Below are 115,343 nucleotides of genomic sequence, written 5' to 3' on the forward strand. Positions count from 1 at the left end.
CCCGAACTCAGAAGTGAAACCTCTTAGCGCTGATGGTAGTGTGGGGTTACCCATGTGAGAGTAAGTCATCGCCAGCTCATTATTCGAAACACCCCCTGACTAGTGCAGGGGGTGTTTTTTTATGTCGGGAAAAAGGGAAAAGAAGAATAGAAAAATAATAAGAGAAGCAAATTCAAAAAATAGGAAAACGAGAGATATTTAAAGAAAATAAAACTAAAATGCTCAATCCATCTATATGATTTTAAAATCTTTTGCTAATGAAAATGTGTAATAAATCAATATAATAAAATCGTTTGTTTCATTAATAATATATAGGGTATTTAAGATGTTTTTAAAAAAATTATTAACTATAGTTTTATTTGCATTTGTTTCTTTAAATACTACAGCTGGCGTGTATCAGGATAAACTAAGTGAATGTTTGGTAAATAAAATTTCAGCAGAAGAGAGTCAGAACTTAACGGCTTGGATTTATTTGGCATTTTCAGCACATCCAGAAATTTCTAAGTATAGTAAAGTGACGTCCGCTGAGATGCAAAAGATTGATAAAAATATGGCAAATTTATTTCAAGATTTATTTACTAAACGTTGTAATGCTGAAATCAAAGCTGTTACAGAAAATGAAGGAACAAATGCTTTGGGTAAAGCATTTGAACTATTGGGGAATCGTGCAGCTGAGAACCTGATGAAAAATCCAGTTGTTGAAAAACGTATTGCATCATTTGCACAATATTTTGATGAAGATAAAATGCGTGAATCGATGAAATAAATTGAATTGGACTAGGTGAATGTATTTGACAGTTGATATTCGCTTAGTTCATTACTCACTCTTTTTAAAGAATATAATAATTGCCCTAATAATACATTTTTTGATGTCAAGACAACTAATATCATGGGGTGTTGAGGGTGAGAGATCGCTGTAAGTAATGCTTTACCATTTTCAGCATCTAATGTAATGGTTCTACAACCAATTAAATTAATTTCGTTAGTAAAAGCTTGAACCATTGCTAAGATTGAACTGCTTACAGCTGCAAGTTTTCCAGAATTTTCAATATTTTTCTTTTCTATAGATTTTAATTCAAAACCATCAGTTGAACATAACATCATATATTCAACACCGGACACATCAGAAATTAACTCCTTCATGAGTTTATGTGCTTGTTCAATAAGCTGTAGTGGTGCTGAACGTGTTGTACGAATTGCTGTATTCATAATATCTTCATTAGATTGAAAGTTGAACTTCGGCTTTTGCAATAAGTGCTTCTAGAATAAAAAGAATGTCTTTTTTATTTCTAGCATCGATATAAAAAATGGGGTGATGTATCTGTTGTGAATCCTGCCATTCTTTATAAAGTTTGGTGGATTTATACTGCGTACTGTCTAAATGTGTAATCGCGATGATGATGTTTTCATTATTTTCAGAAAAATAATTTAAATAATCATTCAGCTGCTGAATTGGATGGTCATGTGTATGATCAATCAAAATAATTGTACCAATCGCGCCGTTACAAATGGTATTCCATATAAAGTTAAATCTTTCTTGGCCCGGTGTACCATATAAACCAAGTTTAGTACTATCGGCGAGAGTAAGTTCACCGTAATCGATTCCAACAGTAGTCAACATTTTTTGATGCGCATTTTGATCAGTATTAAGCGCTTCTGTACTCAGTACAGGAATATCAGAAATACTTTGAATAGCAGTGGTTTTTCCGGCACCCATCGTTCCGGCAAATACGATTTTGTATTGCTGTAAAATCATAATGAAATTTTAGATTCCTAATTTTTTTCGAAGACTACGGAAAAAACTCTGTAGTGGATTTGAAGATTCTTGAGCTGTTTTTTGGCTATGATATACAGTCGCCATGGCTGGAATCTCTTCTATGATTTCAGCTATGTGGCATGCAAATAAATAGCGATTGATAATGTTTTGGCTCAAATGTATTTGTTCAGCGATATATTGAGTAGAACTACCTTCCATAAAAAAAGCGGATATTTTCAATAGTGATTGTCGCTCAGCACAATGTATAGGCTGTGGCCAATGCAAAAGTTTATAGTGGCTTGTGTAATTGGGGGGAGTATCATCTACGTAATCCCAAACAAATTGCCATAATCCATGCTGTAAATTTATTGATTCCAACCCATATTTAAAAGCAACAACTGTATTTGTATCTGCTGGAATGAGTGTGATTTTAGAATTTTGTGTGATTTGTATATTTTGTTCTATCCAAAACTCATTGCTTAAGTTATCAATGAGTGCGATTGGTTTTTGATCTAAAAGCAATAGTTGACGTTGATGTTTATTTAAATCTTTAAAAGCCTGTGAGATCTGGAGTGCATTTAATTTAGGTTTTGTGTCTTGAACAACAATAGGATTGGACACATTTACAGGATTAATGTCTCGGAACCTTAACGCAACTGAATGCTCTAACCAATGCTCAAATTGATTGGTATTTGTTAGGGGTAAAAACAGGGTATCGTGTTCGATTTGATTTGCTTTCAATTCATTTTTTTTAAGTTTAAGTATGATTAAAGCTTCGTGCCTTATTTTATTTATATTCGGCAGGTCGATAAAGTCATCATTGATTAATAGGACTTGGAGTTTCGAATCTGCAATGTTTGTCCAATGAATAGTAAAAGTTTCAGATAGCTTATTTGAAATAATAGATTTAATGTCATTGATAACATTTAGATTTAAGCCAAAGATAGAAATATATAATGTGCTATTCACGAAATTGTCCAGAAAAACTGGGTTATTTCTGGTGAAATAACCCAACTTTAAATTAAGAAAAATCTAATTCTTTTTCGAAATGTTTAAGTTCATGGCGAGCCATAGCAAGGTTTGATTTACTACGGTCTAATACGAGGTAAAGAAATAATGCTTCATTTGAGTCGAGTGGGCGGATTAAGTGATATTGTTTACCCAGAGTAATTAGAATGTCTTCAATAGAGTCATTTAAATTCAACGCTTTGGCAACTTTACGCTTTGAGCGTACAACTTCAGTATTACCAGCAGCAGCTAATTCTAAATCGATGTCGTTATTGCCTTGTGTCGCCATAGCAAGGCCACTTTCGCTGTCAACCAAAGCTGCAGCAATAAAACCGTCAATGTCTGTTAAAGCGTTTAAAGATAATTTGGCCATTATTAACCCCAATAAATTATATGTTAATCAGTAATATAGTTTTACTGACCTATATGATATTAGCTAAAAATAATGAATAAACAATGCTAAAAAAATCAGCTGGTTGATTATTGTTAATAATAAATAAAGTAAAAATGGTCTTTAAACGATTCTTGGCTGCTAATAGTTGTAGGATTGTGTAGAATATTTAAACTTTTTATAGAATTGTTGTATATGAAATTCAATTAAGGTTGTTGTTTTATAAGAGTTTTTTTATTAATAGATTTAATGTATTATTTCATTAATTTAATATACAAAAACGATTATATAAGATGAAATAAATATTAAAAATATATGCTGTTTGTTTGTTTATTGCTCATTAAAATACATCATATAATATTATTCTAGAATCTATATTTGTGATTTAAGTCTATTAAATTCAAGTATTTGTGATATATGTTAAAAGTTCAATCATGGGGTAATAGGATTGAACTTTACTTCTTATAATGCACTTTTTAAATTATTTCGATGTTGTTTCACTTGTTTTGCATAACGTTTGCCTTGTTTTTTCATTTTTCGATTGGTGTTATAAGCGGTAGGTCCGACATTATAGTAGGCTAAAGCTTTTGGCATGCTGCCAGCGGCATTTTTATATTTAGTTAAAATAAATGACCCACAATTAATATTGGTTAATTCGTCATATAAATCCCCAGGGCATGTTGCTTGCCAATAACGTGGCATCACCTGAGTTAAACCGACTGCACCTGCAGGTGAACTGACATAAGGGCGGAAAGTTGATTCTTGGCGAATAACAGCAGCCAGTAGTAAAGGATCTAAGTTGTATTGATCAGCAGTTTGCACAATGTAGGGCGACACTCGGTTTGCAGTTTCAGGATTGACTGAATAGGCCTTTTGTATCCCTGATGAAAGTTTAATGGCACGTTTTTCTACAGAGCCACCACCGAGTGATGAGCATCCAGAAATCAGGGTTACAGATATAATAACAGTTGAAAACTTTAAGCTGTGTGCGCTTAGGAGCGACGAAAGATGAGTTGAAACGCGAGTTTTATTCAGTACATTCTGCATTTATATTCACTTTAAAATAATCATGGCTAAGTGTAATTTCTAAAGCGATATTATGAACTGGAGACTTAGAGGTCAATATTTTCTTAAGATACTCTGTACAGTGAAATTGTAAGAATTGATGGAAATGTACTCAAATTACATAATTATTTAAGTGAAGAGAGAAAAACAGATAGCATTACTTGTGTCAGTATTTCTCTCTTGACATGGTACTTATTAAGATTGTGGGGACATTCAAATCCCGAGAACTTTAGTTATAAAAAACTAGAATATCCACTCATGAAATATCCGTATTTGAAAAAGCTATAACTTTTTTCAGAGGTATGAATGGAATCTAAGTATAATTTAAAGTGTTTTAAGCATCCAAATTTCGCATGCTTGGCTATGACCTGTATTGCCCTTGGGAGCTTGTAAGTGTTGAAATCCTACTTTTTCATAGAGTTTTACCGCTTGTCCAAGTGTATGTGTAGTTTCTAAATAACACGCTTTAAAATTATGATCTTTGGCGAATTGAAAACAAAGTTCTAAAATATCTTTGGCTAAGCCATGACCACGTAATTCAGGCATAAAATACATTTTTTGGATTTCTAAAATGCTTGAATCTCCAGCTAAAGGAGAAAGGCCGCCACCACCTAAAATTGTACCGTGTTGATTTTCAATAACCCAATATTGTGCATTTGCTTGCGCATAGACGTGATATAAATCATCTAAAATTGGATCTGCAACGGCAAATCCTGATTCAGGTGCTAATCCAAATTCTTTGGAAACTGTGCGAATGACATTGGCAATGCTTGCATTGTCTTCAAATTGAAGTGGTCGGATCTGAAACATAATCATCGAAAAACAAAAAGATGGATTGTTTATAGACTGATCCTATATAAAAATCCATCTTTAAGTTTCAAATTGCTCAAGCAAAGTAATTATTTTAATTCGCTTGAACTTTTACCCAGTTCACGTCGTGCAACGATTAATTGTTGAATTTGCTGTGTGCCTTCAAATATATCGAGGATTTTTGAATCACGTGCCCATTTTTCCAATAATTCATCTTCGTTATAACCAACTGCAGCTGCGAGCTCTACACACTTTAAGGTGATTTCATTACCTACACGGCCTGCTTTTGCTTTAGCGATGGATGCTTCACGTGAGTTAGGTTTTTTGTTGTCAGCCATCCATGCAGCTTTGAGCATGAGTAGACGTGCTGCTTCCCAGTCTGCTTCCATTCGGTAGATTTGTGCAGCAATATTCGAACTTTGTAAGATGGGTGTTGAATACTGTTCGTCTAATTCATCTTTAAAGATTTCTTTAATTCGCTCTAAAGATGCCTTTGCACAGCCTATAGCCATCGCAGCAACGAGTGGGCGAGTATTATCAAAAGTTTCCATAACCCCAGCAAAACCCTTTGCTACATCAATTTCAGCATTGCCTAATAAGTTTGCAGCAGGGACACGACAATCTACAAAACTAATGGCAGCAGTATCAGAAGCTTTAATACCCAATTTATGTTCTAGGCGTTCTACAGTCATTCCTGGTGTACCTTTTTCAACAACAAAGGATTTAATCGCTGCTCGACCTAATTTTTTATCTAGTGTTGCCCAAACCACCACTGAATCAGCACGTTCGCCCGAGGTAACAAAGATTTTTTCACCATTGAGGATGTATTCATCGCCATCTTTCGTCGCTGTTGTCCGAATTGCTGCTGAATCAGAGCCGCAATTGGGTTCTGTAATGGCCATAGCGGCCCAAGTTCCTTTTAAGCGTTCTAGTTGTTCATCATTGGCTACTGCGGCAATAGCCGAGTTTCCAAGCCCTTGTCGAGGCATACTGAGCAACAGACCTGTATCTCCATAGCACATCTCGATGATACTGAGGGCTGTTGACATATTGACACCGTTTTTATTACCCGTGTCTGTGTCGCCACGTTTATTGACGGCAGCACCTGCATTCATGCCATCACCGCCATCATTCATACCGTCGACGAGGGAAGACAACATGTCTAACTCTTTAGGATAGGCATGTTCGGCTTTGTCATATTTACGTGAAATAGGACGTAGAACATTTAAAGCGACTTCATGGGCTTGGTCGATCAGCAATTTAAATTTTTTCGGATTTTGTAAGTTCATGGACATTTCCTTGTTTTTATTTTGCTGAATTAAGCATGTAAGCCAGATTGAAGAATCGCTGTGGCACGTAAGTCTCGATACCAACGTTCTACGGGATGTTCTTTGGTAAAGCCGTGACCACCTAATATTTGCACGCCATCGGTCCCAATTTTCATTGACTTTTCAGCACATAGCACGCGGGCTAAATAGGCTTCACGATGAAAAGGCTTGCCGGCTTCGGCTAGACTTGCTGCATTAAGGATGAGCATATGCATGGCATCTATTTCGATTGCCATATCTGCAATCATAAATGCCACACTTTGACGGTGCGAAATTGGCTCCCCAAAAGCTGTACGTTCGTTTGCATATTGAATGCAATATTTCTTGACTGCAGTTGCGGTACCAACAGCCATGGCACACCACATTAAATTGCCAAGATCGATAAATGAGGTGTAATTGAAATCTTGATCTCCTAAGCGTTGGGCAGGGGTCTGATCAAATTTTAAAGTTACCGTTTCAGTGGCTTTCAAACCCATAGCAGGTGTTTTTTTTGCGCTAATGCTCTGGTCGCGTTGCACAATAAAAACTTCAGGCTGTCCATTGAGCATGGCACTGACTAACAGCACATCTGCCTGTTCGCCTAGAAGGACTAAGGTTTTCTCCCCACTGATTTTATACTGCTGGCCATCAGCAATCGCATGAGTTTTAAGTTGATAGGGATTAAATGCCGCTGTTGCCTCTTGAACCGCAAAGCTTGCACGTAGGGCTGAATCATCTGCAAATGCCGCTAAGTAGGTTGCTTGAACAGATTCGGAACCCCATTGGGTAATGGTGTTGATACAGCTAAATGTCGACAGTAAACCTGCTGTTAAACTAAAGTCACCTTCAGCCAATTGTTCAGCAATTAAGATATTGCTAATGATATTTTTTTCTGCCGCGACGCCACCCAAATCTTCAGGTAAGGCATAATAATTTAGACCTAGATCTTGGATATGTTGCCATAACGCTTCAGGAAATCTTTCCTCTTGATCGGCTTGATGAGCAAGTGGATACAAGACTTCTGTGGCAAACTGCTGCATCGCATCAGCAGTCATTTGTTGTTCTTCAGTCAGGTTTAAATCAAATAATGATTTTTGTTGATTAGGCAAACGTTGCTTATGCACATCTTTGTTGGTCTGAAATACTTTTTGCGTTTGGCTCAAGGTTTTAAAACCAGCTTTTGAGCTCTGATACAAAGATTTTTCAATAAATTTGCGCAGTTTAAACTGATCGAGTACATCACTTCCGGCAATTTTAGTTAAAAGTGAGAGTCCAAAACCTTGTGCCTTGTTTACCATATTGGTCATTGTTGTTTTCCATTTGCGTTGTTCTTATTTAATGCTGACATGCCAAAGATAGAAAAACCATGTCATAAATGACATGCATGATTGTCAAAGATAAACGGCGAGGTTAGGTGGGATTCGATAGATAAATGATTAATTAAGAATAGAAAAGTAAAAAGGCTTAAAAGTATTGTTATTTTAAAATTGACTTGGCTGACATTTGAGTCAGCCAAGTTTTAAGGTCTGTATTGAATGATTATTGATATTTTTGAATCATACGACGAACATTGGTTTTTGCTTCAATGACGGTCATAAAGGTATATGCACCGATAAATTTACGGCTAATAAACATAAACTCTTTAGGTGGAACTGAGAAATAGCGAGATGCCATCGATTTTGACGCTTGTTGCATCACACGGCTATGTAATTGGCTTTTTTTCCAGTCATAGCGTTGTTGTTCGTCCATAACACCAGCAGGGATGTTTGGGTTATTTTCAGTGCTACTAAATGCCTCTGTCGCTAACAAAAAGACTTTAGCCATATCAGGTTTAATACTTTGTGGAATACCATCAAAGAACTCATAACCTGTCATCGCTTTGACCATTTGCTCAGAGCTGTGATGGTAACCCGCGGTAATCAAATTACGCGCAACGCCTAATAGATGCTCATCGAACTGACGGATCGCACCAAAATCGAGGAGAACAATTTTATCTGGCACATCCGCACCATTGCCTAAACGGACCAAATAGTTTCCAAAGTTAGGGTCGGTTTGCATTTCACCCCATTCAAAAATTTCGCGTACGGCAATTTCAAGTGATGCTTCACCTAAGGCATTACGGCGCTCTTGAGGAAGTGACAGCATTACAGGGCTGTTAATCGGCACACCACGTTCAAAAGTCATACACAGTACTTGAGGTGTTGAATAACTTTCAATGATTTGCGGCACGATATAGCGTGGGTCTTCTTTTAAGCGTGCAGCAAAACGGCGAGTGGTATCTGCTTCGATTTTATAATTTACTTCACGATGCATCATTTCACGAACTTCATCAAACCACTGATCAAATTCACGGGTTTGAGGAACCATTCGTGTCAGTTTGAGCATGTTTTTGAATAGATTCATATCCGAATCGATAGCATCTGCCACACCCGGATACTGGATTTTTAAAACCAGTTCTAAGCCATCAGATTTGCGTTTTGCACGGTGAACTTGTGCCAAAGATGCTGTACCAAGTGGCTCATGATCAATCACGAGATCATCAAGCTTTGAGCCAAGTTGATTTTGTAATTGGACTTTGATGGCTGGCCATGCCAATGCAACTGTTTGATTGTTCAGCGTGTTGAGGGCTTGGGTGATTTCTTCAGGCAGAAAATGTTCACCATACAACGCCATCATTTGCCCAATTTTTACAATTGAACCTTTTAATTTACCAATTTCTGCGACGAGATATTCAGCCTGATCTTTCATGGCTTTTTTACGCTTTTTCTCTTTTTCTTCCTCACTCGAAAAAATAGAAGTGGCGTTTGATGCTGCCCAACGAGTTCCCGCAAGTAGCGATGCCTTTGCGATAGATAAGCGTCGATCCATAGAAGACGTTTTCAAGTGTTTGAGCTTATCGTTCTGATCTGACATGTAAATTAAATCCTTTAATCAGCAATTCGCAGAAAAATACATTGTAGCTAATTTTAACGTTTCTTAACGTATTAAAATAGTTCAACTTACTGAATATGCAGTAAGCACTTGCAAACTTAAGCAAGATGCCGCGTAGACAGGTACATTGGAAAGAAAACTATAAACGATATTTGATTTTTACCGTATCGTTTTGCATCAATGCGGCTTTATGTTCTTCAATATGTTGATGAATAAGATGTTGGACAGATTCGTCTTTAAATCCGGCAGCATAACCTTTGACAATAATAATGCTCGGTAAGCTAAAAAATAGGGTGCGTGCGTTTTCTAGACTCGCATTTGGGAAAACTTGATGTTCGATCAATAGTTGCTGAAAAAATGCCTTTTCAGTTTGCACATTTAAAGACTGAGTGTCTTCCCAATAGCTCTGACGCATAGCCATGAGGTTATTGTGCTTATAGCTCATTGGAGCTCCGCATTTAAAATTTAACTGTTTGTATGGGGATGATTTTAAGAAATTAAAGCTTAGGATCAAGTACAAATTGCTAAACAATTGAGCTTGAATTGGTTTTTATTCGTAATTTTCGTCTAATTAGATTTTATAGAATGCTGAAGAAAGGCATAAAGTACACATTTCATTTCAGCGAATGTATCAGACCTCATATATACGGTTATGAAATGCTTTCAAGCGGTGAATAATGCCGTATTTTTATTATAAATAGCATTAAAACAAGGTATCATAGGGCGTTTAAAAAATTATGAACTGGAGACGCCTTAAGTGGATCGACCGACTATTAGCCCTGAACATTTACAGGAAGCAGCTGAAAACCTATCTACAATTCGTGATTATATCCGCTTTGGGGTAACAGCTTTACGTCAATATGATGCCCACTTAGGACAAGGTACAGAAGACTATTTTGCTGAAAGCTCAGCATTGGTTTTACAAACGTTATCTCTAGATTGGAATGCAGATGCGGAAATCTTAGATGCGAAATTATTGCCAAGTGAAGTTGCAGAATTTTTAGCATTGTTAGAACGTCGTATTAATGAAAAAGTTCCGACGTCTTATTTACTAAACTTGTCGTATTTCTTTGGTAAGCCATTTTATGTCGATGAACGTGTACTAATTCCACGTTCTCCAATTGCAGAGTTAATTGAAAACCGTTTTGCACCTTATTGTTTAGGCGAAAATGGCGAGATGGGTTCTGCAGTTAATAATCTACCTGAAAATGCCAATCCAAAAACTCCTCAGCGCATTTTAGATATGTGTACGGGTTCGGGTTGTATCGCGATTGCTTTAGCATATGCATTCCCAGACGCTGAAGTTGATGCAACAGATTTATCTAAAGATGCACTTGAAGTGGCGCAAATTAACTGTGAACACCACAATAAACAATATCAAGTGGCTTTACTCGAGTCTGATTTATTCGCCAAAATTCCAGCAGAAAATCAATATGATTTGATCGTGTCGAATCCGCCATATGTGGATGCTGAAGACATGGCAGATTTACCAGAAGAATTCCACCATGAACCTGAAATGGCGCTTGCTGCGGGTCAAGATGGTTTGGATCTTGTGCGTAAAATGTTGGCACAAGCTGCAGATTACCTGACTGAAGATGGCTTAATTGTGATCGAAGTGGGTAACTCAGAATGGGCAATGCGTCAAAACTTCAATACCGTTGATTTTTACTGGTTACAGTTCCAAAAAGGCGGTACAGGTATCTTTGCATTGACTGCTGCTCAATGCCGCGAATACCGAGATTTATTCATTCAATCTGTTCAAGCATAAGGAGTCGTTTGACATGGCAGGTAATAGTATAGGGCAACTCTTCCGTGTAACGACTTGTGGTGAATCTCATGGCGTTGGTCTGATGGCCATTGTGGATGGGGTTCCACCGGGTATTGAACTGACTGAAGCCGATTTGCAAAAGGATCTGGATCGTCGTAAGCCGGGCACATCTAAGTTTGCGACTCAGCGTAAAGAACCCGATGAAGTTGAAATTATTTCAGGCGTATTTGAAGGCAAAACAACCGGTACATCGATTGGTCTTTTGATCCGTAACACAGATCAAAAATCAAAAGATTATGGCAACATTGCGCAAACCTTCCGTCCGGGTCATGCAGACTATACGTATACACATAAGTATGGTTTCCGTGATTATCGTGGTGGTGGCCGTTCGAGTGCTCGTGAAACTGCGATGCGTGTTGCTGCGGGTGCGATTGCTAAAAAATTCTTGTTTGAGAAATTCGGCATAGAAATTCGTGGTCATGTAACCCAAATTGGTACCGAAAAAGCAGAGAAATTGGACTGGAATGAAGTTCCAAATAACCCATTTTTCTGTGGTGATGCAGATGCTGTCCCACGTTTTGAAGCTCTCGTAACTTCACTTCGTGCACAAGGAACGAGCTGTGGCGCAAAACTGGAAATTATTGCGACGCAAGTGCCAGTAGGTTGGGGCGAGCCTGTATTTGATCGTTTAGATGCAGATATTGCACATGCCATGATGTCCATCAATGCCGTAAAAGGTGTGGAAATTGGTGATGGCTTTGGTGTTGCCGAGCAGTTTGGTCATGAAACCCGTGATGAGTTAACTACGGATGGTTTCTTGGCAAACCATGCTGGCGGCATTTTGGGCGGTATTTCGAGTGGTCAGGACATTCGTGTTGCGATTGCTTTGAAACCAACAGCTTCCATTACTACGCCGGGTAAAACCATTACGATTAATCGTGAAGATACTGATGTGTTGACCAAAGGTCGTCATGATCCTTGTGTCGGTGTTCGTGCAACACCAATTGCAGAGGCGATGTTGGCAATTGTGCTCATGGATCACTTCATGCGTAACCGTGCACAAAATGCGGATGTTGTCGCTCCATTTGCCCCAATTGAACCCAAGTGAGGAAACAAAGTGCTGCTTTGTTCCGAACGCGGTTGGTGAGTAGCGTTAGCGAGTCACAGAGGCTAAATAACAAAGCGCTGTATTGTTTCGAACGCGGTTAGTGAGTAGCGTAAGCGAGTCACACTGATTAGCAAATTGCATAAAAAAACCAGACAATTGTCTGGTTTTTTTATTTCAGTAAAATAGGCCTATGAAAATAAATAGATAAAAAATATGAATATAAGACATGCTTTACTTGATGATATTCAGCAGCTCGAAAGCTTAATGAATACAGCCTATCGAGAGAATCATCCCAAGAGCTGGACCACGGAACATCATATTGTTCGAGGCAATCGAATAAATGTCTCTCAACTCAGTCAACTCTTACAAAAAAAGGATTTTCATCTATATGTGATGGAATCGTAAAATACTCAGATCATGGGGTGTATTGGTATTCAAATGCAGGTTATGAGCTGTGAAATTGGTCATTTTGCAATTCATCCAAATGAGCAAGCTTAGGGCTTTGGAAAAAAATTATTGCAATTTGCAGAACAACAAGCGATGTTGATGGAACCCAATGTTGACGAATTTGTCATGTATGTGATTGATCAGCGATTAGAATTAATAAAATATTATCAACGACGTGGCTATAAGCTAACAAATGAAAATCAAGCCTATGCTCTTCATCTAGAGGTAGGTCAACCGATTTGTGAACTTACAATTAAACAATTAATTAAACGAATAAAATAAAGATCATATGATGTATTTGATCAATTTATAAAGCGAGATGAATAAAAAATCCCAAAAGAAAACATACACTAACTTTTGGGATTTTTATTTTAGACTGTTTGAGCTTAAGAATAAGCACGTAAAAATAGTCGGTAGGCATCTGAAGATTTTTGGTTTTTTAACATATAGTGCGCGATTTCACCTTGGTTGGTATTCATAATCACAGCAATATTTTTTGCGTCATGGAATTGTTTAAGCACAGCATTTGGGATCATCACGGAATTGGACGAATCAATCACATTTGAATTATCTAAACAACGATAATTTGTTTGACCAATTGCATGATAAGACAAAACTTTGCCGTCAATCCCAAAAGATATTTCATTCATATCAAGCTGCTGTTGATCATAAGAATGCAGTGAAAGTGCATACTCACCTTTGTTTTTTTGCCAATCAATTGCAAGTTCAGGACATTTTTGCCCAGCTTCACACAGTAATTGACCTCGAGTAATGGTTCGTTGGATCACTTTGCTGTTTTCAACGGTATTCACACCATTTAGATTCAAAGTTCTTGTTTCAGGTTTATTTTTAGGTACGGTAATACAACCCGTGAGTAGTAGGAGTGTAAATCCTAGAACTAAATAAATTTTCATGTGTTTTTCCATGTTAGCGTTATTTTTATAAGCAATATTTTATTTTGGCGCATATTCACACAGAAAAACAAAAAAGTAAAATACATCACACTTTTCTAGTTTTGTTCGAGCACTGCTTTGATATAAGTAGTGGATATTCAAATAAATAATATTTTTCAGTGATGTTAAGCGAACTTCATAGAAGATTGGATAATTTAAGCAAAATCTGTGATTTTGCGCTATCAATCTGCTCGGGATTGGTTTGTTGAGATAATTGGTCACGTGGTTTTTCACCTAAAAAATATTTGATCCGTTCGGCATTTGCACCTGATGGATGGGGAAGTCCAGCTAAAATCTGTTGATCATTTAAATAGCCTAAGCTGCTTACATAATTTAAAACCTCATCTACACCTTTGCCTAGCGGGATATAAATTGCGTTAGGAAGCTGTTGGACCATAGGAATAAAATAATCATCAATATGTTGTTTTAATAATTCATTTTTTAGCATTGCGGGTGTTGAGCCAGCATAATTTTTTCCATTGACCAAAATGCATTGCTGTAAAACCGAGCACATTTGCACTATATCTTGATGATTGCTAAATAGCTCAGCAGTGGTCTGTATGCCTAATTGATTGTGTAATCCAATATGATCTAGCAGTTGAGTTAAATTTTTACGAATAGGGCCGCTAAAAGCGCCACTATTCTTGGCAAGTTTAAGAATGTTTTCCTCAGATACTTGCTGTTCTAAGCCGACCTTTGCTGCGATTAATGCATTACGCCATTGTTGTTGGCCTGGGCAGATGCCGACGATAACCACTTTTGCATCATGATTTATGGCCTCAAATGGTGCATAAAAGCTTTGAATAGTTCCCAGAGTCTTAAGTAGGAGTAAATCACTTTGAGTTAATTCTTCAATAGCATGTGTTTTGATCACAGATGCGTAGCGAGAGAAAAGTGTTGAATCCGACATAAAACTTCAATTTTTCTAGGTATAAATTTCATTCAGTATTTTAAACCTTTATTTTAAAGATGAAGTATTTAGGTGTAGAAAAAATGATTTTAAATTTATAGACTAACAACTTAAATTGATAAAAAAATAATATTTAACAATATTGACCTAAATAGGACTTGAGATTTGGTACAAATATTGCTCATATCTAACTAAGGCAATATCAATAAGAATGCGAAATAAAAAACGAAAGGATGATTGCAGGAGAGAAGCACAGATCGTGCTCGCCGAAGGAGCAAGTTCCCCCAGGAAACTCTCAGGCAAAAGGACTGTAATCATATAAAAAATCTGGAGAGAAGTAGGCCGGATCTACTCACCGAAGGGGAAGGTTCACATTGCTTCGCAAGGAACCAAAGCTCTCAGGTACCAATGACAGATGGGGCGAACATAGGAAATATAATTTCCAAGGAGCCTATATGTGTCATATTGTTGTGATTGGTGCAGGTATTACTGGGGTAACGACAGCTTACGAACTCGGATTACTCGGTTATCGTGTCACCGTGGTCGATAAACATCTTTATCCTGCTATGGAAACGTCGTTTGCCAATGGTGGACAATTATCAGCATGTAATGCTGAAGTCTGGAACCAAAAAGCAACGGTGGTGAAAGGCATCAAATGGATGTCACAAAAAACCGCGCCATTACTATTAAATCCAAGTTTTAATCTTCATAAATATTCATGGCTTTTTGAGTTTATGGGACATATTAAAGATTATCGTGAAAATACTCACGAAACCGTCCGTCTCGCATTGATGGCACGTCAGCGTTTATTTGAAATAGCTGAGCATGAAAACTTACAGTTTGATTTAGAAAAACGCGGCATTTTACATTTCTTTCATAATCAACATGATTATGAGGTGGCGACTCAAGTTAATAATATGCTCTGTGAAGGTGGTTTAGAGCGTCATCCTGTGACATTAGCTGAAATCCGTGATATTGAGCCTAGTCTGACAGGTGAATACTATGGTGGTTTTTATTGTCCGGGGGATGCCACGGGCGACATCCACAAATTTACGACGCAGCTTGCTAAAGCAACAGAACGCTTTGATGTGAAATATATGTGGGGTTTTGAGGTGACTGACTTTGAACATCATGCAAAAGGTGTCAATGTTCAGTTAAAAGCCAGTGATGAAAATATGGAGCATCCTGATGCTGATACCATACTTGAAGCAGATGCTGTGGTGGTCTGTGGTGGCGTAGGTAGTTATGAACTTGCACATAAACTCGGTGATCGCGTAAATGTGTATCCAGTCAAAGGATATTCAATCACCATTAATTTAAATGATGAACAAAGTCAGGCCAATGCGCCTTGGGTAAGTCTGTTGGATGAAAGTGCCAAAATTGTGACTTCACGCTTAGGTGCAAATCGACTACGTGTTGCAGGCACGGCAGAGTTTAATGGCTATAACCGAGATATTCGTGCCGATCGCATTCAGCCTTTAATTGATTGGTCGAATCGCAACTTTAATCTATCAACTGAACATGTAGTGCCGTGGGCGGGTTTACGACCAATGATGCCCAATATGATGCCTGTAGTGCATGCAGGTAAGCGTGATCATATTTTCTATAATACAGGGCATGGTCACCTTGGATGGACCTTATCTGCGGCAACAGCTGCGATGATTAGCCAGCAAGTGCAGCAAACACATCCGATTTAACTGACATATTGTAGACATCAAAAAGCCTCAATGTTGAGGCTTTTTTGATGTATCTAAGTCATTCGAATTTGATCTTAATCATATAAACGATAAATCCCTGCAAAACGTTCACAGCCTTTTTGTTCAGTTTTTACTGAGAGTAAGGCTTTACTGTAATTGAACTGATATTTGCAGTCGTGTTCATTATCGGTGATTTGATTTTTTTGTTCGGGTGTTGTGTAAGCTAAAAATGGAATGGTTTGTGTTTCAACTCGATTGTTCGGATTACGATAGGCAATGCCTTCTATTTTGATACTGTCTTTGCCAAGTTGATGTACCTTTAAATGTACAGGTGATGTCGCAAAATGACCATTTTCAAATTTAAGATAATGCTGCGTTAGACTTTGGTTCATCGAGGTATAAATATTCAAATCTTCATGGCGAAGCTCAAATTGTTGTTTAAAACACTCCAAGTTTTTGCATTGCTGAACACGACTGTACCATAATTTTTGCGTATCTATCAGTAAGCGTATTGGGGCATCGGTAATTAACTGCGCCGTTAAAAAAAGCCCATCTAACTTTTCACGTTGTTCTTCAAAACCGTCAGAACAGTAATTTTTTTTTGCCTGAGTATTGGCCTGATCACAGTCTATCTTTTCTGCATGCGTAAACATCGCTAGGCCAGAACCTATTAGCAGAACTAGTCCGAATTTTTTGATGATATTTATTTCAGTTTTCAACAGCATGATCGCTTATACTTTCACTATGTTGCGCTTGCCCACACTATAGCGAAATAGAAAGCGTGAATACAAGATTTCAATCATTATTTTCTCAAGGAACTCAAGCATGATAGCTCAAATTCGTATCGGTCAGGGCATGGATGTGCATGCATTTGAAGAAGGTGACTTTGTAACGCTTGCTGGTGTTCAAATTCCACATACACATGGACTCAAAGCACATTCTGATGGTGATGTGGTACTGCACGCGCTTTGTGATGCATTATTAGGAGCTTTGGCACTTGGAGATATTGGTCAGCATTTTCCAGATACAGATCCAAAATTTAAAGGTGCCGATAGTCGAGTACTTTTAAAACACGTCTACCAAATGATTTTAGATCGTGGATATGTACTTAATAATGCTGATATTACCGTGGCTTGTGAGCGCCCTAAACTAGCAAAACATAATTTAGAAATGCGTCAAAGTATCGCAGATGTTATGGATGTTGAAGTTACACAAATTAGCATCAAAGCGACCACCACCGAAAAATTAGGGTTTACTGGTCGCCAAGAAGGTATTCTTTCTACTGCAACAGTACTGATTTCTCACGCAAAATGATCTGGATGGATCAGTGCATGTTGTAAATCTTGAGTTGCTTTACGGCCTTGAAGTTGTAAGGCAACCGCATGGATTAAACCTGTCCATGTTTCATTGGGTTCCCAAATTTGATGCATCAAATCTTGAGCCTTTGGCATATCAACATCCATATAGTATTGACGATATAAATACATCAAACTGCTGACACGGAAGTTTTTCGCACAGTGTAGCCAAACCGTTTGACCTTGAACCAAATGGTCAATCATATCGAGTACTAAAAGGCATTGATCATCTGAAGGGGTATCCCAAGAGATTGGAACTTGGATGTAGTTCAGGCCTAGATCTAGGCAAATGCGGTCTTCATGCTCAATATGATTGGATGCATCGGTCAAGGCTAAATTGATAACTGTTGAAACACCATATTCTTTAATCGTTTGAAGCTCAGAAGGAGATGGTTGTCCTGACGTTAATAAGTGTTCATGTATATATTGGAAGTTTTCAATATGACTTAACGCATTTTCGATTTCATTCATCTGACAAATAATCCTTCAAAGTAAAACGCCATCTCGAAGATGGCGTTTTTCATTCACTTAGCGTGTCGGTAACACGTCTTTAAGTGCTTCATGCATCTCTAACAAGACTTTTTCAGTCGTATCCCAATCGATACAGCCATCAGTCACTGATTTACCATATTCGAGGTCACATAGGTTGGCAGGAATATCCTGACGACCACCTTTTAAGTGACTTTCTACCATAATACCCACGATTGACTTGTTTCCGTCAAGGATTTGTTCAGTAATATTTTTGAGAACAAGGGGTTGTAGGTACGGGTCTTTGTTTGAGTTTGCATGACTGGTATCAATCATAATTTTGCCACTAACTTTTGCTTTGGCTAATGCCGCCTCTGCATCTGCAACTGAACCTGCGTCGTAGTTTGGTTTACCGTTACCGCCACGAAGTACAACGTGTGCATATGGGTTACCACTGGTACGAATAACAGAAACTTGACCTTGGTCGCTTAAGCCCAAGAAGCTATGACCATGTTTAACAGATTGCATGGCATTGGTCGCAACGGTTAAACCGCCATCTGTACCATTTTTAAAGCCCACAGGTGAAGAAAGGCCAGAAGACATTTCACGATGTGTTTGGCTTTCAGTGGTACGCGCACCAATCGCTGACCAAGAGATAAGATCTTGGTAGTACTGTGGTGAGTTCGGATCGAGTGCTTCAGTTGCACAAGGCAAACCTTTTTCATTCAATTCAAGTAAAAGTTTACGACCAATACGTAAGCCTTTTTCGATGTTGAAAGAGTCGTTCATGTCAGGGTCATTAATCAGACCTTTCCAACCCACAGTGGTACGTGGTTTTTCAAAATACACACGCATCACGACATAAATCGTATCTTGGATTTTGTCACTTAAAACTTTTAAACGGTCAGCATAATCATGTGCAGCGACTGTGTCGTGAATTGAACATGGACCAATGACAACAAAAAGACGTTTGTCATTTCCATCTAAAATATTACGTACAGTTTCACGGCCCTTAAGGACTGTTTGATAGGCAGTTTCAGTCAGAGGTAGCTCTTTTTTTAGTTCTGCAGGAGTAACAAGAGGCTGAATGCTTTTTACATTCACGTCATCAATGTCGTTTTGGGTAATAGAATTTGACTGTAAAGTATTCATTGCCGTCACTGGTTTGATTATACAAAAGGTTGTTTCGTGAGCCGAATATAACATGAATATAGCATTCAAATGTTATAAAAAAGATCAATAAGTCTCTGAAAAAAAAGTGATGAATCGGGCAGTTAATTTAAACCTGCTGACTATTCACCGTCGGTGCGATCAACATTGCAGTTGTTGGTTTTTCGACAGGTTTTGATTTTACTGGATTAATGATGAAATTCATGCCTAAAACAAACAAGGTAATGCCTAAGACTTTACGAATGACTTTTTCAGGTAAACGTGAGCTGATTAAAGTTCCGACCACAATTGCAGGAATAGAACCCACCAATAACCAACCCAATAAATGAAAATCGACATTACCTGAGCTCATATGACCCAAGCCTGCAACCAGTGTAAGAAGCACGGCATGTACGACGTCAGAGCCGATAATACGAATCATCGGTAAGTTCGGGAACATAAGCACCAAAGCCATAATACCGAAGGCACCTGCACCCACAGACGATAGAGTAACGAATACGCCTAAAATAATCCCCATGATGATGATATATGCACGCTTATTTTTAGCTTGGAAATTGATACGCTCCAGATCAGCACTCATATCATCCAACTGATCAGTTTTTCGAAATTTATTAAAGAATTTTTCGATATGACCACGGAAAATAATTGAGATCCCTGTAATCGTCAGCATAAAACCTAAAAACATGGTTAATACCGTTTTGTAATGTGTCGATTGGCTCAGATAGTTTTCCAGTACCCAATGGGTCGCAAAAGACGCAGGGATACTGCCGACAGCAAGCCAAATAACAATGGTCCATACGATATTCATTTTACGTGCATGAACTAAAGAACCACAAAATTTTGAAATAGCGGCATACAGCAGGTCTGTACCAATCGCAATATGGGGTTCAATTTTATACAGGCTGATCAGGATCGGGGTCATCAATGAACCACCGCCAACGCCGGTAATACCTACGCAGAAACCTACAATTACACCTGCCAGAATGAACTCTAAAGGACCGACCATCGCTGAATGCCAAATATCAAAAAACGTGCATATCTTATGACTAATTGATATAAGTCGTTGTCTCGATTAGTGATTTGCTTGTGAAAAAAATAGATAAAGAGTGGTTTTAATTTGGAAAATAATGGATTTTAAATAAGCTAAGTTATTGATTTCGGCTTTCTCAAGTAGTTAATAGTTAAAATGGAGATTATGCTGCAGTGAAATCGTATATTTTGAATATAAGGCTTTGAATATCTGAAGTGGATATCCAATACCTAAATGCACTGTAGGTTTTCAATTCTAAGCTTTTGATTTGTTATTTATCGATATATGCGACTGTGAACTTAAAGTCCATTCCTGCAAAATCTATACTCCTTAAAAAGATAAGGTTTCGCCATTATTCGAATATGAGTAGAAGGACACTAACTAGACATTTTAAACATGCGTCAGAACTACCTATTGTCACTTGGTCAAATAATTAAAGACTGCGATGTGGGGCTGAATTGCTCGAATTGACAGATTATTCAGTTGATAAACTTGCGGAAAGCACGGGTTTTAAAACCGCAGTACTATTTCGTAAATTGTTTAAGAGTAAATACGGTAAAAATCAGAACCATTGGTATAAAAATTTTTAGTTAGTAGCTAAGTAGCAGTGATGAATATTTCTAAAATGGTGACTTAAAGACGTGCAGCTTTTTTTTGGAAATCTATTAACTTTGCGAAGGACTCGTATAGAATCTATAGCTAAAGAAAATTGAGTTAAAAGGACAGACTTTTGCAAAATCGGAAACTTAAAATTGGCATCGTGGTTGGGGAAGTATCCGGGGATACATTAGGCGCCAAGCTTATCCGTAGTTTTCGAGAGCAAGGGATCGATGCGGAATTTGAAGGCATCGGTGGTCCGCAAATGATTGCAGAAGGCTTTAACAGCTATTATCCGATGGATATTTTATCAGTGATGGGGATCGTTGAAGTCTTAAAAGATATTAAAAAACTCTTTGCTGTACGTGATGGTCTGGTTGAAAAATGGACTGAAAACCCTGTCGATGTTTTTGTAGGGATAGATGCGCCGGATTTTAATTTGCGTTTATCCAAGAGCTTGAAGCAAAAGCAGCTACCAATTAAAACAGTGCAATATGTCAGCCCTTCAGTGTGGGCATGGCGACAAGGCCGTGTGCATGGCATTAAGGCGAGTATCGATTTAGTCCTTTGTTTATTTCCTTTCGAAAAAGCGTTTTTCCAAAAATGGCAAGTTCCGGCTGCATTTGTCGGACACCCATTGGCAAGTCAGTTGCCTTTAGGTAATCCACTCGTTGCGGCTAAACACGAGTTAGGCTTAGATGAGCAGCAAAAGCACATTGCATTACTTCCGGGCAGCCGTCGCGGTGAAATTGAGCGCTTAGGGCCTTTGGTGCTGTCTGCCGCACAGATTTTGACGGAGCAGCATCCAGACTATGTGTTCCTGATTCCTGCAATCAATGATGCACGTAAACAGCAAATTGAATTGTTGCTCAAGCAGTACCCTGAAGCATTACAAGCCAAAGTTCGCTTGATGGAAAACACCGATACCGAATCTAAAATTGGCCGTCAGGTGATGAACGCATCGAATATTGTCGCATTGGCTTCGGGTACAGCGACTTTAGAAGCGATGCTTTTACACCGTCCAATGGTGACCTTTTATAAGTTAAATTGGCTGACTTACCATGTGGTGAAATTGCTGATCAAAATTCCGTATTATTCATTGCCAAATATTATTGCGGGCAAAAAGGTGATTCAGGAACTCATCCAACATGATGCAACGCCTGAAAAATTAGCAGCAGAAATTGAAAGCTTGATGGATGTTGAAAAATCGCAAATTCAAGTGATGCAGCACATCACCATGCATAAACAACTGCTTTCAGGTAACAGTGAAAACCCTGTGGAAGCGATTTTAAAGCTTTTAGATTAAACCTTTAAAGTGACTCAGTTTTTGCGAGTTGATGCTGCTGTCGATACTGGCTCGGTGTTAGATCATAAAACTTTTTAAAAGTTTGGCTAAATGCCGTTTCAGATGAGTAACCGATACGATGGGCAATTTGCTGAATAGTCAGTTGCCCCATTTGTAAGTGCTGTGTCGCCAGTCGCAAACGATGTTGCTGCAAATAGGCGAGTGGAGTTTCACCGAGCATTTGAGTGAATAAACTGGCAAATTTAGAACGTGACATGCAACATTGTTCTGCCAAGCTTTCGACGGTCCATGCATGCTGTGGTTGTTCGTGAATCGCTGCCAAAGCGTTGGATAATTCAGGATGACTTAAGGCATGCAACCAACTGCTCGAATCTGACAAAGCCGCAATATAATCACGTACACATTCGATAAATAAAATACTCACTAAATGATCCAAAATTTTGTCGCGGCCTGGACGGATCTGATGCGCTTCAACTGCCAGAAAATGTAAGCCAATTTGCAACCATTCCGGTGCGGTACTGCTCATGATATGTGGTGTATGTAACAGTGTGGGGAGTGCATTCACTAAGGGCTTTGCCATAATGCTGTCGACATGCCCACGGATCGCCAGTACAAACAATTCTTCTGCTTCATGAGACTCAGCATAATTTAATTCAATGGTTTTATTTCGTTGCTCTTGAAACAATGACGTGATGTTTATTGACTCGACCAAGACATCAGACTGTATAGATTTGCAGTAATGATTTTGCCCTGAGGGAATAAGGCAAAGATCGCCAGCTTCGAGTAAAACCTGCTCTTGATCTATATGTACAACACACTGACCTTGAATCACTACATACGCAACCATGGCATTGTGATCTTGAAAATGAAAAGCCCAAGGATGCTTTGATCTCAAATAAATATATTCAGATCGGTGGAGATGAATATCATCAAAAATTTTACTTAAAGCATCCATATTTCAAATATTTACTCATATTAATTTTGTACTTATTGATGGTCACTATGTGTTTAAAGGTCAACATTTATCCTTAAATGCCAAAGACGATCGCATAGTTTTTTTGGACGCTTAAAACTGTTCTGGCTGCCCATATTTTACGAATATAAACACAGAAGAAGTAATTAGGGAAGTCTAGCGCATGAATGCACCAGTAAAATTAAATGAACAGCAGCTCGCTCAGTTAGAAAGCAAAATCGGTAGTGTTTTAGATAAAAAACGTTATGGTTGGCTATTGAGTCCAGGTTTACCAGTCATTGGTATGGGGATTTTGGCGGGTTATCATTTTGGTCCCAAACCGACAAAAAAACTATTTGCCATGGGCGGGCCGCTTCTACTGCATGTCATTATTCCTGCACTGGATGCACTGATCGGTGATGATGCCAATAACCCGACAGATGATGACATCAAAGTTTTAGTGAATGATCCTTATTATGATCGGATCGTCAAACTATTTATTCCACTGCAAATGGCAGCGAATGCTTTTGCTGGCTATGTGGTTACCCGTAAAGATGTTTCAATATTAGATCAAGTTCTACTTGGGATTTCGATGGGTGCCATCAATGGTGTTGGCGTAAATACAGCTCATGAACTCTGCCATCGACCACATAAAAAAGACCATTATTGGGCACATGCGACTCTCGCACCATTAGGTTATAGCCATTTCCGCATTGAACATCCTTATGGGCACCATAAACGTGCGGCAACGCCTGAAGATCCTGCATCTTCAAAAATGGGCGAAACTTTTTATGAGTTTTGGCCACGCACTGTATTTGGTGGAATTAAATCGGCGGTGCAGATTGAGAAACAACGTTTAAAACGTAAAGGTTTAAGTTTCTTTTCGAAGGAAAATGAACTGTTTCATGGTTGGGCGATGAGTGCAGGTTTTCATGCCTCGATGCTGAAAATGTTTGGTAAAGGCGTGACACCGTATTTAGTTACACAGGCCTTTTATGGAATCAGCCTTTTTGAAATTATTAATTATATTGAACATTATGGCCTGAAGCGTGAGCAAAAATCGGATGGAAGTTATGCGCGAACCATGCCTGAACATAGTTGGAATAACAATAATATTGTGACCAATCTATTTTTGTATCAATTACAGCGACATTCAGACCATCATGCATATCCGACTCGTCCATTTCAGGCTTTAAGACATTTTGATGAAGCGCCAGAGTTGCCTAGCGGCTATGCCACTATGCTAATTCCTGCTTTAGTACCCTCTATTTGGTTTAAGATGATGGATAAACGTGTCTATGATCACTACCAAGGTGATTTAACTAAAGCCAATATTCATCCTAAACGCCGTGCAAGCCTTTTTAAAAAGTTTGCGGTTTCAGGCGATTAAATTGAAAACATGATGAGAAGAATCCCAAGCTTGTCTGCTTGGGATTTTTTATTGTGCGTATTATTAACCGATGCTACGCAGTAACATCAGAAGCGCACGTTGATTCAAATAAAAGAACGATACACGGTAACGTCATCCGAAATTGTTTGAGACAAGACTTATTGTAATCAAAAATGTTTCTGCGATTCTTTGAATAATTAGACGTTAGTGAACGAGTTTTGTCGGTGAGGTACATTGCACCGCAAGATGGTTTCCTTTCGAAGCTTCGCTTCTCATTTTGCCGAAACAAAAGTATCTCCAGCCGAAGGCTAATACCTTTATTCAATCTTTAGATGTATGACTCCGTCGAATAGACTTAAAAATCATCTTTAAAATGTAAAAGTAATTCTACGTGCGTAACATCATTTAAAATCCCAAATTTTCTGTTTAAAACTTAGTCATTTCTTAAGACCACCAATAGCGCAAAATGTGGAAAAAAATCGGTGCTGAAAAGCAGATTGAATCAATTCGGTCGAGCATGCCACCATGGCCTTGGATGAGCTGTCCCCAATCTTTTACACCACGATCGCGTTTAATGGCCGACATGACCAGACCACCAAAGAAACCGAATATACAAACAATAAAGCCAATACATGCAGCCTGTAGGTAGTTAAAAGGTGTAAGCCATGACATAGCCACGCCTAGTGCAGTGGCTAAAGCAATGCCTCCTATTAACCCCTCAACGGTTTTAGACGGTGAAAGTATCGGTGCGACTTTGTGCTTTCCAAATAGCTTGCCACAGACATATTGCAAAACATCGGAGGCTTGTACCACCATGATCAACCAGATCGCTAGCCAAATTTTTTCACCTTCAAATCCGGGAAGTTTAAGATTTAATAGCGCAGGCACATGCGAAATACAGAATACGCTGATCATCAGACCCCATTGAATTTTTGAACTGCGTTCTAAAAATCGCGTGGTATCTTCGGCTTTGAGTGTAGCGATAGGGATTAGAAGAAATACATACAGCGGAATAAAAATCGAATATAGCCCATACCAGTCGATATACACCAAGTAATACTGGTAAGGGATGACAAAATAAAAAGCGATCAATAAAGGAAGATAATCACCGCGACGGGTCGGCAGTAAACTGATAAATTCACGTAAAGCAAAGAGTGAAATCAATGCAAACAGCATCACAAAGGCGATTTTGCCTAATGAAATTGCTACACCAAGTACCAACAGCATGACCCACCATGCATTGATCCGTGCATTTAAATTGTCGATAACTGGTGCAGGTGCATAACCCGCTTTAAATTTTAGTATTGAGCCAATGGTTGAGGCAATAATCAAAATAACTGCAAAAATACCAAACAATACATAGGTCATTTGCGCATTGGTGAATTCCATTATTGATACTCCAATGCTTTTAATTTGAGTAATTCATCCTGAGCGTAGTTTAAAAACTCAGTTTTACTCTGTTCATTATGGGCTTCTAAAGGCTTACCAAATATAACGGTAGATAATAGGGGGAGTGGTATAAGCGCGCCTTTAGGCATGACACGTTTTAAATTTGAGATCCACACAGGCACGATTTCAACATCAGGAAATTGATTTTTGAGATGAAATAAGCCGCTTTTAAAGGCTAATAATTCAACGTCATCATTTAAATTTCGAGTACCTTCAGGAAAGAAAATAATCGAGTCACCTTGTGCTAATACGGTTTTGATCGGTTCTAAGGGATCTTGATTTTGCTCTCGATTTCGCTGAATAGTGACGCCAGTAAACGTATCTTGAATGAGAAAACGTCGAAAGCCATCTTTTAACCAATAATCCGAAGCCGCTACAGGACGTGTCTTTCGTCTGAGATCTGTCGGCAGTGATGACCAAAGCAAAATAAAGTCGATATGGCTATTATGATTTGCATAATAAATACGCTGTTTCATAACCGGTTTGCACCCGACCCATAGACTCCGCGCACCCGTGAGCAGCCGCGCACCACGACGAGTGAGAAAGGCAATATAGCGAGCAATTGAACGGCTTAAAAAATTACCTTTCATTGGTGAGTGAGCATTCCCTGAAGTGTCTAATGGATTTGGCATAGATTCAAATTATTGTGAATTATTTATACAGTAAAAATATGCAGATGAATGCGATGTATTGCAAGCAAAGCACAAAGATCTGCCATTTAAATAAAGCCAGACAACCTAACTCACGTAGTTCCCAGGCGCGGCCACATTTATTTGTAGGTATTAATTTTAGGTTAATTAAACTTAAGTCCAGCTCTTTGGTGGTTTGTTCTAGGCTTTGGGTTTGGCTGTATTCAGCGACAGTGGCTAAAAGTGCCGAATCAAATTTGATTCTCAAGCTTAAATAATGCTGTATTCCGAGCAAAACTAGACAAATCAATACATATAGCAAATCGAATAGCATCACATTGCCAAACTGGATGATGAGCCAGAGCGTGAGAATCGCTGCCACATACGCTGAGATGAGCAATCCAGTGGTGGATTGCAACAACTTTGACAGCACCACAAGTTGTAAATTCATGGTGCAAGTCCTTTAAGTTTTAAACGATAAGTATTTAAATGTTTTATTTGCGGTGCTTTAAGCACGACCCAAGGACGGTTATGGCGAATAATCCGTAAAACATCTTCGACTGAATATTCAGGATGTTGTTTCAATAATAATGCGGCCACTACAGCACTACTTCGTGAATATCCCAAAGCACAGAAGACCAAGATGTTTTGTGCTTCATCACTTTTTTTAGAGTTCAATAATAGTTCTAAAGACTCTACAGCATGATGCAGCTGATTGGCCTGTAAAGGAATCAGGTCTAAACTCAAGTTTTGAGCATAGGAGCATTTTGGATAAATGGGTAATTCTGCACAACAATCGAGTAAAGCATCATATTGTTGCAAGACCTGTTTGGACGGATAGCGACCTAAATAAATATAACTCTGATTGATTTTGATGATTTTAGAATCTTCGGGATGGCGATAGGTCCAGATTCGGCTATTGATCCAAGCAAATACAAAGTAGGGCGCGAACAGCATTTTTGCAGCAATAGTCATATCACCATGACTGAGTTTTTGAAAAAAATACGGTCGATTGAATAAATATGCAAACGAAACTAAAAGTAGACTGCTCGCAGGATAGAGTAGCCAAAGCCACCAACCTTTTGCATGTGCGATTGCGCTACAAAATAAGGCAGCAAACAGATAAAGGATGCCGATTTTAATGTGTTTTAAACTTAGCCGACTCTGGCTGTTTTGAGTCCATGGCGCAGAGCCAGACATTGGGAATAGCCATAAACATAAGGCACCGACCAATAAACCAGTTGGGATATCTATAAAATGGTGCTGCCAAGTGGTTAGAACTGAGAGACCAATCAAAAAGGACCAACCATCTACCAGATATTTTAGTTTGCCTGTGCTATGCCGACGGAAAAAATCCCAAAGTATCACCAGTAGCACAATGTGCAGGGAAGGTGCTTGATTAAACGGTTTATCAAAGCCCATCAAGACATCAAACCATAGGCCGAAAAAACCTGTGAGTTCGGGGCGTTCAAAGCTAAAACGTAGCGGGAAAATTAAAAAGCAGCTGATTGAAAGGATTTGTGCCGAAAATAGTCGCAGGACATGTTGTTTTAATTCAAACTTATTCCAACAAAGTAATAAAGACAATCCATAGAACAGATCAATCGACCAATAAGGCACAATACTCCATGGCCAAAGTGGAATATATTTTTCCCATTCAAAGACGATAACAGGTACAGACGCTAAACCCGCAGCGTATTGGTTGGCAAAACCATAACTTAAGAAGAAAAAAGGTGCCAGAAATGCCAAACACAGTAGGCCGTATTTCCAAGTTCCTGTATCCGTATCCAGTTTATGCATAAGATTGACCATCCAAGCTTAAATTTTTTGTGCAACGGAAACTGTGAAAATACCAAACTCATCAATGACTTGATCGACTTTCTTGAAACTGGATTGCTCAACCAAGGCATCCATTTCTGCTTGTGAGCGCAAACGCATGACCCATGCATCTCCTTGGCGATGTGAGGTCAGGGCACGGGCGATAAACTCTTGTTGCGGATGCCAAATTTGACCTGTGTAGATGAGATAACCATCTTTCTCAATGGCCTGACTCAAGCCTGATAAGGACTGTCTAAGTAAATCATTATCACTAAATAATTCGTATAAACCTGAGACCACGGCTAGAGTGGGTTTAGGTTCAACACTGGCTAAAGAAGTGGTATCAAATGCATCCGCTTCTACAAATTTGGCAATCTGGCTTAAACCTCTTTGCTCAATCATTGCTTGACCCGCTTGTACATTGATCGAGCTATAGTCTCTAAGCAGAATAGATTCAGGCTGCTCAGGCAGTTTTTGTACAGCATCTAAAATATATCGGCCATGGCCTGCTGCAATATCCATAATCCGTACCGCGTGTTGGGCATCATTTAACTTAGAAGCATATTTCGTTAATAGCGCTTCAATATTTTGTTTTCTAACGCGAATACCACGCCAACCAATTGCATTTAAATATTGTCGATCGATGATTTTACCCAGTGCGTTTTGGCTTTCTGATTGATCTCTGTAGACAAAATCTAAGGTGCTGCCAGAGTCATATCCTGTCTCTTCACCAATTTTTAAACCTTTAGAAAAGAGACTACCAATTTTAAGATTTTGTTTTGTTAAGCTCCAAAATGCATGTTTTAAAGAGTGTTTTGGAATCGTTGAACTTAATGTTTCTGCAACGGCACAGCTTGGGCCAATTTTATCTGCATCTAAAAGTTTAGGTGCGGAATAGGGTTGTTTAAAACATTGTTGAATAAAGCGATGGATTTTATCTGTGGCGATTTTTCGATGTTTTTCACCCAAAGTATCATGATAAAAACCGTCTAAGACGTGAAATTCCTTCATTGGATGTGGGAGTTTTTGATAAAACGCCAATTGTGGTTTTTGATGCACCACGAAGTCAGATCCTGAACATAAAATCTGTGTAGGAACAAAAATATTTTGTGCATCTTTAACGATTCGATCTGAGGCTGCATATAGACCCAGCAGCATCCGGACTGATATGGCCCGAGCGATCTGTGGGTCAGTGTTATAACTCTGTGCACGTGCAGTATCGTGGGTCAGCATTTTGGCTTTGACATAACTATTAATAAAAAAGTTGCCAGCGAATTTGTTGAGGAGTGTTAAGCCGGGTTTTGCAAAAGGCACATAGAGTTTGATGTTAAATGCAGGCGATGCAAGGCATAAAGCACGGATTTTAGGGGCATAATCATGCACCCATGTCGCGGCTAAAACAGCGCCAACGCTTTGAGCTACAATTGCTATATTCTCTGATCGAATTTGGTAATTTTGTTCTATATGCTGAACAAAATATTGAATGTCTTGAACGCATGCAGAAAAGCTCGGTGCATCTCCTCGTTCACCAGGAGTATTGCCATGGCCTCGCGCATCCCAAGCGAAAAAATCAAAATCAGGCAAATTCAATTCATTGACCAAATGCGCCATTCGTCCCGAATGTTCATGGCCACGATGAAATAAGATCACCGCTTTTTTCTTACGGTTGCTTTTTAAACTGCTATTTTCCCAATGTTGATAAAACAAGGATGTTCCATCATGGCTCGTAAAGGTATGCTGAGTATTGTTATACATTGTGTTGTTCTCAAAATAATAAATCGACTGACGATCTAAACTGAAATTTATTGTGGGTTGATAATGCTATTTTTAATGCGGTTATAAATCGTGATAAATAATAAAAAGATGATAATAATCAAAATACTATTGCAAATAAGAGACAATGTATTTAAACCGAAGTTAAATATAGAAGAAGTCACGATCACGATACAGATGATGCTAAATACAAAAGCACGGTCACTTTTTCCCATTGGACCATCGTAGCGACGTTCTTGACCCACTAATGGCGCCATCACACCTGTATATTCAGCAAGTATGGCGAGAAAACAGGTCAAAATTAGCAGTTCGGCTTGAATAAAAGCAAAACAAATTAAACTAAAATAGAGTGCTGAGTCAGAAATCACATCACATAATTCATTATAAAAAGCACCGAGTTTGGATTGTTGGTTGAACTCACGTGCCAGCATGCCATCTATGGCATTGAAGCCCATTCGAATAAGCATCCACACGGGGAAAATCAACAGTAAAATGCCAATACCGTTGTGAGAGAAATAGATATAAATAAAAAATGCCACAGCTAGCGAAATGAACATTGCTAGTAGTGTTACTTGATTTGCTGTAATACCAAGATGATGAAGTGATTTAACCAAAGGTCGAAGCAGGTTTTGAAATGCAGGTTTAAGTTGGTAGATCGAAGGCATATTATTGTTATAGCGGTATGATTTGCATGAATTTTATACGCTTGATGCTTAACTTAACAAGAATTTGAATGTTAAAGATTGTCACAGGCCTCACGATTCGCCTGTATAACGCATTAAATTTTCTTGTGTAGTACTTGCGACTAATTTTCCATCTTGCCACATTTGCCCATGAGTAAGCCCACGTGATTGAGAGGTTCGGGTAGTATTCATGTCATAGAATACCCAATTATCTACCCTAAAGGTATGATGAAAATACATCGAATGATCAAGACTAGTTGCGATGAGTTCAGGAGACAGATAATTTAAACCATGTGTTTTGAGCGCCGCAGAATATAAATTATAGTCTGAATAGTATGCTGCAATGGCCTGATGTATATGAAGTTGGTCAAATTGTGCATCCAAGGCATCATGGAGTTTTAAATATTCTGCATATTGATTTTGATTTAAGACAGAAGCTTGATTGGACGGTGGAAAATCTGTCAGCACGTATTCAATTGGTTTAGATATAAGCTGAAAAGGCTGTAAAAATGTGGCCAGATATTCAGGTGAAATAGATGATTGGATTTGCGATTTATAGAATTGCTCCTCTTTGAGCATACTTGGTGGAAACTGTGGGATCAGATCTGGTTCAGGTATTTGATACTCCATACCCATTTCGTTATTCATATAGGACAACATCACCATATATATTGGTTTGCCATGCTGTATTGCGGTCACTTGTCGTGTAGAAAAACTATGACTATCACGTAAATTTTCGACTTTAAATAATACAGGCTGATTTGCAAGACCCGCAGAAATAAAGTTGGCATGTAAAGAGTGGAGTGGGAGTGTACAGGTAAAGGATGCACTGATTATGCTCTGAGCAAGTAATTGCCCACCAAAAATATGGTCACCAAACAGAGGTTTGCTCTGTGCCAAAAAGTAGCCCTGATCTTTGGGCACTACAGATAATAATTGGATGAGGTCTTGAGTCAGCGTTGTCATATTTTTTTGAAATTTTTGCTTTATTTAAATGTATTCAACTCAAACTTATTGCACAAGTCATGTTCATGAAAAATATAAAAGTGTTCGCCGGTCTTTCTAGAATAGGCTTATAATCGAGTTTTCCTAGTTGTCCGAATGGAATGACGAAAAAGCAATGACACCTGCATGTAAACTCTTAAAATCTAATAAAATCGACTTTACAATTCATGAATATGACCATGACCCAGAAGCAAAAAGTTTTGGTTTAGAAGCTGCGGAAAAACTTGGTTTAACTGTCGAAGAAGTGTTTAAAACCTTGATGGTTACGGACGATAAAAATTACTTTGTTGCCGTATTGCCAGTGGAATATCAGCTGAATTTGAAAAAAGTGGCCACAGCATTTGGCTGTAAAAAACTAAAAATGGCAGACCCAAAGGATGCAGAGCGTTTAACCGGTTATTTGGTAGGTGGTATTAGTCCAGTTGGACAGAAAAAACGCTTAAAAACTGTGATCGATGCTTCTGCGCAGCACTTAGCTAAAATCTATGTGAGTGGTGGTAAGCGTGGTTTGGATATTGGTTTAAAACCCGAGGATTTAGCAAAAGTTTTGGGTGCAAACTTTGCTGATGTGATAGATGTCTAAACGGAGTTTATGATTCCCTAAAATCAATTGAATTTAGTGGTGTTACTCACAATATTATCCACTATTCCCAAACCACTAAAATAACAAAAGCCGCATTGAGCGGCTTTGTGGTTCGATGACGCATCTTAATTAGGGATATTTGAAGGAGAAATCACACATGAATACTCTAACTCTCCGGGTTTAGTCTCTTTAAGTAAGTTTTCCCAAGAATTATTCTTTGTTTTAATCCAACTATAAATATCTTCATAAAATTCAGGATTGAGATTAGCTTTTTGAATATATGATTTATTTAGAAGAAATTTAGTCATCAAACACATTGAATTCAGCTCAATTGGATTTCTATTTTTTTCTAAACTAAAATTATTTTTAGCTTCAACTTCTTATTTTCTCAGCATAGTTGCATTGAGTAGTGTTGATTTAAATAATTCCATAGTTAAATCATTAGGAGGTGTTTGATTAGCTAAGGCAAAGAGATTTCCATCAATTCTCAACATAGACGGGAAAAAATTTGCCTGTACATCTAATTCTTGCTGAGGAGACGGTGAAGATTTACATCCTGTTGTTAAAATACTGCTAAAAATGAGAAAACTTATAAACTTTAAAATTTTGTTATGCATCTAGGTGAATTCCTTGTTCAGCTAAAACTTTTAACATTTTAATCTTGGTTAATTCGTATTTTGTACATACTAATACGGCTCATTTCACTTCAACTGATTATTTATAATTTGGAAGTTCTAGCTAAGACTACACTTTTGTTGTTTCGGTTTTAGCTTTGAATAACGAAAATGTATGTAGTCGCAGAAGTAGAATTTAGTAAAACTTCATGTTTAGAGGTTGATTCATTAATAGCACTTAAAGGTGTTTAATTATAAAAATACTTATAAAAAATAGGTATTTAAAATCCGACCAAAATAGTTGTATTTTAATTTAAAAGCTGTAATTTGAAAGTGTGATCAAATTAAGAGACAACAAAATGCCTTATTCAAATACTAAAGCGATTATTGAGCAAATCTATAATTTTGTATTAGAAAAACACAGTTTAGCATCTAAAAGTCGATTTATGCAGTTATCGATCTTCTTTAGAGAATTGCATGAAGGGGATGACTCAAAATTTTCCGCAGATAGGTCTTTTTATTACAAAGGAATCTTTAACAACAGAGAAAAAAGTATATTTGCGAATGCTGCGCCAGACTTTTTTGATAAGCACAAGTTTTTGGATTGGGTTGTTAAATCAATTGATTGATTTCAACCCAATCGTTGGAGTACATAATTCATGCTGTATAACCAGTCTGAATAGAAATAGAAGATATTGATCAGAAATCAGTAGGTATATGTTATGAAATACATGCTAATTGGCAATAAGGATGTATGGCCAGTATGGTGTTAGTTAAAGTCTTCAATGATTAAAATTTAACTGCACATTTCGTTCCTTGATTTAAATAAAAGCTTGGTTAAAAGCAGAATATAAAAACCCATGTAAAAGACATGGGTTTTTAGTTTAAGTTGCACAATGTGATAATTCGGCTAAAAAATAATCAATATGATTTATTTGTTCAATGCTAAATGAGAAAATTATCATTTAGTTCCATTTCAGAAAATTATATAAATAAAAACAGAAAAGTTCATATTAAAAAAATTAATTTTTAAATACATAGAGATAAGACCAAATTTGCAATCCTGTAGCAAATCTTCACAAAAATGCAATTATTAACAATAATGATTATCATTAACATTGTTTCACGCTGGCCAGCGTACTAAGCATTACTTGCACAGTTAAAGAAACATAATTACATGACAAAGCTTGGAAAAGCTTAAAAATAGAGGATATGGTCAGATGAAAGAGCTTGCTAATCGCTTGGCGATGCAGCATCTTGTCAATGCATACTCACAAGAAACCGGTAAAGCTATTTTACTGGAAAAGTATCAACAGAATTCATCACAATTGACGTTTAGCCAAGGCTTGACGTTGTTATGCATCCCTTTAGATTGCATTCAATCACAGTTATTTGTACCACTATCTTATGTCAGCCTTGTTGGTAGACATCGTCTTGCAGATCTCCCACACGTCTTTAACAAGGGGCAGAAACAGTCATTTAGTATCACCGCGATCGCGAGTTTATTACTTGAACAGCTCGTACAAGAGTCAGGTCATACACTGGATGCTTCATCATTATTAGAACGTTGGATCGAAAGTCGTGAAGCGCTTATTCAATTTTTGACACTACGTGAACATGATTTTGAGGCTTTGGTCCAAGCGGAACAAAGTTTCATTGAATCGGAACAAGCTTTAATTTTAGGGCACAGCATGCATCCTGCACCGAAAAGTCGGGTCGGTTTTGTGCATGAAGATTGGGAAAGGTATTCGCCAGAAGCCAAAGGTCTAAGCCAACTGCACTATTGGTTGGTAGCTCCAGAATATATCCAAGAAGGTTCAGCTTTAGATCAATCAGTCTCAGCGCAATTGAAAAGCGAATTGCAATGGCATTTATCAGAAACTGATCAAGCACTACTGAATGCCTATTCACATTATAAGTTATTGCCTTTGCATCCTTGGCAAGCACGTTATTTACAGTCAAAAGTATGGTTTAAAAACTTAAAAACCAAATTAAAAATTATCGATTTTGGCGAGAAAGGTTGGGCATTTTCACCAACAACTTCGGTACGGACTATGGCAAGTTTTGCAGCGCCGTGGATGTTAAAACCATCACTTTCCGTAATGATCACCAATTCAATCCGAGTCAACCTTGCCAAAGAATGCCACCGTGGTGAAATGACCCATAGACTGTGGCATTCAAGTCTCGGTGAACGTATTTTACAACAATGCCCAACGCTCAAAGCGGTGAATGATCCTGCGTGGATGGCATTGAGCATAGATGATGAAATCGTCGAAGAAACTATTTGCATCTTCCGTGATCAGCCTTTTAGTGAAAAGCAGCAGGTGAGTTGTATTGCATCATTATGCCAAGATCATCCTGCACAGCCGAAAAGCCGTTTTAATGCACTATTCGAACAAATCGAAAAACAACAACCTGAACTTGATCAAAGCGCCATTGCGATCAATTGGTTTAAACAATTCTTAGCTATCAGTCTAAAACCATTAATGTATTTGTACCATCAATACGGAATGGCCTTTGAATCACATCAGCAAAATGTCTTACTTGAGCTTGAAAATGCAATGCCTAAATATCTATGGCTGCGTGACAATCAAGGCTTTTACTATATTGAAGAACTTGCAGGTGAAGTCTTAAGCGCATTTCCAGCGTTGCAAGAAAAAGCGCATGCCGTGGGTTCCAAAGCCTTTGTCGATGAGCGCTTTAGCTATTATTTCTTTGGTAATACTTTATTCGGCATTATCAATGCAATTGGTGCAACTGGATATGTCACAGAGCAAGTGTTGATATCGATATTGCAAAATGAACTGTTGGACTTACATCGGGCATATCCAGAAAGTTCATTGATTCATTCATTACTTTATCAGCCGACCTTGCCGTATAAGGGTAATCTGTTGACGCGCTTGTATGAGCTGGATGAATTGATTGCCCCAGTCGATCAGCAATCGGTTTATGTACAGTTGCCAAATCCTTTATGTGTGGAACAGAAGGATGTGCAATATGCTTGATTTTATTGGGATAGGCTTAGGGCCATTTAACCTTAGTTTGGCGAGTTTGCTACATAAGCAAAATCATTTGCAGTATCAATTTTTTGAAAAGAAACCACAGTTCGACTGGCATGCGGGTATGCAATTGCCCAATACAGTATTGCAAGTGCCGTTTATGGCCGATCTGGTTTCCATGGTCGATCCAACCAGTCCTTTTAGTTTTTTAAATTACTTAAAGGCGCAGCAGCGTTTATACAAATTCTATTTTTTAGAACAAGCTCAGATTCCTAGACGTGAATATAACCATTATTGTCAATGGGTTGCAGACCAACTAGAGCATATTCAATATCAATCAACCGTAAAAACCATTTATGCCCAAGAGCAAGGCTTTGAAGTCATGGTTGAGCAAGATGGACGTTTTAGACGTTATCAATGCCGAAATTTGGTCATTGGTTCGGGTAATGTTCCGCATTTACCACAGTGTCTAAAAGACATACAACAGCAATATCCGGAGCGCTGCTTACATTCTGCAAATTATTGCAATGCAGCGTTAAATCACTTGAAAGGGAATGTGGTTGTACTGGGATCAGGCCAGTCTTCGGCCGAAGTTTTTATGGATCTGTTTGATCGTCAATATTTGCAGGATCAAACCACAACAGCGCAGTTTAAATTGCATTGGCTGACCCGTTCTAACGGTTTTTTCCCGATGGAATATGCGCCGCTTGGTTTAGAGCATTTTAGTCCGGATTATACTGCGCATTTTTATCAACTAAGTCCTGAAAATAAAGCCAAACAACTGAAACAACAAGGTTTGTTATATAAGGGCATCAGTGCAAAAACCATCCGTGATATTTACCAAAAACTATATCACCGGAGCATTGGTCAAAATATTCAACAGACGCATTTACATGCTCAGGTGGGTTTGGTCGATGCCGAGCCTCATGGTGCGGGCATCCGTTTGCAGTTTCAGCATAAAGTCACGGCAGAACAATTCTATCTGGATGCGGACTTTGTCGTGGCTTCAACGGGATATCACAGTCCAGAGTGGCAATATCTCAAATATCTAAAACCACTGATTCAATGTGATGAATTCGGTCGCTGGAAAATTAGTGAGGACTACCGCGCACAGCATGACGCTGTCGGTGGAATTTTTGTTCAAAATCAGGAAATGCACAGTCACGGTGTCGGGACTCCTGATTTAGGCTTGGGTGCTCACCGTGCAGCGATCATTGCCAATCAATTATTGGGTTTTGACTTATACGATTTAGGCGATCAAGCACAAAGTTTCCAACATTTTTCACCCAGTGAAAATACTGAAATGCACAGTATGGGTGTTGTGAAAAAATCAGCGCCAACCAATATCCAAAGACCTTTATCCGTAAAAAAAACCATTGCCAACTATGCAATGAACCGCAATACGACCATGCCGAATAAGCAAGAACAGAATACGGTTAAACTCGAGAAATTATAATGACATTTGCAAAATTACAGATAAATCAAACGCAGTGGCGCCGTGCAGGGCAAAGACTGATTGAAATGGCGATTGCTGAATTTTTATATGAAGAAATTATTCAGATTCAGCCAGTGGAAAATAACACTTGGCAACTTAAACTGGATGACAAAACCTATCAATTTGAAGCGACACAGTTTCTGCTTGGGCATTGGCGTATTGTTGAAGGGAGCGTTCGCGAATTAAGTGAATCGACAGAACATCCTGCATGGAATCTGCATGAATTTATTCGTGCCTTTTCAAATCAAGCTGAGGTGAAACCATTTACCAAGGCCTATTTGATTAAAGAAATGAACAATACATGGTTAGCAGAAGCCCATGTTTTTGATGAACAGCGATTGCTGAGTCATGCTGTCTTGTCAGCGCCACACTATCAAATTGAAGGCATGTTGCGTGGGCACCCTTGGCTCATTATGAGTAAAGGCCGTATGGGCTTTGGCTATGATGATTATTTAAGCTCCGCACCAGAGATTTCTCCAACGGTTAAAGTTCTGTGGTTAGCTGTTCATCGTGATTTAGCTGAGTTTCGTTCGACCGAGGCTTGGGATGCGCAAAGCTTATATCGCCATGAATTGAACTCAGCGCAATTACACGATTTTCAACAGCAATTGGCGGACAAAGCCTTAGATGCTGCTGAGTATTTCTTTATTCCTGTACATGCATGGCAATGGCATCAGTGGTTAATCCCGACCTATGCCAATGAAATCGTCGATCAGCGCATTGTAGAGCTGGACATTGGACAAGACGACTATGTGCCAATGCAATCAATTCGTACTTTATGCAATACCAGTCATCCTGAACGTCATTATGTGAAGTTACCCGTCAGTATCTTTAATACGGCGGTCTATCGAGGTTTGCCTTCAAAACGAAATTTGGCTGCACCTGCAGTGACCGCTTGGCTGAAGGACATACAACGTCATGATGCAGACCTGCAAAAAACACAGGTAGCATTTTTGGGTGAAGTCGCAAGTCTCACATTACAACAGCCATGTTTTGATCAGATAGACGGTGCGCCTTATCAATTTAAAGAATTGTTTGGTTGCTTATGGCGTGAAAGTGTCGAGCCATGTATTGATGAACATGAGATGGCACTTTCCCAAGCGGCATTGTTGCATCGAGACATAAACGGTCAATCTATTTTATCTGTGTTGATTCAGGCTTCAGGTTTAACGCCTTTGCAATGGCTGAAGCACTTTGCCGAAGTCTGCGTAACACCGCTACTAATTTGCTTATACAAATATGGTTTAGCTTTTTCTCCGCACGGTGAAAACACCATGTTGATCCATGAAAATGGCTTACCGAAAAAAATGGTGCTGAAGGACTTTATTGATGATGTCAATTTAGTTGATGAAGATTTTCCAGAACTCGAAAATTTACCAACTGAAGGGCAAATCTTACTGCGCCATCCTGCTGAAGAACTTAGTCACTTTATCTTTACAGGTTTGTTCATGGTGCATTACCGCTATATCTGTAATGTCTTCCTTGAAGATTATCCAGAGCATACAGAACTTGAGTTTTGGCAAACCATTTCCACCGTGATCGACGAATTTCATCAGGCACATCCTGAATTGGCAGATCGTATTGAAAAATTCAGTATGTTCCGTCCACGTTTCGAGAAAATTTGTCTGAACCGCGTTCGACTGTTTACCACCAGTTATAACGACGAAGCAGAACGACCAGTACCGGTATTTTTAGATCCAATTGCAAATCCTGTGAGTCCAAGCACGTTAAATCACTGGGCAGAACAACAGCATACTGCTAAGCAGAAGACGACAACCAACCGTATTGCGTCATAAGCAGATTTTTGAGCTAAGAACAGAAAAGATTAAATAAATTTAAAGGACGACATCATGACCACGTTATCACGACAACTACCTGATTTTTATGAATACTATGAGAATGAGACGCAATACTACTTACGACAAATGCAATATCCAGAAGATATGGCTTTGGTTCATAAATGGATGCATGAACCGCATGTGATTCCACAGTGGCAACTCAATAAGTCAGAAACTGAACTAAAAGTGTATTACGAAAAAATGCTGGCAGATGATCATCACCGAATTTTGATCGTAGGAGTCAATGGTGAAGATGTGGGCTACACAGAGATTTACGAGGGAAAACGGGATCGATTAGGTTTGTACTACGACGGTGATGAGCTGGATCTAGGTTGGCATTTGTTATTTGGTGAAAAGTCCGTTTTTGGTAAAGGCTATTTACGTCCTGTCATGCGTTTATTGAGCTTTTATATCTTTGAAAATGCCGCATCAGCCAAGATTGTGGGAGAACCTGATCATAGTGTGAAGCCTTATGCCGTCGTAGTTGAAGACATGTGCTATGAAGCGCAGCGCCTAATCCCAATGCCTGAAAAGACCGCCATGTTGTATTACTGCTTTAGAGAAACTTTTTATGCAAAATTCGGTCATTACTTAAACGACTCCAAGGCATTTCAGCATCAGCAACTAGCTAAGGCGGTGTCATGAGTTATCGCTGCACCCACATGCACATACTGGACATGCGCTTTTCAGCGCATGTTTCAGTGGAAGAGTTTGAACAATGGTTGACTCAAGTTGAGCGCTTTTTTCTGAAAAGTCAGCCCTTTGTTTTGGTTATGCAAACGGCTGAGGGAACGACATTTCCTGAAGAATATCGGCAAATACAGGCCGTTTGGTACAAGAAGTTTAAACATCTCTTTTTTCAATATTGTTTGGGTCTGGTGCGTATTGCGCAAGATCCAGATGACTTCAAACGTTTAAATACACCCGCACTGCATGCAGCGTGGCGTGTGCCTTATTACGTTTCATTAGAACAGTCTGATGCGCTGCAATGGGCAGTGCAGAGGTGGATATGCAACAACACTCAAGAAAATTAAATCATGCAATTTCACCATCTCAAATTTCAGTCCTGAGTTTGAGCGTCGTGATCATTTTGTACTTAGCACATGCATTGCCTTTGTATTTTTACAATGTGGCTTTGCCTGCTATTTTACGACATCAAGGGGTAGATTTACGTTGGATTGGCATGTTATCGCTGCTTTACATTCCATGGGCATTCAAGTTTTTTTGGGCGCCTTGGATCGATCAGCTCTATGTCAAAAAACTCGGTAAACGTAAAACATGGCTATTATTTACGCAAATCGCATTGGTACTGGGGGTATTGGTTTTAGCCTTTACGCAGTTTTCTTATGGACTGACTTTATTTGTCATTGTTGGTTTATGGATTTCAACGTTTGCGGCAACGCAAGATATTGCGATTGATGGTTATACCGTAGAGAAATTTACCGAAGGCAATTACCGTCTGGGGAGTATGGCACAAAGTATTGGGGTGGCCGTCGGTAGTATGCTCGGTGGCGCTGCGATTTTATGGATTTACCAATATTGGGGTTGGCAGTCAGCGCTCACAACTTTAGCGCTGCTGACATTTTTAACCATGTTTGCTGTGTTTTTTATTCAAGAAGAGCCAGAAACTCAAATTACCAAAGCCAAACCAAGCCTACGACAAGCGTTTAAACGACCTGAAATTCGTTGGGCTTTGCTGCTCATCGTTTGTTATCGCGTGGTGGAAGCACCCGCTATGGCGATGCTGAATCCCATGTTGATCGATCAAAAATGGTCACTGTCTCAGATCGGCGTGTTGATGTCTGTGGTCGGTGCCGGTATTGGTCTAATTGCAGCCGTTAGTGCAGCTGTAATGCTGAAAAAAATCAAAGCGACGCAATTGTTGGTCTGGGCAGGTTGGTTACGTACATTGCTATATGCCGTCATTGGGGCAGCCGTTGTATTGGGGTGGTTGAATCAATGGCATCTGCTTTTAGGTGTATTTGTCGTGCTGATGCTAGCCATTCGTTATATCGCCATGACATCACTCTATGCCTATTTCATGCAGACCAGTTCTAAAGAACAGGCGGGTACCGATTTCACCATATTAGTTTGCTTTGAATTGCTCGTTTACTTCATTGGCGGTGCATTTTCAGGCTTTCTCGCAAAATCATTAGGCTATGGACATTTTTACTTGGTATTGGCAATCGGCTCAGTAATCAGTGTCTTAGTTAGTCAACGTATTGTTTTAAAAACACAAAATTTAAAAACTCAAACTCTTCCGACTCAATCGGAACTCTAAGAAATGGAAAAGAATATGAAACGTTTAGCTCTACCGATGCAACTGACTTGTCTCAGCTTAGCAATTTGCACTCAGCTTTATGCGCAAGACGTCACGACAGACACTGCACAAAATACAGCAGTTGAAACGCAAACTGCAGAAGCTACTAAAATGGCACCGATTGTTGTGACGGCAACTCGTTCTGTGAAAAGCATTGCCGATATTGCGGGTACGGTGTACAGCATTCCTAAAGAAGAAATTGAAAAACAAGCCAATGCAGGTAAAAGCACAGCCGATATTGTCGGTTTATTGGTGCCATCACTGACTCCATCGAGTGGTACAACGTCTAACTATGGGATGACCATGCGTGGACGTGTGGTGCAATACATGATCGATGGTGTGCCGCAAACGGGATATCGTGATGGATCTCGACAACTGGCGAGTATTAGCCCGTCGATGATTGAACGAATTGAAGTGGTCTCAGGTGCAAGTAGTATTTATGGTTCAGGTGCGACAGGCGGTATTATCAATATCATCACCAAACGAGGTGGATCTGAGCCGCTGAGTTTTGAAACAAAAGTCGGTGTCACTTCTGGTAATAACTTTAAGTCCGATGCGTTAGCTTATGAAGCTGCTCAAACCATGAACTTTAATCAAGGCAATTTACGCGGAACTTTAGGTGCTAGCTATACCAAACGTGGTGAAATACAAGATAGCCATGGCAATCGTATTGGGCCTGAGATTGCGCAAACAGACCGTCAAGATACCGACACCTTAGATCTAAATGGTCGTGTCAGTTGGAAAATTGCCGATGGTCAAACGCTGAGTTTCGGTGCGCAATATTATAATGATGAGCAAGATAGTGATTATGGACCTGACTATGGTCCAAATTTAAATGCGCTGCGCTCACAGCCCGTGGGTGGCAAGCTGCCGTTGTCTTTAAATGCGGTAAAAGGCTTACAACTTGCCGAACAACCACAAACTGAACGTTATAGCGTCAACGCACAATATGAAAATCAAGATATTTTAGGCCACCGTCTAAATGCTGAAACCTATTATCGAAATGAAAAAGCACGGTGGTTCCCATCTGCACGTCAAATGGCACCTGAACTCTTCTTGGTGTATCAGTCAGAAACCGATATCGATGTTATAGGCGCGCGTGTTGCTCTACAAAAAGATCTTAACTTAAATGGTCGTGAACTGGGGCTAACCTATGGTGTGGACTATGAAAATGAAAAAGATCAACAAAATATCCAAATGTATGACAGTGCTACATTTATTCAAAGTAATGGTCTGAGTTATCAGCCGTTTAACTATTATGCCTTTGGCCCAGATGTTGAAACAGAAAAACTTGGCGTATTTGCCCAAGCGCAATATGAATTAACCGACCGTCTTGGCTTACAGGCCGGCATTCGCCATGAGCGGGTAGAGAGTGATGTCGATTCATCTGTGCCTTATATGGAAGCCATTACTGCAGATTTAACCCCAGGTTATGTGGCGAAAACGCTGAATGGCGGTAAAGTAAAACATGATGCAACGCTGTTTAATGTTGGCGCGGTGTATCACTTAACAGATGCACAGCAAGTGTTTGCTAATTTCTCACAAGGTTCAAACTTGCCCGATGTGCAACGTATGCTGCGTGATGTGCCTGCAAATTCTGTGATTAATAGCCAAACCATTGACCCGATTAAAGTCAATAACTATGAACTCGGTTGGCGTGTACAAAATGCCGGTGGTTTAAATGCAGGAGTGACGGCTTTTTATAATGACTCAGATAAAAGCCTGAAATTTGGTGCGCCGAATTACACCATTGATGTTATTGATACCGATGAACGTATCTATGGTGTCGAAGCCAATGCCAGTTATGAAGTTCAACCGAATTGGACAGTTGGGGGCACAGTTGCATATACCACGGGCCAATTTAAAAATACCCAAGGTGACTGGCAAGAGTTGGATGCTATTCGTGTAGCACCTTTAAAAGGTACAGCATTTTCAGAGTGGCAATTTGATAATGACATGAGCCTACGTGTTCAAGCTTTAGCGATTGGCGGTACTGACAAAGCCCAAAAAGACGCTGTGAAATATGGATCTGCTCCAGCAGCGGCAATTAAAGGCTTTGCAACGATGGACGTGATTGCCAATGCAAAAGTAGGACCGGTTAATGTGGGCTTTGGTGTATACAACGTGTGGAATACGGATTATAAGTCGGTATACAGCCAGTCGGTTGAAACTGTCTATGGCCCAATTTCTAGCCTAGCTGCTCAAGGTCGTACCTACGGTTTAAGTTATACGGTGAAATACTAATTTAAATCCTGAATCGGGTTTAAAGCACGGTATCGTGACTTACAAAATAGAGGTGGCTTAAGTCACCTCTATTGTTTATAACGTAGCCATTAAAAATGGATAACAAAAATAATGGATCGAAATAACAAACTGTTTATTGCTGCCAGTCTTGCCAATGGTGCAAGTTTCTCGATGATATTGCCGCTGTTGGCGCCATTGGTTCGTGAGTTAAAGCTTTCTGAAATACAAGGCGGAGCAATGGTTTCCGTCGGTGCGCTGCTGATGGCCATCGGTGCCATTTACATTTCAAAAAATCAATCCAAGTTTTCGATATATCAACTGTTGAGTATCGGTTTTGTGGGCATGGCTGTGACATGGGGGTTATTTACAGCCGTGTTGATGTATGGCCTTACTGTTCAGATAGGGATGTTGCTGCTATTTAGTTTATTAATGTTGTCACGCGCAGCGACTGGGGTATTTATGGCGATGCCACAGATTGCCTTGCAAACTTATGTGATGACCCGTTTTAGCAATGAGCAGCAGCGTTCACAAGCGATGTCAAAATTCGGTGCATTAAATAGTGCAGGCGTGATCATTGGGCCATTTCTAACAACTTTGCTGTTGGGCTTCGGTGGAATCATGACGCCGCTTTGGGCTGCAATCATTATTTTAGCGTTGATTTCTGTGGTCTTGGTACTCAGCTTTGATCGACATACCGAACAGCATAGCGTTGAAAAGCCAGTGACAGAAAAGCATGAGGCAGCATCTACGGATTTGAGCATTCAGCAATGTTATCCATGGTTAATGTTAGGTTTTAGTCTCTATCTTGCCATCGTGACTGTAAATTTAACGGCAGGGTTTTATATTCAAGACCGCTTTAATATGACTGCTGCAGAAGGTGCAGTGCATTTTGCAGAGTGTTCTCTCGTCGTAGGTATTGCTTTGGTGGTTATGCAAACGCTGATTTCTAAGTATTTAAATTGGTCTGTATATCGCTTACTGTGGGTTGGGCTGTTTAGCATGGCAGCAGCCTTGCTGATTTCGGTTTTCACCACTGAATTACAGATATTTCAAGCTACATATCTTTTATATGGTATATCGGTTGCATGTTTAATCCCTGCATTTACAACGGGTGCAGCGCAAACGGCGCCCAGTGCGTTACAGACTAAGGTGGCAAGTTGGTGTACAGCCACTCAGGCTTTGAGCTTTGTTGTCGGGCCACTGATTAGTACGGGTTTATATCAATGGCACAAAGAATTTCCGTATTATTTTTTATTTTTAGTGATGCTTGGTTTAATCGTATTCTTTTTATTTCAAATCAAAACTCAAACCGTGAAGCGAGTACCTGAGTGAAATATGCAGAGACTTGTAGACTTACTTCAATAGGTCGGTGTGAAGATAGGACTATCCTGACAATAGTGGGTTTTGATTACATGATGTTACTTGATCGGTGATTAATCTTACAAAATAGATGTTTAAAGCAAGCACTTTGATTAAAAAATAACCACAATTGTTTCATTAATTCTCAAAGTACTGAATCAATAGTTTTCTCCGTTATTCTTTTCACATAAAAAATAACGGAGGTTAAATGCTTAAATTTAATAATGATTTGGTTCTGGGCGCCATTTTTGATATGGATGGAACAATGTTTGATACTGAACGTTTACGGTTTCAAACATTGAAACAGGCATCTCTTGAATTGACCGGGGTTGAGTTTTCCGAATTATATCTGATGAATTGTTTGGGGCTAAGTGCACAAAGTGCGCATCGATTGGCCCAAGCCGAATATGATGAAAACATTCCATACGCAGATATTCGCAAACGCGCAGATGAATTAGAACTGGAGCATGTTCGTCAGTTTGGTGTACCGATCAAAAAAGGCTTGGTTCAAGTATTAGAACGCTTACGCAAGTCAGGACTGAGGATGGCCGTGGCAACATCGAGTCGCCGTGCAATCGCAGAAGAATATCTCATCAATGCCAATGTGTATAAGTTCTTTGATGTCTTAGTCTGTGGCGATGAAGTTGAAAATGGTAAGCCACATCCTGAAATATTCATGCGTGCTGCCGCAAAGCTGAATTTAAATCCTGCTGATTGTTTGATGTTTGAAGACTCGGAAAATGGTCTGACTTCGGCCTTTGAGGCTGGCGGTATTACCGTACTGTTTAAAGATATTAAATCGCCCAATCAAAACATGCTGTCCAAAGCCAAATATTATTATGAATGTATGTATGACTGTTTGACGGAACTTGACCCGTTCACTGCGCATTTAAAGATGCCGCATGTGCAAGAGGCTTTTCCACAAACCCTTAATCAGCTCACTGTTGGTATTCATGGTTTTGGGGCGATTGGTGGTGGTTATTTAGCACAAATTTTGTCGCATTGGGATGGTTATACTCGCCCGAAAAAAATCTATGCTTCGACACGTAACCCTTTATATCGCTCTGCGGTGAATGCATTTGGTACCTATTGTATTCGCTATGGTCAATTGTCTTATGACGAACGCATTGAAAACATGGCAGTCATTGATGCTGAAAATATTCAGCAGATGCAAGAGATGTACACAGAGTCAAGTTTGGTTGCCATCTGTTTGCCTGAAAAAGCGATTGCAGAAGAGGCCAAAACCATTGCACAAGGCCTGTATGCACGACATATTGCACATGATGAGAAAGCCATCGAACCTCTAACGATGCTGATCATTTTGAACAAAGTCGGAGCAAAACAATTATTAATGTCACATTTAAAACAGGCTTTAACTGAGCTTGCTGGAGCGGTTGTTGCAGAGAAAATCATGCAACAACACTATTTTTGCGATACCGTGGTCAACCGCATGGTATCTAAGTTAAGTGACCAAAACTTATATCGTCAGCTCCGTATAAAATATAATATCTTCAAACAATTTCAATTAGATGAAGTTGAAGTGGATGCTCAATTAGACTTAGAAGATGCGACGAAATTAAATCCTGATCAGGAACGTCAAGCCACTTTATATGTTGAGGATATGCGCCGAAATTTCCACCCAAGTCATATATTGCAAAGCATGGATTTAATTTTATTTAACGCAGAATCTGACATGCCGATCTATGTAGAAAATAACAGTCCTTTGTTAGAAAAAATGCGTCAAATGATTTTGGTCGATCATATTGAAGATATTCAATTAATTAAAAATCGCTTGTGGAATGGCGTACATGCCATGTTGGCTTGGCAATCTGCACTGTTCAATCATCAAACCATAGGTGTGGCACTTGCAGATCATCGTGTTGATCAATTTATGCATGAACTCATTGACGAGGTGCAGGCTGGTTTAGCACGATGCTTACCTAATCGTGCTTTTGATTTAACACGACTGGCAGAAAGCTTTATAAACTCTTGTGAACATGCGTATAAAGACCCATGTGCGCGTGTGGCACGAGATCCTTTACGTAAACTTGCAATTAATGAACGAGTGTTGGGCTCGTTGGCGACCAATGTGAAATATGGACTGGAGACAACGCACCTACAGCAAGGTATTGTCTATGGTTTGATGTATGCCGTGAGTGTAAATCAATGTTCGATGGATCAGGCTATCAACTTTATCCAGTTGCAATTTTCAGAACTGAAAAAGACAAATGAGCTTGAACAACTGGAACGTATTGAACAGATTGAGGCCAATGTAATGATACAGTTGCAGCATTTTTCTGATCAGTCCACAGAGCAGTTTACATCTTGGAAAAACCATGCTGTAACGCAAGATCAGAAAGATACTGCGAAATTTGCCTAAAATATAATGCTTATCTGTGCGCAATATATATTGAATCAAAATGCTGAGTATGACTCGGCATTTTTTTCTTACAAAGATGCTTTAGATGAATGAATTTCAGCTTTAAATGAATATTACTAAATCAAAATTGGGCAAAGTCTGTTTTGATTCATGCTTTAATAAAGCGGATTAAATTTAAAGTGATTTATCTGTGTTTTTAAAACCCTCAATGCAAGTCGTACCGACGCTCAATCAGGATTATCCCGATTGGCATCAAGGTCGTCAGCACTATGCTTTGTGGTATATAGAAATACAGGATCCTGAATTATTGGCGTATCTCTCAGCACTTCGAGCGCAGTTTTCAGATCTTTTATACACGCCAAATACGCGCCAATTTCATATTACCGTGTTTATTTGTGGCTTTATTGAAGAGTTAAAGAAAACCCAATTAATCGATCATTCTGAACAACGATGGAATGATAATTTCTCAGCAGATGAATTGGCACTGCACCAACAACAACTTCGACGGTTATCGCTATCTAATATTCGGTTACGTACAGGTCAGATCAATAGCTTTCAAAGCGCGCTATTTATTGAAATTGTGGATGTAGATCGTAAGTTAGACCATCTACGTCAAGCTTTGAATTTAACTTCGAATGAAATTGCACCAATCGAATATTGTCCGCATATCACATTAGGCTTGTATAAACAGGCATGGAATAGCGATGATATTTTTGAAAGAATCCAACAAATTGAACAGCACAGCTTTGATTTTGAAAGCGAGCAGCTGACTTTTGGTCATTATCAGGCTCAAGTATTACAAGGGGTGTTGAGTCCTTATTATCAACATCAGTTTAGACAAAATATAGAGATGGCACAGTCATGATTCATTTCATTTTGGGTGGGGCACGTTCAGGTAAGAGCCGACTTGCAGAACAAAAAGCCAAAGAAAGTGCTCAAGCCGTCATCTATGTGGCTACAGCACAAGCCTATGATGAGGAAATGCAGGAGCGAATTCAGCATCATCAAGCCGACCGCCCAGAGCATTGGAGGCTGATTGAAGAGCCTTTGTATTTAGCCGATCGCTTAGTTGAAATAGACCAAGCTCATCAAACCATTCTTATCGATTGTTTAACGCTGTGGATGAGTAATTTATTGATGCATGAACAAGCAGACTTTCAACAGCAACAATGCCAAAAATTACTTAAGGTGCTGCCAACATTAAAGTCAGACATTATTTTAGTCAGTAACGAAACTGGACTAGGCGTTGTTCCCATGGGACAAATCAGTCGAAAATTCGTCGATGAATCTGGGCGCTTACATCAACAAATTGGTCAAATTGCTGACCATGTGGTGTTTTGTGTTGCAGGTTTTCCAATGATCTTAAAAGGAGATAAAGCATGAACTGGTGGCAAGAACCCTGTCAAAATCCGAGTATCGAAGCTAAGCAACAGGCGGTAAATCACCAGTTACAGCTAACTAAACCTACGGGCTCGCTTTCAGAACTTGAAAATGTAGCGGTGCAACTTGCATCATTACAAAACACAGATCAGCCCAATATCGATTTTCCGTGGATTACAATCTTTGCTGGTGATCATGGTGTGATGGAAGAAAATATTTCAGCCTACCCACAAGCCGTCACACGCCAAATGCTACAAAACTTCACGACAGGTGGAGCATGTATTAGTGTCATTGCACGTGAGTATCAAGCCAAACTACAAGTGATTGACTGTGGCTCTGTAGGTGAAGCCTATGAATATGCAGGGGTTGAGCGCTACTGTATTGCAGCGGGTACAGCAAATTTTGCTAAAACTGTTGCGATGAGCGAATCACAATGTATTGAAGCGATGAATCTTGGCCGTAAAAGTGTTGAAGATGCTATCTCTGCAGGTGCGTCAATTTATGTCGCAGGGGAAATGGGCATTGGCAATACCTGTTCTGCTTCTGGTGTTGCATGTTTTTTATTTAATGAGCCGGCCGAAAAATTGACAGGTGTTGGTACAGGTATTCGTGCTGAACAATTGGCACATAAGAAACAAGTGATTGATCAGGCCTTGGCTTTACATCACGACTATGTCGGACAAGATGTCTTTAAAGCCCTATGTGCCGTAGGTGGTTTGGAAATTGCCGCGATGGTTGGAGCGTACATTCGCTGTGCGCAATTGGGTCTGGCAATGGTGGTGGATGGATTTATTAGTACGGTTTCTGCCTTGGTCGCTGTTCGTTTAAATCCTGCTGTACGTGAATGGATGCTTTTTGGTCATCAATCGGCTGAATATGGGCACCAACGTTTACTTCAAGCCCTTGAAGCTGAACCACTCTTAAAGTTGAATTTACGTTTAGGTGAAGGCAGCGGTGCCGGTGCGGCCTTGGGTTTAATTCGTTTGGCATGTCGTTTACATAACAACATGGCGACTTTTGCACAAGCTGCTGTGATTGGTGAAAAAGTTTAAATGGAACATTTCCGTTTAGATATATTGCGTCATGGTGAGACTGAACTAAGCCATACCTTACGTGGCTCTACAGATGATGCTTTGACGCAAAAAGGTTGGCAGCAGATGCAGCAGACCATAGATGATGTATTGAACGTCATACATACACACGGTTTAGCGAGCTGGGATGTCATCATCACTTCTGACTTACAGCGCTGCCGTTTATTTGCTTTAGATTTGTCTCAACAACTTAAATGTCCAATGTTTGAAAATGCGAAGTTTCAAGAAATGCATTTTGGCGACTGGGAAGCGGTATCAACCAAGCATATCTATGAAAACACCCCAGAGTTACTCGCACAGTTTTGGCAAAGTCCCAGCACATTTACGCCACCGAATGCAGAAACTCTTCAGCAATTTCAACATCGGATATTAAGCGGTCTAGATGAGTTAGTCTTGCAGGCTCAACAGCATCATTGGCACCGCGTTTTATTGGTTTCCCATGGTGGTGTGATTAAATTATTAAAATGTATGGCACAGCAAAGTCACTTAGATGATTTATTAAAAATGACTGCTGAATTGGGACAATTAAATTCATTCATTGTGCAAAATCGTGCAAATATTCGTCTTTTGGAGCAAAGTGAATGACACCTTTTTGGATTGCTCTACAGTTTCTCACGACTTTCCCGATTCAACTTAAAGCGATGCCATCGAAACAGCAAAATGGACAGTCTTTGTTGTTTTATCCAGCGGTGGGATTGTTGATCGGTTGCATTCTTGCCTTGCTTGCTTTTACATTGCATAGTCTGCCGATCGTCTTACTCAGCAGTATTTTGCTTGTAGTCTGGATTTGGCTCACAGGTGGATTACATCTAGATGGTTTAGCCGATACGGCAGATGCATGGGTCGGTGGCTTTGGTGATGCCGAGCGTACACTTAACATCATGAAAGACCCTGCATGTGGGCCGATCGGTGTTTTGAGCCTCGTCGTGATTTGCTTACTCAAATGGTCGGCACTTTATGTTTTGCTACAACAGCAAATGTATTTGGCATTAATTGTATTTCCAGTCTTGGGACGTTTAGCCCCTTTATTTTTGTTTTTAACAACTCAGTATGTTCGCGAAAAAGGCTTAGGCTCATCGATAGCAGAAACTATTCCACGAAAGTCGGCATACCTAGTCTTTATACTCTGCCTAAGTGCATGTTTGTATTTTAGCTGGACTGGAGTGGTCAGTATTCTTACATTTATTTGTACTTTATTGTATTTACGATGGAAATTTATTCAGCGTATAGGTGGTGTGACAGGAGATACAATTGGTGCCGCGATTGAAATCACAGAAGTGTCGAGTCTTTTAGCGTTTGTCATAGCAATACATTATTTAGCTGTATAGTTTTACAGATGAAACAGTTTAAATCATCATTTAAAAAGCCCAGAGACTGCACTGGGCTTTTTATTTATCCCAATAGATAAATGACTAAATGAATAAGCGATGGCCCAAGTAATACCATAAATACTCCAGCAAGTACCATGCTCAAGCAGGCTGCAACACCTTCTTCTTTATGACGTGATAATGCTTTACTTGTACCAAATCCATGTGCAGCATTGCCAAGAGCCGCACCTTGTGCAAAGCGTGAATGCAATTTAAGCCCAGCCAAAACTAGGTCAGCCATAGCCACGCCGGCAATCCCAGTAATCATGGTAAATAGAATCACCAATTCTACTGAACCTCCAATATTCGAGGTAAGTTCCATGGCAAAGGGCGTAGAAATGGAACGTGCCATTAAGCTATAAGACGTTTCTTGGTCAAACTGAAACAACTGTGCCAAATAAAAAGCACTAATAATCCCAGCTAACATGCCAATCACGATGCCTAAACTAATGCTCAGCGCATGCTGACGGATAATTTGCCGATATTCATAGATGGGAATAGCAAAGGCCACAGTGGCAGGGCCGAGCATCCATACAATCCATTGGCTTTCTTGCATATAGGTGTCATATGAAATATGAAAGCAAAGCATGAGTATAATCAGCACAAACGGGACGAATAGTGCAGGGGAAAGAACCATATACGGTAACTTACGATGTAGCTTTTTCGCCAAAATATAACCGACAAGGGTCAGGACGAAAAACAATACAGAGATGCTGTTCAACCCAAAATCGTTCATAAGGTTTTTCCTGCTGTGTTGACATCATGATCTGTCGCAGTTTGGTGTTTCGCTTTAATTTTTGCCTCGAGTTTAAAGCCCCAATAAACCGTAAATGCTGTAAACACCATGACACAGACAGTACCCAGTACCACGGCTAAAATTAACTGCCAGCCAGAGCTGAGTAATAAATCTTGATATTTAATTAATCCAACTACACAGGGGATAAAGAATAGAACCAGTTCAGCCAAAATAAAATCTGAGCCTTGTTTGACCCACTGCATTTTAAATAAACCACTCAACAATGCAGCTAATAGCAGCAATAAACCAATCACGCCAGCAGAGATCGGCAAGTTAAACCATGATTGAATGCAAGAGCCGATCCACCAGATCAATATCAATAAACTTAGCTGGGCTAAGGTCTTGAGAAACTGTGTAAATTTGGAAGTAGATTGTGGAAGCGTATCCATGAGACGACAGCAGAATAGGAGATGACGCTATTTTAAAAGTGCATACCCTGTATAATTATGAATAATTAATTATTAATTATGCTTGAATGGAATAATAATGGACATTAAAAGCCTAAAAGTCTTTGTGACCATCGTACAAAAACAGAGTTTTAGTCATGCAGCAGAAGCGCTTTTTGTCACTCAGCCGACCATTAGTAAATTAATTCGTCAGTTAGAAGATGAGATCGGCGTGCCTTTATTTCATAAAGGTGAAGCAGGGCGTAAAAGGGAAGCGCAGCTCACCTATATGGGAGAGCAGATTTATCAGCATGCTTTAGTGATATTGAATGAACAACAACGGATGCTTGATACAGTCACCCAAGTTCGTGCCTTAAAACAAGGTAAATTGACTCTAGGTTTACCGCCATTGGCATCGGTGATGTTTAGTCAGTTAATCGCGCTGTTTCATAAAAAATACCCGAATATTGAATTGAGCTTTTTTGAGGTAGGGGCAACAGGTATTGAAAATGCCATTTTAAAAAAACAGGTCGATGTCGGGATCATTTTGGGTCACTTGAAACCGGTGTTAAGTGGTATTCCAGTGATGGAGTCACCATTATGTTTATTATCTAAAAAAAACTCACAGTGGCGTAAGCGAAAAACCGTTTCGTTGATTGAATTAAAAGAAGAATCTTTTTTATTGTATGACGATACCTTCACACTCAATGACATCATTATACAGGCGGCAAATTACGTCGGATTTGAGCCAAATGTGGTGTGTAAAAGTAGCCAGTGGGACTTTATCGCCAAAATGGTAGATTCAAATGTCGGGATTGCACTACTGCCTAAAATTTATTGTGAACAACTTGATGCGGCAAAATACCATATGGCTGAATTAGAAAATCCAAACCTAGACTGGAAACTCAGTATGGCCTGGAATACCACTGTTGCCATGAGTCCCGCAACGCGTGCATGGCTAGAAATAATTGAGGACAATAAAGACAAAATACATTTTTAGTTCATTTACAGATCAAGCAGATAAAATGAATACGTTGAAACAATGGTGGATTTATGATTTGTACATCAAAGATTATTGAAAAGGATTTTGCAAAATCAACAGGCATGAATTAAATTGGGTGTTGGTCGTTATTTTTGATGGTTCATAAAATGAAATGGGATGATATTGGTCAACAACCGTGTTCAATCGCTCGTGCACTTTCAGTGCTAGGGGATCGTTGGACCATGTTGATTATCCGTAATGCATTTATGGGCATTCGACGTTTTGATGACTTTCAACAAAATCTCGGTGTGACGCGTCATGTGTTATCTGACCGATTAAAGCGTTTGGTTGAAGAAGGTATTTTAACCAAAGTTGCTTATGTCGAGCGTCAGGAACGTTTTGAATATCGACTGACTCAAAAAGGCTTAGACTTGTATCCAATCCTTTTAGCTATGACCCATTGGGCCGATCAATATATGGATCAGGGCTTAGGATCACCTGTTGAATATGTCCATCAGGCATGTGGGCAAAAATTTAAACCGGTTTTAGTGTGCTCATGTTGTGCTGAACCGATCCAAGCCAAACAGGTCAAACCGATATTTACCCAAGCCTATTACATCGCTCTAAATCAATTAAAACCTGCCTAAGCTGTTTTATGGCTTTCTTCAAGATGCTGATTTGCATCTATTTAGTCAAATTAGCCTAAGCGGTATTTGGGTTGCTTTAAAATCACAAACAATTTGCAGGTTTAGGGATGCCCGCTAAACGACTTAAATGTCGAGCGACCAAACCGGTGTTAAATTTGTTTTGTAACACCGCATTATTAATATCAGCGCTCACCGTTTTCATTAAAAATTTAATGAGTGGGCGAGTTGCCGGCGAGTGACCAAACTGTTGATAAAACTGTCGCACAGCTTGTAAAACTTCAAAATGCCATGGGCTTAACTCAAGATCTAAACTTTTAGCCAATTCTTGGGCAACAGTTTCATTCCAAATAGTGTAATCCACCAAATGGCCATCTTGGTCTAATTCAAGATTCATATTCATTCCAAAAGAGAAGATAGTAGTAATGGATCGCTTTTACTCAAATTATTTGAGTGAAATACATCTTTTAAATCTCAGGCATAGATCAGCAAAAGCGGCATAGTCGATTACTTTCATATGACTATAATTCATACTTTTACTTAAAATCTCAGCATCATTTTCGAGTACATAACATGTGCCAAATTGCTGAATTTGTTCATCTGCAATATGTAAGACTGCTTCACCCATTAGTATGATTGAATCTTCAGGGTTGATTAAACTGGCTAACTGCTGGATGTGCTGTAGGGTATTGGCATAGCTGGCTTGGACTAAATACAGCGTAGAATTTGACATCATCATTCCTCTTTTACCAATACAACACATGATCAAATTGTTGAATTAATTCAGTATTGAATTGAACAAACTCAAGCTCTTGCTCACTGTTGATCACAAATGGATGCTGTGAATTTTTTTGTTCAATATAAATCGGGGTGAGATCATAAAACTCAAAGCTATCAACCATGTTGGATGCGAGTTTAAATGCATGCTTGAGTTGACTAAACTCTTGTTCGGCTTGAAGTAAGCTTAGCGCAGCATCTTTGAGCAACACTTTTACGTTACAACCGAAGGTTGCAAGCACCATGGTCGCAGAAAGACTTTCATGTACTTGTAAGCTTGCAAGATTTGCATGGGTTAAAACAACCAGTACAGATTTCACGTAATTTTCCTTTTCAATGCTACAAATGCGCGGCAATAAAATTTTTAGAATTGCAATAAACGGTCAGCAGCTTGTACGGCATCGGCAAGTTCGCCTAGGCCCACAAGTTCAAATTGCTCAGCTAGATTATGTTGCTGAATATTGTGACGGTGTGCATTTTCCTGATCTGTGATCCCACGTGCGAGAGCTGCACTTACGCAAACAGGTAAACGAATGCCGAGTTTTTGCCATTCACTACTGAGTTTGCGCTGATCATCTGGCACCCATTGCAGAGCATTTGCCACATTTACACCATCTTGATAGAAAAAAACCCGAAAGTTTTCGCCTTTCTGCTTCAGCGCTTGGGCAAGACCCAAAGCATGCCAAGCCAATATCGAAGTGGGTGAGGAGGTAATTAGTAATAGAGTACTCATCGAAATTCACTAAATGAATAAACGGTCTAGATCGACAGTTTGTTCTGAGTTCAGAAGAAAAAGCTAGTATACAATGATTTACTCAATGATCTGAATATTTGCAAAGTTTTGCTTATTTAGGCAGCACTGCCATTGCAAATTTTTCTTCAAATAGAACGATTGGTATAACATTGGGTTTAATTTGGATTCAGCCCCAAGCCGTCAGTTTTTCATAAATAAACTGTGCAGTTACATACTGAATAATCTTTATATGAATAAAATGCAATTTTTGATTTTGCTGAGTGCTATGATCTTTTCATTTTTTAAACCATCTCATGAATATAGAGAAATTTAATTTAAGTTTATTTAATTCAATCAATGCTTCGGACAATGCTTTAGATTTCACCATTTCTTTCGCCATATTTATAGCCAATGATCTATTTTATATCGTGATTCTCTTGATGTTTTTGGCTTGGTTTAAAGGCAATTTTGACACCAAAAAACAAATTGTTAAAGCCACTGTTTTTACAATTGTCGCATTTCTAATCAGCCAAGTGATTTCAAGTTTCTTTTACTATCCAAGGCCTTTTGTCTTGGACGTTGGACGCACGATTATAGAACATTCACCGAATGGATCCTTCCCGAGTGATCACATGCTGTTTTTTAGCACGATTGCATTTTCTTATATTTTTTCAAAGCAAAAAGCTGTCGGCTATGTATTTCTAGCTTTCGCTTTTCTTGTGGCGTGGTCGAGAGTCTATTTAGGTGTGCATTATCCAATGGATATGGCGGGAGCGCTGATCATTGCGGTTTTGCTGAATTTTGTTGGACTGTCTTTATGGCGAAAATATGGGTCTTATTTGGTGAGCATGATCTTAAAAGTTTACGAGTTCCTATTCTCAGCCATGATTAAAAAAGGCTATATCCGCTAAATTAAGTTTGCTAGATATTTGCGATTACAAACTTTTGCTGCTGCTATAGTTACATTGCCAACATCCTGCCAGATGAATATTTCTGATGATTCATCTGGCGTTCACATCCAGATTCTATACCTCAAAAAATAGTCAGACTGCTCAATTCCATTTGCTCATTCCAGCAGGTGTTTTCTAGTTCGACTGTCCTACATCAAATATTTAGTAGTGCGAATTTTTTTAAATATCTTCTTCTAAAAGCGTTCACTCAAATACCACGTAATCTTGAGATTTCTTCAAAATTGATTGGCTAGCGAGGTCATTTGTCGTAAATCAAATACAGTTAATATCCATAACTGCAACACAGTCAAAATTCTAAAGCAGTAAGATAAAACTAGAATGCTCTTGCAGATTGTTCGGCTCATGAAAAATGCTGAGGCGAAGTTTCAAAATTTAGATCTGTAGAAAAGTTGGTGGCGACACCAAGATGATGCCAAAGAGTTGTAAAAGCTTGATAACTATAAGGAGTATCTAAACAATGATTTTAGTGACTGGTGGTTTAGGCTTTATAGGCTCACATATAGCCTTGAGTTTAATGGCTCAAGGTCAAGAAGTCATTATTGTGGATAATTTATCCAATGCAAATTTACAAACACTTGAACGACTAGAATTTATTTCAGGTATGTATGTGCCTTTTGTCAAACTCGATATTCGCAATACTCCCGCACTCAATAAAGTATTTGAACAATATACCGTCGATGCTGTCATTCATACGGCAGGCTTTAAGTCATTGGAAGAATCCGTCCTTAAACCACTTGAATATTATAATGATAATGTCAGTTGTATCATGAGTTTGCTGCGTGCTATGCAGCGAACAGGTGTACGAACACTGATCCATTTATCAAGTTTAGCGGTATATGGTCAGTCGTCGGCAGAATTAACAGAAGACACAGAAATCAATTTTACCTATCCAAATCCCTATGTGAAATCTCAACAAATGGTGGAAGAAATTATACGGGATACGGCACGTACTGATAATGAGTGGAAAATTGCGATTTTGCGTTTAGGAAACGTCGCAGGTGCATTCGAACATGCAGTTTTAGGTGAGTTTGTTGCGCCATTGCCAAAAAATATCGTGCCGCTTGCGATGCAAGTCGGAGCTTTACAACGAGACTTTATCGAACTTCGCAAACAAGCCAAAACTGAAGATGGTACTGTGGAACGGAGTTTCTTGCATGTACTCGACTGTTGTAAGGCGGTGTGGCAATGTTTGCAATGGTTGTCGCAGCAACAGTTTGCCTGTGAGGCCTTTAATATTTCAGGTGAGTTGGTTTCGATACAGCAACTATTAGATACGCTTTCAGAAGTGACACAGGCCGAGATTAAGACGGTCGAGTCTAGTTTTTATCCAAGCCATGAATATGACCAGCTTGGGGCAAGTACACAGAAAGCGAAAAGTACTTTTGATTGGCAGCCTGAACAAGATTTAAAGAAAATGCTAGAAGATGAATGGCGTTTCTATCAACAAACATTAAGAGGTAATTAATTCGTCTTGTATTGGGTGAATTTAATCATCGTGCATGATTTTCTTTATAAAATCACGATAAAGATTATCAAATAAACCACTTACAATTGATAATGGTTATTATTTACTAATCTAGGCAAGTTACCTAAACTGTATTTATCAGCAGAGTTTAATTCTGCATAGACGTTCAAGTTTTATAGATAAGGATATGAGGTCATTTATGCAAACACGTATTGAACATGACACAATGGGCGATGTTGAAGTACCTAGCGATGCGATGTGGGGTGCACAAACACAGCGTAGTTTGCAAAACTTTAAAATTGGTGGTGAACGTTTACCACGTCCAATGATTCGTGCAATGGGTCTCGTGAAAAAATCAGCAGCGATTACTAACGCAGCATTGGGTCAAATCCCTCAGGAACTTTCTGGTTATATCGTCAATGCAGCCGAAGAAGTAATCTCAGGTCAATGGGATGCACAATTCCCACTGGTAGTTTGGCAAACTGGTTCTGGTACGCAAAGTAACATGAACTGTAATGAGGTAATTGCCAATATTGCCAATCAAAAACTGGGTAATCCGTTGGGCTCACAAAAACCTGTCCATCCCAATGATCATGTCAATCGTGCTCAATCGACCAACGATTCATTCCCAACTGCAATTCATGTGGCTGCAAGCCTACAAATCAATGAGCTTTTAATTCCTGCTGTAACGAAACTTCGTAATACCTTAGAAGCGAAATCTAAAGAATTTAAAGATATTGTTAAAATTGGCCGTACACATTTACAGGATGCAACGCCTTTAACATTAGGCCAAGAGTTTAGTGGCTATGTTTCACAGCTCGATCATGGTTTGAAGCGTTTAAATCAAGCTTTAGAAGGGCTGTATGAATTACCACTAGGCGGAACAGCGGTGGGTACAGGTCTCAACGCACATCCTGAATATGCTGTAAAAGCAGCAGCAGAACTTGCGAAGCAAACGGGTTTGCCATTTGTAACTGCACCCAATAAATTTGAAGCACTTGCAGGACGTGATGCTGCTGTATTTGCATCGGGGGCGTTAAAAACACTTGCTGTAAGTTTAAATAAAATCGCCAATGACGTGCGCTGGTTAGCCAGTGGCCCACGCTGTGGTTTTGGTGAGCTACGCATTCCAGAAAATGAACCAGGTTCAAGCATCATGCCAGGTAAGGTTAATCCAACTCAAAGTGAAGCTATGACGATGGTGGTTGCTCAAGTACTTGGAAATGACACAACCATTAATGTTGCTGGGGCATCGGGTAACTTTGAATTAAACGTGTTTATGCCGGTTATTGCCTTTAACTTATTGCAATCTATTCAACTCCTCGGTGATGCATGTAATAGCTTTAATGACCACTGTGCAGTAGGCATTGAGCCAAACCGTGAAAAAATCGATCATTTCTTACATGATTCATTAATGTTAGTTACGGCGCTCAACCCAGTAATTGGTTATGAAAACGCTGCAAAAGTTGCTAAAACTGCATATAAAGAAGGCAAAACTCTAAAACAAGTTGCGGTAGAACTCGGTTTAGTCACTGCAGAGCAATTTGATGAAGTGGTTCGTCCTGAGCAAATGGTTTCACCAAATACCAAATAAATTTTTTGAGATCATTCATCTAGAGTGTTTGAAAATAAAAAGAGGGGCTGATTCATATTCAGCCTCTCTTTTTATTGGATAACTTTTTAATTCTTTTTATCGCTGAATACTGGCTAACACATATTTTTTTGAATCATAGTCATCTTGAAATATATGTATATAAACAGGACTGTTTATTAAAAATAGGGCAACGAACAAAATGCAGCAAGGCCGGAGTATGAAGCAAGTAATTCATAGGATTGGGCTTTGAATTCATTGGCACACTTGTTAAAATGCCTTTCTTTTTCTGTTTTCGTTGCTATTTGACATTTGTTTGAATAAATATTTGCAAGACAGTGTTTTATTTAAGGATTTCCCCCAATGCTCACCATCTATTTGACAGATGTCCAAAAGAACGTTCAATTTAAAGACTATCCGGGCGAGCATCCTGTTAAATTTGTTTTGAATTTTAAAAAGATTTTCCCAAGTGTTATGGAGCTTTTGCTACCAGTTTTGCCTGAGAATGAAAATCTAGAAGAAATGAGCTGGGAATCTACTACTACTGATTTTGAAAAATTCAAATTACTACTCAGTGGTTGGGGCGTAATCGAACTGCGTTTGAATGCTATTGCGCAATATAAAGACCGTGCTTATGCAGATAACTTGGTAAAAAAAGCACAGCAAAAGCGCAAAGAATATAAAAAAGCACAGTCAAAATTACAAACTGTTGAACTGGATTATCTATTCATGCACGAAGTTCATGGTTTGATTGATGCAGAGTTGGTTGAGCTAGGTGAAAAATTCTATCTACCGACTTTACGTGAGCTTTGGAAAAACAAAGTGTCAGCGAATGTGCTAGAAGCAAAATTCTAAACTTCATAAGGTTTTAGTCGAAAAATCCTCCGCTTAGGAGGATTTTTTATATGTACAGCAGAACTTCAGATTTACTTCGACAAGTGACTGTTTCATAGTGACCCATCAAGTAACTGAAGCATTCCAACATTTGGAAAGTCGCGATACTTATCATTCCAAATGTTTCTGACTCATCTGCACATTATATTCTAAAGGATCATTTTATATGTCAAATCAGTTTATTGACCTGATAAGCAAACGTCGCACTATTTATGCTATTGGGGACAATGTAAGCCTAAGCACAGAATATTTAACTGATTTGATCCAAACAGCGATTAAACAAAGCCCATCTTCATTTAACTCACAATCTTCTCGTGCTGTTATTTTATTTAATGGTGAAAGCGAAAAATTTTGGGGCTTAGTCGCTGACAAATTAAAATCTTATGCAAAAGATGAAGCAAGTGCTGCGAAGACGACAGCTAAAATGGCAAGTTTTGCAGCAGGTTTAGGTACAGTTCTGTTCTTTGAAGATTTGGATGTGGTCAGTGGCCTACAAGCACAGTTTCCTTCTTATGCAGAAAACTTTCCGATTTGGGCCGAACATTCAACTGCCATTGCCCAATTTGCGACTTGGACCGCATTGCACACCGAAGGTTTAGGCGCATCATTACAGCATTACAACCCAATTGTGGATGAACAAGCGCATGCTAAATGGGACATTCCTGCGCATTGGAAACTTCGTGCTCAATTGGTTTTTGGTTCAGTGGAAGGTGAAGCGAAAGAAAAAGGCTATATGGAAGATGCCGCTCGTTTTAAAGTCTTCCAATAATTGCAGTGTATAACACTCAATTTTGATAAAAAAGGAACGAAAACTAAGTTCCTTTTTTATTGCAATTTTATTGAAATAGATAGGGTTGGACAAGATTTTCATCCGTGAAAATCTTGTCCAGATTAGCCCATTGAGGACTGAGCTAAACGGGTGACTAGAACCAACTTTCTTGCATGTTGAGGCAAGTATCATCAAGTTCTAGCAATAACTTGGCTTGGTGCTCTATTTCAGGTAATTCCCAGCGGATAAAATATTGCGCGGCTTGTAATTTACCGGCTAAGAATTGTTGATCTTCAGCTAAATCTGAATGTTCAAATTTCACTAGGGCTTGATTAGCCATTTCAAGCCATAGCCATGAAATGATGACTTTGCCCATCATGTCTAGATACAACGCAGAATTTCCCAGTGCCTGATCGACACGACCTTGGGCGAGGACTTGTCCCAAACTTTGTGTGGTTTTCTTCACCGTGTTTAAATGCGCTGAAAAAATCGCTGCAAGCGCTTCCGTTTTTGGATGTTGAGCTTGATCAATCGTATTTTGCATACGTTGTAATAACAGCATCAAACCTTTGCTGTTGTGCTGCCAAAGCTTACGACCCAACAAATCCAAAGATTGAATCCCAAATGTGCCTTCATGGATCGGATTTAAGCGGTTGTCGCGATAGCATTGTTCAAGCGGATATTCACGGGTATAGCCAGCGCCACCTAAAACTTGGATGGCTAAATCATTGGCTTTTAGTCCATAGGCAGAAGGGAATGATTTGACGACAGGGATAATCAAATCTAATAACAGTGCACTGTCATCATTGTTAGCGGCTTGATGTTCATCAATTAATCGTGCAGCAAATAGGCATAATGCGAGTGCGCCTTCCACATAGGATTTTTGTGCCAAAAGCATCCGTTTAACATCTGTATGTTGAATGATATTGACAGGTTTCGCAGCAGGATTTTTATCTGATACTATGCGACCTTGTGGGCGGTTTTTGGCATATTCGAGTGACTCTAAATAGCCACGGTACCCAATCATGGCTGCACCTAAGCCGACACCCACTCGTGCTTCATTCATCATCTTAAACATATATTTAAGACCAGCACCTGCTTCACCAATCAGATAGCCAGTACATTGATCTTTTTCACCAAAGCTCAGTACTGTCGATGTTGTACCTCGGTAGCCCATTTTATGTAATAAGCCAGCCAGTTGAACGTCATTGGCGCCTGCAAATGAACCATCGCTCAGGGTTTTAAACTTCGGAACAATAAATAGAGATATACCTTTTACGCCCTGAGGTGCATCTTGGATGCGAGCAAGGACCAAATGCACGATATTTTCAGTGATGTCTTGATCACCCCCTGAAATAAACATCTTTTGGCCTTTGATGAGGTAGGTACCATCAGCTTGCGGTATGGCTTTTGTGGTCAAATCACCTAAAGATGAACCCACATCAGGTTCAGTCATGGCCATCGTTCCAGCAAAGCGACCACTGAACATATGCGGTACAAACCTATCTTTTTGTTCAGTCGTACCGAAAGCCTGAATCACATTTGCAGCCGCAGCGGTTAGAAATGAATAAGCCACTGACGATGGATTTGCCGACATGAAATAGGCATTAGCAGCCATGTTGATCAAAGTCGGAAGTTGCATACCGCCTACATCATAATCATGCTGCGCACAAAGCAAGCCGGCATCTGCAAATTGTTTCCACGCCGTTTTGACTTCTGCAATGGTTTTAACCTGTTGACCATCAAAGGTTGGTTCGTTTTGATCGGCTGTTGCGTTATGGGGTGCAAAAAAGTCTTGAGCAATACCTTGTGCAATTTCTAGGATGCTTTTGAAGGTTTCAGCATCATGTTCGGCAAAACGTAGGTAATGCGTTAAGTCTTGCGCTTTAAACACGTCAAATAGCAAAAAATTTAAATCTTTGTCATTGATTAACTGCGCCATTGATCAATCTCTAATCGGGTTGAATTTTATGCATCAAGACTAGCAGTTGATTTTTAGATATAGAATTGTCAATAATGACACTTAATAAGTCAAAAATGACATTTTGATAATTTGAAATTTAAATGAAGAAAATCATAATTTTAGCATTTGATGGTGCTTTGGCTTCTGCGATTACAGGGGTTGTTGATCTATTTGCAATGGCGGGGGTCAGTTGGAACCGGATTCAAAAACAAAATGTGCAGCGGCTATTTCAGGTTAAAATTGCCTCACAACATGGTCAAGCTGTGCAATGTATCAATGGCATCAAGCTTTATGCAGATTTAGCTTTTTCTGAAATAACAGATGCAGATATCATCATTGTCCCAACGATAGGCGCGCCGATCTTAGATGTTTTAGCACAAAATGCAGCACTGATCGAGTTATTAAAAACTCGTCAATTACAAAGCGGACTGATCGCAGGAAATTGTACGGGTAATTTTTTTCTGGCAGAAGCAGGGCTTTTAGATGGTAAGCAGGCAACGACGCATTGGGGCTTTCAGCAAATGTTTCGTGAACGCTATCCTTTGGTGAAACTGAATGCAGATCAGCTCATTAGCCATGACCAAAATATTTACTGTGCAGGCGGGGGCTTAGCATGGTTTGATTTGGGACTACACCTAATAGAACGTTTTTATGGTTTTGAAACGGCAATCCATACTGCAAAATCATTTGTATTGGATTATCGTCGTGACAGTCAGTTGTCCTATTCATTATTGAAAATATCTAAACCGCATCAGGATGGTTTGGTGCAAAAAGTTCAAGATTGGTTAGAACAGCATTATCATGAAAATATTGTCTTAGATGATCTTGCGGCGCAGTTTAATGTGACAACGAGGACATTGATTCGTCATTTTAAAGGCGCTTTGGATATTCCACCGAATCAATACTTACAATCGATACGGATTGAAGCTGCACGAAAGCGTTTAGAAGAATCGGGACATGCTTTAGATCTGATTATGCGAGATGTTGGCTATAGTGACCCAAGCTCATTTCGACGGTTATTTCAGAAAAAAACTGGGTTGAGCCCCTTAGAATATCGTCGACGTTTCAGCCGACGATTTGATGTTTAAATACAGTTTAAGCGGTTCGAACGGCATAACGACCATGTAAAATGTAGTAGGCACCCATACATGCAAAGGCAGCAAATGCGCTATACAAATACAATTGCGAGTAGCCAATATGGTCGAGCAATTTACCGATAAAGTATGGTCCAAAGCCTAAGCCAGCATCCAAAAAGATAAAGAAAGTCGAAGTGGCAAAGCCCATACGTTCAAGCGGCGCACTTTTCACGGCAACTGTTTGGCAGACCGACTGAATATTTCCATAACCGAGTCCAAGTAGGCCTGCACAAAGTAAAAGCATCCATGAACTCTGAGTGATGCTGAGTAATACCAATGCCACGCCCATAATCACAAAAGCAGGGTAGATCACTACATTTTCACCTTTACGGTCCATTAACGGGCCTGTAAATGGGCGAGAAATTAAAATCGCAATGGCATACATCAAAAAGAAAAACGAGGCTGTTTCAACCAAATCGATTTCTTTGGCATAGAAGTTAATGAAAGATAAAACACCTGAATAGCAGATTGAAGCGAAAAGCATGATGAATGATATAGGTAATGCTTTAGGCTCTACAAATTGAGCAATCCAACTTAGTTTTTTGACGGCTTCAACAGTATCGAGGGGTTTATTGATTTTGGGTAAATCGGGCACTTGAATCAGCAAGGCAACCAATAGGCAGCTCAATGCGATAATCGTAGAAACGATAAAAATCGCGTGATAACCAATGTGTAACATCATCCAAATTGCAAGAAATGGCCCAATAGCCGTACCTAACGTACTACTCATGCTGTAGTAGCCAATGCCTTCACCGCGACGTGTCGCTGGTAAGATTTGGGCAATTAAGGTACCCAGCACTGTTGATGCCATACCCATCATAAAGCCATGCATAAAGCGTATGAAGAGCAACATGCCGACGCCAGACTGAATGAAGTAAAAACCAGAAAAGACTAAAAAGCCAATTAAACCAACGATCAGTGTCGTTTTACGTCCAAAGCGTTCTAGGAACTTGCCTACCAATAAACGCCCGACCAATGTGCCGACAATGAACAATCCTGAAACTAAACCTGCTTGGGCTGTAGTCGCACCCAATTCAGCCACCGCATAGCCCACGATCACCACAACCAAGAGATAAAAGGTTAAAACCAATTGGAAGTTAATGGTGCTAACTAAAATAAAATTTCGAGTCCAAAGTGGTGCGTTATCTTGCATGATCATCACCTACAGTGTTTTGTTCAAGTTCTTGCATGACACGGTGTAAAATTTGAATGGAATGTTGGATATCTTGGCTTGCTAATGGCGCGATCAGGCGCTGCTCAAAGGCATTTATGTCTTTTGCACATTGCTGAAATAACTCACGTCCAGTCTCGCTGAGCATCATTTTCTTTTGACGTTTATCGTCAGTTTGTACATGACTCAAAATATCCATCTGCGCAAGAATTTTGACACGCTTAGTGATGGATGGCTTGGATACGTTTAAATATTCAGCCATTTCAATAGATGTACAAGCGGTTTTTTCACGGATGACAAACATGACTTGCCAAAGCGAATAGTTCAATTGATAGGGCAATAAAATCGTGTTGATTTCATCACTCATCAAACGCGCACAGCGCAGAAGTGAAGAGCGGAAACCTAATGAGGTATTCATGATAGTTAACTAGGGTAACTAAATTATTGGCAACTTTACGCCTAATTTATTTTCAATTCAAGTGAACAACTCAAAGCATAAAAAACAGGTATAAAAAAACCTGTGCGCACACAGGTTTTCTTGCATAACATTTCATTTAAAGCTTATCGTTCAATGCATATCGTTGAATTGATACCTTAAACAATACGTGTTTATTCTACAGAAGCTTCTGCAGCTGCAATTGCTGCATCTTCCGCTGCGCTGTCTGAGTTTTCTGAAATTTCTACACTTTCACCATCTGCATAAGCAAGTTCTTCACCTTCTGATTCAGCTTGCTCTAAATAAGCCGCAATTTGTTCATCCGTTAATTCAGGTTCACCTTCAGACATCATCGCTTGTTCTTGTAATTGCGCTTGTTCTAAATTGTTCATCATACTTTGCATATTGAACATCAATGGGATCATGACCAATAAATAAACAATCATCAGGATTAGATACAATGACCCAATAACTTTCTCTGTTTGTTCCGTTGGACGTTTTATGCCATATTTATTTTTACCTTCGGTGCCTTTTGCAGCCATCACATAAATGCTAAAGATGGTACCGACCAGTGGAATGAGAAAAATTAAACAGAGCCAACCGCTTTTATTTAGATCATGTAAACGACGAATCGTAATGCGGATCATTGCGACAAACATTGCAACGATGGAAACGACAATGAGAGCGATCGCACTGAGTCCTAAAAATGAATTAAAAAGTGCTTCAATACTACGTTCTGCTGAATTGAAAAATGCAAAAAGACCCAGCGCGACGCTGATGCCCAATAGGCAGGTATAAATCATACTAATGATAAATAACCACGCTAAATAAGACAGGCGGCCAAAACGTCCCTCAGGAGACAGGGGATGATCGGCTTTTTGAATTTGAGGCTGAATATTTTGATCTTGTTGAAACGGATTCAATTCGCTTGAAGTAAGTTCAGTCATTATTATTCCAATTTTAATTATCTAATTTATTTTCTATGCCCAAAAGGGCAGCATTATTGTATAGCGAAGTAAAAAAAGGTCAAATATTAGACATGGCTAAGTCATCAAATATTCCTTAGCCATGCTGCAATGTGGTCTGTTATTTATTTAATTTACGATACTCTTTAGGGCGCATTGGACGACTGGCTTTCCATAAACCTTTCTTTTGTTTACGTGCTTTGCTTTGTAAATTCATCATATAGTCCAAATGCTTTTGGTCACGGATGTATTCTTCGTATACCCACGCTGCACCACGTTTTACCATTTCTTCATTCATGCATTTACGATAGCGATAAATAACCCCAACGCAGCGGCCATAACGGTCTACATCAGTGATTTTTACGCGGACAAATTTCTTATAAACCATGGATTTGATCAGGCGTGCAGACTCTTTACCGTAAGCTTGTGTCGATTCTGGCGCATCCACATAAGCAAAGCGAAGTTTGGTTTTAGAACGTCTCAGATTCATCCGATAGCAGGTGAGGGTGTCGCCATCACTAATGTCGGATACACGGCAGAGGTAAGATTTTCCTTTCTTAAAAGGTTGAAAAAAATCCTTTAAGAAAATGGTGACTTTATAGAGAACATAGACTGTGATCAAGCACAGTACTGCACCTAAAGCCATGAGCCAATTCGCGGAGAGATTTGAAAGCATACATAATGATATGAACGAAGTCATATCGCATAAAAACAGGAATTTAGATTTTATAAGAACTCATGATTTATGGCTGTCGAATAAACCGACGGTCAGTTAAAAATACCTTAAATAATCAGCATTTGATCTATAAATATACAGCAAGTTTCATCACGCAGAATTAAATCTAAATCCATGTAAATAGCCTAAGCAAGCTGATATATCATCATAAAATAGCCTAAGCAAAAATTTTAGAAATTTGGCTTCGCAAAAAAACATGCCGTGAATTTAATTCCAAATCATTATGCCAATACATCCCTAGTTTAATTTTCGGCAAGTCTACAGGTACATCAAAAATATTCAGTTCGGGAGCAACCTGTAAATGCGTCAAAATATTTTGCGGAATCGTTAATATTGCCTTGGGTTGCTGTGCCAAAATTTGTAGCGCAGTAGAGTAATGCTGACAGCGTAAAAAAATCTCTCTAGAGTGTTTTTTACGATTTAAATAAATATCCTCGACTAATACACCTGCACGTCGGGAAGAAACCCCAATGTGAGGAGCAGAAAGATAAATAGACTCATCCATCTTAGGGTGTTGACTACAAATCACGAATTGGTCTTCAACCAAGGTTTGAAAATTGATCTTTTCACCAAAGTTTTGCTCAAGGTCAATCGCAAAATCGATTTGCTGTGCAGCAAGATCAGCCACAATGGTTTTGCGATCTAATTTGATACTGGAAAATTGGATCTGAAACTGTTGCTGTTGAAAGTGTTCAACTAACTTGGGAAAAATGATCGGTTCAATTTCATCATGTACCGCAATTTTCAAGCTCTGTACCATTGAAGGAGTAAATTGTTGTTTTTGGATAGAAATGCTTTGAATCGCAATAAGCGCATTTTTAATTACAGGATAAATCTGCTCAGCAAATGGGGTCGGAAGCATTTTTGCTCCAGCACGTACAAATAAGTCATCTTGTAAATGTTGTCTTAACCGTTGAAGTGCATGACTCGCTGCAGACTGAGTAATACACAAAATTTTTGCAGCTTTTGAAATGCTTTTTTGTTCATAAATTGCGATATACAGTGGATATAAATTGATATCCATACGGTGAAACACACCCATATCGATGACGGTGTTTTTATGAATACTATTCATGTTCATCTATTGAATTAAATCATTTTGTTCATATTAGATTTCAGGTTATGGTGTTGTAAAGCGTAAAGAACATAATATTTAAAGGATGTTGTCATGTTTGAACTTTCTGCACGTGCACAAGATTATATTGAAAGAACAAAAAAATTTATTAAAGATGAAATTGAGCCTGTAGAAACTGAGTTTTGGGCAGAAGTTCATGAGCTGAACCAAGGTGGCGATTGGACCAAATGGCAATGGCCGGCACAGTTAGAGGTTTTAAAGGATAAAGCCAAAGCTGCAGGCTTATGGAATATGTTCTTACCTTGTCCTGAACTTGGGCAAGGCTTATCTGTACAAGAATATGCACACATCGCAGAACTTTCAGGCCGTAGTTTACTTGCACCTACGGTATTCAATTGCAATGCACCTGACAGCGGCAATATGGAAGTGATTTGGCGTTATGGTACCGAAGAACAAAAGCAGCAATGGTTAACACCATTACTGGACGGCAAAATCCGTTCAGTATTTTGTATGACAGAACCTGCTGTTGCTTCAAGTGATGCAACCAATATGGAAGCTACAGCTGTCGTTGAAGGCGAAGAAATTGTATTAAATGGCCGTAAATGGTGGTCTTCAGGTTTAGGTGATCCAAATGCCAAAATTATTATCTTTATGGCGCATACACCAGATGAAAGTAAAGATCGTCATCATCAGCATTCTATGGTTTTAGTTCCAGTAGATACGGATGGAGTCAAAATCGAACGTATGCTTCCGGTCTTTGGCGATTACGATGCACCACATGGACATGGTGAAATTAGCTTCACAAATGTGCGTGTTCCTGTTGCAAATTTCATTGGCGGCGCAGGTCAAGGTTTTGAAATTGCACAAGGTCGTTTAGGCCCAGGCCGTATTCATCATTGTATGCGTTGTATTGGTGCTGCCGAAAAATCGCTAGAACTGATGATTGACCGCGGTATGAGCCGCACTGCGTTTGGTAAAGAAATTTTAAAACTCGGTGGCAATTTAGAACGCGTAGCAGAAGCGCGTGTTGCAATCGATCAAGCACGTTTACTGACCCTTTATGCAGCATATAAAATGGATACTCTAGGGAATATGGCTGCATTAACCGAGATTTCTGCAATTAAAGTGGTCGCGCCGAGTGTCTTAGAAAAAGTTGTCGATATGGCGATTCAAATTCACGGCGGTGCTGGAGTTTCTCGAGATACACCGCTCACAGGTTTCTTTGCGCAAGCACGTTCACTGCGTCTAGCTGATGGCCCTGATGAAGTGCATAAAGGCATGATTGCCAAATTAGAGTTGGCTAAGCGCGGTTACAGCAGTCGCCGTAAAAAATAAACAAGTTGTAGTCACATATTTGGCATGGCAACCCCGAATTGTCCATGCTATAAAACTATAGAAAATTATATTTTTATCATCATGATAGATTCAAGTTTAGGAAGAAAAGCATGTCAGTGATCGATGTAGGCGGTTCAGTTCGTGAGGGTGAAGAACTGGATGTCCGTGCTGTAGGTAATTGGTTGATTGAACATGGCGTTGAAATAGAAGGGCCTGTTGAAGTCACTCAATATTCAGGTGGTGCATCAAATTGGACTTATCGCTTAAAATACGACAATGCTGATTTAATTTTACGTCGTCCACCGAAAGGCACCAAAGCCAAGTCTGCACATGATATGGCACGTGAGTATAACGTTCAGAAGGCATTATCTGAATTTTATCCTGTACTCCCTGAGATGGTGGCACTATGTCAGGACGAATCAGTGATTGGCTGTGATTTCTACGTGATGAAACGCGTAGAAGGCATCATTCCACGTGCAAACTTACCCAAAGAAATTAATTTTGATGAAACTCAAGTTCGAGCGTTATGTACCAACGTCATCAACAAATTAATTGAACTACATCAAGTGCCTTATGAAGGCACCGCTTTAGAAAAAATAGGCAAGGGCGACGGATACTGTCGTCGTCAAGTGGAAGGTTGGGACGCACGCTATGAAAAAGCCAAAACCTTAAATGTTCCTTCTTTTAAATATGTCCGTAATTGGCTCAAAGACAATATTCCTGCTGACTCTAAAACCTGTGTGATTCATAACGACTGGCGTTTTGATAACGTGATTTTAGATCCGAATGATCCTACGCAAGTGATTGGCGTATTGGATTGGGAAATGGCAACGCTTGGCGATCCATTGATGGACTTGGGTTCAGCATTGGCATATTGGGTTGAAAGTGGCGATAACGCGATTTTTAAAGCCACACGTCGTCAGCCGACCAACCTAAAAGGGATGTTTAGCCGTAAAGAAGTCGTTGAATATTACTTTGAAAAAACTGGTCTTCAAACGGACAATTGGACCTTTTATGAAGTGTTCGGCATTTTCCGTTTAGCCGTAATTGCACAGCAAATTTATTATCGCTTTTACCACAAGCAAACCAATAATCCGGCATTTAAAGATTTTTGGATTGTGATCCATGCTTTACATATTCGTGCCTTAAAACTTATTGGTTTGCAAAAACTTGAAGCCAATGATGTGGCACAAAAATATATTGAAAAAATGAAGGATATTTTAGGGAAATGACCACGATATATTTAATTCGGCACGGTCAGGCTTCTTTTGGTGCAGAAAGCTATGACAAGCTTTCTCCCAATGGTGAGCTACAGGCTAAGGTGCTGGGACAGTATTTCGACCGTATTTTAAAAGAAAGTCCTTATGTGGTTGCGGGCTCAATGCAGCGTCATCAACAAACAGCCAATCTTGCATTGGCTGAATGCTTTCCAGAAGCACAAGTTGATACAGATAACGCGTGGAATGAATTTAATCATCAGCAAGTTTTTGCTCAATATGAACCTCGATTTAACCAGCCGCATTTATTAAAAGAAGATGTATCTAAGCATGAAAACCCGCGTGCTTATTTATCCAAAATTTTTGAAGGTGCCATTGAGCGTTGGACAGGCGGAGAATTTCATCATGAATACGATGAATCTTGGCCACATTTTAAAAATCGAGTCGAAACAGCGCTAGAAAAGTTATGCACTCAACTGGCTGAAACCAAACCGCGTTATGCCGTAGTGTTTAGTTCAGGTGGAGTGATCTCCGTTGCAATTGGTAAAATTTTAGGGCTGAGTCCTGAAAAAACATTTGCACTTAATTGGGCCATTGCCAATACCAGTATGACAACGCTGCGTTTGGTTGGAAATGAACCGCAATTACTCAGTTTAAATGAACACCATTTTATAAAAGCAGTTGATCCAAATTTATTGACTTGGATCTAAGATAAACAAAGGAATTATCATGGCTAAAACAATTTTAATTACAGGTGCAAGCTCAGGGATTGGTGCAGGAATGGCACGCGAGTTTGCACAAAAAGGCTACAACTTAGCCATTTGTGCACGTCGTTTAGAGCGTTTAGAAACGCTAAAAAATGAACTGGAAAGCCAATATGGTATTAAAGTGATTGCGAAAACCCTCGATGTCACAAATTATGATCAAGTGTTTGAAGTGTTCCGTGCCTTTAAAGCAGATTTTGGCAGTATTGACCGTGTTATTGTCAACGCAGGTGTTGGTGAAGGTCGTCGTATTGGTAAAGGTAATTTTGAAATTAACCGTGCCACAGTTGAAACCAACTTTATCTCTGCTTTGGCGCAATGCGAAGCTGCGGTTGAAATTTTCCGTAGCCAAAATGCAGGGCATTTGGTGGTGATTTCGTCGATGAGTGCTATGCGTGGTATGCCTAAACATTTAACAGCTTATGGTGCAAGTAAAGCAGGTGTTGCTGCTCTAGCTGAAGGCATTCGTGCAGAACTGATTGATACCCCAATTAAAGTGACGACTATTTTCCCTGGTTATATTCGTACAGAGATCAATGAAGGTGCGAAAAAACTGCCATTTGAAGTCGATGAAAAAACGGGTTCACATCTTTTAGCAAAAGCCATTGAGAAAGCGCCTGTTAAAGCCTATGTACCACAATGGCCGTGGTTGCCTCTAGGTCTTGCGATGAAAGTATTGCCGTTGAAAATCGTGAATAAATTGGGTTAATCCTTTATTCAATAACAAAGCTCCAATTTTGGGGCTTTATTATTCTCAAATGATATTCGTCATCCTCTGTAGGTTAAAAAGGAATACATAAAACCTGTGATGAAAAGATATTAAAAGCAGCTGACTTTACAAAGAAAAAATGGAGTAAATACTCAGATTATTTATAAATAAAATATTGAAAATAAATAAAATGTTGAATATTTGAACAGACGATGATTTGTTCTCAAAATAGCGATTTCCTTTTTTTTAATTTGCTTTAATGTACAACTGTTCATTAATTTTTAGGTTTGTACTATGTCTATGTCTTCCGATATGACAGATCAACAGCGAATTAACAAAGTCAGAACTGTCGTAACGAAAGCTGGTGAAGACTTACGTCAGCAATATCCCATTTTAAAACATCAAAACTTTATAGGCGCAACCATCCTTATTTTTGCGCTACTAGGAATGTTGGGTTCAGCTTGGGCGTTTGCTGTTGGCATTTTACCGGCATGGGCTTGTGTGATTTTGGTGGCGATGTTTGCTTCACTGACACATGAATTAGAACATGACCTGATTCATTATATGTACTTTAAAAAGACGCCGTGGGCTCACCATCTCATGTTGGCCTTGGTGTGGTTAGCACGTCCGAATACCATTAGTCCTTGGGCACGTCGTCGTTTGCATCTCAACCACCATAAATATTCAGGTTCACAATACGATTTGGAAGAACGGGGCATTAGTAATGGCATGCCGTGGGGATTACGTCGAATATTGGTCATTAGCGATCAATTGATGACGGTGTATTTGCGCCCATTTCAAATGTTTAAAATGATTGGGAAATTCATTGAAAAACAACCTGAAAAAGAACGTAAAACGGCATTATTCTCTCAATTGACTGGATTTTTCCCTTTAAGTTTTGTTTATTACGGCATTTGGTATGTATTTGTCATTTATCATGTGGTGAATGGTATTGCTCCAATGTTAGGACAAAGTATTAGTTGGTCAGTCAATTTAGTGAAATTAATTCCAACGATTAATTTTCTAGCAGTGGTTTGGATTATCCCGAACTTTGTACGCTCTTTTTGCTTACAATTTATCAGCTCAAATATGCATTATTATGGTGATATTGACCCACGTGATGTCATTAAACAAACTCAGGTGTTAAATCCTTGGTGGTTGTTCCCAATGCAATTATTTTGCTTTAACTTTGGTTCGACCCATGCCATTCACCATTTTGTGGTAAAAGAGCCGTTTTATATTCGTCATCTAACCGCAAAAACTGCACACCAAGTCATGCGTGAGGTTGGTGTACGTTTCAATGATTTTGGAACCTTTAAACGCATAAATCGCTGGAATTAAATCAGTACTAGCTTCAAAAAAAGCCCTCAATTGAGGGCTTTTTTATGATCTAAACTTTTATAAATTACTTGTGTGCAAAAAAATGCTTGAGCGCATCTTGCAAGGCAACTTGCCATACCGCGTAGGAATGTCCGCCGATATATGATTGGTAATGCACATCATGACCTTTATTTTTTAAATCGGCTGCAACAATAGGTGAAGTCTCTAAAATACTCAGTTCATTATTATTTCGAGAGCTTTCATAACTATTGGCAGTAATAAACCAATGCTGTTTAGGTTGTGAGGTTTTATCACGAATGATTTTACTCATGCCATTAGGGAGGTCTGTCGGCGCATTTTGCCACCAAAATGATCCAGATAACGGTACGACGTGACTAATTTGATTTGGATTTTCTAAGGCTAAATAAGCTGAACTTAAACCGCCAAGACTTGACCCAAGTAGTACCGTTTTCTTCGAATCGACTTTTGCAGGTGCTTTTTTTTGAATCCAAGGCATCAGTTCATCACTAAAAAATGCTGAAAATTTTGCATTAGGTGTTAATTCTTTAGGTCGTTCCTGATCATTCGGTGGAGAAACAAATATGGCTTGAATTGGTGGCAATTGACCTTGTTCAACTAAAATGTCTAACGCCTTTGGAACATTCAGTAATTCATTATATTGCTGACCATCAAAAAATATAGCGGTGATATAGCTTTGATTTTTCTTAGCTTTAGATTGGTAAATTTGGATTTTACGTGAGTTATTCAAAATTTTGCTGTCTAGAACAAACTCTTGTAATTGGGGCTGGTGCACATTTGGATATTGTTTTGGATCAATAAAAGGCGGGGCATCTTTAAGCGCCACTAAATTTTCATTACGCAAGCCTGATGTGTCATCACTTGCGAGATAAGTGTTTTTGTTGAAAGGATCGATGCGTTGTACTTGTATCACAGCACGACGCTGCGTTCTTGATTCTTTAAGTTTAGGATTAAGATGCGGACAATAATTTGACAGATAGCCTTCTAAGTTCGGTAAATCGACAGCAAAGCTATAACTGCCAATATAACGATGATCAATAATCGATTCTTTAAACCAAATATCGGTATTTGGTAGGCGTGTTAACCATTCATGGTCATTACTTGGGCCACCAATAAGGCGAACATTATGCTGCGCACCTTTCCATAAAAAAATTATATGGTCATGTTTTTCATCATAGTTTTCAATGATTGGTGTACCTATAAGCTCTACACGCTTCCAAAAATCTTCAAGAATTTGAGCATGTTGTTTTGGATTTTGATTTAACTGATGTTGTAGGTTTAATAATATTTGGCTTTGCGCTTTGACATCTTCACATGCAGCAGCATAAGGGAAATGTTTTTTTTCTGTTGTATCGGTTATAGCGGGTGAATTTTGAGTTTGGGCAAAAGCAGAAGAAACAGCAAAGCTCATAGAACAAGCCAAAAAAAGTAGGGAAAGTTTTTTCATTGAAATAATAAAATAGATAGAATGAAATCAGATAAATGATAATCATTATTAATATAAAAAACTAGCAATATGCCGCAGAATGGTGCTTTTAAAAAAAGAAAATGTAGAAAAATAACAATAGAGTCAATGCTTTGTTTTTTAAAATAATTAAAATAATGCAGTCGACAAGCTCTCAATCATTGCTAAATATTATGCTACTCAAAGTATCAACACTGCTGCTGTTACCTGCATTACTGATCCAAGGTTACCGTGTGAAAAAAAATACCCCACGTTTAGCAGAACCGATGGGAGAACGTTGTGGGATGAGTGGTCAGGGTAATCGACCATTATCGCTATTAATACTAGGTGATTCAGCAGCAGCAGGTGTCGGCGTCGAGCATCAGTCAGATGCGCTATTGGGACAATTGCTTAAAATTTTATCGCCTGATTATCAAGTTCACTTTTGCCTTGAAGCCACAACGGGGCATAACAGCCAGCAAATCATCAATGCTTTGGACAATGTCACTACGCAGAACTTTGATGTCGTGATCAGCTCTGTTGGTGTCAATGATGTCACAGCTTTAAAACAGCCAGACCAATGGTTGAAGCTCCAGCAGCGTTTATATCAAGCTGTCGAGGAAAAGTTTCATCCACAGCTATTGATCATTTCAGGTGTGCCACCAATGGATGCGTTTCCAGCTTTACCGTTTCCATTGTCATGGTTGTTTGGACAATATTCTCAAAAGATGAATGCGCTTTTAAAAAATTATGTTAATACTCAAGCGAATATGCGATTAATTGAATACGATTTACATGAGTACCGTGAAAAAAATTTACAAATGGCCAAAGACGGCTTTCACCCGAGTAAAGAAATTTATCAGTTATGGGCTGAAAAAATAGCTAAACATATCACTGAACAATTTTCATAGATAATATATGATTCAATCACTTGGTGAAGTTACATCTATATGAGTAAAGATATTTCAGACGTGAATCCGCAAATCGAAACGCATCCTTTAGCGCCATTTTTGCCATCAAATGGGAAACTCTTGATGCTAGGGAGTTTTCCTCCACCCAAAACACGCTGGAAGATGGATTTTTATTATCCAAATTTCCAAAATGATATGTGGAAAATCTTTGGCCTATGTTTTTTTCAGGATAAAAATCATTTTCTCAATGTAGAGAGCAAGACATTTAAAGAACAGCTCATTCGAGATTTTTTAAATGAAAAAGGTATAGGCATTTTTGATACGGCCTATCAAGTGATTCGTTTGAAAGGCAATGCATCAGACAAGTTTTTACAGATCCATCAGCCAACCGATATTACGAAACTACTTCAAAAAATGCCGAATTGTCACAGTATTATGACAACGGGAGACAAGGCGACTGATACTTTAATGCTCTCTATGCCAGAAAATACGGAAAAACCACACATTGAGCATGCTGTTCGTACCGAATTTGCAGGCAGAGATTTGACTTTATACCGCATGCCATCATCATCTAGGGCTTATCCACTGGCACTGGAAAAAAAAGCTAAAGCCTACCAAAGCTTATTTAAAGATATAGGCTTACTTTAGGGAAGTTTGCGTTATTGTGAGATACCTTGAAATTTATGTCTCATTTAAACAGGCAAACATTCAATGATTAAAAGGTGGCATCTTAATAATGGATAAACACCAATTCCTTAGCCATCATATTCAACATAATCCCAAAGGTTTAAACGCGCTTTAATTTCTTTGCGAATATTCGGCAGCATAGGCAGTAAAGTGCCATCGATCCATAAACTCAGAGTCTGGGATGAAACTTTTTTGTTTGCATCATCTACAATTTGCGCGCCTTTCACGATCACCAAAGTTTCTTCGCTAGCTGCAGTTTCAATGCCTTTAAATAAAAGCTGTAATTCATGACCTGTATCTTGAATTAACCATTCCAACTCAATTTGAATATTGTGATTAGATTTAAGTACAGCTTGGCCTTCAATTATGTCATTGTCAGATAAGCAGTCATGCTCAACCCGAACTTTCGACAAAAACCATTCTTGATGACCAAGTTCAGGAAGTGTCGTAAAAGGCGTTAAAATATCACTTAAATTAAATTGGCGGCTTAAATCAAAAAATTGCATTGGAAAACTTTAGGGGGAGATAAAACAAAATAAGCGGTGGATGTTAAAGCATCATCAAGTGTGAGTAAAACCTTTGCTTTTATTGAGATATTTTATGTATAAATAGCATTCAATCTATCTAAATTAAGTCTAAGATAAATGAATTGCGAAAATAATATTCACATAAATGATGTGCACAGCCCCATAGACTTAAAAGATCCAATCGAAGCTAAACAATGGGCCGCTGAAGTGAATCTTAAACGACCGTGGCGTTATGACATCTTTCAAATGTATGTCGACTCTATTTTGGCTTTAAACCCGAATGCGCACGTGCTTGAACTCGGTTCAGGCCCAGGCTATTTGGCAGAGTTTTTAATCAATCATTGTCCAAATATAGATTACACAGCATTTGATTTTTCCGAAGCTATGCATGACTTGGCAAAAGGAAAACTAAGTGCAGCGCAACGCTTAAAATGTAATTTTATAACAGGGGATTTCAAACAATCTGCTTGGGAAGAATCACTTCACTTCAATCAAAACAGCACCTTTGATGCGATTATTATTCATCAGGCCTTACATGAATTGAGGCATAAGGCGTATGCAGCAGAGTTTCATCGGACTGTAAAAACGTTGTTAAACACACAAGGCGTGTATTTTGTATGTGATCATTTATATGCACCACATGCACAGCAAAATCATGAGTTGTATATGTCAGTTGAGGAACATTTAGCCGCGCTGAAAGCAGCCAATTATGGCCAAGTGGAATGTCTGGGTGAAGTCAATGGTTTGGTTCTTTTCAAAAGCCAGCACTCATATGAACGAGACTGATTAAGACCGTTTTTGACTTGATCGAACTTATCAGAATATTTCAATAAATAGCCTCGACGAGGGAAATTCAATCATTTAGCAGTACGTTGTCATTACATCATCCATTCAATCGGAAGGTATGACACTGCTTTTATACTAAATCGTTGGAATCGAGTTGTTTCAGGTTCATGGGTATAGGTTTTGGTTTTTCCATTTTTTTGATGCTCTAACCAAATGATTTCGCCGTTTTCATCCAGTTTTAATTCATACGCAATTTGCGGTAAATATTGGTTTAATGCCGCCGAAATATCGTTTTGTAATCGATCAGACTTAACGACAAGGCCAACTTCCGAATTTAAATTTGCGGAACGTGGATCAAAGTTAAATGATCCAATAAACACCATTCCGTCGATATCGAAAAATTTTGCATGCAAACTAGAGGCATTTTTGCCTTTTGCAGGGATGATATTTCCAGTTATGACCTCATACCATGTGCGTTTTGAACGCTCTATATAAGGTTTAAATTCATATAGTTTCACGCCATTTTCGAGTAAGTCTTTGCGATATTTTTGATAAAACGCATGAACGACAGCGACGTCATTGGCTAAAAATGAGTTGGTTAAGACGCGAACTTCTACATTTTTACCTGCAAGACCCGTTAGAAAGTCAGTTCCTTGTTGCGTGGGAACAAAATAAGCTGAAACCAATTCCATGCGTTCCTTGGGCTGTCCCATCAAGGTCGAAAATTGGTTATAAATTAATTCTTGCTCTTTAGCCTCACCACGAATTTTATTCGGACTATCCGCAATGAAATGTGCTTCGGCCCAATTCACCGGTCTTAGTTTAAGCTGAGCCGCCAGTTGTTGCTGTGCATAGTTAATGCGCTGTTGATCTTTAGTCAACGTTGTAGAGTTTTCTTGGTACGTTTGTCTTAATTGATTTAAGTCTTCTTTTGTACCTGCACCAATCCATTGCTGAACAGAATAACTTAAATCATCATTCCAAAAGTTCAAAAACACTCGATTGGCTTGTTGAATGGCTTCCCCATAGAAAAGGATATCCAAATCTGTAAATTGAAAACTTTCACTGGCATCAAAATATTCATTACTGATGTTACGACCGCCAGTTACGCCCATAAAACCATCGGCAATAATTAATTTATTATGCATACGATGGTTAATGTGCTTTAAGCGAAATGCATAATCAATGACACGTAATTTTCTGAATTTATAGGGATTAAATAGTTTGATTGAAATGTTAGGATGAGCTGAAAGGCTTTGTAAGGTCGGATCGAGTTTTATCCCGTTTTGATCATCAATTAATAACCTTACTTTTACTCCACGGTCAGCGGCATGCAGTAATTCTTGAAACATCAGATGCCCAATAGCATCATTTTCCCAAATGTAATATTGCAAATCGATGGTGTATTTTGCATTTCGAATCAAATGTAGGCGAGAAGCAATGCTTAAGAAGGCATCATCTAAGGCTAAATAAGCCGTTTGTTTTTGTTGTAATTTTTCTAAATCCGTAGCTGACGTAATCCATTTTTCTGCATGTGATTGTATAGGGACATCTTTTTTTGACTGATTGCTAGGTAAGCTGCATCCAGTTAATAGGCTGATCGAAACAGTTAAACCGACAGTACAACTTATTTCACGTAATTGTATCATTCGAATAGCATTAATCATTCCTTGAAAAATTCATCATAACATCATGTTTTAAGGTTGTATCTAGGCTTAAAAAGAGGTTACTGTAACTCATCTGTTAATATAAGCCATACAGGATGTTTTTAGACATGAAATCACGTGCAGCCGTTGCTTTTGGACCGGGTCAGCCTTTAGAAATTGTTGAAATCGATGTGGCACCACCTAAAGCAGGTGAGGTTTTAGTCAAAATTAGCCATACAGGTGTGTGTCATACAGATGCATTTACATTGTCGGGTGATGATCCTGAAGGCGTATTTCCAGCAATTTTAGGGCATGAAGGTGCAGGTGTTGTGGTTGAAGTCGGTGAAGGTGTGACTTCAGTGCAACCAGGTGATCATGTTATTCCACTTTATACCGCAGAATGTGGTGAATGTTTATTCTGTAAATCGGGTAAAACGAATCTTTGTGTATCTGTACGAGCAACACAAGGGAAAGGTTTAATGCCTGATGGCACAACACGTTTTTCTTATAATGGTCAGCCGATTTATCACTATATGGGCTGTTCAACATTCTCTGAATATACTGTGGTTGCAGAAGTGTCTTTGGCAAAAATTAACCCTGAAGCGAACCATGAGCATGTGTGTTTGTTGGGTTGCGGCGTAACAACAGGTTTAGGTGCAGTTAAAAATACCGCTAAAGTTCAGGAAGGTGATTCAGTTGCAGTCTTTGGTTTAGGTGGAATTGGTTTGGCTGTGGTACAAGGTGCTAAAAAAGCCAAAGCAGGTCGTATCATTGCCGTAGATACCAATCCTGACAAATTCAAACTGGCTGAAGAATTTGGCGCGACGGATTTTGTTAATCCAAAAGATTATGATCGTCCAGTTCAAGAAGTGATTGTAGAAATGACGGGTTGGGGCGTCGACCATTCATTTGAATGTATTGGCAATACCAATGTGATGCGCTCTGCTTTGGAATGTGCTCACCGTGGTTGGGGGCAATCTGTGATTATTGGTGTGGCAGGTGCAGGTCAAGAAATTTCAACGCGTCCATTCCAATTGGTTACAGGTCGTACTTGGAAAGGCACTGCTTTCGGTGGTGTTAAAGGTCGTTCACAATTACCGGGTATGGTAGAAGAAGCCATGTCAGGCGAGATCAAACTTGAACCATTCGTGACCCATACCATGGGGCTGGATAAAATCAATGAAGCCTTTGATTTAATGCATGAAGGTAAATCAATTCGCTCTGTTGTACATTTTGAAGATTAAACATTTATTTAAATATTTTTGATTAAACGACTAATCATTTAAATATTAATGCGTTAATTTTCACTGTTTTAAAAACTAGGCTTTGGCCTAGTTTTTTTATTTGTGTCGTTATAACAAATCAAAACTTCAAATTAGGATTTGCAAAAAGTGACAGATTGTTAGACATAAAATGATAAAAAATGCCAAATGATAGATTTTGTCCCGAATTCACATGGTGGGAAATTAGCACTAAACTTAAGGTAAGCATAATTTAAAAACAAATGTATATTAATGCATTATCCGAGGCAAAAAATGACAACTACAAGTTATAAGCCTGAGTGGATTCGGGAAGATTTTATTGATTTTATTGCAGAAAAAATTGATGCAATTTGGGCCTACAAACGTGTTAAAGCGCAATTGGTCAAATCACGTTGTGTGGGGATCGGATTTTATGAACTGAGTTTTTTAGCGAATCACAACTTTAAAGCAGAAAATTATCGACCAGGCCAATGTATTCTAGTGACAGTGGTCAAAGATGGTGTACGTCATCAACGTAGCTATAGCATCGTCGAAATCAATACATCAGGTCATGTGGTCATCGCAGTCAAACAACAAGGCAAAGTGTCCAACTACCTGACGCAATTAAAAACAGGTGATGTTGTTGAATTATCGCAACCGCAAGGTGAGTTTGGCCTAAAGCTAAATTCGGATCGACCAATTTTACTGCTTGCTTCAGGTAGTGGTATTACCTCAATCATGGCTTTGTTTAAACAAGCGATTCAGCTTGGGCGTACGGTTGACCTGATTTACTTCAATCGAGATGATGCGTATTTGGATGAATTGATTCAACTAGCGAAGCAATTAAACCATGCACACTTACATGCGATTAATACGCTGAAAACTAAATTACATATCTCACCAGAGGTGCTAAACCACATGGTCCCCGATTTTAAGCAGCGAGATTGCTATGCCTGTGGTGCAGCGCCAATGATGCAAAGCATTGAACAACTGTATCGTGAGTTTAAGCTTTCAGAATATTTAAATACTGAATATTTTCAGATGATTGCTGATGATTCAGTGCCTGCTCAACCTGTCACTTTTAGTTTAGCCCAACAAGATTTTTTAGCAGAAGGTAACTTACTTGAAAGTGCTGAAAAAGCCGGTTTAAAACCTGCGCATGGTTGTCGGATGGGTATTTGTAATACTTGTTCGTGTACGAAATTGCAGGGTTCAGTGAAAAACTTACTTACTGGCGAAATCGATCATGCGAATAACACACAAATCAAATTATGTGTCTCTCAGGCAATTTCACCTGTACGTATTCAACTCTAATCCTAGCCGCATAAAAAAAAATCAGGGGCATCACCATGAATCAATCGATATATATTCGTCCGAATAGTAAGTCACGTTATTTATCACCCGAGCAAACTGCTGAATTTGGCGAAAAAGTCGAGCAAATACGACGTGAAATCATGCAGAGTGTAGGTGAAAAAGATGCAGCGTATATTTATAAAATTCGTAATTTTGTCCGTTATAGCGAGATCGCATCTCGTGGCATGTTGATGTTTGTAGGTTGGATTCCACCAGTTTGGTTAATGAGTACGGGTTTATTGGGTATTTCTAAAATTGTAGAGAACATGGAACTCGGTCATAATGTGATGCATGGTCAGTTTGATTGGTTAAATGACCCGAGTTTAAATGGTGCTAATTATGATTGGGATACCATTGCCACAGGTCAAGACTGGAAATATACCCATAACTATGTGCATCATACCTATACCAATATTGTCGGTATGGACCATGATATCGGCTATGGCTTAATCCGTGTAAGTGAATCGCAAAAGTGGGAGCCACGTTTCCTTTTTAATATTCCACTGGCTGCCCAACTCATGGTTTTCTTTGAGTGGTATGTCGGCATTCAACGTTTACATTTAGAAGATGTTATTGCGTATAAAACCAAAACTTGGAAAAATGTATGGCATGAAGCGGCCGATGTACGTCAGAAAATTAAGCGCCAAGTGATTAAAGATTATGTGTTTTTCCCGCTTATTGCAGGTCCCAATGCGATTCCTGTATTTGCAGGAAATGCGGTAGCCAACGTGATTCGTAGCTTATGGGCTTCCGCTGTCATCTTTAATGGCCATTTTACAGAAGATGCGGAAAACTTTGAGATGGATAATACCGAAAATGAAACTCGAGCAGAGTGGTATCTCCGTCAAATTCGTGGCTCAAGTAATTTTAGTGGAACACAATGGTTGCATATACTCAGTGGTAATTTGAGTCACCAAATTGAACACCATTTATTCCCAGATATGCCTGCAAACCGCTATGCAGAAGCCGCACCTAAAATTAAAGCACTCTGTGAGGAATATGGTATTCACTACAACGAAGCCAGTTTTATCAAACAGTTTGCCAGCGTTTGGGTTCGACTCGCGAAATGTTCAGTGCCAAATGACTGGCGTGCCGAGCTTAAGGAACGTTCAGCTTCACTTCAGCAGCGCCTTAAACAAAAAATCATGAAGAAAATCGGGTGTTAAAATACAGTATTGTTTAGCAATATTGCCCTTAATGCTTCCAATGGATGATTTCTAAAGCATTAAATTCGCCAAAGTAGCGTTCATCTACTTTGGCTTTTTTAGATATATCTAGCGAGCGAGAGTTATTCAACTAATTGCACGCTATTCTGAATGCCACAAGATTCTACAAAATATGCATCATGTGAAACGAGGATTACCGCACCTGTATAATGCTGAATGGCTTGAGCCAATAACATTCTAGACTCTATATCTAAGTGATTTTCAGGTTCATCTAACAATAAAAGCTCAATATTCGGTGTTAAATAATTTAAGCCCAACAAGGTCACTTTTAAACGCTCACCACCACTTAAACAGTGAAATGGCAGTTCCGCTTTTTGACCACGGATTCTAAGTTGACCGAGTTGATTACGCCATTCCGTTGATGAAACCTCAGGATTAAACTTTGCCAAATTATCCAAAACACTCAGTTCTGGTGATAAATCACTCAAGTTTTGGTCTAAATACAGGGTATGCACAGACAAAAATAATTCATGGCTAGACTGTGATGTGACCTGACTCAAATACTTTAGAAATGTAGATTTACCAATACCATTTTTTCCTTTTAAATGAATTTTTTCACCTGCCTGTAAGGCCAAGTCGAAAGGCTGGTGCTGAGATGTTTTGCGATGAAAATGTTTAACTCTTAAGATTTCTCCTGTTTTTTCAGCGTGATGTTGAAAAACGAATTGCTGCTCTTTAACATGCTCAAGTTGTTGCTGTGACTGAATCAGTTGAGATCTCTTTTCTTCCAATTGCTTCTGCTGTTGCGTTTGAACTGTCGCGAGGCTTTGACCAGCTTGTTCCTTTTTGAAATCAAGTAATATTTTAGCTTGTGAGCTTGACTTGCGTAGTGCATGACCTTGTTGTTCTCGTTTTTGCGCTTTCATCTGTGTTTCGTGTTGCTGTAATTTGAGTTGTTTTAACTCACGCTGATGCTGTAAAGCATTACGCTGTAAGGCTTTATTTTGCAGATCATTTTGTTGAACGTAGTCTTCATAGTTTCCAGTAACATGACTGAGTCCAAACTCATTTAAAGCATAGATATGCTCTACATGTTGCAGCAATCCTCGATCATGACTGACGACGAATGCACCCGCAGGATGGTTTTTTAAACGATCGATGAGCCATATACGTGAAGATGCATCTAAATGGTTACTAGGTTCATCCAAAAGTAAATAATGGTCAGTTTTTAAAAATAATGCACACAAAGCCAATTTGGTTTTTTGACCTTCACTCAGCTGAGCGAGTGGAAAATTTAAATCTATTGGTAATGAAGCTTGCTTAAGTTGTTGCTGCCATAGTGCAGGACGGTGCCACTGGTTTTCAGTCAGCTCAAAGTCTTCAAAACTTGCGCTGCCTATTTCGATACGTTGAAATGCGTCATATAAGTCTTCAACACCGAGTCCAGAAGCAATCGTGTCAGCTTCTAGTCGAGAAAATTGTGATAAATAGGCATGTGGTACATTCCATGAAATTTCACCTTCATAGGGGAGATCTTTCAGATTTTGCTCATGTAAGATTTTAAGGATGCAGGACTTTCCTAAACCATTGCGACCAATACATGCCGAAAGCTGTTGTTGATTGAGGTTAAATTTCAGGTTTTTAAAAAGTGTTTTTGATGGATATTCCAAGCTAAATTTGGAAATTGTACAAGCCGTTTGAGTCATAGATACACCTTGCGATAGCAAAGATGCGCAATACAAATAACTAATTTTATTCTATAAAAAAGACAATATTTGAGAAAATGCAGTCGAAGTCATTAGCCATGTGTTTGCACATCAAAAAAATGGATTTGATGATGAAAAAAACAGGGCTTACTTCATTGGCAAATACTCGAATTAAAAATAAATGGAAAAAAGCTTAAGACAGCCTAATGTTGTGCAGTCTAATAAATGTTCATTTATTAATCAATACATCAAATTTTAAAAATAGGTCGCAATTATTTACAGCAGCGTTATTTAATACAACAAAATAGCAAAAAACTATTGTCAAACCGATGAATACAGCGTATTTTAATTTTCAGACAGATACTTTTTGATGAAATCAATATGTTAAAGCAACCTTTAATCTCAAACGCATATTATTACTTCTGGCAGTTTAGATAATTGCCTGAACGCGTTCGGGCATGAAAAAGGTTGCCCACCAAGTTTATACCTGATCGGCAACCCTGATCAGGTTTTTTTATGTCTTGATTTTTATAATATTTTTGGAGAAATCTCATGTTTACAGTAAATAATTCATATTTTAGCAACGGTTATTGGTTTTACTTTAGTCAGTCTATGTCTAAAGCCTTGAAGTCCCAAAGTCCCATAACGCTCAGATAAAAGATCGGACTGTTTATACGTACAGTCCAAAGGAATAGAACCAATGAATGCGCTAAATACAGCTTTACAACAAACTCAAAATTCAGAAATTCAGAAATCTACTCGGCCAAAAGAAACGCTTTTGAGCTTGCCACATCAACTGAAACAACAATTACCTTTATCAGTTCATGCTGCAGAACAAATTGCTGCACATCGTGCAACTATTCAAAATATTTTGACGGGTCAAGACCCGCGTCTAATGATTATTACAGGTCCATGTTCAATCCATGATCCGATTGCTGCTTTGGAATATGCTGAAAAATTAAAACAATTACAGGCACAGGTTTCAGATCAAATTTTTCTTGTGATGCGCGCATACATTGAAAAACCACGTACTACATTGGGCTGGAAAGGCTATATGTATGACCCAAGTTTAGATGGTTCATCTAATATGCAGTTGGGCTTAGAAAAATCACGTGAGCTGTACTTACAAATTATTGAAATGGGTTTGCCGATTGCCTCTGAAATTTTAAGCCCAATGGCGGCTGGTTATTTTGATGACCTATTGGCGTGGGGTGCAATCGGTGCGCGTACCAGCGAATCACAAATTCATCGTGAAATCTCAAGTCATATGCCATACAGCATCGGTTTCAAAAACGGAACAGATGGTTCAATCCAAATTGCACTAGATGCCATTCAATCTGCTTCGCATCCACACCAGTTTTTAGGTATGAGCCAAACTGGCTTACCGTGTATTTTAGAATCCGTTGGCAACCCGCAAGCACATTTGATTTTACGTGGTTCCAATACAGGTCCAAATTATAGTTTGGCTGAAATAGACAAAATTCGCAGAAAAGTAAAAGGCGATTTACCAGCTTTAGTAATCGATTGTAGTCATGGCAATAGCCATAAAGACCCAATGAAGCAACCTGAAGTATTACGCACAATTGTTGCGGAGCGTGAGCATACCCAAGTGCGTGGTGTGATGTTAGAAAGTCATTTAGTGGATGGTAATCAAAAAATTAGTTGTGAAATGACTTATGGTCAATCTGTAACAGATGGATGCTTAGGTTGGGACAAAACCATTGATTTGATTCAACAGGTTGCGAATGAACTTCGTGTATCACAAATCAAACGTAGTGCTTAACAATCCAGAGCATACTCAGTCTGAATTGATGTAGCCCAAAGCCTTAGAATATTGATTGTTCTAAGGCTTTTATTTTGAAAAATCCTTTGTTGCTTACTTCAATATAAAAATTGAAATATGGCCTATATTTTAAAATATATACTGATAATTCAGTATTTTATGTTTGAGTGAATCAAATTTTTTATGCACAATAATGTCTAAGCCCAATACAGCGCCTGAAATAATGACAATCTGTGCTTGGGTGTTTGAAATTTTATATTGGGGAAGTTGATGTACACTGCTGAATTGCTGGAAGAAGCACGCCGTTTTATGTTCCACATGTTAACCAAAGTGGTTGAATATGGTGGTTCTGATTTATTTATTACGGCAGATTTTCCACCAAGTATTAAACATCAAGGCATGATGAAACCCTTTGGGCAGCAAGAGCTTGATGCTGAGAAAACAAAGCTTTTCGCCTATAGTCTGATGAATGAGAAGCAGCGCAAAGAGTTTGAAACAGAATTAGAATGTAACTTTGCGATTAGTGTGCCAAACGTTTCACGTTTTCGTGTCAATGTATTTCAGCAACAGTTACATGTAGGTATGGTCATTCGTACTATTAGCGCAGAAATTCCAAATTTTGAAAAGCTTAAATTACCGGCTTCGCTTAAGCACGTGATTATGGAAAAACGTGGTTTGGTTTTAGTGGTTGGTGGTACAGGTTCGGGTAAATCAACCTCTTTAGCGGCGCTGATTGATTATCGAAATGAAAATAGTGCAGGCCATATCATCACTGTTGAAGACCCAGTGGAATATGTTCATAAACATAAAAAATCTATGATTACGCATCGTGAAGTTGGTGTAGATAGTCATTCGTGGCATAACGCCTTAAAAAATACACTACGACAAGCGCCAGATGTGATTTTAATTGGTGAAATTCGTGACACCGAGACTATGGAACATGCGATTGCCTTTGCTGAAACAGGGCATTTATGTTTAGGTACGCTACACTCAAATAACGCCAATCAAACCCTAGATCGAATCATTAACTTCTTCCCAGAAGAGCGAAGAAATCAATTGCTTATGGATTTATCGAGCAATATGAAAGCGATTGTTTCGCAGCGATTAATCCGGACTGAAGATGGCAAAGGACGACGTGCAGCCGTTGAAATCATGTTAAATACACCGCTTATTTCAGATTTGATTTTGAAAGATGAGTTTCATGAATTAAAAGCGATCATGGCAAAATCTCGTGAACTTGGGATGCAAACTTTCGACCAAGCTTTATTTGATTTATATAATGACGGCGCAATTTCTTATGAAGAGGCCTTAAGAAATGCCGATTCAACCAATGAATTACGTTTGCAAATTAAACTGAAAAGTTCACGTGCAAATGGTGCTTCAGCGGCTGCGCAATCCTTTAGTATGTTTGAAGAAAAGAAAGAAGAACCTGAAAGTACCGAAGCTTCGGAAGAAATATAAGCTGCATATTCATGCAAATGGTATATAAGCCAATTCAGCTATCATATTGAAATAAAAAAATCAGCCTGATGGCTGATTTTTTAGATATTAGAAATATTTACAGACCAGCTTCGTATTGTTCGCTGGTCAATAAAGCATCTAAATCAGCCATATTGTCTGGTTTAATTTTATAAATCCAACCTTTGCTATAAGGTGCATCATTTACAAAATCAGGATCATCTTCAAGGTCTGGATTGACTTCAACAACCACACCAGAAACCGGTGCATGAATATCAGAAGCGGTTTTTACCGACTCGACCACACCCGCTTGTTCGCCAGCAGTGATATGTTGACCAACATCTGGTGCTTCAACATAAACTAAATCACCCAATGCGTCTTGTGCATGATCAGAAATGCCTGTTACAACAAGGTCACCTTCAATTCGCACCCATTCATGTGTACTTGCGTACTTTAAATCTGAAGGATGATTCATTGATAACTCCTTAAATCCATTAAATTCATTTTTGGCATGAGTTATACATGCTTTTTACTTAAAACAAAAGACTTATAAGTACGGATCTTTACGCCAATTGCTTGGGCTACGACCACTCCAACGCTTAAAAGCACGGCTAAAATTGGCGACATCGCTATAGCCCAATTCATCAGCAATTTGCTCTAAGGTAAAATCAGTTCGTGACAGGAGCGAAGTAGCATGACGGTAGCGAACTTCGTCGACCAATGTTGAAAATGAAGTCCCTTCGGCAGCAAGTTGGCGTTTAAGGGTTCGATCGGACATGTGTAGCCGTTCAGCAACACTTTCAATACTTAAATAGTGCTGCTCAGAGTTAGTTAAAATGTCACGAACGCGCATGGCAATACGGTGGCGTTCGCCCAAAGCAGAAAGTTCAGCTTCACATTGATTAATGGCGATTTGACTAGCAATCGGGTCTGCATGGACCAATTTATTGGTTAAATATTGCTTATCAAAACTAAGTAAGAGATGTGGCTGATCAAATCTAAATTGGTGTCGTGGATATTTGGCAATAAACCGCTCAAAACCTTCAGGTTGAGGGAAATCAAAATCAATTTCTCCCGCAGAATAATCCACACCAGTAATTGCTTTGCCCATGCTGATCATGCCAAAAATTAAGGCAATTGAAATCTCAGTACGCAAAGGCTCAATCGTAACGTCGGTTTGTAGTTGAACAGTAGCTTTGGTTCCAAAAGTTGAGAAAAAAAGCTGTAAAAAGGGCATGCGTAACTGAATAAAACGGTTTGCCAAGACTAAGGCATCAGTTATGTCCTTCGCCGTCATGATGGCATAGCCAATAAAACCATGAATTGAGATGCGCATTTGGTTGCCCAAATGAAAACCTAGAGTTGGCTCACCAGTTAATCGTAGTGCGTGCTCTACCAATTGATTGGCGATGGGTGTTGGAATACGGAAATCTGGTTCAGCCAATTGTTTGCTGTTTAATCCGAAGGGACTAAATAATGTCTCTGCAGTGTAGCCCCATCGAGAGACCACATCTAATAGGAGCAATCCATATACTCCGGGAATACCCTGATCCTGACGGGAATTAATTGTTTTCATAGCGTTCCGTTGCAATGCGGGTTTTTCTTCTGTTCAAGCTTATATTGGCATGATTCTGTGTTGTATCCCACAAAAATTGTTGGACAAACTGACTAGGCTCAATTATTTATAGCGGCCTACCTTAGCGTTGTAAAGTAGGCCGTTAAGGATTAATTCGATTTAAAATCTTTGGAAAAGACCACAATTTTGGTCGTAGACATATAAAGAACGTCATTGTGCTGATTGAGCGCTTGAGTAACATAGGTCACAATGCCGCGGTCTGTCTTACTTTTCGACGGAGTAATTGCAGATATTTCAACTTCTACACGAATTTTATCCCCCGGACGTGTTGGGCGCGGCCAACGCAGACTTGATTCAGAGCCAATTAAGCCATAAGCCACAGGGAAACATTCAGTCCATAAGCGCATTGTTACAGCAGCAGTATGCCAACCACTTGCCGCTAGCCCTTGAAAGATCGGGTGCTGTTGGGCTTTGACTTCATCTGTATGAAATTCCTGAGGATCATAAGCGTTGGCAAATTTTTTTATTTCTTCAACAGTCATTTCATATTCACGACTGCTAAAGTGATCACCAACTTTAAGGTCTTCCAGATACAGCATTTTCATCTTCCTTTGATTCTACTTTATGTTGTTCTATTAAAAAGCCACCGGTTTGACGCTGCCACAAGTGTGCATAAATACCATTCAAAGCGACAAGCTCTTCATGGGTGCCTTGCTCAGCAATACGTCCTTGATCCAAGACAATCAATCGATCCATTTGCGCAATTGTTGACAGTCGATGCGCAATGGCAATCACAGTTTTGCCTTGCATCAAATCATCTAAACTCGATTGAATCGCAGCTTCGACTTCTGAATCGAGCGCACTTGTGGCTTCATCTAAAATTAAAATTGGTGCGTCTTTTAAAAATACTCGAGCAATTGCAATACGTTGACGCTGACCGCCAGATAATTTAACACCACGTTCACCAACAAATGCGTCATAGCCCCGTTGACCACGTAAATCGATCAATTGAGGAATGAATTCATCAGCTTTCGCTTTGCGTACTGCATCATACATTTCTTCATCAGTCGCATTCGGACGACCATATTTAATATTTTCTTCAACCGTGCGATGCAATAACGAGGTGTCTTGGGTCACCAAAGCAATATTTTTTCTCAAGCTATCTTGGGTAATATCTTCTATATTTTGGCCATCAATCGAAATACGACCATGGTTGATATCGTAAAAGTGGAGTAAAAGTTGAATTAATGTCGATTTTCCGGCACCTGAACGCCCGACTATACCGATTTTTTCACCTGGTCGAATGGTTAAATTAAATTGATCGATGACATTTTTATCATTATAAGCAAAACTGACATCTTCAAATTTAATTTCGCCTTGCTGTACTTTTAAGTCGGTTGCATCAGGTTTATCTTGAATATGAATCGGGCGGCCCATAGTCTTCATACCATCTTGAATGGTCCCGACATTTTCAAAAAGGGCAGACGTTTGCCACATCATAAACTCGGAAATACTACTGAGTTTTAAAATCATGGCGGTCGCTGCTGCAATGACCCCAAGCTCAGCTTGACCATCCATCCAAAGCCAAACAGTTGTTCCAAGTACACCACCATATAAAACTATGATCAGCAAATTCGTCGTGATATTGTATTTTGCTGCAAGACGCATTTGCTTATACACCGTCACCATAAATTCTTTCATTGAGGCTTTAGCGTATTGGCTTTCACGGCCCGCATGGGCAAATAATTTCACTGTTTGAATATTGGTGTAGGCATCGGTGACACGACCAGTCATTACTGCGCGTGCATTGGCTTGTTCATTTGAAATTTTGCTTAATTTTGGGATGAAATAGCATGCAGAACCAATAAATAAAGCCAGCCAAAGTAATAATGGAACAATCAACAGTGGCGATATAGCACCTAAAATCACGGTGATCGAAATCAGGTAAATGAAGACATAGGCCAACATGTCACCAAGAATAATCCAAAACTCACGTACAGCCAGTGAAGTTTGCATGACTTTGGCAGATAAACGACCTGCAAAGTCGTTGTGGAAGAAATCTAAACTTTGTTTCAGTAATAAGTTATGAAATCTCCAACGTAGGCGCATTGGAAAGGTGCTATATAGAATCTGATGTTTAATAATGGTTTGAAGGCAAGAAAAGAAGATATTAGCTAATAAAATAAAGCTTAAAATGGTCAGATTCGTCTGGTGCTGCTGTAAAAAGGTTTCAGGTTGAGACTTACTGATCCAATTGACTAATTCGCCAATTTTGGAATAAAGCAGTGCTTCAAAACTCGCTACACCTGCTGTACAGAGTACCAATAACAATAGGTATTTTTTTACACCCGTCGCAGCTTGCCATACAAAGGGGAAAAATTTTGTCGGCAATGGTTTATTCAAGTCCTGTTCAGGATAAGCGTCAACTAAATTTTCAAACCATTTAAGCATGCAGATAACCTGAGAATTTTGCTGTAATTAATCTTTCTTTCTTCAGCTCTAAGTGTAATGGATTCGCTGGTTTTTCTCCATTTTGATTTGTTTATTTACTTAAAAGCTTGGCTGCAAAAGTTCATAGAATTAAAATGTACAACCCGATTACGACCTTGGCGTTTTGCTTCGTATAGAGCAATATCGGCCTGTTTAATTAACTGATCAAGTTTGGCGTGGTCAGGGTCAATTTTGGAAACACCAATGGAGATCGAAAATTTCAGCAATTGACCATCTATATAAAACTGGTATTGTTCCATTTTATGTCTTAACCGTTCAGCAATTTTTAATGCATCTTCTGGGACGGTATAAGGCAAAAGTACAATAAATTCTTCACCCCCGAAACGCGCCAATATATCGTAAAAACGCATTTCTTTCCGTGCAATTTCAGCAATTTGGCATAACACTTGATCGCCGACATCATGTCCGTATTGATCGTTAATCGCTTTAAAATGATCGACATCAAAAATCAAAAGACTGGTACAGACCGTCATCGGGGTTTCTTGGATTTTTTTATTTGCAGCATGTACAAATTGGCGACGATTGCTTAACTGGGTTAATTCATCCGTATGGGCAATTTTGCGCAGGGTATGAAAGTTCCAGTCATCTAGCAGCGCTCTTAGAAACGTTTTACGAGAGTTGAGCGTAGAGTTCCAGCAGATATACATACTGAACAGCAGCACAGGAACGTACACCAATAAAAATATTGTAAAATCACCAAAATCATTAATGCGCCATGCGCCAAAAAGGATCGCTGCCGTGATCATGGCTGAGGTGATGATCGAAGGGCGAAAATGCACATGAATACTTAAATTACCCAATACAATCAAAATAACGGCAGCATATTGATAGCTATGAACCAGTTCATTTTGCGATTGAAGTAATATCTCAAACCAAAGAATCGCTGAAAGGCAAGTGGCGAGTGGCAAAATCAAATCCAGCAATTTAATCTGTTTGATATATTTAAACAGAACATAGTTCAGGCTAAATGCACCAATAATGGCAATGATACGAATCACACCTGAAAGCATTTCTACGTCTGGCAGCACATAGCGATCTGCCCAAAAATAGATTAAAAATGCCAATTGAGCGAAATAGTTGACCTGTTTTAAATAGTCTTTCTGGTTATAGTACAAAAACTTGTAATAAGCATTTTTAAACTGTGCCGGAATACGTGCAATCGGGTCGGATAAAGCACGCTCAATACGGACACGATTCTTTAGGTCACATGCTTCTGCCTGTATAAGCGTATGTTTGGCAGAAGTGCGATTCATCGATTCTATGAGTAATTGTGATTCGTTTTTAACTGATTTCCGAGAAGGTTGATTGGGGCCTTCCATGATCAAGTTCCTATTTTAGAAGCGTTTTTATGCAACTGTTAACAAATAGTATCTAAAAATATCTACATTTGTATAGTATTTGTTCTGATTATTTAATTATATTTAGTTGTTTCGGATGAATTATATTTTTAAGGAATTGAGCGATTAGCGCATTTATCTGATTCGCTTTTATTCCTTGTATCGCATGATCTAAAGTAATTGCGGAAGTAGAGGGGGGTAACCGATAGCCCCATGTATATTCAAAAGCCATTGTGACTTTTTAAATTTGCAGAATTTCTTCTTTGAATATACATGGGAGAGGAAAGTTTAGCTTAGCTTTTATCGGCATTTGGTTGAACGAGGTCTTTAAAATCGGCACTAGAAGGGGCTTGATAGATTTTAAGACCAAACTCAGGTGTGATTGCAATCAGATGGTCAAAGATATCAGATTGAATCGCTTCATAATCTTTCCATGCAATTGTTTTACTAAAAGCATAAATCTCTAAAGGTATGCCTTCACTCGTGGGTTGTAACTGACGCACCAAAATCGTTTGGTGTTGGGCAATGCCTGAATGCTGTTGTAAGTAGAATTCTATATAGGCACGAAAGGTCCCAAGATTGGTTAAACGGCGCTGATTATATTTCGATTGATTTGAAAGTTGCTGATTAAACTGAGCAAGCTCTTCATGCTTATGATCAAGATATTGATCTAGTAATAAAAATTCTTTGAGTTTGTTTTGCTCATCCTGTGTCATGAAATGAATAGAGCTTTGATCAATATAAAGTGAGCGTTTGATACGACGAACACCTGACTGAGCCATACCACGCCAGTTTTTAAAGGTGTCAGTCACCAGTTTATTGGTTGGAATCGTGGTAAAGGTCTTATCAAAGTTCTGCACGGTAATGGTATGTAATGACATATCAATGACATCGCCATCTGCATTAAGCGACGGCATCTCAATCCAGTCACCAATTCGCACCATATCATAAGAAGAAATTTGTACCGAAGCCACCAGTGACAAAATGGTGTTCTGAAAAACCAACATGAGCACGGCCGCCATAGCACCAAAGCCTGCGAGTAATGTAAATACATCTTTTTTCAGGAAAGTACCTAAAATCATCAGGCCACACACCAAAAAAATGATCAATTTGACCAACTGCAAATAGCCTTTAATCGGTTTGTTTCTAGATTTTGGATTACGTTGGTAAATCAGATTAAAAATATTCAGTAATTCAGAAATTGCCAAAGCAATGGTCAAGAAGATAAAAGCCTGACAAGCCATCTGCACGATTGAAGTAAATTTCACAGATAAATGTGGGACTGTGGTTATGCCATTTAAGATCACAATTGCTGGAACAATGTTAGCAAAGCGTTTAATCACACTATGTTCTGACAAAATTTGACTATGGCTAAAGGCCATTTTAGAAACGAGCTTACGAATTCCACGCACCACGATTTGCTTGGCGATAAAATTTGCAATGATGGCAAAAATAATAATGAGACTGAGCGATGTCAGCATTTCTAACCAAGGGTATTGATCTGACCAATCTTGAATATTTTTAATGAACTGAAATTTTTCCAAAATTATCCTACTCTTATTGAAGTAAATGAAAGGCTTAATGATCAAACTATTGTAATTATGATGATTATATAAGCAATTTTATACTCGTAAACTTTACGGAGTTACGACATGTATAGTCCATAATGTTACTTATTTTGTGCTAAAAATGATTTTTTGAAGGTATAACCTAATTGATGAACTAAAATAAATAAATGTTGAGCTAAAAAAAGCCCCCTAATTTAGGAGCTTCATTAGCGATATGAAATGCTTACCACATTAAATCATCAGGAATTACATAAGCTGCATATGGATCTTCTTCATCCGTGGTTTGCTCATTCACTTCAGAATTATTCACAATAATAAAGCCTTCCATTTTCGCATTAATACGGTCGGCTAATTCTTTTGGTAAAAAAGCATAGTTGCTATTTTCACGTGCAATAACAAGACTACCCGCAACAAGGGCATTATAAATTTGCTGATTGATATAAAGCTTTTTGATCTTGGCATCATCGATAAATTGATAGGTCGATTCGCCATCGGTATCACGAATTTTATGCTGATTAATCATTTGCATGATGGCAGCTTTTAATTCTTTTTCTTGCAAAACTGCTTTACGATCTTGCTCTAAAGCATGATCTTTGGCCATTTTCTGCTGCTGATCTTGCTCAATTTTCGCCTTGATTTCAGCATCTTTACTTTCACCAGTACGTTTTTCATGTATGGCTTGTTTAGACAATTTTTTTGCCTTTTTATTATCGACCAGACCTGCTTTAAGCAGTTGCGCCTGTAATGCATTTTTAACCATAATACGTTCCAACTAATCGTGTATATGTCGATAATGAAAATAGATGATCCAATATACTGCGCTCATGACTAAACTGAGTGCGGCAGGAATCAGGAATGCGTTTAATTTTAAATAAGGATAAAGCCAACTGGCAAGTATGCCACCAACGATAAATCCCGCCAAAATTAATAAATGTAAGACCACACGTTTAGACTCAACCGGAAGTCCACGGGCTTTATAACCCAAAGCCAAACCTAAGTCCGTCAAAACACCAGAAAGGTGTGTGGTACGAATAATGGTACCTTTATAGTGGCTAACCATTGCATTTTGTACACCCATAGCCACACATGCCCAAAGCAAAGCGTAACGTGGAAAATAGGGCAATAGTAGCCAACACAGGACAATAAAAAAAGCCACCAAGCTTAATGGGACGCCATAACGTCTGGTTAAGCTAAAGTGACTATTTCCAAGAATAAGCCCACTATAAAATGAGCCAATCACATAACAGAGTAAGACTAAAATCAAATAAATAATCGTATTTGGCTGCCATGCAATGAAGGCCATGGCTAACATACTGACATTACCGGTCATGTGAGATACTGACTGGTGCAAGATGGTCACCAGTCCAAGTACATTAATCATTCCTGCATTCACTGCGAGGAAAAAAGCACCCAGTTGTATCCAAAGCGGTAAAGTCTGTAAAGGCATGGCCTCGCCTTAAAAAGTATCCAATATCAGGATATTATCTTAAACCACGGTCTACTGCAGCTGTAAATAATACGTCAGTCGAAGAGTTTAAAGCGGTTTCAGTTGAATCTTGGAGTACGCTAATAACCATACCAATGGCTACAACTTGCATCGCGATATCACTCGAAATACCAAACAGGCCACAAGCCACTGGAATAAGCAGCAATGAACCACCAGCAACACCTGAAGCACCACATGCAGAAACGGTAGCAACGACTGATAAAATCAACATTGTGCTGAAATCAACAGAAATGCCCAAAGTATGAACTGCTGCTAGTGTGAGGACTGTAATTGTGACCGATGCACCTGCCATATTGACAGTTGCACCTAAAGGAATCGCTACGCTTGCAGTTGACTCTGGTACACCAAGACGCTTTGCAAGGTCTAAGTTAACTGGAATGTTTGCAGCGGAACTACGTGTAAAGAATGCAGTGATACCACTTTCACGTAGACATTGGAAAACCAATGGGAACGGGTTTGAGCGAGTCATAAATGCCACCATTAGTGGGTTAATGACCAAAGCTACAAAGAACATGGTACCGAGTAATACCGCAAGTAAGTGCGCATAACTAACAAGCGTTTTTAGACCTGAGTCGGCAAATGTAACAGCAACCAAACCGAAGATACCAATAGGTGCAAAGTTAATCACTAAACGGATCACTTTATTCACTGCATCAGCAGCGTCAGATAAAAAGACTTTGGTGTTCTCTGATGCATGACGAAATGCAATACCTAAGGCAACAGCCCAAGCCAAAATACCAATGAAATTTGCTTCAGAAATTGCTGTAACAGGGTTTGCGACAAAACTTAATAATAAGTTTTTCAATATTTCAGCAAGACTGCCTGGCGGCACAAGGTTTTCTGCAGCAACATCAAGAATTAATGTACTAGGGAATAAAAGGCTTGCTACTACTGAACTTAAAGCAGCAAGGAACATACCAATAGCGTACATCAATATAATTGGTTTAATATATGCATTACTGCTACCCACTTTGAAATTTGCAATGGATGACAGCACAAGTACAAAGACCAGTATCGGTGCTACGGATTTCAATGCCTTAATGAATAAATCACCAAGCAAACTTAAATAGGGTGCAACGCCTGGAGCAACAACAGCAACCAATACACCTAAAATAATGGCGATAATAATTCGGGTTACTAAACTCAAGCGTGTAAATGCTGAAAACATAGGAGAGCCTTGTCAGAATTACAATGACAAAATGATGAAAATTAGCCCTGTATTTTATACGAAAATGTCGCATGCTTAAAAAATAATTTAATTTAAAAATAAACCTTTGTTTTTTATAATCTATTTTTGTGTATTAAAATGTAAACCCTTCAAAACTCACTGTTTATCAAATTCGCATTGATTAAACAGTGAGCTAATAGGCCTTTAAATTTGGTACTCAGAACTGGCTGTCGCAAGCTCTTTAACTGCTTGATAGTGGGTGAGAAAAATTTGACCACTCAAATGCGTGAGTAGTTTTGAGTGCTGCAATTTGTCCATGACAGGGCCTTTGACCTCGGAAAAATGCAGTCGAATATCTAATTTTGATAATTCAGCATTTAAATCTTCCAACATTTCTAAGGCACTGAGGTCAATTGAACTGACGCTTGAGCAGTTGATAACAACATGTTCTAGGTCAATATTTTCACTGACTTCATTAATCAGGAAACCTTTAAGCGTATTGGCATTTAAAAACGAGATATTTTCATCTATACGGAGCGAGAGAATATGTGGTGCGGTATAGACATGATGGCGCTGTACATTGCGGAAGTGCTGTGTGCCCTCGACTAAACCGATCACCGCAATATGTGGACGACTAATGCGCCATAACAACAGAATAAAGGTAGAAATAATGCCAATAATGAGACCTGTAGAAATGTCGATACACACCACACCGAAAAAGGTCACCCACATCGCTATACCATCAGCTTTTGAATAACGCCATGTATCCACAAAAGGTTTAAAGTCGACTAATTTCCAAATGGAAACAATAATCGTGGCCGCCAAAATGACTAAAGGTAAGTCTTGGAAAAAACCAGTGAAGTAGAGACTGACAACGATAATCAGCAATGACGACAACACGCCAGCCATCGGTGTTTTTGCACCTGCATCTGCATTAACCACTGTACGAGATAAGCTACCCGTCACAGGAAAGGCAGAGCTAACACCTGCGCTTAGATTGGCTAAACCTAAAGCGATCAACTCTTGGTTACTATTGAGTTGGCTGCGTTGTTGTAAGGCAGTGGCTTGGGCGATAGACAGTGACTCAACAAAACTGATCATGGCAATCATTGTTGCACCGGGCAGTAAGGTTTGTACCAGTTCCCAGTTCCAATGTGGAAAGCTTAAGGGTGGAAATCCTGAAGGAATTTCACCGACGGTTTTAATGCCGACATTTTGCAGGTCAAATAACATCACCGATGCAATTGAGATCACCACTAGTATCAATGGAAGTGCTTTACTTAGAAAGGCAGTAGAGCCGAATCGAGATTGGATCGATTGAGTAGCCAACATTTTTGGTACATAGATTAAAAACAGTATGGCCAGCACACCAAAGATGAGTGAAGCAAAGTGAGTCAAACTTAGATATTCCCACAGACTCAAAACAAACTCAGGGATGTTGTTGGCTTTTAGCGGGACATCGACGAGAAACTTAAATTGACCTAGTGCAATGAGCAGAGCCGAAGCAATAATAAAGCTTTTAATGACAGGATGACTGATCAACTGAATTAAAAAACCAAAACGTAGCACACCTAGCATCAGAGAAATCAGTCCGACCATTAAGGCCAAAAGTGTAGCGGCTTCAATATAAACAGGCGAACCGACTTCAAATAGTGGATTGAGCGTGGCGAAGGTCATCATCGAAATGATTGCCACAGGGCCTATCGATAAGGTTGAGCTTCCACCAATGAGGGCGTAGACAATCATCGGTAAAATACTGGCATATAAACCCATGATTGGAGGTAAACCTGCCAGCATGGAATAGGCCATACCTTGAGGAACCAACATGGCAATCACGATCAGCGAAGCAAGTACATCAGATTTAAATTTCACGGGGCTGTAGTGCTGTAACCACTGCCAAGCTGGAAATTTCTGTAAGATATGAGGTTTTAAATCTGACATAAACTTATCTAAATCACAATTTCATATATATTATGCATAAAAAATGCTAAGAAGTCTTGTGCAATAAATTTTGAGCGTACAACATTGCAGTACATTTGTGGGATATATAAGAAACCATCATTCTAAATGAATTAATAAAAAGTATGAGCTGATTTAAAGCTTTGGATATTCGATATAAATATAGATATTGAAATTTTGAAGAAGTCTGGAGGGTAAATTTAGATATTGAATTGCTGTCCATTGCGATAATTCATCTATAGTGGTGCAAGAACAGCATGTCTGGCTTGAAATTTTAAAATAACTGAGTGTTATTTATAAGATTGGTTGCAATACAATTGGTAAAGAGTATTGAGAACTTGAACTAAATTTGTATCTTTAATTGAATAATAAATTTGCTTACCATCACGACGCGTGGTCACAACATCACTTTTACGTAACATCATTAATTGTTGTGAGAGGGTTGGCTGTTTAATATCAGTGATTTCTTCAATCTGAGACACATTCAATTCTTGCTGTGCTAGATGACATAAAATTAGTAGACGATCCGTATTTGCCAGCGACTTTAAAACGCCCACGACTAATTCGGCAGAATCACGCATAGTAGTGATTTCCAGATCGGTATTCATTGGATATGTCCATACGATTAACAACAGCTCAAGTATACGGATATCACGGCTTAATACATTGAATAAATAAGACAATTTCTATGGTTTTTTATGAAATCAAATATCATTAATTTTTATAAGTTTAAATTTAGTTAATCAGTTAAATTTATTGCTTGATTTTAGTGCAAGCTTTCACAAAATGCACATAAATATAAGACATTAGCTTAAAAAATCATGCACACTTTGAAAATAATTGTATCATCTAAAGATCGTATTCAATAAATACACAAGGGATAAATAGTCATGACAACAGATTCAGCTTTTCCAGCAACGAGTAATTTAGGTATCGCAGTATATAGTAATAACGCTGAAGCGATTGGTAATACACCTTTAGTTCGTATTAATCGTGCGATTCAGTCAGAAGCAACGGTCTTGGCTAAAGTTGAAAGCCGTAACCCAGCATTTTCAGTGAAATGTCGTGTGGGTGCTGCTCTCATTGCAGATGCAGAAGAAAAAGGTTTATTAAAACCGGGTATGCATATTGTAGAACCTACAAGTGGCAATACAGGCATTGCTTTGGCATTTGTTGCAGCAGCGAAAGGTTATGCAATTACATTAACCATGCCAGCAAGTATGAGTATCGAACGCCGTAAGGTGTTGAAATCTTTTGGTGCAAATCTCGTATTGACTGAACCTGCTAAAGGCATGAAAGGTGCGGTCGAAGAAGCACAGCGCCTCGTTGCCGAACATCCGGAAACGTATTATTTACCACAACAGTTTGAAAACCCTGCAAACCCTAAAATTCATGAATTGACCACAGGCCCAGAAATTTGGGAAGCAACTGGTGGTAAAGTGGATATTTTAGTTTCAGGCGTAGGTACAGGTGGTACGATTTCGGGCATTTCAAGCTATTTTGAAAAAGTGAAAAATCAGCCACTTTATTCTGTTGCGGTTGAACCGGCTGAATCTCCGATTATTGCCCAAGCGAAAAAAGGCGAAACACTGACTCCTGGGCCACACAAAATTCAGGGAATTGGCGCTAACTTTATTCCGGGTAACTTGGATCTAGACCTTGTTGATGAAGTGATAGGTATTGAAAGTGCTGAAGCGATCGAATGGGCACGTAAAACGGCTACTCATGACGGTATTTTAGTGGGTATCTCTAGCGGTGCTGCTATGGCTGCGGCGGCAAAACTTGCTGCGCGTCCTGAGAATGCAGGCAAAACTATTGTGGTCATTTTACCGGATGGTGGTGAACGTTATCTTTCGTCAGTTTTATTTGAAGATATTAGTGCTGACTAATAGGTCTGACATGAAAAAAAGCCCGTTCATTTGAATGGGCTTTTTTATTGATGATTTTGCTATTTATACTTGTCTTAAGCCGCGTCTTGATCATCGTTTTTGGCATTTTGTTGTTTTATTTTTCGTTTAGGCGGTTCATATCCTAACTTTCGAGCGATATATTTAAACAGGAAGCCTAAGAGTATGCATATCGTGACAGCAGGGATAACCACTTGAGTGAGCCAAACATCAATATGATCTAGACTCCAACTTAAAATTAAAAATAAAAAAGCACACAAATATGCGCAGTTAAAGCAAATGTTCGACAGTTTGTACATGCGAAAGAGAGTAATTCGTTTGGTGGTCACGAATCTCTATCTTACTGAATAATGAGGAAAAGTGTAGTTTTAATATCAGAAAAATAAACTAATTAAATAATCATTATTCAATATTATTGATTATGTTTTTAAATCTTCGCAATTCTTTATACCTTAAAGAAAAGCCTTGCTGTGAGTCAGAAAAACTTGACCTTCCCATTGTGGTAAAGTTTAAGCTATAGCCTAAAACAAGCACATATGATTGGGATGTTGCCATGACAGATTCGACAGAACGCAAACTTTTTGATGGCACACTTGCTATTGAAGGGATGACCTGTGCTTCTTGTGTGGCACGGGTGGAAAAAGCCTTAAAAAAAGTCGATGGCATCACTGATGCTCAAGTGAATTTAGCCACTGAAACAGCACATGTTCAGAGTGATAAAAATGTGGATTATTCTGCTGTAATTCAGGCCGTTGAAAAGGCAGGTTTTGGCGTTGCACAAAAGCAGATTGAACTTGAAATTGAAGGGATGACTTGCGCATCGTGTGTGGCACGTGTTGAAAAAGCATTAAAAACAGTTCCAGAAGTCATCGATGCAAAAGTGAATTTGGCAACTGAAAAAGCCACGATTACGGCATTGGCATCTGTTGAAAATTCTGCATTGGCGAAGTCTGTAGAAAAAGCAGGTTTTCATATTGCACAGCCCAATATTGAATTAAATATTGATGGAATGACCTGTGCTTCATGTGTGGCACGGGTTGAAAAAGCCTTAAACGCTGTAGACGGTGTCAATAAAGCAACGGTAAATTTAGCCAGTGAAAAAGCCTTTGTTCAGGCTCCCGCTTCAAAAACACAAGAATTGATCGCGGCAGTTAAAAAAGCGGGATACAGTGCGACCGTTGCTACACAACTACAACCGACAATGGCAGAAAAAAAAGCCGATGAAGCTCGGTTGCTCAAACGTGATTTAATCATCGCATTGGTACTCGCTGTTCCTGTTTTTATCTTGGAGATGGGATCACACATGATTCCAGCTTTTCATCATTTTATTGCGCATAATTTAGGGACACAAAATAGTTGGTATATTCAGTTTATATTAACCACTTTGGTGTTAATCCTACCCGGAAGACGCTTTTATCAGCACGGCATACCAGCACTTGCGCGACTTGCCCCGGATATGAATTCTTTGGTCGCAGTCGGGACTTTATCTGCTTATAGTTTTTCTTGTGTTGCAACATTTGCTCCGCAATTATTACCGCAAGGTACGGTTCATGTGTACTTTGAAGCAGCCGCAGTAATTGTGGCGTTGATTCTTTTGGGTCGTTTTATGGAGGCGAAAGCCAAAGGTAAAACATCGCAAGCTATTCAATACTTAGTCGGCATGCAACCCAAAACAGCACGTGTTGAGCAATCTGGAAGCTATATAGATTTACCGATTAGTGACGTTGAAACAGGCATGCTGATTGAAATAAGGCCTGGTGAACGTTGCCCAGTCGATGGTACTGTGGTGTCTGGGAATAGTTATATTGATGAATCCATGATCAGTGGCGAGCCAATTCCTGTCGAGAAAAAAGCAGGTGATCAAGTTGTCGGTGGAACGATTAACCAAAATGGGGCATTGAAAATACAAGCCACTGCGGTAGGTCAATATTCTGTTTTGGCACAAATTATCCATATGGTCGAACAAGCTCAGGGTTCAAAATTACCGATTCAAGCTTTGGTGGATAAAGTCACGTTATGGTTTGTACCGGTGGTGATGGCGTTGGCCTTGATCACCTTTTTAGTTTGGTATGTTGTAGGACCTGAACCGAGTTTAACCTATGCCTTAGTCAATGCTGTAGCAGTACTGATCATCGCATGTCCATGTGCAATGGGTTTGGCAACACCAACGTCTATTATGGTCGGTACAGGGCGAGGTGCAGAGCTTGGAGTATTGTTCCGTAAAGGTGAAGCCTTACAACAACTCAAAAATACTCAAGTGGTTGCAGTCGATAAAACAGGGACATTGACGGAAGGTAAACCGAAACTGACAGATTTTGAAGTCACTGAAGCTTTTGATAAAAATCGCGTATTTCAGTTATTGGCCTCTGTAGAGCAGAAATCTGAGCATCCGATTGCCTATGCCATTGTTCAAGCTGCGAAAGAGATGCAAGTGCAACTTTTAGAGGTTGAACAGTTTGATTCCGTGACTGGTGCGGGGATTCAGGCGGTTGTTGAAGGACAAAGCATTTTTATCGGTGCAGATCATTTGATGCATAAACTTGGTTTAGATACACAAATCTTTTCATCACTAGCGGAACGCATGGGCAATGAAGGGAAAACCCCGCTCTATGTATCGATCGATCAACAGCTTGCTGCCATTGTTGCTGTAGCCGACCCGATCAAAGCCACAACCTTTACAGCCATTCAAGCTTTGCATGATTTAGGGCTGAAAGTGGCCATGATTACAGGCGATAACCGACATACTGCCACTGCCATAGCACGACAGTTGAAGATTGATCATGTGATCGCTGAAGTAATGCCAGACCAAAAAGTGCAATCTGTACAACAATTGCAAAAAGAACATGGTGTTGTTTGTTTTGTGGGCGATGGTATTAATGATGCGCCTGCACTTGCTCAAGCAGATGTGAGTATGGCTATTGGTACAGGGACAGATGTGGCGATAGAGGCCGCGGACGTTGTGCTTATGTCGGGTAATTTACAAATGGTACCGACAGCGATCGCACTGAGTACTGCGACGATGAATAATATTCGCCAAAACCTATTTTGGGCATTTATTTACAATGCAGCATTGATTCCTGTCGCTGCAGGTGTGTTATATCCATTCTTTGGCATATTGCTTTCACCTATGTTCGCCGCAGGTGCAATGGCACTTTCATCGGTGTTTGTTGTGTCAAATGCCTTACGTTTAAAAGCATTTAAAGGGCCAGTTTTTCAGGAGTCTTGAGATGAATATTGGACAAGCAGCGAAAGCTTCGGGCATTTCTGCAAAAATGATCCGTTATTATGAATCGATTGGGCTGTTAAATAATGCACAGCGCACCGATGCCGGCTATCGAGTTTACTCGGAAGCCGATATTAAAACCTTGAGTTTCTTAAGACATGCGCGTGATTTAGGTTTTTCTTCTGAACAAATGAAAGATTTACTTGGGCTTTGGAAAAATCAAAGTCGGCAAAGTGTAGAAGTTAAAGCATTGGCGTTAAAACATATCCAGACCTTAAATCAAAAAATCGCAGACTTACAGGCCATGGTTGAGATCTTGCAACAATCTGTAGATGGCTGTGCCGGTAATGATCAAGCCGATTGTACGATTTTAAATCAAATCGAAACGGGCATGGCTGAGTGCTGCCATACATCGAAGATTTAAACTTGCTTGACCTTACAATCGTGGCAAGGTTTATAGTGTTGTTATTAGAAAAGAAGGATGAATATCATGAAATTTCGTATTGATAATATGACATGCGGTGGTTGTGCCCGTAGCGTGACAGCAACCATTAAAGACTTAGACGAAAATGCAACGGTCACTATTGATGTAGCCACTAAATTAGTTGACGTTGAATCTAGTGTTAGCGCAGAGCAATTGATTAGCGCTTTAACCGAAGATGGTTTCCCACCTGTGATTGCATAACTTTGATATTGTCGAATGAATAAAAAAGCCGAACAATTGTTCGGCTTTTTTATTTATAAATCAATTTTATACGGCTGAAATTTTATCTGGTGTCATCAGCGCCTGATTAATATATAGCTTGATTAAGCGTTCACGTGAACCGATTGATTTTTGATAATGCGTTGAATTGAGGAGTAGGGATGCACCATAAGTGACCGTCCAAATATAGGATAAATAATCACGAATCGACATTGCGCTTTCAAGTGATTTTAGATAATCACTGGTCATATCCTTAATTTCAATAATACGTTCTTCACGAACACGATAGAGCTCTTCAAATAACTCTTTTAATTTACGTTCATTATTGGTTAAGCGTTCTTCAATGACATGTAATAATATAGTTCTATTAGAATTCAACATATTATAAAGCATATATTGTGAAACATAAGTTTTAATATCATGATTATATTTTTTTGAAATTTCTAATAATCGTTTTTCATTTAAAATAATCAGTTCTAAATATAATTGGTTTTTACTTTTAAAATGTTTATAAATCGTGCCTTTGGCAATATCTAGTTCACAAGCTAACTCACTTAAGGTGATGTCTTGATTATTATCTAATAGCAGGGTTTCTGCCATGGCTAAAATTTTTTCCTTGCGAAGGATAAAATTTTGTTGGCGTACTGAACTCATGATAACTGTTCCATAAACATCTTGAGGGTGAACAAGCCTAGCTTAAGCTAAATCTTGTGAATCTTACATTCCACTATGGTCTCAAATATTACATAAATTGGTTTAAAAATAAACACATTAGTAGAGTACGTAAAACATATAGAATTCATAGCATAAAAATAATGTCAATAAAACTGAACCCTTGAGGTCATTTTTTTGAAATAAAATTCCATTTTTATTTTTTTTAATTTATTGTCTTTTCGCTTTTACAACAAAAGCAGCATTTAACAAAACGGTCTTGGTTGTTATGTTATTAATACAACCTAAATTAAACATGATTATAGGTACTATTATGTTTGGTTTTAATCAATTACCAATTATAAATTTAGTCAATTCAATAAATTTATTTAATTGTAATAAAATAATGCTGCTCAAAATATCAGGTGGTTATTTTCCACTTGTCGGTAAAAACACATTATCTATATCCATTTTAGATATCTATCTGAAAAAACAGATCTTTAAAAAATCCACACAAAATTGATTTGATGATTTTGTGCGGGAGCGTGCAACTTTAAAAAAGTACTTTGTCAAAGACGCTGACAAAGCCTGTAGAAAAGGAAAGTACAATGCCAATATACAATGCGCCGTTAAAGGACATGGACTTCATCTTAAATGATGTATTCAATGCAGATGAGTTCTGGCAGTCAAATGAAAACTTAGCTCATATTGATATGGCGACTGCAAATGCCATTTTAGAAGAAATGGCTAAGTTTTCTAAAAACGTTATTCTAGACTTGAACCGTACTGCAGATGAAGAAGGTGGTGCGCAGTTTAGTAATGGTGTTGTTACTACGCCTACAGGGTTTAAAGACGCTTTTAAACAATTCGCTGAAGGTGGCTGGGTTGGTTTAGGCGCTTCTGAAGAATGGGGCGGCCAAAACATGCCGAAAATGTTGACAGTACTTGCTGACGAAATGATTTGGAGTACTAATCCATCATTTATGTTGTATCCACTACTGACTGTGGGTGCAGGTATGGCGATTAATGACCGTGCTTCGCAAGAGCAAAAAGAAACCTATCTTCCAAAATTTTATACGGGTGAATGGTCAGGCACTATGTGTTTAACTGAACCACATTCAGGGACTGATTTGGGGATCATTAAAACCAAAGCAGAGCCGAATGAAGATGGTTCATTTAATATTACAGGCACGAAAATTTTCATCACCAGTGGTGAACATGATCTGTGTGAAAACATCATCCATCTTGTGTTAGCAAAAACGCCAAATGCACCTGCGGGTTCACGTGGTATTTCATTGTTTATCGTTCCAAAATTCCATGTCAATGCCGATGGCTCAGTCGGTGAACGTAATGCTGTTTCAGCGGGTTCAATTGAACACAAGATGGGTATTAAAGGTTCTGCAACGTGTGTTATGAACTTTGATGGTGCCAAAGGTTATATCGTTGGTAAAGAAAACGAAGGTCTTGCGGCGATGTTTGTCATGATGAACTATGAACGTTTATCGATGGGTATCCAAGGGATTGGCGCTGCAGAATTTGCTTACCAAAATGCTGCACAGTATGCGACTGATCGTCTACAAGGTCGTTCTGCGACAGGTGTGAAATCTCCTGAAAAACCAGCAGACTCTATTTTAGTACATGGTGATGTACGTCGTATGTTGTTGAATGTACGCGCCAACAACGAAGCATCTCGTGCATTTGCTGTGTATGTTGGTCAGCAATTGGATATTACAAAATATTCAACTGACGAAGCTGCAGTGAAAAAAGCCAATGACCGCGTGGCTTTATTGACACCTATTGCAAAAGCCTACCTAACAGATACAGCCCTACAAGCTACTTTAGAAGCGCAAATGTGCTTTGGTGGTCATGGCTATATCCGTGAATGGGGCATGGAGCAATGCATTCGTGACTTACGTATTTCGCAGATTTACGAAGGCACAAATGGCGTACAAGCGATTGATTTAATTGGACGCAAAACCACGAAATGTAATGGTGCATTTATTGCCGAATACATTGCTGAAATTCGTGACTTTGCTGCAACCATGGCTGATTCAAAAGTTAAATCTGCAGCATTGCAAGTTTCTGACGAAGTTGAAGCATTAACGCAATTCATTATTGAACAATCTAAAACTACACCAGACTTTAGCAGTTCGGTGGCAGTCGATTACCTGCACGCTGTTGGTTTACTCAGCTTTGTGTATATGTTTGCGCGTATTAGCAAAGCTGCGGCTGCAAAACCAGAGAGCTTCTTCCAAAACAAACTGGTACTCGCAGATTTCTATGTTGAGAAAGTTCTACCTGACCTTGCTGCCCGTGCTCAACGCATTAAAGCAGGTTCTGAACTTATCATGCAGCTATCTGAAGAATACTTCACCGCTCAATCTTAAAGTTTCATCGAAACCACTGTGAAAAACATTAAGATGGAAAATCTGAGGAACCAGTCATGGTTCCTTGGGGTTAAAAGATTTAAAACAGGATGAAATAAGAAATGATTGTAATTGTAGATGGCGTACGTACAGCGATGGGTGGTTTTCAGGGTTCACTTTCATCTTGTACAGCCCCAGACTTAGGTGCTGCAGCGATTCAGGCTGTTGTTGCACGTGCAGGTTTAGAACCTACAGATATTGACGAAGTTATTTTTGGCTGTGTATTACCAGCAGGTCTTAAACAAGGTCCTGCACGCCAAGCGATGCGTCAAGCAGGCTTACCAGATACAACGGGTGCCACCACGATTAATAAAATTTGTGGTTCAGGCATGAAGGCAGTGATGCAAGCAGCTGATGCGATTAAAGCCGGTTCTGCTAATATTGTGGTTGCTGGTGGTATGGAGTCGATGTCAAATGCGCCATATTTACTTGAAAAAGCGCGTTCAGGCTATCGTATGGGTCATGGTAAAACCACAGATCACATGTTCCAAGAAGGCTTAGAAGATGCTGAGACAGGTTTATCGATGGGTATTCTGGCACAAGATATGGCAGATAAAAAAGGCTATACCCGTGAACAGCAAGATGCTTTTGCCATCAACTCACTCAATAAAGCCGTTGCAGCGATTCAAGGCGGTTTCTTCAAAAATGAAATCGTGCCAGTTACTGTTAAAAGCCGTAAAGGTGACGTCGTTGTTGACACAGATGAACAGCCATTAAGTGCTAAGCCTGAAAAAATCCCAACACTGCGTCCTGCATTCAAAAAAGACGGCACGATCACAGCCGCCAATGCCAGCTCAATTTCTGACGGTGCATCTGCTTTGGTGGTTACATCAGAAGAAACGGCTCAAGCGCGTGGTTTAAAACCACTAGCAAAAGTCGTTGCTTATGCCACAAATTCACAGCATCCGTCAGAGTTCACGATTGCTCCAGTCGGTGCTATTGAGAAAGTACTTGCACAAGCAGGTTGGGATGCACAAGAGGTTGACTTGTGGGAAGTCAATGAAGCATTTGCCATGGTTACAATGCTGGCGATTGATGGATTTAACTTAGATGAAGCAAAAGTGAACATTCATGGTGGTGCTTGCTCACTTGGTCACCCACTAGGTTCATCAGGTTCACGTATTATTGTGACGCTGATTCATGCCTTAAAACGCACTGGCGGTAAAAAAGGTGTCGCAGCACTGTGTATTGGTGGCGGTGAAGCAACTGCAATTGCGGTTGAACTGATTTAATTTGCCTCAATTTATATAAGTAAGCTTTTAGATAAGTACGTTTTTAGATAAGCAATAACAAACGCTATCTCAGTTCGCTGGGATGGCGAAAAAAGATGTTTATTTTGAGATATTTATTTTTTGAGATTTAATTATGAATGGTTTAGATCGCATTCGCTTACTCTCCCTTCGCGACAAAGTAATGTCTGCTGAAAAAGCGATTGAGTTAATTCAAGATGGTTCAGTGGTTGGTTTAAGTGGTTTTGGTGGTGCAGGTGAGGCAAAGACGGTTCCATTGGCACTTGCAGATCATGCAATTTCACATCCTCTTCGTATCACTTTGGCAACGGGTGCTAGTTTAGGAAATAGTATCGATGGTCGCCTCAATGCGGCGCATGCGATAGAACGTCGTTATCCGTATCAGGCAGATCCAGGTTTACGTAAAGCCATCAACACTGGCGAGGTCATGTATATCGACCAACACTTGTCTGAAATGGCCGATAATATTCGTCATCATAATTTGCCGCGCATTAATGTGGCCGTTATTGCAGCGACTGCAATTACAGAAGATGGTCAAGTTATTCCGACAGGTTCATGTGGTAACTCAGCCAATTTCATTGAAATGGCAGATCATGTGATTATTGAAATTGATAATACGATTAACCCAGTGCTCGAAGGTGTACATGATATTTATGTGCCTAAAGCGCGACCAAACCGTGGGCCAATTCCACTGACTCAGGTTGGTGAACGTATTGGTACGATTGGGATCAATGTCAGCCCCGATAAGATTTCAGCTATTGTGTTGAATGATATGCCAGATACCCAGTTTAAAATGGATGAACCTGATGCTGAAACCCTAGCGATTGCTCAGCATCTGATTGATTTCTTTGAAGGTGAAGTCGCAGCAGGGCGTTTGCCTGAAAATTTAGGCCCGCTACAGTCAGGTGTGGGTTCGATTGCCAACGCTGTATTTGCCGGTTTTGAGCATTCGAATTTTCATGATTTGGAAATGTATTCAGAAGTACTACAAGACTGTACTTTCCAGCTAATTGATTCTGGAAAAATGAAATTTGCCTCAGGCTGTTCAATGACGTTATCTGAGCCTTGTGCACAGCACGTGATGAACAATTTTGATCAGTACAAAGACAAAATTGTGTTACGTCCACAAGAGCTATCCAATAACCCTGAAATCATTCGACGTTTAGGCATTATTGCGATTAATACGGCGCTTGAGTTTGACATTTACGGAAACGTAAATTCGACCCATGTGACGGGTACGAAAATGATGAACGGTATCGGTGGTTCAGGAGACTTTACTCGTCATGCGCACATTGCCATTTTCGTAACCAAGTCGATTGCAAAAGGTGGTGCGATTTCATCTGTGGTGCCAATGGTGAGTCATACCGACCATACTGACCACGACGTTGACATCGTGGTTACAGAGCAGGGCTTGGCAGATTTACGTGGTCTTTCACCACGTGAGCGTGCACGTAAAGTCATTGAAATCTGTGCACATCCAGATTATCGCGCAGCATTGTTGAGCTACTTTGAACGCGCATGTGAGCTTGGTGGTCAAACGCCGCATATTTTAAAAGAGGCTTTGTCTTGGCATGCCACTTTTGAAGAAACCGGTTCAATGCGTCAAATCGTATAAATCTAAAGATTGAAAATATTTAAATAAGCCCACGATCAAGTGGGCTTATTTATTATGAAAGACTACAAATGTTTCAAAACATGACAAAAGAAAAACAGCGCCACTTGGTTTGAAACTTTTGCACAACATGAACGGTCTTAAGTTCTCTTCAAGGCTTTCTATAATGCAAAACTCATTGACAAAGAAGGTCAGTATTTTGAAAAAGATTCAATTATTTTCTGCGATGTTGTTCGCAGTTCTCCTCACTGCATGTAAACAAAGTCCAGCGCCTGATTATGCTGGAACATGGCAAAATACCGCAGTAGATCCGCAACTTGAAAATGCGCTGATTATTAGTAAAAATGGTGAAAACTATTTCATTACCAATACTTTAAAAGATAAAAAAAGTGGTAAATCTGAAAAGAAAAATCCTGTACCTGCATCTGTCGCTGAATCTGGGTTACTGGCTGTAAACTCTGGGACAGGTGCTGTTGAATTTGCGATTGACGAAAAAACGGGAAATTTAGTCGGGTCTGGATCCATTTATAAAAAAGTAAAATAGATCAATTATCTATTGATGCAAAAATATCAAAAGCAGCCTCTAAATTGGGCTGCTTTTTTAACTTTAAAGCGAATGTTTATTTGCTTTAACTCAGTTCAGAACCGAAGAGAAATCATGGATAAAATAATCCGCTTTATTTTTGATTTGCTCAATTTCGTGCTCTGAATATGCATCATACACGGCAACCACTTCAATGCCTGCTGCATTTGCAGCTTCTACACCAATGAGTGAATCTTCAAAAATTAAACATTCTTCAGGTCGAACTGCAAAATGTTCAATCGCCTGTAAATAGACTTCAGGATGCGGCTTAATATTTTTGACACTTTCACGGGTCAGGATCAGATCAAAGCTATTTTCAAAATGCAGCATTGGATAGATGTTAATATTTTTTTGATATCGATAAATATTTTGCAGGCTGGTCGTGGTGGTAATTGCCACCTGAATGCCTTGCTGAATGAGCTGTTGAACAAATAACGCTGCATGTGGTTTAAGCAAGATGATATGTTCTAAAAAATGCTGTGAAATGGCATATCGTTGCTGTTTGATTTGATCTGCTGTGTGTTGTTCAATCTTATAAGTATCTTTTAGATAGTTACAGTACATTAAGTAAGGGTCTGGTGTATTTTTAAATAATTGCAGCTGAATGTCACGTTCACGTTGAATTAAACCCAGTTGGATGGTTTGTCCAGTTAACTGTTGAATCAAATCTGCGTCGACCTGATTCCACACGCCAACAGAGTCGATAAGTGTGCCATCTAAATCAAAACAAACCAGTTTTTTTCCTTGAAGCATGTTGATATCCAAATTCGAGCTGTGTCTATTATGCGGACGGATTGGAGTGTTGAAAAGCCAAATGCAACTGAGCAGGCTAAACTGGCGTTTCATCTGCAATAAAAGTAATATTTCGTTATTGGCTTTTTGTATAATTCAGCAGATGATGCACAGCATAACTTGCAATATTTAATTAGGGATTAAATCTTTCGTGTTTGAATTGGACTGTAAACTTCTTAGCATTTTTTTTCATGTTTATAAGTACAAAAATGTGTCACAAGCTGCTGAACACTTGCAGATGAGTCAGCCTACAGTCAGTAATATTTTAAATAAAATACGACAGCATTATAACGACCCCTTATTTTTACGTATCGGCAATGAAATGGTGCCTACGGAGTTATCGCGTCAATTATTTCCTTTAGTTAGCGAAGCCTTGAGTAAAGTCGAAGCCATTAATAATTTTACGATTAATTTTGATCAAGCCATTTCAGATCAACAATTTACTTTGGCCATGACCGATGTTTCGCATTTGGTTTTATTGCCTAAAATCAGCCAATATCTAAAAAAACACGCGCCACAAATACGTCTGAATGTACGCCCGATTACCACTGAAACCAGTTATCAAATGGCGAATGGTGAAATTGATTTAGCATTGGGGTTTTTACCGCATTTGGAAAGCGGCTTTTATCAACAAAAATTGTTTGAGCAATATTATGTGGTGATTGCAGCTAAGGATCACCCACGATTAACGGGTGACACCATTACAACTGAGCAATATTTGTCAGAATCGCATATTGATATTGATGCAGGGATGGGGCACTACCATATTGAAAATGAGCTGCTTAACCTTGATTTAAAACGTGATATTTTGATGCGTTTACCTAGTTATTTAGGTGTGGGTTTGGTTGTGCAAGACACTGATGCGATTGCTACTGTGCCGTACTACTTGAGTGAAGTATTGCTTTCACGCGGTAACTTAAAAATATTTGATGCGCCGATTGCATTTCCAACCTATGGCGTGAAGCAATATTGGCATATGTCCTGCCATCATAAAACCAGCCATCAATGGCTGCGTCATATGTTCCATGAAATCTTAGTGAAGTAAAAAATATCATTAAAAGATCTCGCGCAGAAAATTGATTGCTAGACGTTTAGTGAATAAAAGCATAAGTATTCCACTAATCGATAAATGCAATTTTGTGATAAATATTGTCAATTAACTTATTTTTCATCATAAAGCTGACTGATTAGTATGTGAATTAGTTATCACTTTTTATGAAAAAAATATGAGCGGCAAATCTAAACCTTTAATTATTACGGCGATCGTCATTGTGGCGATCGCTGCTTTCGTATATTTCCAAGCTAAAAAATCTACTCCTGACACTTCAACGGCTGCAATTGCGCAAAAAGATCAGAAAGCGGTAGTCATTGCCTATCAAACGGGTGTTGATCCGAGCAAAGTGGCGCAGGCCAATGGCGATTATGAAAAAGACAGTCAACAAAAAATTGAGTGGAAAAAATTTGATACGGGCGCAGACGTTGTAAATGCTTTGGCATCAGGTGATGTCAGTATTGGCAATATTGGGACAAGTCCTTTAGCTG

Annotated in this window: 110 protein-coding genes, 1 rRNA gene, 1 pseudogene and 1 riboswitch (1 of these 113 running past the window's edge); of the genes and pseudogenes, 58 read left to right on the forward strand and 54 right to left on the reverse strand. The window is 39.1% G+C overall.

Annotated elements, in window-relative coordinates:
* Positions 1–77, forward strand: a 5S ribosomal RNA gene (gene rrf / locus AC25JC_RS05710); the annotation flags it as partial.
* A 248-nt stretch (positions 78–325) separates the two neighbouring features.
* On the forward strand, positions 326–766 hold the full coding sequence (locus tag AC25JC_RS05715; protein ID WP_180035693.1) for a hypothetical protein: 441 nt from the start codon (positions 326–328) through the stop codon (positions 764–766).
* 11 nt (positions 767–777) lie between these two features.
* Here the strand turns inward: AC25JC_RS05715 and AC25JC_RS05720 are convergent, their stop codons facing one another.
* The 10 genes from AC25JC_RS05720 to AC25JC_RS05765 form a co-directional block, all read right to left on the reverse strand.
* The gene (locus tag AC25JC_RS05720) at positions 778–1,209 is read right to left on the reverse strand and encodes a roadblock/LC7 domain-containing protein (RefSeq protein WP_486923638.1); all 432 of its coding nucleotides are present in this window, start codon (positions 1,207–1,209) and stop codon (positions 778–780) included.
* A gap of 10 nt (positions 1,210–1,219) precedes the next feature.
* Positions 1,220–1,756 carry a GTP-binding protein gene (locus AC25JC_RS05725; RefSeq protein ID WP_486923639.1) on the reverse strand — a complete coding sequence of 179 codons (537 nt, stop codon included), beginning with the start codon at positions 1,754–1,756 and terminating at the stop codon, positions 1,220–1,222.
* A 9-nt stretch (positions 1,757–1,765) separates the two neighbouring features.
* On the reverse strand, positions 1,766–2,725 hold the full coding sequence (locus tag AC25JC_RS05730) for a hypothetical protein (RefSeq protein ID WP_486923640.1): 960 nt from the start codon (positions 2,723–2,725) through the stop codon (positions 1,766–1,768).
* A gap of 52 nt (positions 2,726–2,777) precedes the next feature.
* Positions 2,778–3,137 (reverse strand): roadblock/LC7 domain-containing protein, encoded by a 360-nt coding sequence (locus tag AC25JC_RS05735; protein ID WP_078193877.1) that lies wholly within the window; start codon positions 3,135–3,137, stop codon positions 2,778–2,780.
* Positions 3,138–3,617: 480 nt separating this feature from the next.
* Entirely contained in the window at positions 3,618–4,202 is a 585-nt protein-coding gene (locus AC25JC_RS05740; protein WP_486923641.1) for a lytic transglycosylase domain-containing protein, read from the reverse strand.
* 342 nt (positions 4,203–4,544) lie between these two features.
* On the reverse strand, positions 4,545–5,030 hold the full coding sequence (locus tag AC25JC_RS05745; RefSeq protein ID WP_486923743.1) for a GNAT family N-acetyltransferase: 486 nt from the start codon (positions 5,028–5,030) through the stop codon (positions 4,545–4,547).
* 89 nt (positions 5,031–5,119) lie between these two features.
* Entirely contained in the window at positions 5,120–6,319 is a 1,200-nt protein-coding gene (locus AC25JC_RS05750; RefSeq protein ID WP_180005578.1) for an acyl-CoA dehydrogenase family protein, read from the reverse strand.
* 29 nt (positions 6,320–6,348) lie between these two features.
* Positions 6,349–7,635 (reverse strand): acyl-CoA dehydrogenase family protein, encoded by a 1,287-nt coding sequence (locus AC25JC_RS05755; RefSeq protein WP_486923744.1) that lies wholly within the window; start codon positions 7,633–7,635, stop codon positions 6,349–6,351.
* 241 nt (positions 7,636–7,876) lie between these two features.
* A complete protein-coding gene (locus AC25JC_RS05760; protein WP_180041466.1) occupies positions 7,877–9,250 on the reverse strand; it encodes an ABC1 kinase family protein in 1,374 nt (457 codons plus the stop codon).
* 157 nt (positions 9,251–9,407) lie between these two features.
* On the reverse strand, positions 9,408–9,713 hold the full coding sequence (locus AC25JC_RS05765) for a hypothetical protein (RefSeq protein WP_180109864.1): 306 nt from the start codon (positions 9,711–9,713) through the stop codon (positions 9,408–9,410).
* A gap of 312 nt (positions 9,714–10,025) precedes the next feature.
* On the opposite strand from AC25JC_RS05765, the gene prmB reads away from it, so the two are divergent.
* The 4 genes from prmB to AC25JC_RS05785 all read left to right on the forward strand — a co-directional run bounded on the left by prmB (position 10,026) and on the right by AC25JC_RS05785 (position 12,873).
* A complete protein-coding gene (gene prmB / locus AC25JC_RS05770) occupies positions 10,026–11,036 on the forward strand; it encodes a 50S ribosomal protein L3 N(5)-glutamine methyltransferase (RefSeq protein WP_180085082.1) in 1,011 nt (336 codons plus the stop codon).
* A 13-nt stretch (positions 11,037–11,049) separates the two neighbouring features.
* Complete coding sequence (gene aroC / locus AC25JC_RS05775; protein WP_078193870.1) at positions 11,050–12,144, forward strand: chorismate synthase; 1,095 nt, start codon at positions 11,050–11,052, stop codon at positions 12,142–12,144.
* A 213-nt stretch (positions 12,145–12,357) separates the two neighbouring features.
* Positions 12,358–12,549: a hypothetical protein gene (locus tag AC25JC_RS05780; RefSeq protein ID WP_180023577.1), complete on the forward strand. Its 192-nt coding sequence runs from the start codon at positions 12,358–12,360 to the stop codon at positions 12,547–12,549.
* Between the two features lie 111 nt (positions 12,550–12,660).
* The gene (locus AC25JC_RS05785; RefSeq protein ID WP_486923642.1) at positions 12,661–12,873 is read left to right on the forward strand and encodes a hypothetical protein; all 213 of its coding nucleotides are present in this window, start codon (positions 12,661–12,663) and stop codon (positions 12,871–12,873) included.
* Positions 12,874–12,977: 104 nt separating this feature from the next.
* Here AC25JC_RS05785 and AC25JC_RS05790 read toward each other — a convergent pair whose 3' ends face one another.
* The gene (locus AC25JC_RS05790) at positions 12,978–13,505 is read right to left on the reverse strand and encodes a hypothetical protein (RefSeq protein ID WP_486923643.1); all 528 of its coding nucleotides are present in this window, start codon (positions 13,503–13,505) and stop codon (positions 12,978–12,980) included.
* A gap of 175 nt (positions 13,506–13,680) precedes the next feature.
* The gene (locus AC25JC_RS05795) at positions 13,681–14,454 is read right to left on the reverse strand and encodes a hypothetical protein (RefSeq protein ID WP_486923644.1); all 774 of its coding nucleotides are present in this window, start codon (positions 14,452–14,454) and stop codon (positions 13,681–13,683) included.
* A gap of 230 nt (positions 14,455–14,684) precedes the next feature.
* Positions 14,685–14,775, forward strand: a riboswitch (glycine riboswitch).
* A gap of 134 nt (positions 14,776–14,909) precedes the next feature.
* Here AC25JC_RS05795 and AC25JC_RS05800 point away from each other — a divergent pair.
* A complete protein-coding gene (locus AC25JC_RS05800; RefSeq protein ID WP_180162737.1) occupies positions 14,910–16,151 on the forward strand; it encodes a D-amino acid dehydrogenase in 1,242 nt (413 codons plus the stop codon).
* A 74-nt stretch (positions 16,152–16,225) separates the two neighbouring features.
* On the opposite strand, the gene AC25JC_RS05805 is transcribed toward AC25JC_RS05800, so the two are convergent.
* On the reverse strand, positions 16,226–16,876 hold the full coding sequence (locus AC25JC_RS05805; protein ID WP_180035702.1) for an A1S_1983 family putative colistin resistance protein: 651 nt from the start codon (positions 16,874–16,876) through the stop codon (positions 16,226–16,228).
* Positions 16,877–16,976: 100 nt separating this feature from the next.
* On the opposite strand from AC25JC_RS05805, the gene ispF reads away from it, so the two are divergent.
* On the forward strand, positions 16,977–17,465 hold the full coding sequence (ispF, locus tag AC25JC_RS05810) for a 2-C-methyl-D-erythritol 2,4-cyclodiphosphate synthase (protein WP_111884307.1): 489 nt from the start codon (positions 16,977–16,979) through the stop codon (positions 17,463–17,465).
* Here ispF and AC25JC_RS05815 read toward each other — a convergent pair.
* The 3 genes from AC25JC_RS05815 to AC25JC_RS05825 all read right to left on the reverse strand — a co-directional run bounded on the left by AC25JC_RS05815 (position 17,453) and on the right by AC25JC_RS05825 (position 20,150).
* Positions 17,453–17,977, reverse strand: coding sequence for a protein tyrosine phosphatase family protein (locus AC25JC_RS05815; RefSeq protein ID WP_078191020.1), 525 nt, complete (start codon positions 17,975–17,977; stop codon positions 17,453–17,455). The two genes, ispF and AC25JC_RS05815, sit on opposite strands and share 13 nt — an antisense overlap.
* Before the next feature lie 57 nt (positions 17,978–18,034).
* Positions 18,035–19,126 carry a 3-deoxy-7-phosphoheptulonate synthase gene (locus tag AC25JC_RS05820; RefSeq protein WP_143221612.1) on the reverse strand — a complete coding sequence of 364 codons (1,092 nt, stop codon included), beginning with the start codon at positions 19,124–19,126 and terminating at the stop codon, positions 18,035–18,037.
* 127 nt (positions 19,127–19,253) lie between these two features.
* Positions 19,254–20,150 carry a sulfite exporter TauE/SafE family protein gene (locus tag AC25JC_RS05825; RefSeq protein ID WP_078193863.1) on the reverse strand — a complete coding sequence of 299 codons (897 nt, stop codon included), beginning with the start codon at positions 20,148–20,150 and terminating at the stop codon, positions 19,254–19,256.
* A gap of 754 nt (positions 20,151–20,904) precedes the next feature.
* Between AC25JC_RS05825 and lpxB the strand changes: the two genes are divergently transcribed.
* Complete coding sequence (gene lpxB, locus AC25JC_RS05830; RefSeq protein ID WP_486923645.1) at positions 20,905–22,077, forward strand: lipid-A-disaccharide synthase; 1,173 nt, start codon at positions 20,905–20,907, stop codon at positions 22,075–22,077.
* 4 nt (positions 22,078–22,081) lie between these two features.
* Here the strand turns inward: lpxB and AC25JC_RS05835 are convergent, their stop codons facing one another.
* Positions 22,082–23,032, reverse strand: a complete 951-nt coding sequence (locus tag AC25JC_RS05835; RefSeq protein ID WP_486923646.1) for an AraC family transcriptional regulator — start codon at positions 23,030–23,032, stop codon at positions 22,082–22,084.
* A gap of 181 nt (positions 23,033–23,213) precedes the next feature.
* On the opposite strand from AC25JC_RS05835, the gene AC25JC_RS05840 reads away from it, so the two are divergent.
* The gene (locus AC25JC_RS05840; RefSeq protein WP_486923647.1) at positions 23,214–24,419 is read left to right on the forward strand and encodes an alkane 1-monooxygenase; all 1,206 of its coding nucleotides are present in this window, start codon (positions 23,214–23,216) and stop codon (positions 24,417–24,419) included.
* A 444-nt stretch (positions 24,420–24,863) separates the two neighbouring features.
* Here the strand turns inward: AC25JC_RS05840 and AC25JC_RS05845 are convergent, their stop codons facing one another.
* From AC25JC_RS05845 to AC25JC_RS05875, 7 genes are all read right to left on the reverse strand, one after another.
* Positions 24,864–25,808, reverse strand: a complete 945-nt coding sequence (locus AC25JC_RS05845) for a phosphatidate cytidylyltransferase (protein ID WP_486923648.1) — start codon at positions 25,806–25,808, stop codon at positions 24,864–24,866.
* Positions 25,808–26,458, reverse strand: a complete 651-nt coding sequence (locus tag AC25JC_RS05850) for a lysophospholipid acyltransferase family protein (RefSeq protein ID WP_180023981.1) — start codon at positions 26,456–26,458, stop codon at positions 25,808–25,810. The genes AC25JC_RS05845 and AC25JC_RS05850 overlap by 1 nt, the downstream gene beginning before the upstream one ends.
* A gap of 61 nt (positions 26,459–26,519) precedes the next feature.
* The gene (locus AC25JC_RS05855) at positions 26,520–26,948 is read right to left on the reverse strand and encodes a hypothetical protein (RefSeq protein WP_486923649.1); all 429 of its coding nucleotides are present in this window, start codon (positions 26,946–26,948) and stop codon (positions 26,520–26,522) included.
* Complete coding sequence (locus AC25JC_RS05860; protein ID WP_486923650.1) at positions 26,945–28,297, reverse strand: phosphatase PAP2/dual specificity phosphatase family protein; 1,353 nt, start codon at positions 28,295–28,297, stop codon at positions 26,945–26,947. Before AC25JC_RS05860 ends, AC25JC_RS05855 begins: the two co-directional genes overlap by 4 nt.
* 18 nt (positions 28,298–28,315) lie before the next feature.
* Complete coding sequence (locus AC25JC_RS05865) at positions 28,316–30,070, reverse strand: bifunctional alpha/beta hydrolase/class I SAM-dependent methyltransferase (protein WP_486923651.1); 1,755 nt, start codon at positions 30,068–30,070, stop codon at positions 28,316–28,318.
* A 47-nt stretch (positions 30,071–30,117) separates the two neighbouring features.
* Positions 30,118–30,753 (reverse strand): CDP-alcohol phosphatidyltransferase family protein, encoded by a 636-nt coding sequence (locus AC25JC_RS05870; RefSeq protein ID WP_180089935.1) that lies wholly within the window; start codon positions 30,751–30,753, stop codon positions 30,118–30,120.
* Positions 30,754–30,843: 90 nt separating this feature from the next.
* Positions 30,844–31,737, reverse strand: a complete 894-nt coding sequence (locus AC25JC_RS05875) for an acyl-CoA thioesterase (protein WP_180115546.1) — start codon at positions 31,735–31,737, stop codon at positions 30,844–30,846.
* Positions 31,738–31,891: 154 nt separating this feature from the next.
* On the opposite strand from AC25JC_RS05875, the gene ybaK reads away from it, so the two are divergent.
* Positions 31,892–32,359 carry a Cys-tRNA(Pro) deacylase gene (gene ybaK, locus AC25JC_RS05880; RefSeq protein ID WP_180023982.1) on the forward strand — a complete coding sequence of 156 codons (468 nt, stop codon included), beginning with the start codon at positions 31,892–31,894 and terminating at the stop codon, positions 32,357–32,359.
* A gap of 380 nt (positions 32,360–32,739) precedes the next feature.
* Here the strand turns inward: ybaK and AC25JC_RS05885 are convergent, their stop codons facing one another.
* Complete coding sequence (locus AC25JC_RS05885) at positions 32,740–32,976, reverse strand: hypothetical protein (protein ID WP_180115547.1); 237 nt, start codon at positions 32,974–32,976, stop codon at positions 32,740–32,742.
* 356 nt (positions 32,977–33,332) lie between these two features.
* On the opposite strand from AC25JC_RS05885, the gene AC25JC_RS05890 reads away from it, so the two are divergent.
* The 15 genes from AC25JC_RS05890 (at position 33,333) to AC25JC_RS05960 (ending at position 51,407) form a co-directional block, all read left to right on the forward strand.
* Positions 33,333–33,602: a hypothetical protein gene (locus AC25JC_RS05890; RefSeq protein WP_180115548.1), complete on the forward strand. Its 270-nt coding sequence runs from the start codon at positions 33,333–33,335 to the stop codon at positions 33,600–33,602.
* Positions 33,603–34,193: 591 nt separating this feature from the next.
* Entirely contained in the window at positions 34,194–35,978 is a 1,785-nt protein-coding gene (locus AC25JC_RS05895) for an IucA/IucC family protein (RefSeq protein WP_486923652.1), read from the forward strand.
* Positions 35,971–37,428 (forward strand): lysine N(6)-hydroxylase/L-ornithine N(5)-oxygenase family protein, encoded by a 1,458-nt coding sequence (locus AC25JC_RS05900; protein WP_486923653.1) that lies wholly within the window; start codon positions 35,971–35,973, stop codon positions 37,426–37,428. The genes AC25JC_RS05895 and AC25JC_RS05900 overlap by 8 nt, the downstream gene beginning before the upstream one ends.
* On the forward strand, positions 37,428–39,263 hold the full coding sequence (locus AC25JC_RS05905; RefSeq protein ID WP_486923654.1) for an IucA/IucC family protein: 1,836 nt from the start codon (positions 37,428–37,430) through the stop codon (positions 39,261–39,263). Before AC25JC_RS05900 ends, AC25JC_RS05905 begins: the two co-directional genes overlap by 1 nt.
* A 54-nt stretch (positions 39,264–39,317) precedes the next feature.
* The gene (locus tag AC25JC_RS05910) at positions 39,318–39,950 is read left to right on the forward strand and encodes a GNAT family N-acetyltransferase (RefSeq protein ID WP_180120283.1); all 633 of its coding nucleotides are present in this window, start codon (positions 39,318–39,320) and stop codon (positions 39,948–39,950) included.
* The gene (locus AC25JC_RS05915; protein ID WP_078190999.1) at positions 39,947–40,339 is read left to right on the forward strand and encodes a hypothetical protein; all 393 of its coding nucleotides are present in this window, start codon (positions 39,947–39,949) and stop codon (positions 40,337–40,339) included. The genes AC25JC_RS05910 and AC25JC_RS05915 overlap by 4 nt, the downstream gene beginning before the upstream one ends.
* Positions 40,315–41,586 carry an MFS transporter gene (locus AC25JC_RS05920; RefSeq protein WP_486923745.1) on the forward strand — a complete coding sequence of 424 codons (1,272 nt, stop codon included), beginning with the start codon at positions 40,315–40,317 and terminating at the stop codon, positions 41,584–41,586. The genes AC25JC_RS05915 and AC25JC_RS05920 overlap by 25 nt, the downstream gene beginning before the upstream one ends.
* Before the next feature lie 15 nt (positions 41,587–41,601).
* Positions 41,602–43,869, forward strand: a complete 2,268-nt coding sequence (locus tag AC25JC_RS05925; RefSeq protein ID WP_486923655.1) for a TonB-dependent receptor — start codon at positions 41,602–41,604, stop codon at positions 43,867–43,869.
* A gap of 111 nt (positions 43,870–43,980) precedes the next feature.
* Positions 43,981–45,201 (forward strand): MFS transporter, encoded by a 1,221-nt coding sequence (locus tag AC25JC_RS05930; RefSeq protein ID WP_486923656.1) that lies wholly within the window; start codon positions 43,981–43,983, stop codon positions 45,199–45,201.
* A gap of 235 nt (positions 45,202–45,436) precedes the next feature.
* Entirely contained in the window at positions 45,437–47,608 is a 2,172-nt protein-coding gene (mtlD, locus tag AC25JC_RS05935) for a bifunctional mannitol-1-phosphate dehydrogenase/phosphatase (RefSeq protein ID WP_486923657.1), read from the forward strand.
* Positions 47,609–47,798: 190 nt separating this feature from the next.
* Complete coding sequence (locus AC25JC_RS05940; RefSeq protein ID WP_486923658.1) at positions 47,799–48,473, forward strand: 2'-5' RNA ligase family protein; 675 nt, start codon at positions 47,799–47,801, stop codon at positions 48,471–48,473.
* Positions 48,470–48,991 (forward strand): bifunctional adenosylcobinamide kinase/adenosylcobinamide-phosphate guanylyltransferase, encoded by a 522-nt coding sequence (gene cobU, locus AC25JC_RS05945; protein WP_486923659.1) that lies wholly within the window; start codon positions 48,470–48,472, stop codon positions 48,989–48,991. Before AC25JC_RS05940 ends, cobU begins: the two co-directional genes overlap by 4 nt.
* Positions 48,988–50,040 carry a nicotinate-nucleotide--dimethylbenzimidazole phosphoribosyltransferase gene (gene cobT, locus AC25JC_RS05950; protein WP_486923660.1) on the forward strand — a complete coding sequence of 351 codons (1,053 nt, stop codon included), beginning with the start codon at positions 48,988–48,990 and terminating at the stop codon, positions 50,038–50,040. The genes cobU and cobT overlap by 4 nt, the downstream gene beginning before the upstream one ends.
* Positions 50,041–50,664, forward strand: coding sequence for a histidine phosphatase family protein (locus tag AC25JC_RS05955; RefSeq protein WP_486923661.1), 624 nt, complete (start codon positions 50,041–50,043; stop codon positions 50,662–50,664). It begins immediately after the preceding gene.
* The gene (locus AC25JC_RS05960; RefSeq protein WP_486923662.1) at positions 50,661–51,407 is read left to right on the forward strand and encodes an adenosylcobinamide-GDP ribazoletransferase; all 747 of its coding nucleotides are present in this window, start codon (positions 50,661–50,663) and stop codon (positions 51,405–51,407) included. The genes AC25JC_RS05955 and AC25JC_RS05960 overlap by 4 nt, the downstream gene beginning before the upstream one ends.
* A 64-nt stretch (positions 51,408–51,471) precedes the next feature.
* Here the strand turns inward: AC25JC_RS05960 and AC25JC_RS05965 are convergent, their stop codons facing one another.
* The gene (locus AC25JC_RS05965; RefSeq protein WP_180078902.1) at positions 51,472–52,182 is read right to left on the reverse strand and encodes an LrgB family protein; all 711 of its coding nucleotides are present in this window, start codon (positions 52,180–52,182) and stop codon (positions 51,472–51,474) included.
* Positions 52,179–52,631, reverse strand: coding sequence for a CidA/LrgA family protein (locus AC25JC_RS05970; RefSeq protein WP_180115562.1), 453 nt, complete (start codon positions 52,629–52,631; stop codon positions 52,179–52,181). Before AC25JC_RS05970 ends, AC25JC_RS05965 begins: the two co-directional genes overlap by 4 nt.
* Positions 52,632–52,728: 97 nt before the next feature.
* On the opposite strand from AC25JC_RS05970, the gene AC25JC_RS05975 reads away from it, so the two are divergent.
* Positions 52,729–53,628, forward strand: a complete 900-nt coding sequence (locus AC25JC_RS05975) for a LysR family transcriptional regulator (protein WP_078193835.1) — start codon at positions 52,729–52,731, stop codon at positions 53,626–53,628.
* A 149-nt stretch (positions 53,629–53,777) separates the two neighbouring features.
* Positions 53,778–54,257, forward strand: coding sequence for a winged helix-turn-helix transcriptional regulator (locus tag AC25JC_RS05980; protein WP_078191046.1), 480 nt, complete (start codon positions 53,778–53,780; stop codon positions 54,255–54,257).
* Positions 54,258–54,339: 82 nt separating this feature from the next.
* On the opposite strand, the gene AC25JC_RS05985 is transcribed toward AC25JC_RS05980, so the two are convergent.
* Genes AC25JC_RS05985 through tusD form a run of 4 tightly spaced genes read right to left on the reverse strand, consistent with a single transcriptional unit; the run spans position 54,340 to position 55,764 of the window.
* Positions 54,340–54,651, reverse strand: coding sequence for a TusE/DsrC/DsvC family sulfur relay protein (locus AC25JC_RS05985; RefSeq protein WP_486923663.1), 312 nt, complete (start codon positions 54,649–54,651; stop codon positions 54,340–54,342).
* A 48-nt stretch (positions 54,652–54,699) separates the two neighbouring features.
* Entirely contained in the window at positions 54,700–54,987 is a 288-nt protein-coding gene (locus AC25JC_RS05990; RefSeq protein WP_180115564.1) for a DsrH/TusB family sulfur metabolism protein, read from the reverse strand.
* Positions 54,988–55,000: 13 nt separating this feature from the next.
* Entirely contained in the window at positions 55,001–55,351 is a 351-nt protein-coding gene (locus tag AC25JC_RS05995) for a hypothetical protein (RefSeq protein ID WP_111884337.1), read from the reverse strand.
* Positions 55,352–55,395: 44 nt separating this feature from the next.
* Positions 55,396–55,764, reverse strand: a complete 369-nt coding sequence (gene tusD, locus AC25JC_RS06000; RefSeq protein WP_180115565.1) for a sulfurtransferase complex subunit TusD — start codon at positions 55,762–55,764, stop codon at positions 55,396–55,398.
* A gap of 314 nt (positions 55,765–56,078) precedes the next feature.
* On the opposite strand from tusD, the gene AC25JC_RS06005 reads away from it, so the two are divergent.
* From AC25JC_RS06005 to AC25JC_RS06025, 5 genes are all read left to right on the forward strand, one after another.
* A complete protein-coding gene (locus AC25JC_RS06005; RefSeq protein ID WP_111884339.1) occupies positions 56,079–56,675 on the forward strand; it encodes a phosphatase PAP2 family protein in 597 nt (198 codons plus the stop codon).
* A gap of 517 nt (positions 56,676–57,192) precedes the next feature.
* Entirely contained in the window at positions 57,193–58,200 is a 1,008-nt protein-coding gene (locus tag AC25JC_RS06010; RefSeq protein ID WP_180011423.1) for an SDR family NAD(P)-dependent oxidoreductase, read from the forward strand.
* A 199-nt stretch (positions 58,201–58,399) separates the two neighbouring features.
* On the forward strand, positions 58,400–59,794 hold the full coding sequence (fumC, locus tag AC25JC_RS06015) for a class II fumarate hydratase (protein WP_180110934.1): 1,395 nt from the start codon (positions 58,400–58,402) through the stop codon (positions 59,792–59,794).
* Positions 59,795–60,154: 360 nt separating this feature from the next.
* Positions 60,155–60,646 carry a hypothetical protein gene (locus AC25JC_RS06020; protein WP_180059608.1) on the forward strand — a complete coding sequence of 164 codons (492 nt, stop codon included), beginning with the start codon at positions 60,155–60,157 and terminating at the stop codon, positions 60,644–60,646.
* Between the two features lie 205 nt (positions 60,647–60,851).
* Entirely contained in the window at positions 60,852–61,454 is a 603-nt protein-coding gene (locus AC25JC_RS06025; protein WP_180115568.1) for a nitroreductase family protein, read from the forward strand.
* 154 nt (positions 61,455–61,608) lie between these two features.
* Here AC25JC_RS06025 and AC25JC_RS06030 read toward each other — a convergent pair whose 3' ends face one another.
* Positions 61,609–63,396 (reverse strand): acyl-CoA dehydrogenase, encoded by a 1,788-nt coding sequence (locus AC25JC_RS06030; protein WP_486923664.1) that lies wholly within the window; start codon positions 63,394–63,396, stop codon positions 61,609–61,611.
* A gap of 122 nt (positions 63,397–63,518) precedes the next feature.
* On the opposite strand from AC25JC_RS06030, the gene AC25JC_RS06035 reads away from it, so the two are divergent.
* Positions 63,519–64,505 carry a GlxA family transcriptional regulator gene (locus tag AC25JC_RS06035; RefSeq protein WP_180115570.1) on the forward strand — a complete coding sequence of 329 codons (987 nt, stop codon included), beginning with the start codon at positions 63,519–63,521 and terminating at the stop codon, positions 64,503–64,505.
* Between the two features lie 7 nt (positions 64,506–64,512).
* On the opposite strand, the gene AC25JC_RS06040 is transcribed toward AC25JC_RS06035, so the two are convergent.
* The 5 genes from AC25JC_RS06040 to AC25JC_RS06060 all read right to left on the reverse strand — a co-directional run bounded on the left by AC25JC_RS06040 (position 64,513) and on the right by AC25JC_RS06060 (position 68,936).
* Positions 64,513–65,712 carry an MFS transporter gene (locus AC25JC_RS06040; protein ID WP_373685852.1) on the reverse strand — a complete coding sequence of 400 codons (1,200 nt, stop codon included), beginning with the start codon at positions 65,710–65,712 and terminating at the stop codon, positions 64,513–64,515.
* Entirely contained in the window at positions 65,696–66,142 is a 447-nt protein-coding gene (locus AC25JC_RS06045) for a MarR family winged helix-turn-helix transcriptional regulator (RefSeq protein ID WP_180115572.1), read from the reverse strand. The genes AC25JC_RS06040 and AC25JC_RS06045 overlap by 17 nt, the downstream gene beginning before the upstream one ends.
* A 191-nt stretch (positions 66,143–66,333) precedes the next feature.
* A complete protein-coding gene (locus AC25JC_RS06050; protein WP_180115573.1) occupies positions 66,334–67,107 on the reverse strand; it encodes a DUF805 domain-containing protein in 774 nt (257 codons plus the stop codon).
* Between the two features lie 139 nt (positions 67,108–67,246).
* On the reverse strand, positions 67,247–67,801 hold the full coding sequence (locus AC25JC_RS06055) for a thermonuclease family protein (RefSeq protein WP_486923665.1): 555 nt from the start codon (positions 67,799–67,801) through the stop codon (positions 67,247–67,249).
* Positions 67,802–68,018: 217 nt separating this feature from the next.
* Positions 68,019–68,936 (reverse strand): LysR family transcriptional regulator, encoded by a 918-nt coding sequence (locus AC25JC_RS06060; RefSeq protein ID WP_180078891.1) that lies wholly within the window; start codon positions 68,934–68,936, stop codon positions 68,019–68,021.
* 93 nt (positions 68,937–69,029) lie between these two features.
* Between AC25JC_RS06060 and AC25JC_RS06065 the strand changes: the two genes are divergently transcribed.
* The 5 genes from AC25JC_RS06065 to AC25JC_RS06085 all read left to right on the forward strand — a co-directional run bounded on the left by AC25JC_RS06065 (position 69,030) and on the right by AC25JC_RS06085 (position 74,302).
* Positions 69,030–70,271, forward strand: coding sequence for an acyl-CoA dehydrogenase family protein (locus tag AC25JC_RS06065; RefSeq protein WP_486923666.1), 1,242 nt, complete (start codon positions 69,030–69,032; stop codon positions 70,269–70,271).
* 110 nt (positions 70,272–70,381) lie between these two features.
* Positions 70,382–71,503: a phosphotransferase family protein gene (locus AC25JC_RS06070; RefSeq protein ID WP_486923667.1), complete on the forward strand. Its 1,122-nt coding sequence runs from the start codon at positions 70,382–70,384 to the stop codon at positions 71,501–71,503.
* Entirely contained in the window at positions 71,500–72,198 is a 699-nt protein-coding gene (locus AC25JC_RS06075; protein ID WP_486923668.1) for a histidine phosphatase family protein, read from the forward strand. Before AC25JC_RS06070 ends, AC25JC_RS06075 begins: the two co-directional genes overlap by 4 nt.
* A gap of 19 nt (positions 72,199–72,217) precedes the next feature.
* Positions 72,218–72,961 (forward strand): SDR family oxidoreductase, encoded by a 744-nt coding sequence (locus AC25JC_RS06080; protein WP_078193819.1) that lies wholly within the window; start codon positions 72,218–72,220, stop codon positions 72,959–72,961.
* 294 nt (positions 72,962–73,255) lie between these two features.
* A complete protein-coding gene (locus tag AC25JC_RS06085; RefSeq protein WP_180115577.1) occupies positions 73,256–74,302 on the forward strand; it encodes a fatty acid desaturase in 1,047 nt (348 codons plus the stop codon).
* 64 nt (positions 74,303–74,366) lie between these two features.
* On the opposite strand, the gene AC25JC_RS06090 is transcribed toward AC25JC_RS06085, so the two are convergent.
* Positions 74,367–75,731 (reverse strand): alpha/beta hydrolase-fold protein, encoded by a 1,365-nt coding sequence (locus AC25JC_RS06090; protein WP_486923669.1) that lies wholly within the window; start codon positions 75,729–75,731, stop codon positions 74,367–74,369.
* A gap of 227 nt (positions 75,732–75,958) precedes the next feature.
* On the opposite strand from AC25JC_RS06090, the gene AC25JC_RS06095 reads away from it, so the two are divergent.
* Positions 75,959–76,675 carry an SGNH/GDSL hydrolase family protein gene (locus AC25JC_RS06095; RefSeq protein WP_180115579.1) on the forward strand — a complete coding sequence of 239 codons (717 nt, stop codon included), beginning with the start codon at positions 75,959–75,961 and terminating at the stop codon, positions 76,673–76,675.
* Positions 76,676–76,714: 39 nt separating this feature from the next.
* Positions 76,715–77,323 (forward strand): uracil-DNA glycosylase family protein, encoded by a 609-nt coding sequence (locus tag AC25JC_RS06100; protein WP_486923670.1) that lies wholly within the window; start codon positions 76,715–76,717, stop codon positions 77,321–77,323.
* A gap of 107 nt (positions 77,324–77,430) precedes the next feature.
* Here the strand turns inward: AC25JC_RS06100 and AC25JC_RS06105 are convergent, their stop codons facing one another.
* Positions 77,431–77,868 (reverse strand): hypothetical protein, encoded by a 438-nt coding sequence (locus AC25JC_RS06105; protein WP_486923671.1) that lies wholly within the window; start codon positions 77,866–77,868, stop codon positions 77,431–77,433.
* 138 nt (positions 77,869–78,006) lie between these two features.
* On the opposite strand from AC25JC_RS06105, the gene AC25JC_RS06110 reads away from it, so the two are divergent.
* A complete protein-coding gene (locus AC25JC_RS06110) occupies positions 78,007–78,675 on the forward strand; it encodes a class I SAM-dependent methyltransferase (RefSeq protein WP_218948334.1) in 669 nt (222 codons plus the stop codon).
* A 92-nt stretch (positions 78,676–78,767) separates the two neighbouring features.
* Here AC25JC_RS06110 and AC25JC_RS06115 read toward each other — a convergent pair whose 3' ends face one another.
* Positions 78,768–80,324 carry a phospholipase D family protein gene (locus AC25JC_RS06115; protein WP_486923672.1) on the reverse strand — a complete coding sequence of 519 codons (1,557 nt, stop codon included), beginning with the start codon at positions 80,322–80,324 and terminating at the stop codon, positions 78,768–78,770.
* Positions 80,325–80,449: 125 nt separating this feature from the next.
* Here AC25JC_RS06115 and AC25JC_RS06120 point away from each other — a divergent pair, with 125 nt between their 5' ends.
* The 3 genes from AC25JC_RS06120 (at position 80,450) to AC25JC_RS06130 (ending at position 84,081) form a co-directional block, all read left to right on the forward strand.
* Positions 80,450–81,565 carry an S-(hydroxymethyl)glutathione dehydrogenase/class III alcohol dehydrogenase gene (locus AC25JC_RS06120; RefSeq protein WP_078193885.1) on the forward strand — a complete coding sequence of 372 codons (1,116 nt, stop codon included), beginning with the start codon at positions 80,450–80,452 and terminating at the stop codon, positions 81,563–81,565.
* 291 nt (positions 81,566–81,856) lie between these two features.
* Positions 81,857–82,876, forward strand: coding sequence for a flavin reductase family protein (locus AC25JC_RS06125; protein ID WP_180115582.1), 1,020 nt, complete (start codon positions 81,857–81,859; stop codon positions 82,874–82,876).
* A 35-nt stretch (positions 82,877–82,911) separates the two neighbouring features.
* Positions 82,912–84,081, forward strand: a complete 1,170-nt coding sequence (locus AC25JC_RS06130) for a fatty acid desaturase family protein (protein WP_180115583.1) — start codon at positions 82,912–82,914, stop codon at positions 84,079–84,081.
* Positions 84,082–84,203: 122 nt separating this feature from the next.
* On the opposite strand, the gene AC25JC_RS06135 is transcribed toward AC25JC_RS06130, so the two are convergent.
* A complete protein-coding gene (locus AC25JC_RS06135; protein ID WP_486923673.1) occupies positions 84,204–85,787 on the reverse strand; it encodes an ATP-binding cassette domain-containing protein in 1,584 nt (527 codons plus the stop codon).
* 700 nt (positions 85,788–86,487) lie between these two features.
* Here AC25JC_RS06135 and AC25JC_RS06140 point away from each other — a divergent pair.
* Together AC25JC_RS06140 and AC25JC_RS06145 are read left to right on the forward strand one after the other, a co-directional pair.
* The gene (locus tag AC25JC_RS06140; RefSeq protein WP_486923674.1) at positions 86,488–87,570 is read left to right on the forward strand and encodes a 3-deoxy-7-phosphoheptulonate synthase; all 1,083 of its coding nucleotides are present in this window, start codon (positions 86,488–86,490) and stop codon (positions 87,568–87,570) included.
* A gap of 270 nt (positions 87,571–87,840) precedes the next feature.
* Complete coding sequence (locus AC25JC_RS06145) at positions 87,841–89,031, forward strand: PilT/PilU family type 4a pilus ATPase (protein ID WP_180115586.1); 1,191 nt, start codon at positions 87,841–87,843, stop codon at positions 89,029–89,031.
* Positions 89,032–89,128: 97 nt separating this feature from the next.
* On the opposite strand, the gene gcvH is transcribed toward AC25JC_RS06145, so the two are convergent.
* The 11 genes from gcvH to AC25JC_RS06200 form a co-directional block, all read right to left on the reverse strand.
* Positions 89,129–89,503: a glycine cleavage system protein GcvH gene (gene gcvH, locus AC25JC_RS06150; protein WP_180115587.1), complete on the reverse strand. Its 375-nt coding sequence runs from the start codon at positions 89,501–89,503 to the stop codon at positions 89,129–89,131.
* Between the two features lie 72 nt (positions 89,504–89,575).
* Complete coding sequence (locus tag AC25JC_RS06155; protein ID WP_486923675.1) at positions 89,576–90,604, reverse strand: AraC family transcriptional regulator; 1,029 nt, start codon at positions 90,602–90,604, stop codon at positions 89,576–89,578.
* A gap of 149 nt (positions 90,605–90,753) precedes the next feature.
* On the reverse strand, positions 90,754–91,203 hold the full coding sequence (locus AC25JC_RS06160; RefSeq protein ID WP_180171965.1) for a MaoC family dehydratase: 450 nt from the start codon (positions 91,201–91,203) through the stop codon (positions 90,754–90,756).
* A complete protein-coding gene (locus tag AC25JC_RS06165) occupies positions 91,181–93,055 on the reverse strand; it encodes an ABC transporter ATP-binding protein (protein ID WP_486923676.1) in 1,875 nt (624 codons plus the stop codon). The genes AC25JC_RS06160 and AC25JC_RS06165 overlap by 23 nt, the downstream gene beginning before the upstream one ends.
* Positions 93,056–93,150: 95 nt before the next feature.
* A complete protein-coding gene (locus tag AC25JC_RS06170; protein WP_486923677.1) occupies positions 93,151–94,434 on the reverse strand; it encodes a GGDEF domain-containing protein in 1,284 nt (427 codons plus the stop codon).
* A gap of 311 nt (positions 94,435–94,745) precedes the next feature.
* Positions 94,746–95,996: a mechanosensitive ion channel family protein gene (locus AC25JC_RS06175; RefSeq protein WP_180115589.1), complete on the reverse strand. Its 1,251-nt coding sequence runs from the start codon at positions 95,994–95,996 to the stop codon at positions 94,746–94,748.
* A gap of 247 nt (positions 95,997–96,243) precedes the next feature.
* A complete protein-coding gene (locus tag AC25JC_RS06180) occupies positions 96,244–96,780 on the reverse strand; it encodes a DUF2058 domain-containing protein (RefSeq protein WP_078193805.1) in 537 nt (178 codons plus the stop codon).
* A 12-nt stretch (positions 96,781–96,792) separates the two neighbouring features.
* A complete protein-coding gene (locus AC25JC_RS06185; protein ID WP_078193804.1) occupies positions 96,793–97,467 on the reverse strand; it encodes a YoaK family protein in 675 nt (224 codons plus the stop codon).
* Between the two features lie 34 nt (positions 97,468–97,501).
* On the reverse strand, positions 97,502–98,695 hold the full coding sequence (gene sstT / locus AC25JC_RS06190) for a serine/threonine transporter SstT (RefSeq protein ID WP_078193803.1): 1,194 nt from the start codon (positions 98,693–98,695) through the stop codon (positions 97,502–97,504).
* Between the two features lie 204 nt (positions 98,696–98,899).
* Positions 98,900–100,636: a SulP family inorganic anion transporter gene (locus tag AC25JC_RS06195; protein WP_180115591.1), complete on the reverse strand. Its 1,737-nt coding sequence runs from the start codon at positions 100,634–100,636 to the stop codon at positions 98,900–98,902.
* Between the two features lie 308 nt (positions 100,637–100,944).
* On the reverse strand, positions 100,945–101,262 hold the full coding sequence (locus AC25JC_RS06200; RefSeq protein WP_180115592.1) for an ArsR/SmtB family transcription factor: 318 nt from the start codon (positions 101,260–101,262) through the stop codon (positions 100,945–100,947).
* 282 nt (positions 101,263–101,544) lie between these two features.
* Here AC25JC_RS06200 and cysK point away from each other — a divergent pair, with 282 nt between their 5' ends.
* From cysK to AC25JC_RS06225, 5 genes and pseudogenes are all read left to right on the forward strand, one after another.
* The gene (gene cysK / locus AC25JC_RS06205; RefSeq protein WP_111884368.1) at positions 101,545–102,543 is read left to right on the forward strand and encodes a cysteine synthase A; all 999 of its coding nucleotides are present in this window, start codon (positions 101,545–101,547) and stop codon (positions 102,541–102,543) included.
* 571 nt (positions 102,544–103,114) lie between these two features.
* A pseudogene (locus AC25JC_RS06210) lies at positions 103,115–103,324 on the forward strand (heavy-metal-associated domain-containing protein); the annotation flags it as partial.
* Positions 103,325–103,348: 24 nt separating this feature from the next.
* Positions 103,349–105,787: a heavy metal translocating P-type ATPase gene (locus AC25JC_RS06215; RefSeq protein WP_486923746.1), complete on the forward strand. Its 2,439-nt coding sequence runs from the start codon at positions 103,349–103,351 to the stop codon at positions 105,785–105,787.
* Position 105,788: 1 nt separating this feature from the next.
* Positions 105,789–106,208, forward strand: a complete 420-nt coding sequence (cueR, locus tag AC25JC_RS06220) for a Cu(I)-responsive transcriptional regulator (protein WP_180171971.1) — start codon at positions 105,789–105,791, stop codon at positions 106,206–106,208.
* A 66-nt stretch (positions 106,209–106,274) separates the two neighbouring features.
* Complete coding sequence (locus AC25JC_RS06225) at positions 106,275–106,469, forward strand: heavy-metal-associated domain-containing protein (protein ID WP_180171972.1); 195 nt, start codon at positions 106,275–106,277, stop codon at positions 106,467–106,469.
* Positions 106,470–106,535: 66 nt separating this feature from the next.
* Here the strand turns inward: AC25JC_RS06225 and AC25JC_RS06230 are convergent, their stop codons facing one another.
* Complete coding sequence (locus tag AC25JC_RS06230; RefSeq protein WP_078190941.1) at positions 106,536–107,141, reverse strand: TetR/AcrR family transcriptional regulator; 606 nt, start codon at positions 107,139–107,141, stop codon at positions 106,536–106,538.
* 605 nt (positions 107,142–107,746) lie between these two features.
* On the opposite strand from AC25JC_RS06230, the gene AC25JC_RS06235 reads away from it, so the two are divergent.
* From AC25JC_RS06235 to AC25JC_RS06250, 4 genes are all read left to right on the forward strand, one after another.
* Positions 107,747–109,525 (forward strand): acyl-CoA dehydrogenase C-terminal domain-containing protein, encoded by a 1,779-nt coding sequence (locus AC25JC_RS06235; protein WP_180011711.1) that lies wholly within the window; start codon positions 107,747–107,749, stop codon positions 109,523–109,525.
* 101 nt (positions 109,526–109,626) lie between these two features.
* Positions 109,627–110,796, forward strand: coding sequence for a thiolase family protein (locus tag AC25JC_RS06240; RefSeq protein WP_180008861.1), 1,170 nt, complete (start codon positions 109,627–109,629; stop codon positions 110,794–110,796).
* Between the two features lie 133 nt (positions 110,797–110,929).
* Positions 110,930–112,429: a succinyl-CoA:acetate CoA-transferase ScpC gene (gene scpC / locus AC25JC_RS06245; protein WP_486923678.1), complete on the forward strand. Its 1,500-nt coding sequence runs from the start codon at positions 110,930–110,932 to the stop codon at positions 112,427–112,429.
* A 223-nt stretch (positions 112,430–112,652) separates the two neighbouring features.
* The gene (locus AC25JC_RS06250) at positions 112,653–112,970 is read left to right on the forward strand and encodes a hypothetical protein (RefSeq protein ID WP_372491152.1); all 318 of its coding nucleotides are present in this window, start codon (positions 112,653–112,655) and stop codon (positions 112,968–112,970) included.
* Between the two features lie 90 nt (positions 112,971–113,060).
* Here AC25JC_RS06250 and AC25JC_RS06255 read toward each other — a convergent pair whose 3' ends face one another.
* Positions 113,061–113,762: an HAD family hydrolase gene (locus AC25JC_RS06255; protein ID WP_180041495.1), complete on the reverse strand. Its 702-nt coding sequence runs from the start codon at positions 113,760–113,762 to the stop codon at positions 113,061–113,063.
* Positions 113,763–113,952: 190 nt separating this feature from the next.
* Between AC25JC_RS06255 and AC25JC_RS06260 the strand changes: the two genes are divergently transcribed.
* A complete protein-coding gene (locus AC25JC_RS06260) occupies positions 113,953–114,846 on the forward strand; it encodes a LysR family transcriptional regulator (RefSeq protein ID WP_078190935.1) in 894 nt (297 codons plus the stop codon).
* A 181-nt stretch (positions 114,847–115,027) separates the two neighbouring features.
* Positions 115,028–115,343: the beginning of a taurine ABC transporter substrate-binding protein gene (gene tauA, locus AC25JC_RS06265; protein ID WP_486923679.1), read on the forward strand. The gene runs 719 nt beyond the window's last position; 316 of the gene's 1,035 nt are visible here — the first part of the coding sequence; the start codon lies at positions 115,028–115,030; its stop codon lies off the right edge, out of view.

This window comes from Acinetobacter sp. P37, from assembly GCF_057480965.1.

Bases quoted from the DNA above. Each gene is read 5' to 3' on its own strand.
- AC25JC_RS05715 (WP_180035693.1), top strand. From the start codon at position 326: ATGTTTTTAAAAAAATTATTAACTATAGTTTTATTTGCATTTGTTTCT.
- AC25JC_RS05720 (WP_486923638.1), bottom strand. From the start codon at position 1,209: ATGAATACAGCAATTCGTACAACACGTTCAGCACCACTACAGCTTATT.
- AC25JC_RS05725 (WP_486923639.1), bottom strand. From the start codon at position 1,756: ATGATTTTACAGCAATACAAAATCGTATTTGCCGGAACGATGGGTGCC.
- AC25JC_RS05735 (WP_078193877.1), bottom strand. From the start codon at position 3,137: ATGGCCAAATTATCTTTAAACGCTTTAACAGACATTGACGGTTTTATT.
- AC25JC_RS05740 (WP_486923641.1), bottom strand. From the start codon at position 4,202: ATGCAGAATGTACTGAATAAAACTCGCGTTTCAACTCATCTTTCGTCG.
- AC25JC_RS05745 (WP_486923743.1), bottom strand. From the start codon at position 5,030: ATGTTTCAGATCCGACCACTTCAATTTGAAGACAATGCAAGCATTGCC.
- AC25JC_RS05750 (WP_180005578.1), bottom strand. From the start codon at position 6,319: ATGAACTTACAAAATCCGAAAAAATTTAAATTGCTGATCGACCAAGCC.
- AC25JC_RS05755 (WP_486923744.1), bottom strand. From the start codon at position 7,635: ATGGTAAACAAGGCACAAGGTTTTGGACTCTCACTTTTAACTAAAATT.
- AC25JC_RS05760 (WP_180041466.1), bottom strand. From the start codon at position 9,250: ATGTCAGATCAGAACGATAAGCTCAAACACTTGAAAACGTCTTCTATG.
- AC25JC_RS05765 (WP_180109864.1), bottom strand. From the start codon at position 9,713: ATGAGCTATAAGCACAATAACCTCATGGCTATGCGTCAGAGCTATTGG.
- aroC (WP_078193870.1), top strand. From the start codon at position 11,050: ATGGCAGGTAATAGTATAGGGCAACTCTTCCGTGTAACGACTTGTGGT.
- AC25JC_RS05780 (WP_180023577.1), top strand. From the start codon at position 12,358: ATGAATATAAGACATGCTTTACTTGATGATATTCAGCAGCTCGAAAGC.
- AC25JC_RS05790 (WP_486923643.1), bottom strand. From the start codon at position 13,505: ATGAAAATTTATTTAGTTCTAGGATTTACACTCCTACTACTCACGGGT.
- AC25JC_RS05795 (WP_486923644.1), bottom strand. From the start codon at position 14,454: ATGTCGGATTCAACACTTTTCTCTCGCTACGCATCTGTGATCAAAACA.
- AC25JC_RS05800 (WP_180162737.1), top strand. From the start codon at position 14,910: ATGTGTCATATTGTTGTGATTGGTGCAGGTATTACTGGGGTAACGACA.
- AC25JC_RS05805 (WP_180035702.1), bottom strand. From the start codon at position 16,876: ATGCTGTTGAAAACTGAAATAAATATCATCAAAAAATTCGGACTAGTT.
- ispF (WP_111884307.1), top strand. From the start codon at position 16,977: ATGATAGCTCAAATTCGTATCGGTCAGGGCATGGATGTGCATGCATTT.
- AC25JC_RS05815 (WP_078191020.1), bottom strand. From the start codon at position 17,977: ATGAATGAAATCGAAAATGCGTTAAGTCATATTGAAAACTTCCAATAT.
- AC25JC_RS05820 (WP_143221612.1), bottom strand. From the start codon at position 19,126: ATGAATACTTTACAGTCAAATTCTATTACCCAAAACGACATTGATGAC.
- AC25JC_RS05825 (WP_078193863.1), bottom strand. From the start codon at position 20,150: ATGGTCGGTCCTTTAGAGTTCATTCTGGCAGGTGTAATTGTAGGTTTC.
- AC25JC_RS05835 (WP_486923646.1), bottom strand. From the start codon at position 23,032: ATGGATGCTTTAAGTAAAATTTTTGATGATATTCATCTCCACCGATCT.
- AC25JC_RS05840 (WP_486923647.1), top strand. From the start codon at position 23,214: ATGAATGCACCAGTAAAATTAAATGAACAGCAGCTCGCTCAGTTAGAA.
- AC25JC_RS05845 (WP_486923648.1), bottom strand. From the start codon at position 25,808: ATGGAATTCACCAATGCGCAAATGACCTATGTATTGTTTGGTATTTTT.
- AC25JC_RS05850 (WP_180023981.1), bottom strand. From the start codon at position 26,458: ATGAAAGGTAATTTTTTAAGCCGTTCAATTGCTCGCTATATTGCCTTT.
- AC25JC_RS05855 (WP_486923649.1), bottom strand. From the start codon at position 26,948: ATGAATTTACAACTTGTGGTGCTGTCAAAGTTGTTGCAATCCACCACT.
- AC25JC_RS05860 (WP_486923650.1), bottom strand. From the start codon at position 28,297: ATGCATAAACTGGATACGGATACAGGAACTTGGAAATACGGCCTACTG.
- AC25JC_RS05865 (WP_486923651.1), bottom strand. From the start codon at position 30,070: ATGTATAACAATACTCAGCATACCTTTACGAGCCATGATGGAACATCC.
- AC25JC_RS05870 (WP_180089935.1), bottom strand. From the start codon at position 30,753: ATGCCTTCGATCTACCAACTTAAACCTGCATTTCAAAACCTGCTTCGA.
- AC25JC_RS05875 (WP_180115546.1), bottom strand. From the start codon at position 31,737: ATGACAACGCTGACTCAAGACCTCATCCAATTATTATCTGTAGTGCCC.
- ybaK (WP_180023982.1), top strand. From the start codon at position 31,892: ATGACACCTGCATGTAAACTCTTAAAATCTAATAAAATCGACTTTACA.
- AC25JC_RS05885 (WP_180115547.1), bottom strand. From the start codon at position 32,976: ATGCATAACAAAATTTTAAAGTTTATAAGTTTTCTCATTTTTAGCAGT.
- AC25JC_RS05890 (WP_180115548.1), top strand. From the start codon at position 33,333: ATGCCTTATTCAAATACTAAAGCGATTATTGAGCAAATCTATAATTTT.
- AC25JC_RS05895 (WP_486923652.1), top strand. From the start codon at position 34,194: ATGAAAGAGCTTGCTAATCGCTTGGCGATGCAGCATCTTGTCAATGCA.
- AC25JC_RS05900 (WP_486923653.1), top strand. From the start codon at position 35,971: ATGCTTGATTTTATTGGGATAGGCTTAGGGCCATTTAACCTTAGTTTG.
- AC25JC_RS05905 (WP_486923654.1), top strand. From the start codon at position 37,428: ATGACATTTGCAAAATTACAGATAAATCAAACGCAGTGGCGCCGTGCA.
- AC25JC_RS05910 (WP_180120283.1), top strand. From the start codon at position 39,318: ATGACCACGTTATCACGACAACTACCTGATTTTTATGAATACTATGAG.
- AC25JC_RS05915 (WP_078190999.1), top strand. From the start codon at position 39,947: ATGAGTTATCGCTGCACCCACATGCACATACTGGACATGCGCTTTTCA.
- AC25JC_RS05920 (WP_486923745.1), top strand. From the start codon at position 40,315: ATGCAACAACACTCAAGAAAATTAAATCATGCAATTTCACCATCTCAA.
- AC25JC_RS05925 (WP_486923655.1), top strand. From the start codon at position 41,602: ATGAAACGTTTAGCTCTACCGATGCAACTGACTTGTCTCAGCTTAGCA.
- AC25JC_RS05930 (WP_486923656.1), top strand. From the start codon at position 43,981: ATGGATCGAAATAACAAACTGTTTATTGCTGCCAGTCTTGCCAATGGT.
- mtlD (WP_486923657.1), top strand. From the start codon at position 45,437: ATGCTTAAATTTAATAATGATTTGGTTCTGGGCGCCATTTTTGATATG.
- cobU (WP_486923659.1), top strand. From the start codon at position 48,470: ATGATTCATTTCATTTTGGGTGGGGCACGTTCAGGTAAGAGCCGACTT.
- cobT (WP_486923660.1), top strand. From the start codon at position 48,988: ATGAACTGGTGGCAAGAACCCTGTCAAAATCCGAGTATCGAAGCTAAG.
- AC25JC_RS05955 (WP_486923661.1), top strand. From the start codon at position 50,041: ATGGAACATTTCCGTTTAGATATATTGCGTCATGGTGAGACTGAACTA.
- AC25JC_RS05960 (WP_486923662.1), top strand. From the start codon at position 50,661: ATGACACCTTTTTGGATTGCTCTACAGTTTCTCACGACTTTCCCGATT.
- AC25JC_RS05965 (WP_180078902.1), bottom strand. From the start codon at position 52,182: ATGAACGATTTTGGGTTGAACAGCATCTCTGTATTGTTTTTCGTCCTG.
- AC25JC_RS05970 (WP_180115562.1), bottom strand. From the start codon at position 52,631: ATGGATACGCTTCCACAATCTACTTCCAAATTTACACAGTTTCTCAAG.
- AC25JC_RS05975 (WP_078193835.1), top strand. From the start codon at position 52,729: ATGGACATTAAAAGCCTAAAAGTCTTTGTGACCATCGTACAAAAACAG.
- AC25JC_RS05980 (WP_078191046.1), top strand. From the start codon at position 53,778: ATGAAATGGGATGATATTGGTCAACAACCGTGTTCAATCGCTCGTGCA.
- AC25JC_RS05985 (WP_486923663.1), bottom strand. From the start codon at position 54,651: ATGAATCTTGAATTAGACCAAGATGGCCATTTGGTGGATTACACTATT.
- AC25JC_RS05990 (WP_180115564.1), bottom strand. From the start codon at position 54,987: ATGTCAAATTCTACGCTGTATTTAGTCCAAGCCAGCTATGCCAATACC.
- tusD (WP_180115565.1), bottom strand. From the start codon at position 55,764: ATGAGTACTCTATTACTAATTACCTCCTCACCCACTTCGATATTGGCT.
- AC25JC_RS06005 (WP_111884339.1), top strand. From the start codon at position 56,079: ATGAATATAGAGAAATTTAATTTAAGTTTATTTAATTCAATCAATGCT.
- AC25JC_RS06010 (WP_180011423.1), top strand. From the start codon at position 57,193: ATGATTTTAGTGACTGGTGGTTTAGGCTTTATAGGCTCACATATAGCC.
- fumC (WP_180110934.1), top strand. From the start codon at position 58,400: ATGCAAACACGTATTGAACATGACACAATGGGCGATGTTGAAGTACCT.
- AC25JC_RS06020 (WP_180059608.1), top strand. From the start codon at position 60,155: ATGCTCACCATCTATTTGACAGATGTCCAAAAGAACGTTCAATTTAAA.
- AC25JC_RS06025 (WP_180115568.1), top strand. From the start codon at position 60,852: ATGTCAAATCAGTTTATTGACCTGATAAGCAAACGTCGCACTATTTAT.
- AC25JC_RS06030 (WP_486923664.1), bottom strand. From the start codon at position 63,396: ATGGCGCAGTTAATCAATGACAAAGATTTAAATTTTTTGCTATTTGAC.
- AC25JC_RS06035 (WP_180115570.1), top strand. From the start codon at position 63,519: ATGAAGAAAATCATAATTTTAGCATTTGATGGTGCTTTGGCTTCTGCG.
- AC25JC_RS06040 (WP_373685852.1), bottom strand. From the start codon at position 65,712: ATGATCATGCAAGATAACGCACCACTTTGGACTCGAAATTTTATTTTA.
- AC25JC_RS06045 (WP_180115572.1), bottom strand. From the start codon at position 66,142: ATGAATACCTCATTAGGTTTCCGCTCTTCACTTCTGCGCTGTGCGCGT.
- AC25JC_RS06050 (WP_180115573.1), bottom strand. From the start codon at position 67,107: ATGACTGAACTTACTTCAAGCGAATTGAATCCGTTTCAACAAGATCAA.
- AC25JC_RS06055 (WP_486923665.1), bottom strand. From the start codon at position 67,801: ATGCTTTCAAATCTCTCCGCGAATTGGCTCATGGCTTTAGGTGCAGTA.
- AC25JC_RS06060 (WP_180078891.1), bottom strand. From the start codon at position 68,936: ATGAATAGTATTCATAAAAACACCGTCATCGATATGGGTGTGTTTCAC.
- AC25JC_RS06065 (WP_486923666.1), top strand. From the start codon at position 69,030: ATGTTTGAACTTTCTGCACGTGCACAAGATTATATTGAAAGAACAAAA.
- AC25JC_RS06070 (WP_486923667.1), top strand. From the start codon at position 70,382: ATGTCAGTGATCGATGTAGGCGGTTCAGTTCGTGAGGGTGAAGAACTG.
- AC25JC_RS06075 (WP_486923668.1), top strand. From the start codon at position 71,500: ATGACCACGATATATTTAATTCGGCACGGTCAGGCTTCTTTTGGTGCA.
- AC25JC_RS06080 (WP_078193819.1), top strand. From the start codon at position 72,218: ATGGCTAAAACAATTTTAATTACAGGTGCAAGCTCAGGGATTGGTGCA.
- AC25JC_RS06085 (WP_180115577.1), top strand. From the start codon at position 73,256: ATGTCTATGTCTTCCGATATGACAGATCAACAGCGAATTAACAAAGTC.
- AC25JC_RS06090 (WP_486923669.1), bottom strand. From the start codon at position 75,731: ATGAGCTTTGCTGTTTCTTCTGCTTTTGCCCAAACTCAAAATTCACCC.
- AC25JC_RS06095 (WP_180115579.1), top strand. From the start codon at position 75,959: ATGCTACTCAAAGTATCAACACTGCTGCTGTTACCTGCATTACTGATC.
- AC25JC_RS06100 (WP_486923670.1), top strand. From the start codon at position 76,715: ATGAGTAAAGATATTTCAGACGTGAATCCGCAAATCGAAACGCATCCT.
- AC25JC_RS06105 (WP_486923671.1), bottom strand. From the start codon at position 77,868: ATGCAATTTTTTGATTTAAGCCGCCAATTTAATTTAAGTGATATTTTA.
- AC25JC_RS06110 (WP_218948334.1), top strand. From the start codon at position 78,007: ATGAATTGCGAAAATAATATTCACATAAATGATGTGCACAGCCCCATA.
- AC25JC_RS06115 (WP_486923672.1), bottom strand. From the start codon at position 80,324: ATGATACAATTACGTGAAATAAGTTGTACTGTCGGTTTAACTGTTTCG.
- AC25JC_RS06120 (WP_078193885.1), top strand. From the start codon at position 80,450: ATGAAATCACGTGCAGCCGTTGCTTTTGGACCGGGTCAGCCTTTAGAA.
- AC25JC_RS06125 (WP_180115582.1), top strand. From the start codon at position 81,857: ATGACAACTACAAGTTATAAGCCTGAGTGGATTCGGGAAGATTTTATT.
- AC25JC_RS06130 (WP_180115583.1), top strand. From the start codon at position 82,912: ATGAATCAATCGATATATATTCGTCCGAATAGTAAGTCACGTTATTTA.
- AC25JC_RS06135 (WP_486923673.1), bottom strand. From the start codon at position 85,787: ATGACTCAAACGGCTTGTACAATTTCCAAATTTAGCTTGGAATATCCA.
- AC25JC_RS06140 (WP_486923674.1), top strand. From the start codon at position 86,488: ATGAATGCGCTAAATACAGCTTTACAACAAACTCAAAATTCAGAAATT.
- AC25JC_RS06145 (WP_180115586.1), top strand. From the start codon at position 87,841: ATGTACACTGCTGAATTGCTGGAAGAAGCACGCCGTTTTATGTTCCAC.
- gcvH (WP_180115587.1), bottom strand. From the start codon at position 89,503: ATGAATCATCCTTCAGATTTAAAGTACGCAAGTACACATGAATGGGTG.
- AC25JC_RS06155 (WP_486923675.1), bottom strand. From the start codon at position 90,604: ATGAAAACAATTAATTCCCGTCAGGATCAGGGTATTCCCGGAGTATAT.
- AC25JC_RS06160 (WP_180171965.1), bottom strand. From the start codon at position 91,203: ATGCTGTATCTGGAAGACCTTAAAGTTGGTGATCACTTTAGCAGTCGT.
- AC25JC_RS06165 (WP_486923676.1), bottom strand. From the start codon at position 93,055: ATGCTTAAATGGTTTGAAAATTTAGTTGACGCTTATCCTGAACAGGAC.
- AC25JC_RS06170 (WP_486923677.1), bottom strand. From the start codon at position 94,434: ATGGAAGGCCCCAATCAACCTTCTCGGAAATCAGTTAAAAACGAATCA.
- AC25JC_RS06180 (WP_078193805.1), bottom strand. From the start codon at position 96,780: ATGGTTAAAAATGCATTACAGGCGCAACTGCTTAAAGCAGGTCTGGTC.
- AC25JC_RS06185 (WP_078193804.1), bottom strand. From the start codon at position 97,467: ATGCCTTTACAGACTTTACCGCTTTGGATACAACTGGGTGCTTTTTTC.
- sstT (WP_078193803.1), bottom strand. From the start codon at position 98,695: ATGTTTTCAGCATTTACACGCTTGAGTTTAGTAACCCGAATTATTATC.
- AC25JC_RS06195 (WP_180115591.1), bottom strand. From the start codon at position 100,636: ATGTCAGATTTAAAACCTCATATCTTACAGAAATTTCCAGCTTGGCAG.
- AC25JC_RS06200 (WP_180115592.1), bottom strand. From the start codon at position 101,262: ATGAATACCGATCTGGAAATCACTACTATGCGTGATTCTGCCGAATTA.
- cysK (WP_111884368.1), top strand. From the start codon at position 101,545: ATGACAACAGATTCAGCTTTTCCAGCAACGAGTAATTTAGGTATCGCA.
- cueR (WP_180171971.1), top strand. From the start codon at position 105,789: ATGAATATTGGACAAGCAGCGAAAGCTTCGGGCATTTCTGCAAAAATG.
- AC25JC_RS06225 (WP_180171972.1), top strand. From the start codon at position 106,275: ATGAAATTTCGTATTGATAATATGACATGCGGTGGTTGTGCCCGTAGC.
- AC25JC_RS06230 (WP_078190941.1), bottom strand. From the start codon at position 107,141: ATGAGTTCAGTACGCCAACAAAATTTTATCCTTCGCAAGGAAAAAATT.
- AC25JC_RS06235 (WP_180011711.1), top strand. From the start codon at position 107,747: ATGCCAATATACAATGCGCCGTTAAAGGACATGGACTTCATCTTAAAT.
- AC25JC_RS06240 (WP_180008861.1), top strand. From the start codon at position 109,627: ATGATTGTAATTGTAGATGGCGTACGTACAGCGATGGGTGGTTTTCAG.
- scpC (WP_486923678.1), top strand. From the start codon at position 110,930: ATGAATGGTTTAGATCGCATTCGCTTACTCTCCCTTCGCGACAAAGTA.
- AC25JC_RS06250 (WP_372491152.1), top strand. From the start codon at position 112,653: ATGTTGTTCGCAGTTCTCCTCACTGCATGTAAACAAAGTCCAGCGCCT.
- AC25JC_RS06255 (WP_180041495.1), bottom strand. From the start codon at position 113,762: ATGCTTCAAGGAAAAAAACTGGTTTGTTTTGATTTAGATGGCACACTT.